The following is an 84,754-nucleotide window of genomic DNA, read 5'->3' as shown; positions in this document are numbered from 1 at the left end:
TGGCGGCGGCCACGGCGGCGGTGGTGAGGACCTTCTTCGGGGAAGCGATGCGGCGGATGATGGAGACGGTCACGGAGTACCTCTTGCGTCGGGGACAGGGGGGTCGCTCGCATGGGTGGGCCACGGTGGGTGGTGGTCCGTTCATGTGTCGGCGCCGCGGCCCGCTGCGGGGCTCGTGGCGCCTGGCGACGTCATCCAGATAAGCAGCCCGGGAAGGTGCCCGCAATGACCCCTTTTACTAGTGGTGGCCGGATTCCTGAGGAGTGCTAAGTATGTGGCGTGGGTCTCATTCCGCAGGTCAGGCGGGGTGCGGAGTGGGGGCGAATCGGGCGGAACGCTCTACGGCGTCGGGTCGTAGGTGACGTGCGTCATGTGGGGTCCTTCACCGACTCGCTCACGCCACGCGCCCGGATCCGTGCGCCGGGTCACCGTCCGGGGCCCTCGAATGTGACCGCGGTCTCGAAGGCGGCCCGCCGGGTGGTGCGGCGCAGCGCCCGTCCGCGCGACGTTCAAGGAGACGACGGCGCACCGGCATGGACGTAGACATCGCCCTTGGCGATGTCATCGAACTCCTCGGCCGGTACGGCACGGAAACCGGCCAATCGCAGGATCCCGATCAACGCCCCCTGCATGAGGAGAATGACCTCACATAGAGACCGCCGGCGTGATCATCCTGGCTGTCGTCGACTTCCACCGTGGCACCGGGCCGTGCCGTCGCTCGGGGGCGCTCAACGTGTGCGGGAACCCCGGCGCGGTGCAGTTCGCCTCGGCTTCGGCTCGATTCCCGGGATCCCTGTACTTCAACGGGCCATCTCCTGATTCCCTCGCCGGCAGTGATTGCGTTGCATGTCCATACGTACAAGAGGAACGTCGAGCACGTCACCGGTTTCCTCGTCAAGGAGGACGACAGGCACTGCCGGCTCACCTCGCCTCGACGAAGCCGCCCGCGGAGTCGGCCACACAAGTCGTGGAGACAGCCGCGCACCACAAACGGCAGTACCGGCGGCCGAGGCGCCGACCGTTCTCTTCAGAATCAGAGCGGTCGCCCGCGGAGCCGCAGCTCGCCGACGCGTTGCACGAGCCGCGTACCTCCGAAGCGGAACCCCCGGGCCGGTTACGGCAGGCACCGGCCCCGCTGAGCCAGGAGGCGCAGGGTTCCCACTGCTGCTTCTACGGGGCCGGTGTAGCACTCACGTACCCCCTGGGACGTTTGGTACGCCGCATGTGCCTGGCCCTCCCGCAGAGAAGCCCTCTCGCATGAAGTGAAGTGGGGTCCGGTCGTCGCCGACCGGACCCCGTCCTTCGCTGTGAACCGCGCTTCTCGCGCCGTGTGCCGGTACCTACCAGCGGTACCAGCGTCCCTTGCGGCCCGTGCTGTCCGCGGACCGTACGACGAAGCCCAGGAGCCAGAGCACCAGCACGATCACCGCGATCCACCAGAGCGCCTTGAGCGCGAAACCCGCACCGAAGAGGATCAGGGCCAGCAGAAGAACCAGAAGCAGGGGAACCATCGTTATCAACCTCCTGGCCACCGGATGCCCTTACTTCACCTCTACAAGCACACAAAGTGCGAGTTAACTTCACGCGTTGACGGGGCATACGCATGCCGCGCACGGCCCCCCTTCCGGCAAGTTGCCGCACCACAGCGGCAACTTGCCGGTCACTCGTCAGGGATGACGATTCGGGTTTGCGTGCGGCGTGCGGGGTCATGCGCCAGCCAGAACGACCCACCGAAACAGAGGAGGGGTGACCATGACCGCCAGTCAGAAGGCGCGGGCCAAGGCCGAGCAGGCCGTCGGCAAGATCGCGCAGGCGGCCGGACGGGCCGCCGGGAACACGAAGCTGGTCGCCAAGGGCGAAGCCGCCGAGGCCGTGGGCAAGGCTCGCGAGCACAAGGAGTCGCTCAAGGAGGCCGGTCGCCGCTGACCGGTCCCACCCTGTGTCGGCAGACCGGACATCTGGTCTGCCGACACCGTGTTCTCGTCCCGTAGCGACGGTGGACGGGTCGTGGCGGCCCGGCCGGAGACCTTGGCGTCGGCACGGGGCCACCGGGCACGGCGCGTCGGTGTCGCGTGTCCGGTACGGATTCGGGGCATCCGGAGGACAGGAAGGAGGGCTGTCGGTTGATCACTTCCCGTAAGCCCACGCCCCGTAGAGATCTGCCCGGTACGGAGGCGGCCTCGGGCACCTTCGAGGTCGTCGTCGGTCTGGAGAAGGGCGCAGAGTGGCCGCCGGATGTCCTGCATGTTGCCCTTACCGCGTACGCCGACGAATCCGCTGCACTCCCCCGGATCCGAGGAGGCACGCGTGTCCTCCAGGTGACGACTCACCGGCACGCCGCCGGTCCGACAGGCAACCACATGATGACGCAGGGTCGTTGACGACTGGAGGACCAGATGGCCCGCATGGCCCGCATCGCCTTGCCCTCGCGCGCGGCCTCTCGCGGCCGCGCGCCCCGGACGAATCTCTTCGCCCGGTTCGGCCGCCGGGGCCGGACCGGGACGGGGGTACACCCGCCCGCGAGTGCCGGGAGGACCCCGCTGACGAAGGCAACCGGACACGACGGACTGTTCCCGAGGGTGTGGGCGCGGCGGTGGGCCGGCCCCGCATCGAGCGCAAGGTCGGGCAGGGCGGGGGCCGCCGAGGAGACGACGGTCCGCCGCTCCCGCCGCCGGCACGTGCTCCCGTTGCCGGTACGGATATTGGCGATGCTCTGTGCCTTCGTCTTCATGGTCGCCTTCGCCGTCGTACTGGCCAGGATCACCTTGGAGCCGTCCCCGGCCTCGGCTTCCCTCACGCACAGCAACCTGCACCCCGGCCGCTCTCTCCAGGCCTATCTGGACCAGCCCGATCTGCGGGACACCGTCAAGCAGATAGGCGGTAACCTCCTGCTGGGCGTGCCGTTCGGGGTGCTGCTGCCGGTGCTCACTCCGGGGGCCCGGGGATTCTGGCGGGTGATGCTCCTGACCGCTATGGTGATGCTGCTGGTCGAGATGGCCCAGGGCGCCCTGGTGACCGGACGGGTCTTCGACGTGGACGATGTCATCCTCAACACGTCCGGCGCGTTGGTCGGTTACCTGTTGGTGGGGCGCCGGCTCGGACGGGTGCACGATCGCCGCGAGGACGCCGCGTGACGCGAACGGCGGGGCGGAGCTGGCGGGCTCGGGCCGCAGGTGGCCGGTCCGGGCGGTGAAGAAGTGCCCGCGGTGGCGTCGGCGGTACGGGTTTCTGTGCGGGCGCGGTTGCGGCGGTGCTGCTCGTGTATCGGCGCGGACGCCCTGCTGTGGGCGTGCGGCTCCGTCGCCGGGGGGAGCGGGAGCCGGCGGCCGGATGCGGAGCCGACGGCGACGAGTCGGCTTCGGGCTGCTTGAGGGCCCGCTCCGGGCGGGGCGGACCCGTTCGCCCTTCGGATCGGCTTTGCTGTGCGGGAGTGGACGCCAGGCATCGGTAGTGTCTCGGACGGTGGCTCGTGGCGAGTGCGGTGCGGCCGGTTCGGTCAAGCCGACCGAACCGGCCGCACCGCGGCGGCGCCAAGCTCTGTGAGCGGCCCCTGACCGGCCGCCTGTCAGCGGACCATCACCTCCGGCACCCGCATGTCCCGTTCGTGCGGTTCCCTCGGGAACGGTGTGCGAGAGGGCTCAGCCACCGGGGACGGCCGTCGGCCACGGGCCTGGCGGGGTGGGGCGCAGGGCGAGGAGGGCGATGTCGTCGGTGCTGCCGGCGCCGAGGCTGAGGATCAGTTCGTCGCAGAAGATGTCGAGGGGTGCCTGGGCGAGGTCGGCGGTGTGCCGGCGCAGGCGGCTCAAGGCATCGCTGAGGGATTCTCCGGGGCGTTCGATCAGGCCGTCGGTGAACATGAGCAGGGTTGAGTGGGCCGGCAGCGGGTCGCGGGCAGTGGTTCTGGGGAGGGTGCTGTCGACGCCGATGAGAAGACCGGAGGCGGACTCGAGGTAGTGGGTGTCGCCGTTCGGACACGTCAGGAGCAGAGGGAGATGTCCGGCGGATGAGTGGCGCACTTCCCATGGGCCGTTGTGAGGGCCTTTCACGACGGCGTAGGCGCAGGTCGCGGTGGAGTGCGGGTACAGGGTGAGGGTCGCGAGATCGAGGCGGCGCAGTACTTCTGAGGGCCATTCCTGGCAGTCGACGGCGATGCCGCGGAGCATGTTGCGCAGTTGGCTCATCGTCACGGCGGCGTTCAGATCATGCCCGGCCACGTCTCCGATGACCAGGGCCGTGTCGCCGTCGGGCAGGGTGAAGGCGTCGAACCAGTCGCCGCCGACCTGGGCGGTGGTACTGGACGGGGCGTAGCGTGCGGTGATCTCCATGGACGGGATGTGCGGGAGGCGGGGCAGCAGGGAACGCTGAAGGCGCTCGGCCGCGGTACGGGTGTGCTGGTGCAGACGGGCGTTGTCGACGCTCAGCGAGATGCCTTTGACGAGGTCGGCGACGAGGAGCGCGTCCTGTTCGGTGAAGGGGTCGCCGTGGCCGGTACGTACGACGATCAGGGCGCCCAGCACCTCGCGCCGGGCCCGCAGTGGCGCCATGATCGTGCTGCTGGCGCCCAGTTGCTCGAACAGTCTCAACTGCCGGGCGTCCAGGGCGCTTTCTGCCTGGTCCGGTGAGGGAATGTCGGTGATCAGCAGGGGGCCGGCGCCGTTCAGTACCCGGGCCAGCGGTCCTCGCGCGTTCTCGGACACCGGGGGAAGCCTGCCGAGGTCCACGCCGGCGTTCAGTGCCCGGGGGTCGCGGTGGACGACGCAGACCCGTTCGGCGTCTCCGTGCTCGTCGAGCAGGTCGACCACGCACCAGGTGGCCATCTGCCGGGTGAGGACGTGGCACACCCGGCGCAGTCCCTCGCGCAAGTCGAGTGTGCTCGACAGCGCACTGATGGTGTCGGCCAGCAGGCTCAACCGCTCCCAGGACCGTGTCGCCTCGTCCCCGCCCGCCGGCGGCGCCGCTGCCGCGCCGGTGTGCAGCCGCACCGAGGGCCCGGGATCAGGGCGTGGCACCGGGCGGTCCTCCCCGGGAGCCGTCGCTCTGGGCATGAACTGGCCGACCCGCACCGTGCGGCCGTCCACCGCCTCCTGGCTCTGGACGTGCAGACGCACATGGACCAGGCTGCCGTCGCGGTGCAACGCCGGGAGCGGGATGGACCGGCCCATGATGCGGGACCGACCGGTCAGCCGCAGCGTGGTGAATCCAGCCCGATGACGCTCGCGCAGGTGTTCGGGAATCAGTACAGTCAACGGCCTGCCGATCAGCTCGTCGGTCTGCCAACCCAACAGGTCGGCCAGGGCGGCGTTGGCCGCGATGATCCGGCCGTCGTCGTCGGCCGCGACAGTCGGGACACTGCTGTCCTCCACGTCGCCGGCGTCCCACGGTGCCAGTTCGACGGAGGCCGCGTCCGACACGCCGGGCAGCAGCGTCCACGCGGTGGGCGGGCCTCCGGAGAGTTGAGTGACCAGCTGGTCGAGCACCCACTGGTAGTGGCTCCGCACGTGCGGCGCAGCCGGGAGGATGAGCAGGGACCCCAGCTGCGCCGCCGCGTCTCCTTGTTCGAGCACGTGCCGCAACGTGTCCACGGCTGGTGCGGCGTCCAACGGGAACGCGACGTCCAGGGTCACCGTGGCGCCGCCGGTGACCGTCTCCTCCAGCGCGGATGACACGCACGCGTTGATGACGTTGGCCACATCGCCGGCGACGAGCAGCTCGGGGACCGACACTCCAGCACGCTCCTCGACACGTGTGGTCAACATCAGTTCGCGCAGCAGCTCGTCACCGTGCTGCTGCGCCGCGCGGAACACGATGTAGGGCATGTCGACCAGTGTCACGACGGCGGTTCGGCCGCGCGTGGGCACGGACTCCCACCCGGACGTCGGCGGCGCCGGGGCCTTGGGCCACAGCTCGAACCAGACCGTCTTGCGGCCCTCCCAGATATGGGCTCCATGGCTGGAAGCCAGCTCCTCGACCACAGCAAGGCCCCGACCGACACCGGCATACGGTCTGGGGTCCCGCGGCACGAGCGGGCGGTCCGGCCGGTCGTCGCCGACTCGTACGCGCACTTGTCCCTCGTGCGACCCGACCCGCACCTCCACCTCGGTGCGCGCGTGCAGCACCGCGTTGGTCACCAGTTCGCTGGTCAGCAGCTCGGCGGTGTCCACCACCTCCGGCGCGACACCCTGCAACGCCGACCGCACGAACCGCCGGGCCAGCGGCGCACTGCGCGTCTCCGGAGGGAAACGCCGAATGAGAACTCCGGATGGACTAGAGCTATCCATAGCGCTATCAATCCCTCTGAGAAGCGAAAAACTAACCCGTCCGTGCAGTGTGATCCACCAGTGCGGGACATATCTCGCTCCTGGGATCACGGGTGAGGAGGTGAGTGACGTCAGGTCGTGGGCGCGTGGCTGGACACGGTGTCCTTGCGGGGTCGTGCACCATCTCATCAGGTCGGAGCCGCGCGAGTCTGCTCTGGCCCGCAGAGCTGATCAGGCACACGTGTCTCGGGGACCACGTCGGCGTCCCGCGACACATACTTCCGCAACGCGGAGGAACCGGGGACAGACGGCGGGGACGGTGGTCACCAGGTGACCGGGAGTGCCTCCACACCGTAGACGGTTGAACCTTGGCGGAAGCGGAGGGCCGTTTCCGGGACGGCGAGTCTGAGGGTGGGAAAGCGGCGGAGCAGGGCCGGCAGGGCGATCTTCAGTTCCAGTCGGGCCAGTTGCTGGCCGAGGCACTGGTGGACGCCGAAGCCGAAGGACAGCTGGGCGACCGGGCGGCGGCGGAGGTCGAGGTCGTCGGGGTGCTCGGGGACGAAGCCGGGGTCACGGTTCGCGGTCAGCGGAGAGAGCAATACGTGCTCGCCGGCGTCGATCCTGTTGCCGTTGAGGTCGATGTCGGCCACGGCCGTGCGCAGGAGCGGTGCCGGGATGGCGAGATGGCGCAGGAGTTCCTCCACGGCCGTCCCCGCCACTGTGGGGTCGTCACGGAGGGATGCGAGTTGCTCCGGATCGCGGAGCAGGGCCAGCACGCTCAGGGCAAGCATGGTCGCCGTGGTCTCGTGTCCCCCGACGAGGAGGGTGGTTCCGAATCCGATGAGTTCGTCGTCGGTGAGCTCGGCGCCGTACTCCCGTACCACCGTGCCCAGCACTCCCCTCCCGGGGGTGGCGCGGTTGCGGGTGACGATCTCCGCCATGGCCGCGTTCAGTTCGGCCGAGGCGGCCACCAGGCGGTCGGCGTCGGCCGTCCCGTCCATGATCACTTGGGAGCAGCGCTGGAACATGGACCGTGTCTCGTACGGGACGTCGAGCAGTTCGCAGATCGCCAGTGATGGGATGGGCAGGGCAAACGCCTCGACCAGGTCGGCGACGGGGCCGTGGTCCACCATGGCGTCGAGATGGTCGGAGACCATCGACTCGATCGCGGGCCGCAGTCGCTCGACCCGGCGGACGGTGAAGCTGCCGGTGAGCATGCGGCGGAGGCGGGTGTGATCCGGACCGCTGTACGCGGGCAGGAAGCCCGGGTGGTTGAACAGGGTACGCGGCAGCGTCGGGTCGATGCCGTTGCCCGTCACCAGGCGTTCGTCCGCGAAGGCGGCCCGGACGTCGTCGTACCTGGTGAGGACTACGGCTTCGATCTCGCCGTGCACCGGGTGGACGACGCGCAGCCGCTGCGGGCCGCCTTCGTCGCGCATGCGCAGGAGGTCCGGGGACGGGGCGAACGGGCAGGTCCCGTCCCGTTCGGAGGCTACGAAGGACGCTGGACGCCGATCGGGCATGCTGCATGCTCCTCAACTGTGTCGGTCCCGGGAACGCCGTGGTGTCGTGGTGGCCCGCGTCGGCCTATACGCGGTACCGGGTGGAGGTGTGGTGCCAGTCGTAGGCGCCGCGGACGGTGGTCTGCAGTGCCTCGGTGCAGTAGCGCCGCAGCAGGTCGCGTTCGGCCGGGTCGAGGCGGCTCGTGGCCGTGGCACCGAGAAGGGCGCGGTGGGCGCCGGTGAACAGTTGGAGGGCTTCGTCCTGGCGGCGAAGGACCTCCTGGATCGCTTCCGGCCGGGAGATCCCGTACTCCCGTTCCAGGCAGAGCACGAGGTTGTTCCGCTCCCCCAGAGCCGCGTCCTTGTCCAGGGAGACGATGTCGTTGTCGCAGATGATGAACGTCTTCGTCATCTCGCGCATGACCGACAGGTGCGGCAGCATGTACAGGCGGTCCGGGAGGACACACGAGGACAGGCGTTCGGCGAGATCGATGACCGGTGCCACGCCGATGGTGTGGCACCGGACGCGCAGATATGTGCCGAGAGACATGGGGGTTCCGGTCTGTCGGCTGATCGCCTCGTGGACATGGTGGTCGAGGTAGGAGGACCAGTGGGCCGCGGACCGCTGGATCCAGTCCGCGGGCATGTCCCGGCAGCTGCGTCGTCGCATGTCCGCGAAGGCACCGGCCAGGGGGAGCGGGGAGGCCTCACCGCCGATGCCCTCCTTGACGAGTCCGACGAGGTGGCGGACCCGGTCGGGCGACCGTCCCCACTGCTCGTCGAGTGCGTCGTCGAACAGGAAGTACCAGCTCTGCTGGTCGACCCCGAGGTCCAGTTCGTCTCCGGTCGCGTTCGGATAGAACATGGCCGCTATCAGCGGGAACTGGCCCTTGAGGTGATGGGTCTCCTCCTCTTCCGAAGACAGGAAGCCGAAGGACTTCGGCCAGGTGAGGTGGCGCTCGTGGGCGGCCCGGAAGTCCGCACTGATCCGGCGGGGGAAAGGGACGGGAGCCGGGGCCGGGGGCCCGGAACCGTCCTCGGACACGGACACGGACACGGGCCCGGGCACGGTCACCTCTGCCGTCGATGTCATGGTGGGGTGCACCTCCAGAATGGGGGCCGGTTCAGCGGGCCGGCCAGGGTGAGACGCGCATGGGCAGCGCGTTGGGCCGGATCAGCGCTTGGACAACCGGCCGGACCCGGCGCCCCGCGACCGGCCGCGGTCGCCACCGCGAGACGATCGAGCGGAGGACGACCAGCATCTCGGTCATCGCGAAGTGGTCGCCGATGCACTTCCGGTTGCCCAGCGCGAACGGGACGTAGGCGCCCGGTGGAAGATCCTTCTCGGTACGGCTGAGCCACCGGTCCGGATCGAAGCACAGAGGGTCCGGGAAGTACGCCGGGTCCCGGTGCATCGTCACCGCGCTGTAGATCAGCTCGGCCCCCTGCGGGAGCTCGACGCCGCGGACCCGCACGGGCTCCGACGCGCGCCGCATGAGCAGCCAGTTGGGCTGGTGCAGGCGCAGCACCTCCCGGAGGAACCGGTCGGTGAAGGGAAGCGTCGCGGCGTCGGGCAGGACATCCGCGGGCAGCGCGTCGCACTCGGCTTTGATCCGCTCGGTGATCTCCGGGCGCCTGCCGAGTTCGTGGAGCGCCCAGGACAGAGTGGTCGACGTGGTCTCGGCACCGGCCATGAGAAGGGACAGCAGCTCGTCGCGGGCCTCCGCGTCGGTCATTCCCCGCGGATTGCCGGGGGTGCCGGCGAACATGATCGACAGCAGGCCGCCGCGGTCGGCGGGGTCCTGGCGGGCCTGCCGGACGGCGGTGTCGGCGAGTTCGCGCAGCGCCGCGGCCGCGGACAGGTACTTGCGGTGTCCCAGCAAAGGTGAGGACGCGATCTGCGTGGGCAGGACAGTGCCCACGAAGACGCCGCGCATCACCGTGGTCAGGTGCTCCGCGACCCGCTCCCCCAACTCGGCCACGCCCTTGGCGCCGTCCGGGCGTCCGGTGCTGAACAGGGTCGCGACGAGCATGCCCGTCATCATCCGGCGCATCACCAGATCCATGGCGATCACCTCGCCCGGTTTCCAGGCCGACACCTGCCCTTCGGCGACGCCGGTCATCGTCCCGACGCACGCGGCGATGCTGTCACGGTGGAAAGCGGGCTGGAGGGCCCGCCGTTGTCGCCGGTGGACATCACGCTCGGACGTGATGATGCCGTTCCCGATGAAGGGCCGCGCGACGTCGAACAGCAGCCCTTTGCCGAACTTCCTGCCCTGCGTGACGAGGACGTCGTGGACGGCCTCCGGGGAGTTCAGGACGAACACCGGCCGACTCCCGAGGAATATCCTGACGATGTCGCCCTGTGCCCTGACCGATTGCAGGAAGTCCACCCGTCTGACGGCCAATTGCGGCAGGTGGCCGAGCAGGGGAAAGCGGCCCGGCGCAACGGGCGCCGCCGCGGGAGCGGTGGTGGTGCGCATGAGCATGGACCCCTCCGAAGTGAACTGGAAACGCAGGTGAGTCACCGGCATTCGGTTCCGGTGGGTTGCGCGGCGACGATGTCGGCCCAACTGTGCTGCGCGGCCGCGCGTCGGCGCATCAGTCATGTGACTGCGGGAGCGAGCCGGCCGATCACACCGAAGTGAGTCGAGCCGTAGGTCATGGCCCGGTGATTCAGGTCGCCGGCCGGTGTGTCCGTGGCCGTGCCGACCGCGTTCGACGCCGATTGAGACAGCGCCCCGGCCCTCTCGGCCTTGTGACGGCTGCTTGTTCCCGGCCGGCCGCAGAGGTAGTCACCGGTCCGCGGCGGGCGGCAGCGCGGAGGTGGGCGATGCCCGGGTCCATCGCGGCCTCCAGGTGGGTGGGCAACCGTGGCCAAGAGGATCAGCACGCCGCCCCGGACGCCGGTCGACAGGACCACGGCCTCTCGGTCCGTTCAGGCGGGATCTCCGCGTACAGCTCAGGCTCGGCGAGGTCGTCAGCGAGTTGAACTGCGGCCGGCAGACGTGCATGGACGCCGCGGCGGAGAACGGCGGCCTGATGCCTCGCCCCGGGAATGACCAGCCGGGGTGGCACCCTCTCCGGGTTCCCTGGGCGGAGAGCGCCGGTGGCGGAGCACAGGTGATGACCAGCGTCCCGGCCCGCGTGCGGGCCGGGACGCTGGGCGGGCCACAGCGGTGGTGGAGATGAGGGCAAGCTGCTGTGTTGTTGCTCCTCGAACAGGTGCGGACGGCACCGGCCGGCACGGACACCGGCGTGGTCCTGGCTTCCGGCACCGCGGTGCGTCCGGGCCGACGAAGGACTTGTCTGACGCGTCGACGCATCAGCAGGGAGGATCGCCGACTGTCACTCGGTGTGCAGGACGCGGGCGATGGTCTGCCGGCCCGCCGCACGCGCCGGCAGCACCGCACCCAGTGCGGCGATCGCCACCCCGGCCAGCACCAGCAGTGTCATCATCCCTGGGTGCCACACGTCCAGCATCCGGTCCGGGAAGGTGAGTTGGGCCGCGTGCTCGGTGATCGGAACAACCACATGGTACGCGGCGACGCCGAGCGGCAGTCCGAGGATCCCGCCGACCAGCCCGAGTCCGGCCATGGACACCACCATCATCACCGTGACCTGGCGTGGCGTCATGCCGATCGACTTGAGCATTCCGAGGTCGCGCCGGCGTTCCCGTGCGTTGAGTACGACGGTGTTGAACACGCCCATCGCCGCGACCAGGGTCAGCATCAGGGTCAGTGCGGAGGCGGAGCCGACGACGGCCACGGCGTCCGCGTTCAGCATGGTGTTCCTTGTCGGGTAGAGCCCCGGGTCGGCGGCTTGTACGGCTTTCGCGTAGGCGTTGAAGTCGGTGCCGTGGGTGAGGTGTACCCAGTACTGGTTGGCCTGCGCGTCCGGTGCCAGAGCGGTCACCGTCGACCAGTCCGCGCGCACCCGGTCCGCCGGGCCGGCCAGGATCTCCCCGACCAGGGTCACGCGCTCCTGGCGGCCGTCCGCCGTGGTGAGCGTGAAGGATTCACCGAGCCGTAGCCCCTGTTTGGCGAGGAATCTGCCGGAGGCCACCACTTCACCGGGTCCGCTCGTCCAGCGGCCCCGCGCCAGGCTGTCCGGGGCAGTGGCCGGCCCCCCGCGCACACCCTCGATCGCCACTCCTTCGCTCCGGCCGAGGATCCGTACGTTGATGAAGCCCACTGCGGCCACGTCTGAGACCTGCGGCAGAGAGCGCAGGAGATTCTGCGTCACGGCGTCGTCGTGCCGCGGAGCGGTCTGACCGAATCTGGCCTGCCCTCGCCAGACGGTCGACTGTGCATCGCCGTAGTCCTGTTCCGCGCGGCCGTAGGAGACCATGGTGGCCGACAGGCCGGTGGCAAAGGTCACCGTGGCCACGCCGAGCAGGACCGAGGCGACGGTGAGCAGCGCCCGTCCGGGCCGGGCGAGGGGCAGGCCCAGGCCCAGCGTCACCGGGCGCGGCAGGCGCACCCCGCTCAACCACCGGTGCACCGCCGGTCCCCGTCCGGCGTGCGGTGCGCCGCCCGCGCTCATCGCGCGTGCCGCGGACAGCCGGTGTGCGCGCAGGGCCGGGACCAGCGCGGCCAGCAGCACCGTCAGGGGCATGCCGAGTGCGGCGGTCGCGTACGCCCAGGGGCCGATCGTCGGGTGCACGGTCGCGGTGCCGAGCTGTGCGCCCTGGAAGACCTGGTGCAGCAGCGACGGCGCGACCACTCCCCCCAGGGCCGTGCCGGCCAGCGCGCCCGCCGTGGCGGGGGCGCAGACCATCACCAGGTAGACCGCGACGACCTGTCGGGGCGTGAAGCCCAGGGACTTGAGCACGCCGATGTGCCGGAAGCCGGAGACGACGGCGCCGCTGACCACGTTGCCCACGATCAGGACGGCCACCAGCAGGCCGAGGATACCGAAGGCCAGGAGGAACGGTATGTAGGCGTTGGGGTTGGCCGCGACCTGCGCCTTCAAGGTCAGGTACGACTGGTGGGCGACCAGCGCTCCGGAGGGCAGACCGGCGTTCACCGTCGAAGTTCCCTCGGTGATCTGACGGGTTGTCGCGGCTCGGTCGAACCGGTAGAGCATCTGGTACGTCGTGGGGTGCAGGGCCCTGATCTGCTGCGGGGAGACCCATGCCTGCGCAGTGCCGCTCACACTGGCGGCAAGGCCCACCACGGTCAGGGGCCGCTGTCCGGGCAGTCGGATCCGCTTGCCCAGCGGCGAGTGCGGCCCGTTCCCCAGCCCGGGCGCGTCCGGCAGCGCCAGCACGATCTGGCCCGGACCGGTGGACCAGTGCCCGGCGAACAGGTCCAGTCGGTCGACGTCGCCGTCGGGGTCCGCCCGCCCGACGACTGTCAGGGGGCCGGGCGCCATTCCGGGCATCTGGGACGCCGCGCTTTCCGGCATGTCGATCACGGCTTGCGGAAACGGCCCGGCGGAAGCCCGTACACCCGGACGTTCCGCGGTCCGTTCCAGCTCCGCGCCGGAGACCTTCGCCGCGTCGAAGGTGGCGACGACGTGTGCGCCGTGCGCCTGGCCGAAGATCCGGTCGAAGGGGCCGGACGCGACGTCGAGCAGGCCGAGGGCGACCACCAGGGCCGTGCTGGACACGAGGACCACCACGGCGATCACGGAAGTCTGCAGCCGGCGCCGGCGCACGGCCGCGCGGGAGGCCCGCCACACCGCGTTCATGCCGACCGCTCCAGGGTCCGCTCGCCGGTGATCCGGCCGTCCGCCATCATCACCAGGCGGCCGGCACAGCGGGCGGCCAGTGTCTGGTCGTGCGTCACCAGCAACAGCGTCTGTCCGAGTTCGTTGAGGTCGATGAGCAGGTCCATCACCTGCTCACCCGCGTGGCTGTCCAGCGCGCCGGTGGGTTCGTCCGCGAGCAGCAGCGCCGGGCGGTTCATCAGCGCGCGGGCCACCGCCGCTCGCTGGCGCTCGCCGCCGCTCAGCGCGGCGGGGTAGACGTTCCTGCGGTCGGCGATGCCGAGTTCGTCCAGCAGCTCCAGTGCCCGGCGCCGGGCCTGCCGGGTGGGCGTTCCGGTGAGCTGGGCGGCCAGGGCGACGTTGTCGATCGTGGGCAGGTCGTCGATGAGATTGAAGAACTGGAAGATCATGCCGATCCGGCGGCGCCGGAAGAGCGCCAGCCCTGTCTCGTTCTTCGCACCCAGGTCCTCGCCGTGCACGTGCACCTGCCCGGCGCTCGGCCGGTCCAGGCCGGCGATCATGTTGAGCAGGGTGGACTTGCCGCAGCCTGACGGTCCCATCACCGCGACCGCCTCCCCGGCGCCGATCTCCAGCGACACCCCGTTCAGGGCGACAGTGTCGCCGTACTCCTTGCGCAGGGCGCTCACCCGGACGACGCCCTGCTCGTGCACGGCGGCCTGACCGGCTTCCGCGGTCGTGCCGCAGTTGTCTTTGGTGGTCATGACAGGGACGGTAGGCGGCGTGGGCTTGCCGGGCGTCAGCCCCCGGAGGTATCCCGCGGCCGCGGTCATCCTGGCGATGTACGGGGTGGCCCCGGAGAGGGATGCTCACTCCTCGGCAGGCTGGCACGATGAACGACGTGTGGAGATCGGAGACGGGCCTGCTGCTCACCGCGCTCACGACCGTGAGCCTGGCGGTGACCGGGGGCGCCACCCTGCTGCTGGCGCGCGCTCACCGCCGCTACCGCAGGGTGCTGGAGGACCGGAGCTGGCTGCTGGAGCGCGAGCGGGAGGCTGCCGCCCGTACGGCGGTGGCGGCCGAACGTGCCCGTATCGCACGGGAGTTGCACGACATCGTCAGCCACAAGGTCAGTCTGATGGTCGTGCAGGCGACCGCGGCCCGCGAGGTGCTCGCCGCCCTGCCGGACGCGGCGGACACCGCGCTGCGGGCCGTAGAGGGTGCCGGACGCGAGGCGATGACCGAACTGCGGCACCTTCTGGGCCTGTTGGCACCGTCGGCGGACGGTGACGACGACCGGACCGGGCGGGACGGCGAGGGCACCCCCTCCGCACTCGCACCCCAGCCGAGCCTGAGTCAACTGGGCACCCTGGTCGACCGGATCGCCTTCGCCGGGCTCCCCGTCGAGGTGCGCATCTCCGGCGAACCGCGCCCGCTGCCGCCCGGCATCGACGTCACCGCCTACCGGGTCGTGCAGGAGGCACTGACCAACGCGCTCAAGCACGGCGACGGTGGCACGGCAACCGTGATGGTGCGCTATGCGGACCACAGTCTGCGGGTGGAGGTGCTCAACAGCGGACCGAGCGTCCTGTCCGCCGGTCCCCCGGGCACGGCAGCACGATCCGGTGGCCGTCAACGCCGGAACGACGGAGCGGGGCACGGCCTGATCGGTCTGCGTGAGCGCGTCGCTGTCTACGGGGGCCACTTCGACGCCCGACGCCGTGTCGGAGGCGGGTACCGGGTCCGCGCACGCATCCCCCTGGAGCGCCTGTGACCCGGCCCGCCGCCGACCGCCGCATCCCCGACCCCCACGCCCCGGACCGGACGTGGGACACCCAGGAGCCAGGACCGGACCCGGACAGGAAAACCGTTGCCCCGCGCGTGCTCATCGCCGACGACGAGGAACTCATCCGAACCGGCTTCCGCCTCATCCTCACCTCGCGCGGCATCGAGGTCGTCGGTGAGGCCGCGGACGGCGTACAAGCCGTCGCGGAAGCCGAACGGCTGCGCCCGGACGTCCTCCTGATGGACATCCGCATGCCCCGTATGGACGGCCTGGAAGCCGCCAAGCGCGTCCTGCGGCTGCTCCCACGCTGCCGGGTCCTCATGCTCACCACGTTCGACCTCGACCGCTACGTCTACGCGGCGCTCGCCGCCGGGGCGAGCGGCTTCCTGCTCAAGGACGTCACCGCCGCCCATCTCGCCGCAGCCGTGCGACTCGTGAACACGGGCGACGCGCTGCTCGCCCCCTCGATCACCCGCCGTCTGGTCGAACGCTGCGCGACCACCCACGAGGCCGGCCGAGCCGAGACGGGTCGCCGGCCCGCCACTGCGGCGTCCGTGGACCGCACACCCTCGCTCCACCGCGACCTCGCTCTGCTGACACCCCGCGAACGCGAGGTGCTGGTCCTCATGGGCCGGGGCCTGTCGAACACCGAACTCGCCGACACCCTCACCCTCAGCGAGGCCACCGTGAAGACCCACGTCGCCCGGATCTTCGCCAAGCTCGCCCTCCGCGACCGCGCCCAAGCCGTCATCTTCGCCTACGAGACGGGCCTGGTCGCCCCCGGCGGCGCCACCGCCGAATGACACCCCTCCCCCGGTCGCGGGCATCCGCGCCCGCCGAGACAGCCCGTGTCCGGTCAGGGGACCTCCGGCAACGCGCGCAGCGCCGCCTTGTCCGGCTTGCCGCTCGGTGCCACGGGCACCTCCGTGATGCTGACGACACGGGCCGGGGCGGCGGCCTCCCCCAGTTCCCGGGCCACCAGTTCGCGCATGGCGTCCGCGCCGGGTACGGCGCCGGGACGCGGGACCACGAAGGCGTGGATCGCCTCGCCGGTGCGGTCGTCCGGGACTCCGACGACGTATGCCTGGTCGATGTCCGGATGGGAGGCCAGGACCCGCTCTATGGGGCCCGCGTAGTGGACGACGGCGTTGACGATGACGATGTCGCGCGTGCGTCCGGACAGACGCAGATACCCCCGCGCGTCGAGCCGGCCGAGGTCCCGGGTGCGGACCCAGCCGTCCCGCAGGACTTCCGCGGTCTCCCGGGGGTCCTCCCAGTAGCCGCGGAAGGCGTCCGCCAGCCGGACCCACACCTCTCCCGTCCGGCCCTCGGGGAGCTCTCGTCCACCAGGATCCCGCACGGTCATCTCGACGGTGTCGAGTGGGCGCCCGACGCTGTCGGCGAGGCCGGGGTCGGCTGCCAGTTCCTCGGGTTCGAGGATGGTCAGCATGCCCGTCTCCGTCTGGCCGTAGGCGTGGTGGACCACCGGTCCGAGCAGCTCGGCCGCCTCGGTCAGCCGGTGCGGGGCGAGCGGGGAGCCGGCGACGACGAGGGCGCGCAGGCTGCTGGTGTCGACGACCCTGTCGCGGGCGGCGTCGAGGATGCCGTACAGGCGCGGCACCGTCGTCATGCAGGCGCTGATGCGGTGCTCGGCGAAGACCTCGGGGAACCGCAGGGGTTGGTCCGGGATGACGGCGGTGCCTCCGCCCAGCAGCGACAGACACACGTGTTCGAACATGACGGCGCTGCTGAGCGTGCCGAAGAGCAGGAAGCGCGCGTACCGTGCCGCGAGGCGCCGGGTGCGGTCGGTCCAGCGGCCGGGTTGCAGGGCCCAGCCCTCCGACAGGGCACCGTAGGTCACCATCGTGCCCTTGGGCCGGCCGGTGCTGCCGCTGGTGAGGTGGATGACGCCGGTGCCGTCGCGGTCGCCCCGGGCGGTGAGGTCCCCGGGGCCGGGCGTGACGGATGCCGGAAGCCGTGACAAGCCGCCGGTGTCCAGCAGCGGGATCTCGCCCGCTGCGGCGGCCGGTACCGGCCGGCCCGCTGCGTCGTCCGTCACCACGGCGCTGATTCCGCGGGCGAGGATGTCGCGCAGGTGCTCGCGGGTCAGCCCGGGACGCAGCGCCACCACCTGGCAGCCCACGACATGGGCGGCGACGCGGACGGCGAACGCCTCGGGTGTGACACCGGTGTCGAGGACCACGCGGGATCCGGCGGTCAGGCCCGCACCGCGCAGACCTCTCACGAACCCGGCGATCAGCGCGAGCACCTGCCCCCTGGTGACCGCGCGCCCCCGGTACTCGAAAGCGGGCAGGCCAGGAGCGTCGCGGAAGGCGTCGACGAGCGCTTGCGGAAAGACTTCACCGGGCTTTTCGTCCACTTCGTCTCCACTCTGGGCCGGTAACCGACGTAAAGGCGGTGTGAATGACCGGAAAACGCCCATGCCCGGCACATTCGGCACTCCGGCCCACCCGTCACGCCTTCACGTTAACGGAAGGAGGAAATGTGCCACCCCCAGTGCCGTGTGACCTAGATCACACGGCACTGGGGGTGGCTCCGTGCTTTAACCGTCAAGTACCGTCTTTCCCGCCCCCACGGAAGGCAGGAGAAGGTCATGTCTGATTCAGGACAGGTTGACTATCTCGTCATCGGCGGCGGTCCTGCGGGCCTCCAGGCCGGATACTTCCTCCAGAAAAGCGGCAGAGATTATCTCATCGTGGAAGAGAGCGACGCTCCCGGCGCTTTCTTCACCCGCTTCCCCAGACATCGGACGCTTATTTCCTCCAATAAGGTGCACACCGGCTGGAGCGACCCCGAGATGCGTCTGCGCGTCGACTGGAACTCCCTGCTCTCGGACGAAGGGCCGTTGTTCACCACTTACTCCCCGCGCTATTTCCCGCCGGCCGACGACATGGTCCGCTACCTGGCGGACTTCGCCCGGACCCACGAGTTACGCATCCGCCTCAACACCCGTGTCACCCGCATCTCGCGGCGCGACGACGGCTTGTTCGTGGCCACCGACGAGAATGGCAACGTTGTCCGGGCCCGGCGCGTCATCGTCGCCACCGGTGTCTCGCGGCCGTACGTGCCGCCCATCGAGGGCGCCGCGGAGGCCGAGCACTACGGCCAGGTGTCCGTCGACCCCGCCGAATTCACCGACAAGCGGGTACTGATCATCGGGCGGGGAAATTCCGCCTTCGAGACCGCCGACAACCTCATCGAGACCGCGGCCGTCATCCACGTAGCCGGACCCGGCTCGCTCAAGCTCGCCTGGCGGACGCATTTCGTCGGACACCTCAGGGCCGTGAACAACAACTTCCTGGACACCTACCAGCTCAAGTCCCAGAACGCCGTCCTGGACGGCGACATTCTCCGTATAGCACGGAAGCCCGATGGCACCTATGTCGTGAGTGTTAAATTTTCGCGCGTCGCGGAAGTGGTGAAGGACATCCCGTACGACCGGGTCATTCTGGCCACCGGATTCCGCTTCGACGCCTCGGTCTTCGACGACGACTGCCGTCCCGAGCTCGTCATCAAGGACCGCTTCCCGCGACTCACCGATGCCTGGGAATCCGTGAACGTGCCCGATCTGTATTTCGCCGGCACCATCACCCAGTCCCTGGACTTCAAGAAGTCGACCAGCGGATTCATCCACGGGTTCCGGTACGGCGTGAAGGCGCTGCACCGCATCCTCGAACGCCGCTACCACGACGAGGACTGGCCGCACACCGTCCTGCCCGCCGCCGCGGGCCCCGTGACCGACGCGGTCATCGAGCGGGTCAACCGGACCTCGGCCCTGTGGCAGTTGTTCGGCTTCCTCGGTGACGCGGTACTGGTCGGCACCGACGGAACGGTGCGCCACTGCGAGGAGGTCCCGGTGGCACACCTGCACCATGCCGCCGCCCGGGGCCAGTTCGGCGATCTGGCCTCCTACTTCACCGTCACGCTGGAGTACGGCGCCGACCACGACCAGGTCGATCCCTTCGACATCACCGTCAGCAGGACGCCCCAGCAGGACACCAGCGGCCTCGACGCGCGCTATCTGCACCCCGTGGTACGGCAGTTCCTGCCCGACGGCACCGGCAAGCCGGTCGCCGAGCACCACATCACGGAGAACCTGGAGAACGAGTGGGACCGCCCCGACGTCCATGTCGGTCCGCTGCGTTCCTTCTTCGCGTCCCGGCTGTCCGCAGGGGACGGCCTCCCGGCCGGCGCGGACATCGCCGCGCCCCGGGCATGACCGGCCCGCACGCCGCCCCGGCACGCGATCCGGCCGGGTCGGCACGCGAGAAGCTCAGCCCCGAGCACTACGACTACTTCGCCGGCGGCGCGGGCGAGGAGACGGCGCTGAGGGAGAACGAGGACGCATTCGGCCGGCTGGCCCTGCTCCCCCGGGTACTGCGCGGCGGTGGCGACCGCGACACCCGGGTGAGCGTACTGGGCCGGGACTGGGCGGCGCCGCTCTTCGTCTCGCCCACCGCCTTCCACCGCCTCGCCCACGTCGACGGCGAACCGGCCACCGCACGCGCCGCCGCCGCGGCCGGTGTCCCGCTGGTCACCGGCATGGCGGCCACCACCGCCGTCGCGGACGTCGTCGCCGCGGCCCGCGAGGCGGACCCGGAGGCCGTGGTCTGGTTCCAGCTGTATCTGCAACCGGAGCTGGAGGTCACCGCCGAGCTGGTACTCCGGGCCGAACGGGCGGGCTGCTCCGCCCTGGTCGTCACCGTCGACTCCCCCGTCTTCGGTACACGCACCCGGGACCTGCGCAACGGCTTCCACGACCTGCCGCCCGGTCTGGCGGCAGAGAACATGCGGAACCTGCCCGGTGCGGCACCCGGCACCACCCGCGACATCGCCATGTGGCCGGCCGGGTGGGACGACCTGGCCCGGCTGCGAGAGCTCACCGACCTGCCCCTCGTCCTCAAGGGCGTGCTGCACCCCGAGGACGCGCGTATCGCCGTCGATCGGGGCGTGGACGCGTTGGTCGTGTCCAATCACGGGGGACGGCAGCTCGATGCCGCTCCGGCATCGGTCGAGGCGCTCGCGGCCGTGGCCGAGGCCGTCGCCGGACGGGTGCCCGTCCTGATGGACGGGGGCGTGCGCCGGGGCACCGACATCGCCCTGGCCCTCGCCCTCGGAGCCCGGGCCGTCGGTGTGGGCAGGCCCGTGCTGTGGGCCCTGGCCACGGGCGGCGAGGACGGTGTACGGGAGGCGCTGACGGCACTGCGCGAGGACTTCGAGCAGGTGCTCGCCCTCTGCGGCGGGCGCCGGCCACAGGACCTCACGCCCGACCAGGTGGTCCCGCGCGGGCTGCCGTACCCGCCGTACGGTCCGGCGGCCGGACAGGAGACCCTGCGCCACCCTCCGTACCGGCCCCGGAGAGGAGAACACACATGGTGAGCAGGCGAACGGCGGCGGTACTGGCAGCGGGCGGGACGCTGCTGCTGTCGTCCCCGGCCTGGCTGCCCGCCAAGGTCGTCGCCCTCCGCACGAAGGTCTTCGCCCGCGTCAACGGCGACGAAGGGATGCTCCTGCCCAACGCCACGTTCGGTCCCGACCGTTTCCAGGAGATCTACGGCCACCCGTCCGCCGGGGGCCGCAGCAAGGGCGCGGCACTGTCCGACCTGTTCTGGTACTGGCTCGCACCCGGCGCCGACGTCCACCAGGAGCACCTGGAGACCGGACCCCGCTACGACGAGGTCGCCCGCCGGACGCTCGCGTTCCTCTCCGGCCCGTCGGCACAGCTGTACGAAGCCGCCGCACGGCACACCCGGCAGGCCCTGGACGCGGCGGACACCGGCCGGGTGCGCGCCGTACGGCTGCGCGATCTGATGATGCCGGTGTGGGCCGAGTTCTTCTACGGGCTGGTCTTCGGGGAGCCCTGCCCGGCCGAGGCCCGGCAGCTGATCGTCGCCCACGCCGAGGACGTCGTCAACGCCCTCAAATGCACCCGTCCGCGCCACATGCGCCGAAGGTCCCGGCTCACCCGCTACCTTGTGCGCCGCCTGGCGGCCGGAGACGTACCGCACGTGCTGCCCGCCGGCCTGACCCGCCGCCAGCAGGCCCACTACCTCCAGGGCACCTTCTTCAACACCGCCGTCGTGCAGATGTCCGAGGCGATGGCCCACCTCCTGCTGGCTCTGGCCCGGCATCCGGACGTGCAGGAGCGGGTGGCAGCCACTCCCGACGACGACCGCTACCTGACCCAGGTCATGAACGAGACCTTCCGTCTCTACCCGCTGTTCGGAGTGGCCCACCGGATCACCACCGCGGACATCACCCTCGACGGCCTGCCCACCATCCCGGCGGGCTCCGTCCTGACCTTCAGCTACCCCGACTACCACGCCACCGGCTACACCGACCCCGACCGCTTCGACCCCGGACGCTGGGCGGCGCGCTCCGCGAAGGACGCCCACCACATCCCCTTCGGAGTCGCCGCCAACCGGCCCTGCCCCGCCTGGCGCCTCGCACCGGTCGTCATGCGTGCCGCGACCCGCGAGGTACTGGCCCGGTACGTACTCGACTCCCCCGTCGGCCACACCCGCTCCATCCCGCACCGCGCTCCGTGTCTGCTCCTTCCCCGGGACCGGCCGGTCCCGGACCGTCTGCGACGCGTCCTGCGCACGGCACTGACCGCCCGCGACCGCGCCGAGGACGTCGGACGCAGCCTGCTCCAACTCCTCTTCGGCACCTGGATGGTGATCGAAGCCCGCCGCACCAGGCCCGCCGCGACGTACTTCGCCCGGCACGACACCGAGGGCCGGCCGCTGGAAGGCCCTCACGCCCCGCCCGGTCACCCGGCGGGGCCTGGACAGGCCGCGGCCGGCTGCCCGTACACCGGCGCCGGTGCCTGACAGCGGCAACACCCCCCATACGCCTCCTCATCAAGGAGTCACCGTTGTCGACCACCGAGATGGGCCCGGCGTTCTTCCTCGCCGTGGCCGTCATCCTCATCGCGTGCCGCCTCGTCAGCCGGCTGCTGCGCCCGCTGGGCCAGCCACCCGTCGTCGGCGAGATGGTCGCCGGCGTGGCCCTCGGTCCCTCCGTGCTCGGCCTCCTCTCACCCGGCCTGGAGGAGGCCGTGTTCCCGGACGAGATCCGTCCCGTGCTGTACGTGGCGGGGCAGGTCGGTCTCGTCGTCTTCATGTTCCTGTCCGGCTACGAGTTCCGCACCGACCGGCTGCGGTCGGTGGGCCGTACGGCGGTGCCCGTCTCGGCGGCGGGCATCGTCGTGCCGCTCCTCCTGGGCACCGGACTGGCCTGGGCGGCACACGACGCGGTGGACCTCTACCCGGACGGGGTCTCGCCCTCGGTGGGCGCACTGTTCGTCGGTGTCACCGTGGCGATCACCGCTTTCCCGATGATGGCCCGGATCATCACCGAGCGGGGCCTGACGAAGACCCGCTTCGGTGCGGTCTCCCTGGCCGCCGGCGCGCTGGACGACGCCGTGGCGTGGGTCCTGCTGGCGGGGGTGCTCAGCATGGCGGGCAGCGGTGCGGGGACCTTCCTGCGCGCGATCGTCGGCACGGCCGGGCTCGCCGTGTTCCTCGGGATCTTCCTCCGCGTGCGGCCCAGCGCTCTGGAGCGGGCCCGGCGCCTGTCCGGGGAGCAGGTGCTGCTGGTCACCGTCCTGCTGCTGTTCCTCGCCGCGTGGTACACCGACCGCATCGGGCTGTACGCCGTGTTCGGGGCCTTCAGCCTCGGTGTCGCCTTCCCCCGTGACCCGGTGGTGACCCGCGCGGTGGAGGCCGTCGCGCCGGTGAGCCGCATCGTGTTCCTGCCCCTGTTCTTCGCCTACTCCGGCCTCAACACGGACTTCACCCTGCTGTCCGACGGCAAGCTGTTGTTGTTCACGGTGGTCTGTGTCGCGGTGGCGATCGTCAGCAAGTTCGGTGCCTGCTGGGCCGCGGCGCGCCTGCTGGGTGAGCCGCAGGCCGTCGCCGTCCGCGTCGGCACGCTGATGAACGCACGAGGGCTGATGCAGCTCATCGCCATCAACGTGGGCCTGTCCGCGGGCATCGCGTCCCCCGCCCTCTTCGGCGTCCTGGTGGTCGTGGCCCTGGTGACCACCGTGATGACGGCCCCGCTGCTGGCCCTGCTGGACCACCGAGACCGGAGCGGACGGCCCGAGGAGGCACCCTTGCCCGGGGTGACACCTGCTCCGCGAGAACCATGACCGCCGTCACGCGGCCGTGACGGCGGTGTGCGTGCCGCTTTCGGGTTCTTCGGGTCACAGGCCCAGATCGAGGGCCAGGCACGCGTAGTACTTCCAGGCGCCTTCCGGGGCGTAGGAGGCGCGCACCCCGCCGTTCGGTCCGGCCTCCACCCCCTCGGTCATCTCCTCGAAGCGGATGCGTCCGGGCAGCCTGCCGTAACGCGCGTGCCGGGCCGCCGCGGCGGCCGCGTCACCGTCGCGTTCCTCGTTCATGGCCATGGTCCACTTCCTCGATCGGTGGAGGGTGTCCCCCTGTCACCGGGGACGGTTCCAGCCTGAGCCACCCGTTCGTCACCTGTCAAGTCGGTGACGCATCTTCCTCTTTCCGGCGGCCGGGAGAAATGTGCACACCCGTGTGCCACGTCCCGCCGGTGTGGCCGGATCGGCTCTGCTCGACACATGCTTCAATGTGCAATGATCTCCGGCGGTCATATGTCGAACCCATCGTGCCGCCGCAGCCGCAGCGGCACGCCGACGAGAGGGTGGGTCACATGTTCATCCCCAGGAAGAAGATCCGTGGCGCGGCCGCTGCCGCCGCCATGGCCGCGGCCCTGATCGGCCTCGGTGCCGGGGCGGCCGGGGCGGCCGGATGGCCTCCCCTTCAGGAGGGCGCTCATCTGTATGCGGGCAGCAACGGGACCGGCCCGGTGACGACGGTCGACCTCGACGACCTCGGCACATGTCACACCCTGTCAGGAGCGTCCCTTTCGGTCCAAGTCGTCTCCGGCTCCAGCTCCCTGGTGGTCTACTCCGGGACCGGCTGCACCGGTGCCGCGTGGGCCAGCGGCTCGCTTGCGCAGTCCGACCTGCCGTGGGCGGCGCTCAGCTACCGGGTGGTGCCTGCGTAACCGCGCCGGCAGCCTGATTCACCGGCGCGCATGACCGGCTGGGCGCCACTCCGCCCTTGCGCGACCTGGGCCATCCTCCGCGCGCTGCTGGGACACACCGGGCCGAGACACGTGGTCAGACGGTGATGGTCTGGTACTCGGTGTAGGCGCCGATGCCCACCACGCCGTACTCGCGGCCGATACCGCTGGCCTTGAAGCCGCCGAACGGGCCGTCGAAGGCGACGGAGGCACCGTTGACAGTGACGGTGCCGGTGCGCACACGGCGGGCCACGGCCAGGGCGCGCTCCTCGTCGGCGGACCACACGCCGCCGGAGAGGCCGTACTCGGAGTCGTTGGCGATGCGCACCGCGTCGTCCTCGTCGTCGTAGGCGATGACGACCAGGACCGGGCCGAAGATCTCCTCCCGCGCGATCCGCATGGAGTTCTCGACGTCCGCGAAGACGGTGGGCGTGACGTAGTTGCCCTTCTCGAGGCCCTCCGGGATCTGCGGGCCGCCGGTGACCAGGCGGGCACCTTCCTCGATGCCGAGCCTGATGTAGTCGCGCACACGCTCCTGCTGGTCCGGGCGGATCATCGGGCCGATGAAGGTCTCGGGGTCGCCGGGGTCACCGACCTTCAGCGATTCCACCAGCTCCTTCACCGCGGTCACGATCTCTTCGTACCGGCTGCGGGGAGCCAGGATGCGGGTCTGCGCGATGCACGACTCGCCGTTGTTGAGCAGGGAGCCGGTCTTCAGGCCCGCGACCGCCTTCCCGAGGTCGGCGTCCGGCAGGATGATGACCGCGGACTTGCCGCCCAGCTCCAGACTCACCCGCTTCAGCCGCTCTCCCGCGATCGAGGCGATGCGGCGGCCCGCAGACGTCGAACCGGTGAAGGCGATCTTGTCGATGTCCTTGTGGGACACGAGGTACTCGCTGGTCTCCCGGTCCGCGGGCAGCACGCTGAGCACCCCCTCGGGCAGGCCCACCCGCTCCACCAGCCCGGCCAGGAAGCCCATGCTCGGCGAGTTCTCCGGGGACACCTTCAGGATCACGGAGTTCCCGGCGACCAGAGCCGGGATGATCTTTGAGGTGGCCGACGAGAAGGGTGAGTTCCACGGGATGACCGCGGCCACGACGCCGACCGCCTCCCGGCGCACCACGCTGCGCACTGGGGAGGCCGGGTCGGAGGGGGCCGGCGTCTCTTCCCACGCGAAGTCCTCCGCCGCCTTCAGGTAGGCGTTGGCCTGGCGGGTCAGACCGGCCTGCCCGGCACGGGTGAACCAGGCCGCCGAGCCGTTCTCCCGCGAGATCAACTCCGCGATCTCCTGCGCGTTCTCCTCACGCAGTGCGTTGAACCGGCGCAGCACAGCGATCCGCTCGGCCGGCGGGGTCAGCCGCCACGCACCCCCGTCGAAGGACTTCCGGGCGGCGGTGACCGCGCGGTCGATGTCCGCCGGCCGCGCCTGGGCGGCGCGGGCGATCACCGACTGGTCGTGCGGCGAGACGATGTCGAGCAATCGCGGGTCGCTCGGCCCGACCCAGCGACCTCCGATGTACAGCCGGTCGTAGGTGATCATGCGTTTTCCCTCTTCCGTCTGGCGCGCGTTCAGGGATGGCCGGGACGCGCCACTCAAATGTCACTTGACTGTAGCATTTAATTTCTCAACAGACTCATCAATGTGGAGAAATGCGATTGCCACCCCGCACCGCCGACTCACACTTCAGCCAGGCAGAGGTGCGCGTCATGCGCAGCGCGGCCGACGGCTAGGACACACGTGTCCGAACAGGATGTGCGTCACCTATTTGACCAGTGACGCATCATGTGCAAGGGTCATCATGCCGCAAAGCCGCAGCGATCCCGCGCCGCCGAGGTTCTCCCGGCACGGAAGGCTCACCGGACACGCACGACGGAGGATTTCGGATGATCAACAGGCGTACTTTCAACAAGGCCGTCAGCCTGGGCACCGGCGCGGCCGCCATGGCACTGACCGGCCTGCAGAGCCAGGCGTCCGCCACGGCCGCCGCGCGGCGGCCGGGAGGCGGGACGGCTCCCACCGTGCCCACCATCGCCCCCGGCACCCACACCGCTTTCCCCACGCTGAAGCACGTCAAGGCGGGCGTCCTGGACGTCGGTTACGCCGAACTCGGGCCCCATGACGGCCCGGTCGTGATCTGCCTGCACGGCTGGCCCTACGACATCCACAGCTACGCCGACGTCGCCCCGCTCCTCGCCGGCCTGGGGTACCGCGTCATCGTTCCCTACCTGCGCGGCCACGGGACCACGCGCTTCCTGTCCAGCCGCACGCCCCGCACCGCCGAGCAGTCCGCGATCGCCCTCGACATCATCGCCCTGATGGACGCGCTGGAGATCCGCAGAGCGGTTCTGGCCGGCTTCGACTGGGGCTCACGCACCGCCGACATCATCGCCGCCCTGTGGCCCGACCGCGTCAAGGCGCTGGTCTCCACCAGCGGTTACGTCATCACCGACCGCACGGCACAGCTGGAGCCGGCCGGTCCCGCCGTCGAGCACAACTGGTGGTACCAGTGGTACTTCGCCACCGAGCGCGGCAAGAGGGCGATGGAGAATCCCGACGAGCGTCTCGCCCTGTGCCGCTATGTGTGGACCCTCGTCTCCCCCGACTGGAACTTCGACGACGCCACGTACCAGCGCACCGCCCAGGCCTTCCTCAACCCGGACTACGCCGCCATCGTCCTCTTCAACTACCGCTGGCGCATCGGCCTCGTCGACGGCGAGCCCCGCTACGACCGTTACGAGCAGCGACTTTCAACCCAGCCCTCCATCGGCGTCCCCACCATCACACTGGATCCGGCCCTGGACCCCTTCACTCCGCCCGGGGACGGCTCCGCCTACCGCGGCCACTTCACCGGCCCCTACGAGCACCGCACCATCGCGCGCGTCGGCCACAATCTGCCGCAGGAGGCGCCCACCGTCTTCGCCCAGGCGGTCGTCGACGCCGACCGCCTCTGAGACACCGCGCGCCTCCGGGTCACCGGCGGCCTCGGAGCCACCGGTCGCCTTCGTACCACCGCGTCCCGCACCGGCGCGATGATCCGCGTCCCACGCCGGTCTGTTCCAGGAGGAGTTCCCTATGAGCGAAGTACGGTGGAACCGTCTGGCCGCCGCACGGCTGCGGGCTCTCGCGGCCCGGGTCTCGGTGGTGCCGCTGCCGACCGGGCAGCACGGGCCGTATCTGCCCACCGGCGCGGCCGACTCCCTGGCCGCGGAGGGGGCCGAAGGGCGGCGTGCCGCTCCCGGAGCAGACCCCGGTGGTGGCGCCGTCCGTCCCGACGGGGCTGTCGGAGCACCGCATGGCCTTCGGCGGGGCCATCACGCTCGCCCTGCCCCGCCCTGCACACGCGCCGCTTGCCAGGCCCATGGATCGAATGGAGAGGGAGACGGATGCTGCCTCGACGCTCACGGCGGGACTCACGCTCGGCGCGTTCGCCGACGGCTCCAGCCGGAACGGCGTCATCGCCGGCCTGCCCGCCGCCGGCTGCCCCGTCTCCGTCGCCCAGCGCTTCATGACCACGCGCGTCCACGCCCACACCATCGAGGTGGCCGCGTCGCCTCCGTCACCGTCTCCCACCCCCCTCGCTCGTCGCGGACGTCATCGAGCCAGCCGCCCGCGCCACCGCGCGTTGGCCATCCCCGCTCCTCCAGCCCGGGCCGGAACGGGTTCCCGCAGCCCGGTGCAGCCCCCGAGCGCGGTACTGGCGCGCCAATGCGCGTCGGGGCGGAATGCCACAGACGGCCGGCAACAGTATTCGTTCCCGGCGTCGTCGTGTCCGGCCGACTGACATGTGACGGTGAATGACATGAACTCCCATGCTCACCTCGGTGCCTTCCTCAAAGCCCGCCGGGCGCAGTTGACGCCGCGGGAGTGCGACCTGCCCGACGCCGGATCCGGCCGTAGAGTCGCAGGGCTGCGCCGTGAGGAGGTCGCCCGGCTCGCCGCGATCAGCGTGGACTACTACACCCGCCTCGAACAGGGCCGTGTCCGCGCGTCCGCCCCCGTCCTGGCCACCCTCACCCGCGCCCTCCGTCTCGACGAGGACCAGCAGAGTTACCTGTACGCACTCGCCGGCCGGAGCGACGACCGCCCGCGCCGCCCGCCGTCCGCCCAGCGTCTACGGCCCGCCATGCGCCGTCTGCTCGACCAACTCGCCCACACCCCAGCCCTGGTGCTCGGGAGGCGCCTGGACGTCCTGGCCTGGAACCAGGCCGCCGTCGCGCTCTACACGGACTTCTCAGCCGTCCCGCCCGACCGCCGCAACTATGTGTACCTGCTGTTCTCCGACCCGGCCGTCCGCGGTATGCACCGGCACTGGGAACACGACGCCCGCGACGCCCTCGCCGCCCTGCGCAAGGAAGCCGCGGCCGACCCGGACGATCCCCGCCTGGCCCGGCTCGTCGGCGAACTGAGCGCCCAAGACCCCGACTTCGGCACGTGGTGGGCGGAACACCGCGTCGTCACGGCCGCCTACGGCACCAAGCAGTACCGCCATCCCCTCGTCGGCGACCTCGTCCTCGACTGCGACACCTGGGCCAGCCCCGACGGCTCGGGACAGCGTCTGATGGTCCTGACCGCCGAGCCGGGCAGCCCCTCCCACGACGCCCTGCGTGTCCTCGGCTCCTGGGACCGCGCAGCAGCCCGCCCGGAAGACGGCGCCGGGGAGGACCCCCCAGTGGCCCGGTCATCTCTCCGGCACGGAACGCGGGCACCGACCAGGTGACGGCCACGGCCCTGTGTGCCGGACCGCACGGTTTCGTGGTCGTCGGCGCACGGCACGTCGACTGGAACGCCCGCTGCTCCTGGGCCGGCGGGCACCGGAGTCCGCGGAGGCGACGAGGGGGGCCACCGTGACGCGAACGGCCGGGGCGCTGCTCCCGGCGTCCTCTAGACTGCGGTGATCGCATGGGGGTGCACGGATCTGAGTGCGGGAACAGCCAGGCCGCGCAGGGTACCGGGCCTCCGTACGTCGGCCGTTGGAGGCAACCCGATGACTGACCTGGCCCCGGCCCTCCGCCCGGCCTCGACCCGGCTGGTCGGACGCGACGCGGACCTGTCGTTCATCCAGTCCTTCTTCGGCAACCCCAAGGTCCATGGTGCGGCGCTGCTGCTGTCGGGCGAGGCCGGGGTGGGCAAGAGCGCAGTTCTCGACGCGGTGGCGACGGGCGCCGCGCACAACGGCGTCCGGGTGCTGCGCGCGGCCGGTGTGCAGTTCGAGGCGGACATCAGCTACGCGGGTCTCAACCAGCTGCTCGTGCCGCTCTTCGACGAACTCGACGTCCTGGACAAGCCCCACCGCGACGCCCTGCGGGTCGCCGTCGGCATCGGCGGCGGGCCGGCTCCCGACCGCCTGCTGACCTCCACCGCGGTCCTCCTGCTGCTGCGGCAGACAGCCGCCGAGACGCCGCTGCTGCTCGTCGTGGACGACCTGCCGTGGCTGGACCGGGCGACCAACGCCGTGCTCGGTTTCGTGGCGCGACGGCTCGTCGGCAGCCGTATCGGTTTCCTCGCGGCCTCCCGTACGGGCTCCGACAGCTTCTTCGAGACGAGTGGCCTGACCGAGCACCGGCTGGCACCGCTGGATGACGCGGCGTCGGCCGAGCTGCTCGCCCTGGCCCACCCCGATGTCTCCCCCGCGGTCAGGCGCCGTATCGCCGCGGAGGCACGCGGCAACCCGCTGGCACTGGTGGAGCTGCCCGTGGCGCTCTCCGCAGAGCAGCGCGCGACCCTCGCGGCGGTACCCACCGTGCTGCCCCTCACCGAGCGCCTGCAGGCCATGTTCGCCTCGCGCGTGGCCGGGTTGCCCGAGCCCAGCCGGGAGCTGCTGCTGATCGCCGCCCTCGACGGCACCGGTGAGCTGGCCACGATCGAGGCGGCCTCGGCCGGCCGGGCCGCCATCGACGATCTGGCCCCCGCCGAACGCAGCCGGCTGGTGACGGTCTCGGCGGACAACCGGCGGCTGTCCTTCCGGCACCCGCTGATCGGCTCCGCGGTGGTCGAGCTGGCCACCGCCTCCGAACGCAGAAGGACCCACCAGGCGCTCGCCGATGTGCTCGGCGACCGGTTGGAGCGGCGGGCCTGGCATCTGGGAGAGGCGGCCCTGGGTCCGGACGCGACGGTCGCGGCCCTGTTGGAGGAGACGGCGCGGCGCCGGCTGCGCCGCGGGGACGCGCTCGGGGCGGTGACGGCGCTGACCCGGGCCGCCGGGCTCAGCCCCACCGCGGCGGACGAGAGCCGACGGCTGGCCGAGGCGGCGTACGTGGGGGTGGACTCCAGCGGTGAACTGGAGGACGCCTCGCGTCTGCTGGCGGGGGCCCACCTGGCCCATCCCGGTACCGGGCGGCAGTCGCTGCACGCGGCGGCCGCGTCCGCGTTCCTGCTGATCAACCGGGACGGCGACATCGACACCGCCTACCGGCTGCTGGTCGGAGCGATCGAGGCCGGTGACCACGGCTACGACGCCTGCGACGAGGCCCTCGTCGAGGCCCTGCACCTGATGGTGCTGCTGTGCTGGTACTGCGGTGAGCCCGCACGGTGGCAGCCGCTGCTGACGTTCGTGGACCGGCTCACGCCCGAACCGCCGGAGCTGCTGTGGGTCATCGTGCGCACCTTCGCCGACCCGGCGCGTACAGGTGCCTCCGCGCTGCCGCGGCTGGGAGAGCTGATCGCCACCGTCGGGGACGACCCCACCCGGGTGATCCGCGTCGGCACCGCCTCGGTCTTCGCCGACCGGCTCGGGGACTTCCGGTTCGCCACCCGCCGACTGGTGGAGCAGGGCCGCGCCGGCACTTCGCCGGTGCGCCGGCACCTGGGCGCGCTGATGCACCTGGGCCTCGACTACTTCCACCTGGGTCGCTGGGACGATGCCGCTGAGCTGGCCGCTGAGGGGCTCGCCCTGTGCACGGACCACGACTACCGGTTCTTCGCGTGGTACTTCCAGTACGTGCGGGCGGCCGTGGCCGCTGCGCGGGGCGAGGCGGAGACCGCCGCCGCGCTGACCGAGGAGATCGTCCGGTGGGCCACGCCCCGCGGGGTCCTCGGCGCGCGGTTCTTCGCCTGCCACGCCAGGGCGCTGTCCGCTCTCGGCAACGGTGACTTCGAGACCGCCTACCGGCACGCCTGCGCGCTCAGTCCGCCCGGGACCGTGGCTCCCTACGTGCCGATCGCCATGTGGGGCACGATGGACCTGGTCGAGGCGGCTCTGCGGACCGGACGGGAGCAGGAGGCGGCCGCCCACGCGGCGGCGATGCGCGCGTCCGCGATGGCCGAGCTGTCGCCGCGTCTGGAACTGCTGGTCGCGGCCTGTGAGGCGCTGACGACTCCCGGCGAGGAGTCCGTCGCCCTGTTCGAGCGGGCACTGGCCCTGCCGGGGCCGGAGCGCTGGCCCTTCGACGCCGCACGGGTCCGCCTCTTCCACGGCGAACGGCTGCGGCGGCTGCGTGCCACCACGGAGGCCAGGGAGCAGCTGACCCTCGCCATGGAGGCCTTCCAGCGGCTGGGCGCCAAGCCCTGGGTGACGCGCGCGGCGGCCGAACTGCGGGCGAGCGGCCAGTCCCCGCCGGCCTCCGCACGGCCGGGTCCCGTGCCGCTGACCGCCCAGGAACTCCAGATCGCGACGCTCGCGGCGACGGGGCTGACCAACAAGCAGATCGCGGAGCGGCTGTTCCTGTCCCATCGGACCATCGGCACTCACCTCTACCAGATCTATCCCAAACTGGGCATCAGTTCCCGTGGCGCGCTGCGGGACGCGCTCTCCGGACTGGACCTCGAACGGGAGGAGTGACGAGGGGTGGAAAAGCACTGACGACACGGGCGTTCGCTCAGTCATTCGACGTATGCCGGGGCCGTGGGTCCCGGGCACAGTGGATGCCGGAGCGGCTCTGGAGCCTTCTCCCGCGATGGCCGTCCCTGGAGCCACCGACGGTGACGTGAAAGGAAGACCGGATGCCCGACGCCTCGGACGGCCATCCGGACATCCACTGGCCGTCGGGTTTCTCGCCCGAGCAGGCCCACAGTTTCTGCCAGGCCCAGGCCGTTGTGCACGCGCCGCCCATCACGGCCTTCGCCCTGCTGGCCGATGTGCCGAGGTGGCCGGAGTGGGTCCCGGGCATCACCGAGGCGCGGGCCGGTCCGCTCGCCAGGACGTACGAGGTGCTGTTCCACGGGCGGCGGTTCGAGGTCTTCGCGGGGGAGCGGGTGGCGCCCCGCCGGCTCGGCTGGTCGGGGGTGGGCGCGGGGATGCAGGTGTACCAGGCCTGGCTGCTCACCGCCGTCGCGGAGGGCACTCACGCGGTGGTCGCGAACGTGGTCCGCGGTCCGGCCGCGAAGTCCCCCGCCGCGTGGTCCCCCGTGTGGGAACGGCACCTGAACACCCTCTGGATGGCGCAGCTCAAACGGCTCTCCGAGAGCGCACCGGACGGGGGTGGCGGGTAGTGACCAAGAAGGCCACCACTCAGTTACATGTCACTTCAATGTAGCGATTAGTAGATGGTGAGTCACAGGCATGATGCGATAGCTCCATCAGATTCCACAGCCCACGGTTACACTCGCGCTGTGAGAGCCGACGCCGCACGCAACCTGGAAGCCGTCCTGACCACCGGCGCGCGCATGCTCGCCGCCGACCCGGGCACGAGCATCGCGAGCATCGCCGCCGAGGCCGGCGTGGACCGGCGCACCGTCTACCGCCGCTTCGCCTCCCGCGAGGACCTCCTCGCCGCCATCTACGAAGCCCGGCTCACGGCCATCGAGAAGGCCATCGAGGACGCCCGGCTGCGGGAGGCACCCGTGGCCGTGGCCCTGCACCGCTACGTCGAGAACATCATCGCCGTCAACCGCGCCTGGCCCGTGGATCTCGCCCGTATGCTCGCCGACCAGAACGTGCGCGCACGCCGCGACGCGGCCGTCCGCGAGGTGGACGCCTTCCTCCAACGGGCCACCGACGAGGGGCTCCTGCGCCCCGGCCTCCCGGCGGGATGGGCGAGCGCGCTCCTGCCGGACCTCATGCACCTGGTGTCCCGGCAGCGGCCCGAACTGAGCCCCGGTCAGGCGGCGGACATCGTCGTCGACACGCTGCTGCACGGCCTCGGCGCCCCCTGACCGGACGACAGGTCCTCACGGTCCGGACGTTGTCGCCGGCCTTCCGTGCGGGCACAGAGACACGCTGCTCGACTGCTCGCGTCGCCCGGCCGGCGCGACCCCGCCGACGAACTGGTCACCCTGCCTCCGGAACGGTCTCGCACAGCACCTCATCACCGCTCCGAGCGTGTCGGCGAAGACGTGGTGGAAGGGCCCTTGGAGGGGCGCGCCGAGGCGGACAGCGGTCCGCCCGGCGGACTCCGGCCGGGGGGGAGAACCGACACGGCAGGTCGTGTGCGACGGTCAAGTTACTTATGTACGGCGATCCCACGCGGACGAGGGTGGACCCAGCCAGCTTCCGCAGCAGGGAAGGATCCACCCGTCATGAGCGGCAACCAGTCAGGCGTACCGGACCGCCGAACAGCACCGTACGGTCGTCGGCGGCTGGCCTTGGACATCGAGCGCGTACTGGACGTCTCGGCCCGGCAGGCGATCAGGGCCGAGTTCCGGTACGACCCGGCACTGCCCCTGGCCGTCTCGCTGGAGCTCGTCGCCGAGGGCGGCCCGCGGGTCCTGTGGCGGATCGGGCGGGACCTCCTGCGGCAGGGGCTGTACACGATGAGCGGCCTCGGTGACGTCCAGATGTGGCCGTCGAGCCAGGAGGAAGCGGCCACGGCACGGCTTCAACTGGCCTCCGGCGACATGGCAGCGCTGTTCGAACTGCCCATACCTCCGCTGGCGGCATGGCTGGAGCACACCTACTCACTCGTTCCCGCGGGCCAGGAGCTCGCCGGGGCCGACTGGGACGTGACCACCGAAGACCTGCTGCACGGCCCGGCGTCCTCGTGACCACGGCGGGGATCCGCGCATGGAGGTCAGGCGGCCGGTGGCCGGGCGAAACAGATGCGAGTCACCTGCTTGACTGGTGACTCGGCGATTGCCATGATGGCGTCACCACTTCAAACGGTGACGCACGAACTGTCCCGGAAGGAGAGGTGGACGAAGACCTATTCCAACCAGGGGGAGCCCCAGCCATGGCAGTCAGCCGTACCGGGACCAACCCCGAGCAACTCCTGGCCGCCGGATGGGCCGCCAGTTTCCTCGGCGCTCGGCCCCAGGCCGCCACGACCCGCGGGACACGGCTGACCAGTACCGGCATCACCGTGGTCCTCAGCCGGACCTCGACAGCGTCGACCAGGACACGCGCGACAGCACCCCCGTCATTCTCAACGCCACGGCTGCCGCCTGCCCCCTGACGGCGGGTCCCGTGCTACTTCCCCCGGCACGGGGCCCGCTCCCTCTCGTCCCGCACACCCGCACCGTCCACCGAAGAGCGAGGGCAGGACATGACCTCCATGACACACTCATTCGCCCGGAAGACCGGACATCCCCGTTCCGCCCCCGCACCATCGGCATTACCCTCTGAAGGGGTTACTGAGAACGTCGGTCGCGCGCCGGCTGCGCATGTCCGGGAGACTCCCGTCCGTGACAGGGCGGAGGGCACCCACGACCGGGCCACTGCCGGCTCCGGCGAGCGGCGAGCCGGGACTGCGCGTGCCTTTCAGACACCTGCATGCCCGGACATCGCACAGGTGTGGAGCTGGTCGGCGAGTGTGACACTCTCGGGATTCGGGCCGACGGCCTGGGACTTCCTGTGATGTCGGGCCCGGGGAGCGTCGCCCTCGCGCCGCACCCGCGACAGGCCTGGCCCTCGCGCTCCCGCCCGCGGCGTGACATGCACCGCAGCCGCCGATGCCCCGGAGGCAGGGTGTTGCCGAGTCAGCGGTGGCGTCTCGGTACCGATCTCACGATCCACGACGGCTACCGGATCGTCCACGTGAAGCCGCCCGGCTTCGAGGGCTCCGTCATTCTTCGGCGAAGGCCTCACCGAGCGCGCGCCCGGCCACTGATGCCTGGTGCCGGCACGGCCCGCTCCGCCCGGACCGGCGTCGGGACACCGCCGCCCGCGCATGCTCCTGGACGACACGTGTCAAGGCGGTGAGAGGATCCCACCGGCGGGACCGACGGACGAGTGTCAGTCGGTGTCACCCGTCGCGCCCTGGCCCGGCCGTACCAGCGTGTACATGACGGAACGCTGCCGCTTGTGACGCCGGATGCGGCCCTTGGCGACAAGGGACTCAAGGGTGTTCCGCACGACCTGAGGCGTCGGGTTGCGGTCGGGGTGCTTCTCCAGGAGCTCGTCCCGCAATTCCTTTGCCCGGCGCGGCTCCTCGTACTGGCCGAGCAGCTCCGCGAGCAGGTCACCGAGCAGAGGCTGACGCGACTTCCCCTTCGCGCCGGCCTTCCCCGCCCCGCCCGTCCGAGCGGTCCTCGCCGGTGTCGTGCGCCGCGAGGCGGCCCGGGGCGCGGGTTTCGCCTTGGCGACGACGGGCTCGTCCCGCATCTGCTCGGGCAGACGGGAGGGGTCCGCGAACCCTTCGTACCGCTGCGCGAGGCTCAGGATGTCCTCCAGGAGGGCCTCCTCCTGTTGCAACACCTTGATCCGCTCTGTCAGCTCCTGCTGCAGGCGGCGGTTCTCCTCCAGGTCCGATGCGGCCTGTACCACGTACCGCGACCGGAGCGTGTCGGCTGACTCCCTGGTCACAACCGTTCACTCCCTCGATATGGACGACGTTGCGCATGGTACCCACGCCGGGGCTCCCGCCGCAGACAAGTGTCGACGCCGGACGGCTCGCCGGTCACGGACCGGCACACGTTGTCCTGCCGGAACAACCGACCGCCTCCCACGAAACACATGTGTTCACTGCAAGTGCCCCGTCCCGTACCCGACCTCCCGTACCCGACCTCCGACTCTCCTCACCTACACAGAACCAGGATGGTTCACATCGCCATGGCTGCCTCCGTCACCGCTCTGTCCCGATCCGACCTGCTCGGTGCCATCATGAGGGAGCACCGCGAGGGTCTCGTCTCGTACGCCGAGAAGATGCTGGGTGACCGCGGACTGGCCGAGGACATCGCGCAGGAGACCGTCATCCGCGCCTGGCGGAGCATCGACCGCCTGCTCGGGATGGAGGGATCCGTGCGGGGCTGGCTCTTCACCGTGACCCGGCACCTGGTCATCGACTGGGTGCGCAAGCCCCACGCCCGCAGGGAGTTCGTCGGGGACACCCACAACGATCCGGTGCCGGGGACCGACGGCACCGGGGCGGTGCACGACCGTCTCGTGCTCCGACCGCTCCTGCGCAAGCTGTCGGCCGAACACCGCGCCGTGCTGGTGCACATCTACCTGTGCGACCGCACCGTCCAGGAGACCGCCGGCATCCTCGGAGTCCCGGTCGGCACCGTCAAGAGCCGTCAGCACAACGCCCTGCGCAAGCTGCGTGCCGACGTGCGGCCCGAGGCGGCCCGAACCGTCCGGTGAGCGAGCGAACTCCTGCAGCGGGAACCGCTCGGCGAGAGTCCGCTCCGCGGGGTCCGGGCGTCCCCCGAGGCGCTGCGGGCGGACATCCGGGAACGGCGGCGGGCAGCAGGAGACACGCGCGGCCCCCCTCGTGCGGGCCGCGGACGGATACCGTCTCCTCGGGTGAACCCGGGACCCCGCCTCAACCGTGTACTGACTGACCCAGTGACACGGAAGGCCCTCCTCGTTCCGGCGGGACGCCGTGTCACACCTCTGACCGGAAGGACGGCCATGCTCGTTCGTTCCCTCGCGGCTCTCGCCTGCGGCGCTTTCGCGACCTTGGCTCTCGGCGTCTCCCCCGCCTCGGCGGCACCGACCGCGAGCTGCGACGGTGCCCTCGTGCTCTGGGACAACATCAACTACAACGGCACCCACATCTGCTTCGGCTCCTGGGAATCGGAGAGCGACCTCGGCAAGGTCTCGGCGCTTCCCAGCGGAAGCATGCAGGACAAGACCTCGTCGGTGCAGAATTTCACCGACTCGGCCTTCTGCCTGTACGTCGACAACAACTACTCGGGCGACAGGTTCACGGTGAACGCACACACCTCGATCGTCGACATGAGGGTCCCGAACCCCTACTGGAACGACAAGATCAGCTCAGTGCGGCCCGGCGCCTGCTGACGGCCTCTCCCGAGTGACCGTGGCTGTGGCCCGCCGGCTCCGCGGACCACAGCCACACATAGCGTGTGATTCGTCCTGTGCCCAGAACGACTTGCCGGCCCAGGTCCAAGGCGGGCAGCGGGCACGCCGAGGGGGGCGAAAGCCGCCGGCACCGCGTGCAACGGCCGCTCCTCTCGGGGCCATTTCGCTTCGGCGGGGTCCTTCCGACCGTTCTAACAGGTGGTCACGAGCGGCTTGCTCGCGTCGACGACGTAGGTGGAGAGCATCATCGTCGTGACCGTGCCGACGTTGCGGGCGTTGTGGATCGCACCGTCGGGGATGAAGAACGGATCACCCGTCCGCAGCCGGAGGGGCGGCCGGTCGTCGAACTCCATCAGGACGTCGCCCCGGACGATGTAGCCCACCTCGATCCCCGGGTGGCTGTGCCGGCCCGACTCCTGGTGCCGGGGGATCCGTACGAGCGTCTGCACGGCTTCCCAGCCGTCGGCGGGCGAGGGATGCTCCTGGAGCAGGGTGCGGGTGACCCCCGCGGTCGGATCGGAGGCCACGGGAGGGCGGGCCGTCCTGGACGCGGCGGCGGGGGCCGGCAGCGCCGCGGCGCCGAGGACTCCGGCCGCAGCGGAGCCGCTCGCACGGAGCAGATGACGTCGGTCGAACATCGTGTGTGTCCTCACTCGTGTGGGGCGGGCGGGTACCGCCCGCTAGGGGGTGTCGATCTCGTACATGGCGGCACCGTCCAGGTACCGAACGGTGTTCAGGTCGCGTCGCAGTACCGCCTCCACGGGATGCCGCAGACTCAGGACGACGGGATACGCGAGGTCCCACGTGGTGGCCGCGATCTCCTCGCCCGGCCGGACCAGCAGCGTCAGCTCCCGCACGCTCTCCAGCCTCCTTACCTCGTCGAGGGCGCGGTAGCGCACCAGACGACCGGACGCGGGCGAGACCAGGGCCGCCCAGGCGGCCGCGGTCCTGCGCCGGTACGGGGTGCCGGCCCGCGCGAGGAATCTGCGCGGCCTGACGTAGGCGTCGACGGCCCACTCCAACTGGCCCTCGCCGATGGCGTCCGCGACGTGGTACGGCAACCCGGACGGACGGGCGCCGGCCTCCACCAGCCGGGGACCGTCCGGCGTCTGCTTGATCTCCAGGTGGGCGGGGCCGTGGCGGATGCCGAGGGCGTCCAGCACCCGGAAGGCGTAGGGCACCAGTTCGTCGATGCACGGGTCGTCGCCGCGGAGCAGGATCTGGGCGACGACCAGGTCGCGGACGCCGTTGGCCGTGACGCGGTCCGTGCTCCAGACATCGGTGACGGTGTGCACGCCCTCGCAGCTCACCGTGTTGACGATGTACTCCGCGCCGATGAGGTACTCCTGGGCGACCGCCTCGGTGATCCGTTCGCCGAGCGCCGTTGTCCCGTTCCGGAGAGCCGCGAGCGCGGCGGCCGACTCGTCGGGCGAGTCGCAGAACCGCACGCCGTGGCCCAAGGCTCCGCGCAGCGGCTTCACCACGGCGGTCCGGCCCAGGTCCGCGTGCCAGGCACGCAGCTCCGCGGCGTCGCCGGTGCGCAACTGCCGCATCGCGGACACGCCCTGAGCCCGGACGCGCTCGATCTGGAGGTACTTGTCACGCCGTGCCGCGCTGAGCGCCGTGCCGTTGGACGGCAGCCCCAGCCGCTCCGACAGGGCGTCGGCCAGTTCCACCCCCGACTCCCGGCCCGGCAGCACGGCGAGCGGCCGCAGCCTCGACAGCCTGCCGGTCAGGTCGTCGAGGTCCCCCTCGTCGAAAAGCGTGTGACTGAACCTCACCGGGTCCACGGGAGCGACTCCTGGCAGGAGGTCCGGCGTGCTGCGGACATGGATGACGGCGCCGCCGGCCGCGGCGAAGGCGTCCACATAGCGGTGCGACGTGCCGAAGGCATCCACGACGGCCACCTGGAAGTCGGGCATACGGTGTTCCTTTCGCGGGGCGATGCGTGGCGATGCGTGAGTGATCCGCGGGGCGGGGCGTGGCGATCCGCGGGCAGTGCGTGGCGCCTCGCGGCTCCGTCCGTGACGCTGCACGGCCGGTCCGCTACCCGGCGCGGTCAGTCCGTGACGGGGCCGAGGGTTTCGGTGAGGCGGCGGCGTGCGCTCAGCAGCCGGTGCACAGCGTTCGTCAGGACGTTGTGCACGCTGAAGCCGGATGTGCCCCGCTCGCTGCCCCGGCCGTCACCCGGCCCGGCACCGTCGAGGAAGTCCCGTTCGCCGTCCTGGGCGAGGATGCTCTGCCGGGTGGGCCGCGCGGACGGTTCGAACGCCTCCGGTATGGCCTTCCTGGTGACGCCCAGGTGCACCATGCGGAAGTCGACGAACCTGTCGATCACGCCGAGCAGGGCGACGGCGGCGCGGCGGTCGAGCTCGAGACGGCCGTCGAGCACCGCCTGTACGACGTTGCCGCCGGCGCGGGACCGCTCCCGCCACTCGGAGACGACGGGCCGCGACCAGGCCGGGAAGTAGGCCAGGGACTGTTCGAGGTACCGCTCGTACAACGCGGTCGGCGCCAGCAGCGCCAGCTCCAGCAACTGCACGCTCGGCATGAACGCGCCGCTCGCGCCGCGGGCGCCGCCCGGATGGCCCATGTGATAGCGGCGGAACGCCTGGAACGCCTCCCTGGGCAGCCTGCCGTACTGCGCCATGTACCGCCGGAAGTCGTCGAGGCCGCGGAGCGCCTCCTCCAGCGCGGCGGCCGGGTCCACGGCGTCCGGCTCCCGCACCAGTGAGCCCAGGCGGTCGAAGGCGCCGCGCGCGGCCGGTTCCGCCAGATGGTGCCCGAGGTAGAAGTCGCGTTCCAGGCGCCCCAGGTCGCCGTCGGAGAAGACCCGGATGTGCCCGGTGGTCTCCCACTCGGCGCAGTTGACGTCGATGAGGAGCTCGTAGCTCATGTGGGGATCGAGCGAAGGGTACCGGTCGCACTGCGCCGCCAGGGCTGCCAACAGCGGACGGGGGAAGGCTGTCGGGCCCGCCGGAAGGTATCCGTTGAGCATGAACAGCAGGTCGAGCTGGACCAGGCGCGCCGAGGACAGGTCGGTGGCGAGCGGTCCGTCCTCCGCGCCGGCCGCGCGCAGCACGCGGCACTGCTCCGTCGCGAGCTGTGCATACGTGCCCCGGCCCTGGGCGACGGCGGCCAGTTCGGCCGGCAGCCGGTTCAGCACATAGGGCCCGAGCGGGGAACGCGACAGGGGGCCCGCGTCCCGCGCGGGGCCGCGTCGCGAACGCTCCGGCGTTCCGGGGCGGGCCGGATGCTCCTGCGGGGAGAACAGGTCTTCCTTCTTCACCTTCGCCTCCATGGTGCGGGCACGTCTCGTGGAAGGAACGGGACCGCGGGTGCGAAAGGTTCACCGCACACCGAGAAACACGTGTGAAGTTCGTGCCGCCAACATGTACACCTCACACTGCCGCGCCGCCGTGCACCTCGACCGTCACCTCCGTCTCCGAACTCAGGCTGGTGGCGGCTCCGTGCGGTGCGCGGTGCGTACTGACCACACGTCACCCGCGTCGGTCACGTCCAGGGTGACCAGGCGCACGCGATCGCCGTACGTCTCGGCGTCGACAAGAGTCCACTGGCCTCTTGTCGAGTCGCGGAGTGCCGGTATGCGGGCGCCGCATCTGGCCGTGAAGGGGGGAAGGTTCTTTCCCCGGAAGAGACCTGTCTCTCCCGCCCGTGCGGGGGCTGACGGACCGTGGATGTGTGCCCGGCAAGCAGCCCGCCCCGGAGGGGCGCACCGCCCGGCACTGTCACGGCCTCCCCCGTCAACCTCTTCTCAGGAGTGCGCCCCATGGTCAGGACCACCGTCGGCTACGACAGCGCCGGCATCCGCGTCGCCGCCCACCTCTACACCCCCGACACCCCGGCGTCGGGCCCGCGCCCGGCGCTGGTCGTCGGCCACCCCGGTACGGGCGTGAAGGAACAGACGTCCGGCACGTACGCGCGGCTGCTGGCCGAACGCGGCTTCGTCACCCTGGCCTTCGACGCCGCCCACCAGGGTGAGTCCGGCGGTCTGCCGCGCGGACTGGAGGACCCGGCGCAGCGCGTGGAGGACTTCAAGGCCGCGGTGTCCTGCCTGACCACCCGTGAGGAGGTCGACGGGGAGCGGATCGGTCTGCTCGGCATCTGTGCCTCCGGTGGCTACGCGCTGGCCGCGACCGGCGGCGACCACCGGGTCGGGGCCGTGGCGACCGTGTGCACCGCCGACCCCTCCCGCCAGTTCCGCCTCGGCGCCGGGGGCGACCAGGACCCGGCCGTCTTCCAGGCCCTGCTGGACGCCGCCGCCCGGGCCCGGACCGCCGCCGCCCGCGGCGAGGACCCCGGCGTGATGACGATGTTCCCGGAGACGGCGGAGCAGGCGCGCGCACTCGGCGGTGAGCACGGCGTCGAGGGTTTCGAGTACTACTGCACCTCGCGCGGCGGGCACGAGAGGTCCGCCAAGTTCCTGGCCTGGGAGAGCATCGACAGGCTGGCCTTCTACGACGCCTTCTTCGCGGTCCCGCTGATCGGCCCCCGCCCGATGCTCCAGATCGTCGGCGAGCGCGCCGTCACCGCCTGGATGGCCGTCGAGGCGCACCAACGGGCCATCGGGCCGAAGGAGTTGTACCGGATTCCGGGCGCCAGTCACGTCGACCTGTACGACAGGAGGGAGTACATCGACCCCGCCGTCGAGAAGCTCACCGACTTCTTCACCACCGCCCTGGGCACCGCCGCCCTGGGCACCGCGGCGTGACCGGCGGCGGGGGCGGCTCCCCCTCCCAGCCGCGCTGGAGATACGGCGCGGTGGCGAGCCCCGCGGTGCCCGTGAACGCTCGCGGACGTGTGATCGGCGAACCCCGGCCGGGCCGAACGCGGCAACACCACCTGCTACGCTGTCGATGACCTGGACCGTGTGATCGAGGAGTCGCAGACGTGGTGGGTGAAGACGACATCTCCGGGTGAGATCCGGATCTGACGGCCACCGGCCGGCGCAGAGGAGCGCCGCCGCCGACGTGGCCCGTCTTGTCGTACCCCCTTTCCCATGTCTGCCCAGGGCAGAGATCTCTGTTCTGCCCTCCGTGCCTTCGAGGTCTCTTCATGTCCCACGCCGCCATCGTCTGCTCCGGTCTCTCCTTCGCCTGGCCCGACGACACCCCCGTCTTCCGCGACCTGTCCTTCACCGTGACCACCGGCCGTACGGGACTGGTCGCCCCCAACGGCTCCGGCAAGAGCACCCTGCTCAAGCTGATCGCCGGTGAACTCAAGCCGGTCACCGGCTCGGTGTCGGTCGACGGGACACTGGGCTACCTCCCGCAGAGCCTCCCCCTGACCGGCGGCCTCACCGTCGGCGAGGTGCTCGGCGTCGCCGAGGTGATCCGCGCCCTCGACGCCGTCGAGTCCGGCGACGTCAGCGAGGAGCACTTCACCACCATCGGCGACGACTGGGACATCGAGGAGCGCACCCGTGCGCAGTTGGACCGGCTGGGCCTCGCCGGCCTCGACCTGGACCGCAGTCTGAGCACGCTCAGCGGCGGCCAGGTCGTCTCCCTCGGCCTGGCCGCCCAGTTGCTCAAGCGCCCGGACGTCCTCCTGCTCGACGAGCCGACCAACAACCTCGACGCCGAGGCCCGCCACAAACTGTACGACGTCCTCTCGGACTTCACCGGCTGCCTGCTGCTGGTCAGCCACGACCGTGTTCTGCTCGACCGCATGGAACGCATCGCCGAGCTCGGCAGCGGCGAAGTGCGCCTCTACGGCGGCAACTTCACCGAGTACGAAGAGGCCGTCCGTGCCGAGCAGGAGGTCGCCGAGAAGAACGTCCGCAACGCCGAGCAGGAACTCAAGCGTGAGAAGCGGGAGATGCAGCAGGCCCGCGAACGCGCCGAGCGCCGGATGAGCAACGCCTCGAAGAACCTCAAGAACGCCGGCCTGCCCAAGATCTTCGCCGGCAACATGAAGCGCGGCGCGCAGGAAGCGGCCGGCAAGTCCGGCCAGCTGCACGCCTCCCGCGTCAGCGAGGCCAGGGCCCGCCTCGACGAGGCCGGACGCGCGCTGCGCGACGAACAGCGCCTCACCCTGGAACTGCCCGACACCAATGTGCCGGCCGGCCGCAACCTCTTCCTGGGCGAGGGCATGCAGGTCCGCCACGCCGGCCGCGCCGTCTTCGCCGACGGCGGTGTCGACCTGACCGTCCGCGGCCCCGAGCGCATCGCGCTCACCGGGCCCAACGGCTCCGGCAAGACCACCCTGCTGCGGCTCGTCACCGGGGACCTCACCCCGGACAGCGGGGAGGTCAAGCGCAACGACGGCCGGATCGCCTACCTCTCGCAACGCCTCGACCTGCTCGACCTGGACCGGACCGTGGCGGAGAACTTCGCCGCGTTCGCCCCCGAGCGGCCCGAGGCGGAGCGGATGAACCTGCTCGCCCGGTTCCTCTTCCGCGGGGCCCGCGCCCACCTGCCCGTCGGCGTCCTCTCCGGCGGCGAACGGCTGCGCGCCACCCTGGCCTGCGTCCTGTGCGCCGAGCCGGCCCCTCATCTGCTCCTCCTCGACGAGCCGACCAACAACCTCGACCTGGTCAGTGCGGGCCAGCTGGAGAGCGCGCTCAACTCCTACCAGGGTGCCTTCCTGGTGGTCAGCCACGACGAACGGTTCCTCGCCGAGATCGGCGTGAACCGCTGGCTGCGGCTGGCCGACGGCACGCTGAAGGAGACGGGAGCCCCCGTGGGGTGAACCCCGGCGTGTGACGTGGCCCGTGTCCGAGGCTCCGCGCCCGGCGGGCCGACCACCGAACACAACGGAAGGTTCCCCATGCCCCAGCCCGCTCTGCTCGCCCGCGACCTCGTCCGCACCCTGGGCGGCCGGCGCGTCCTCGACGGCGTCTCCCTGACCGCCTCCCCCGGCCACCGCATCGGCCTGATCGGGGAGAACGGGGTCGGCAAGTCCACCCTGCTCCGGGTGCTCGCCGGTGTCGACGAACCCGACGCGGGAAGCGTCTCGCGCCCCGCCGAACTCGGTTACCTCCAGCAGGAGATGCCCTACGACGCCGACGCCACCGTCGCCGCGGTGCTGGACGAGGCGCTGCGCGAGGCCCGCGAGGACCTCGCCGGACTGGAACGGCTCGGCGAGGAGCTCGCCCGCGTCCCGCAGGACGACCCCGGCCACCAGGAACTCCTCGACGCCTACGGCAGGCGGCTGGAGCAGGCCCAGGACCGGGAGTCCTGGGACGCCGACCGCCGCGCGGCCCTCGTGCTGGACGGACTGGGCCTCGGCACGGTCGGGCATGACCGCACCCTCGGCTCGCTGTCCGGCGGGCAGCGCGGCCGGCTCGCCCTGGCCGCGCTGCTCGTACGACGCCCCTCCGCGCTGCTGCTGGACGAGCCGACCAATCACCTCGACGACGGCGCCGCCGCCTTCCTGGAGGAGCAGCTGCGCACCCTGCCCGGAACGGTCGTGGTCGCCGGCCACGACCGGGCGCTCCTCGACGCCGTCTGCACGGACCTCGTCGACCTCGACCCGGCGGTGGACGGCCCGGTCCGCTACGGCGGCAACTACACCGCCTACTTGGCCGAGAAGCGCGCCGAACGGGAGCGCTGGCAGCGGCGGTACGCCGAGGAACAGCAGGAACTGGCGGAGCTGCGGCAGGCGGCGGGCGTGACCGCGCACCGGGTCGCCCCGGACCGCGGCCGCACCGACAACGAGAAAATGGGCTATGGCCGCCGGGCGGGCCGGGTGCAGAAACAGATCTCCCGCCGGGTGCGCAACGCGACCCGGCGGCTGGAGGAGCTGGAGCGCGCCCAGGTCGCCGAGCCGCCGCGCCCGCTGCGGTTCGCGGCCGGGGAGCTGGCCGCACCGGCCGCGGAGGGCCCGCGGCCGCTGGTGGCCCTGCGGGACGTCCGGGTGCCCGGCCGGCTCGCGCTGGACGCGCTGGAGATCCCGGCGACCGACCGGCTGCTGGTCACCGGCGGCAACGGGGCCGGCAAGTCCACGCTGCTCGCCGTACTCGCCGGACGGCTGGCGGCCGAGGGCGAGGTGTGCAGGCGACACCGGCTGACCGTGGGGCTGCTCACCCAGGACACCGTGTTCGACCGGCCCGAACGCACGGTCCGCGACACCTACGCGCTGTCGCTGGGCCCGGCCCGGGCCGAACAGGTGCCGCTGACCTCGCTCGGGCTGCTGCACGAGGCGGACCTGGACAAGCCCGTCGGACGGCTGTCTGTCGGGCAGCGGCGGCGGCTCGCGCTGGCGCTGCTGGTGGCCCGTCCGCCCCAGTTGCTGCTGCTCGACGAGCCGACCAACCATCTTTCCCCGCGGCTGTGCGACGAACTGGAGGAGGCCCTGGGCTCGGGCCCCGGCGCCATCGTCGTCGCCAGCCACGACCGCTGGCTGCGGCGGCGGTGGCGGGGCCGGGAGCTCCGGCTGGAGCCGGGAGGCCGGCCGGACGCGGGAGGCGGACGGCGGGAGAACCCGGCCACGGTCCGATCGGGGGCCTGAGTCACAGGCGCCGCGGACGGGGGTGCCGCTCCTTGCGCGGCACCCCCTGGAACGGTGACGGGTTCTTGCGCTCCCCATCAGTCACCTGTCAAGATGGTGATGTGAACCTCGACCATGTTTTCGTGTGCGGACATCCGGCCCTCGACTTCGCGGCCACCCTGCGTGCCCGGCGTTCGGCCCGGTTCGAGATGTTCGTGGCACCGGACCGGCTCAACGCCTGGTACCTGGAGTCCGGACTCGTGGACACGATCACGCCCGCCGACGAATCGGACGTCCGGGAGGCGACCACCGTGCGCGAGGCCGTGTACCGCCTCGTCACCAACCGCCGGCTCGGTGAGGAGTTCGACCGCGAGGCACTCGCCGTGGTCAACGGCGCGGCGCGCAGGACGCCGGTGACACCGCAGCTCACCATGGCGGGCCGGCACAACGAGGGGACCCCGGCCCAGGCCCTGGCGACCGTGGCGCGGCAGGCCGTCGAGCTGCTCAGCGGCCCGGACGTCCCGCTGATGAAGGAGTGCGGCAACCCCGAGTGCACACGGGTCTACGTCGACCGCTCCCGGGGCATGCGGCGCCAGTGGTGCGGCATGGAGTCCTGCGGCAACAAGATCAAGGCCGCCGCCTACCGCGCCCGGAAGAAGACCGCGCCGGCCCGCGCGATGACCCCCTGACCCGGGCACCGGACGGTTCCTCCGGGCGCCGGAGCCCGGTCGGCCGTCGGACACGCGAACCAGAAGGTGCGGCAGACCTCCGCAGGCCTTGTGCCGGTCAGCCCCCACCACCGGGGAACATCCGGACGGTGCCGGCCTCCGGCTTTTGACCGTGGTCCACACCGGATTCCCTTGCGGGGTCGGCCGGCCACGCGGCGCGGACGAGGAGCCTGGTGACGTCGGTGGTGGTCCCGGGGCCGGCGGCGGCGAGCCGGACCGCGAACGTCGGCTCACCGGGCGCGAGGGTCGGGAACCGACCGCCCCCCGCCCGGAGCAGGCGCCTTCAGGTCCATCGGCGTCAGGTCGAGCAGCGTGCGCCCGCCCAGGTCAGCGGGCCGGGCCCGGTCCGGCCTCGCCGTCTCCGCTCCTGTCGACGGCACGGCCAGGACGGGGGTCCGGAAGGCCGCGGGGTCTGGCCGTCCGTCAGGGCCGTGATCACGTCCGGGCGCGGCCCGGAGCGCAGTGCCCGGGCGAAGCCGGAGCGCAGGTCGGGCCCTCCGCCGCCGTCAGCGTCCTGTTCGCCGTCCTCCGCGGCGGAACACCTTCTGCGCATCGGAACCCCAGCTCGCTCACCGTCCGCAGAGTCCCTTCACACGCCGCCCGCGGCCGGGCCCCGCCTCCGGCCTCCGATCGCCACCAGAACGTGCCGTTCTCCGGGACCGGCCCTCGCAGAGCGCGCCAACCCGTCTGCCCGCCCGCCGAGTGTCACGCTCAGCCGCCGGCCTGCGTGCTCAGTCAGCAGTCCTCCGGCGTGTCACAGAAGACGTGCCAGGGCCGCTTCGGACGGGCTTCCGGCCGGCGCCTGGTAGATGATGATCACCTGTTGTTCGGCGCCGCCGACGGTGAGCGCCTGCCTTCGCACGGCGAGGCTGCCGACGACCGGGTGTGCGAAGCGCTTGAGTTCGTCCCGGGCGGGCCGCGTCTCGTGCCGCCTCCACAGCCGACGGAACTCTTCGTCCGTCTCCAGCTCGGCGACCAGACGGGCGGTCCTGGGGTCGCGTGGGTCGGCTTCGGCGCGCAGGGCCGCCGCGGTCTGCGCCGCTACCTCCCCCCAGTCGGGAAAGAGCCGGCGGGACGCCGGATCCAGGAACACCGCCCGGACCAGGTTGCTCCCGGGCTCGTACATCGGAGCGAGCGCGCGGGCCTGCTTGTTCGCCGCCAGTACGTCGAAGCGCCGGTCGCGGACGTACGCGGGGCGGTCCGTCCACGCGTCGAGCAGCCGGTGCACGTCCGGGGAGACCTCGGTCCGCGACGGCGGCACGGGGGCGGGGCCGGCGAGGGCGTGCAGGTGGGCGGAGGCGTCGGCGTCCAGTTCCAGCGCCCGCGCGAGGGAGCGCAGCACCTGGGGTGAGGGATGCCGGTCGACGCCCTGTTCGAGCCGGACCAGGTACGGCTCGCTGATTCCGGCGAGCCGGGCCAGTTCCTCCCGGCGCAGTCCTGCCACCCGGCGACGTCCGCCGGCGGGTACCCCCGCGTCCGCCGGGGCGACCCGTCCGCGCCGGGCCTTGAGGAATTCTCCCAGGTGATTGTCGGCCGCCATGATGCGAGGGTAACCCTGCGAGGGTGCTGGCTGGCCAGGCGCGAACGGCGCAGGCTCGATGCCATGAAGACATGGTTCATCACCGGCGCGTCCCGCGGCTTCGGCCGCATCTGGGCCGAAGCCGCTCTCGGCCGCGGCGACCGTGTCGCCGTCACCGCACGCGATCCAGAGACCCTGCGACCCCTCCTTGACGCCCACGGGGACGCTGTCCTCCCGCTCCGCCTTGACGTGACCGACCGCACCGCCGCCACCGCCGCGGTGCAGCGGGCCGCCGAGGTCTTCGGCCGCCTCGACGTGGTCGTCAACAACGCGGGGTACGGCCTGTTCGGCATGGTCGAGGAAACCACCGAGGAAGAGGCCCGCGCGCAGCTCGACACCAACCTGTTCGGCCCGCTGTGGGTGACGCAGGCGGCCCTGCCGTACCTGCGGGCCCAAGGCAGCGGCCACATCCTGCAGGTCTCCAGCGTCGGGGGCCTCGCCGCCTTCCCCACGCTCGGGCTGTACAACGCCTCCAAGTGGGCCCTGGAGGGCATGAGCGAGGCCTTGGCCCAGGAGGTCGCCCCGTTCGGGATCAAGGTGACCCTCGTCGAGCCCGGCCCCTACGGCACCGACTGGTCGGGGGCCTCCGCGGTGCACACCGAGCCGCTGCCCGCATACGAGCCCGTCCGCGCCGCGCGCCGGGCCGGTGCGTCCGCGCGCACGCCCCAGGACCCGCGCGACACCGCCGCCGTTGTCCTCCAACTCGTCGACACCGACGCGCCGCCCCTGCGGCTGTTCCTCGGCACCTACCCCTATCCGGTTGTCGAGGCGGCGTATCGGAAGCGGCTCGACATGTGGAACGAATGGAGGCACCTCGCCTCCCGTGCGTGACCGGGGCGGAGGCCGCCGTCTTCGAAGACAACCCCTTGAATCCTCCGGCCTCGATTTCCTTGGAGTGCTGGTCACGGACGCCTGCTGCCTGGGTGTCGAACAGGCGGGCCGCGTACGACCCAGGGCGGCGCCGTGCGGATCTGCCAGCCTGCCGTCGGCACTGCCGTCCAGGTCCGGCCGGGGGACTTGCCGGTCCGGTCGGCAGATGCGCAGCCTGAGCGACCCCACCGCCCATGGTGAACCGGTCCGGCCCGAACACCCCGGCCATCGATGACAGTGCTCGGGCCGACGGGTGAACCCGAGGCCACCGCGGCTGGGTAGCGTGCGGGCGAAGGCAGAGGAAAGAGGAGGTGATGACGAATGGTCTGGGGTGGATCGGCGAGCACTGGTACAGCGGTGCGGTCGTCAAGGACGGGATGCTCGCGGACATCTCCCTCACGGCGGTGCGCGGCGTGGACCCGGTGGACTTCCGTGGTCCGCCTCGGTGCCGATCGGCACCGGGCCGAACGGCCCCCGCTGTACAGGGACTTCGAGCGGCGGGGCGTGGCGCCGGGCGACAGCGTGGCGATGTTCGGACGAAGCGGCCGCTCGAGGACCGCCTCGGCGCGTTCGCCGCTCCGGATGCGGCCATGCGCCAGGCCGGGGCGGTGCGGGCCACCTTCCCCGGATGTGAGGACGCCGAGGACGAGGACGAGGAGTTGGCGAGGCGGCTGTTCACGACGGTGGGCGAGCATCTTGGACTGTCGCTGCCGCGCCGGGAGATCGAACAGGGGCTGCTGCCCGCGGTGCACCTGCCCTCGCCGGTGTGAACCGGTGGTCACGGGGACGACCTGTCGTCAGTGGTTCTTCGCGGTCATGGTGCACTTCACGGCCGTGCTGTCGCTGGAGCACGCCGCATTCATGTTCGTGTTCAGCCAGTACGGGTCCCGGTCCGGCAGCCGCTGGTTCGTGTTGAAGGCCGCGAACCCGGCCATCGAACCGCTGTTGTCGCTCCCGGAGATCGCGGACCCGCCCACACACCCCCTTCCACGTCGGCGTATGGCCGTCGATGTTGAACAGGTGGACGGTGCTGCCCTGCTTGCTCGTGAAGGTCTGCACACAGGCGTTGCCGCTGCTGACGGGGTTCAGGCCACCCGCGAGCGAGGGCATTCCGCCGCTGTTGTAGGTGGAGTTGAAGGCGAACTCGTCGCAGTTGAGCTGGTCTGTCGTGCTGTTGAGGGCGCTGGTGTCGCCGTTGGCCGCCGCCGGCCGAGCAGGGAGTTGTCGATGACGGTGGCCGCCGCCATGAGTTCATCTGCGTCGCGACGCCGTCGCCGTTGCCGTAGGTGCAGGTGGCGGAGGGCACACGACGCGCTTCCGGCGTGAACCGTGGGGTCCCGTCACGTGGGCCACGAGTTCGCGAAGCACATGAGTCCACCGTCTGATGCCACCGCGACGCAGTACGACCGCAGGAGGAGTCCCGCCTCCTGCCACGGTCGCAAAGCGGCCCTTCACCTGGCGTGCTCGATTGCGACTCCGGTTGCATGCGATGGCGCCCCTGGAGCGATGTGGCATCGTGTGCCCCGCCCCGAGGATGGCCGGGTGACCGAGATCATCGCGGGGCTGTACATGTCCCCTCTGGAACTGCTTGCCCTGCCAGGTGCCGTCGCGCTGGTGGTGGCGCGCTGGCTTCCGCCCGCGGCCCGTCCACGCGTCACGATCGCGGCGGGAGCGGTTCTCGTGCTGTCCGCGGTCGTGCTGAGCGTGGTGGGAATCCGCTGGCAGATGCTGCCCGTACTGGCCGGCGCCGCCCTCGCGTTGCCGTTCGCCCTCTCTCCCCTGCTGCGACGCCGTACCGGCCGGCCGGCGTGGCGGGCCCGGTGGTGGCTGGCGTTGCCGGGGACGGTCGTCTGTACCGGCCTGATCGCCACGGGGCCGGTGGCCGCCTGGGCCTTTCCCGTACCCGTGTTCCCGGAACCGTCGGGCCGCTTCGCGGTCGGCACCCGCGTGGTGCAGTGGACCGACCCGCACCGGCCCGAGACCGCCACCGCCGACCCGCACGACCGGCGCACGGTCGTGGTCCAGCTCTGGTATCCCGCGCAGAAGAGTCCCGCGAGCGCGCGGCGGGCCCGGTATCTCGGCCGCACGGAGCACGAGGCGCGCACCGTCTCCGACGCACTCGCGCGCTATGTCGGTTTGCCCGGCTTCCTGGTCGACGGCGTCCCGCGTGCCCGCACCCACTCCGTCTTCAACGCCCCGGTGGCCGGCGGGAGTACACGATTCCCCGTCGTGCTGTTCTCTCCGGGGCTGGGCGGAGTGCGCACCCAGAACACCGCCTGGGCGGAGGAACTGGCCAGCCACGGCTATGTGGTGGCCGCCCTCGACCACCCGTACGACTCCGCCGCCGTCGTCCTCGCCGACGGCCGGACGATCACCACCAAGGTCGCCTCCACCGGCGACCCCGACAAGGACGAGAAGCTGGGGATCGGCTGGGCGGCGGTTCGAGCCGCCGACCTCAGCTTCGTCCTCACCCGGCTGGAGCGTCTGGACCGAGGTGATACCGGTGACCCGCTGACCGGGCGTCTGGACACCGGCCTGGCCGCCGTGACCGGCCACTCCATAGGCGGCGGTTCGGCCGTGCGGGCAGCTCGCCAGGATCGCCGGTTCGACGCCGTCATCGATCTGGACGGCTATCCCTACGATCCCGCCTCGCGCCCGCTCCACCAGCCGGCCCTCGCGCTCACCCAGGCCATCACCCCGGACACCGACCCGCGCTACCTACCCCGCCTCACCGAGGTCCTCAAGCGCAACACCGCGACGAGTTACCGGCTCACCGTCCCCGGCGCCGCACACCTCACCTTCATGGACGCTCCCCTGTACCTGCCGCCTGTGCCCTCGCTACTCGGCTCCCTGGGCCGCACCGAGAGCCCGCACGTGGTCGCCGCAGCCACGCTCGCCTTCCTGGACACCACTCTGCGGCACCGACCCGATGACCTCGCCTCCGTCCTGTCCGCCTACGGCGACCTCAGCGTCTACCGTCCGGGCAAGAGCCGCTGACGAACTGTGCGACCAGGGACCGTGCCGGATCCGCAAAGGTGCGAGGTGCGCAGGGTGACGGGGACGACGAGGACGGTGAAATTGCCGCAGAGGGTGCGGTCCCCGCGGTCGCGTGGCCGGCACCGGCCAGTTCCAGCACCGTGAAGATGCTGACGGAGCGTTCCACGATCGATCCGCCCCCGAGAGCCACGGCCCCCATGGACGCACGGCGAAGTCTCGTCCCTCAGCCCGTTTTCGCCGTGCGGGGCCCGCAGCATGCCAGAGCACCAAGCCGTGGACAGCCACTCCGCGCCAGGACTCACCACCCTGCGCACCTGGGCACGAGCCGGTCCGAGGGCGGCGGGGGCATCGCTCGCTGGTCGATGCCCGCGATCGCCATGGCAGGGTGCCGGCCGGGCGTCGCCTCAGTTCGTCAGCCGTTCATGTGCTGTCCTTCGCTGTGGGGTGGCTTGTTCGGAGTGGTCCGCGACTGTCGGGCCGCCCTGCCCACGACAACGTCAGGACCTGCTCCATGACCGCATCGGCCGCTCTTCGGCGCCCTCATGTTCTTGCTCGCTTTCTCGTCGCCGCACCCCTCCTGGCCGCGGGCGCGCTGACCGGCGTGCCGCCGGCGCACGCGGCCGGCGCGGACGCCGTCCGCATCAACGAGGTGGTGACTACCGGCGGCGTCAACGACTCGATCGAGCTGTACAACAAGGGCACCGCCACGGTCGACGTGTCGAGCTGGGTCCTCACGGACGACGACCAGGGCCACACCTACAAGATCGCTTCCGGGACCACCCTGGCGGCGGGCGCGTACAGGGCGTTCGACGTGAGCGGCGCCTTCGGCCTGGGCTCGGACGACGAGGCCCACCTCTACCTCGCGGACGGCAAGACACAGGTGGACAGCTTCTCCTGGAGCAAGCACTCCGACCCGTCGTGGTCACGCTGCCCTGACGGCACCGGCGCGTTCCGACAGGCGTCCGCGGTGACCCTCGGCGGCTCGAACAACTGCGGCACCGGTGGCCCGGACGGCGGCACGACTCCGGCCGCGTGGCCGGGAAGCGGCAGCGTGACCACCGCGGACGGCTCCAATGTGTTCGGTCAGGACCTCAGCGGCCTCTACCAGGAGGCCGGTGTGCTCTGGGGGGCGCAGAACAGCGGCAGGCTGTGGCGTCTGGTGCGCGACGGCTCCGGCGGATGGAAGCCGGACACCACGGGCGGCTGGTCCTCCGGCAAGTCCCTGCGCTTTCCGGGGGGCTCGGGCACTCCCGACACGGAGGGCGTCACCCTGACCGGTGCCGGCTCGGCCGCAGGCGTGTTCGTGGCCAGCGAGCGCGACGGGGACGCGTCGGGCACCAGCCGCCTGTCGGTGCTGAAGTACGACGTCAGCGGAACAGACTCGTCGCTGACCGCGTCCAGGGAGTGGAACCTCACGTCCGACCTGCCCTCGACCGGCTCCAATCTCGGTCTCGAAGGGATCACCTGGATCCCGGACACCGCGCTGACCGGCTCCGGGTTCAAGGACGCCTCGACCGGCACGGCGTACGACCCGGCCCGCTACGGCGGTCACAGCGGCGGGGTGTTCTTCGTGGGTGTCGAGGGCACGGGCATGATCTACGGCTACGTACTGGCCGACTCCGGCTCCTACACCCGCGTCGCCTCCTTCACCAGCGGCATGCCCGCGGTGATGGAACTCCAGTGGGAACCGCAGGCGTCGCGCCTGTGGGCGGTCTGCGACAACACCTGCGAAGGCCGGCATCGCACCCTGAAGATCGACACCAACGGCGTCTTCACCACCGCAGGCGTCTTCAACCGCCCGTCGGGTATGCCCAACTACAACAACGAGGGCTTCTCCCTGGCCGGCGCGGACGAATGCGTGGCCGGATCCAAGCCTGTCTACTGGGCGGACGACTCCAGCGACGGCGGCCACGCTCTGCGCAGAGGCACCATCACCTGCTGAGCAACGGCCCGCGGCGGACCCGGCGCGCCGAACCGAGAAGGCCGGGAACACAGGCACGCGCCCAGTGCCTCAGTCCGACCTGAGCGGTCAGCCCTCCGGGCCGCTGGTCGTGCGGTCGTCAGAAGTCGTACGGCTTCTTGGTGTTCCAGTTCAGCACGTCGGCCTCGTTCCAGCTGAACTGCGGCTTCTGGCCCTTGACGGCGACGGAGTAGAAGGGGCCGCTGCGACCGTCCGTGCCGCGCAGCGCGATGGCGAGCGACTGCGCGGTCCGGTTCTTCGAGCCGTAGTCGAAGAGGTTCACGGCGCTGTAGGCCTTGCCTCCGGGCTGGAGCGTGATGTGCTTGTCGCCGCCCGGGTTGTCCTTCCTGGAGTGCGGCAGTACGCGGTTGTCCACATTCCAGTCGAGGACCACGGCCGGGTACGAGGTGACCCAGCACGGCTTTGTGCCCTCGTTGACCGCGGTGAGCAGCAGGTGGTCGCCCTGTTCACCGGCGAACCGGTGTACCGCGCTGACCGCCAGCTCGTCCCCGCGGCACGGCTGGGCGTCGGTCGTTGGGGCGGCCTTGCTCGCGATCTCCTGCGCCCCGCCCATGGCGGTCGCCGAGCGCAGCTCCTTCGTGGCGGCACCAGCGCTGCCGGCGCTGTGGTCGCCGCCCGCCGCCTTGGAGTCGTTGCCGGCGCCGCCGCAGGCGGTCAGGCCCAGCGCCAGCGCGGCAGTGACGGCGGTCAGGGCGGCGGCGGAGCGGACGGTGCGGGGGACGCGGTGCGTGGTCATGATGAGAACTCCCTGAAGGTGTGTCAGGACTCGGCACTCCCCTGCGCCCGCAGGGTGACCGGACGTCGCGGCTGTTTCGCCGCACCCCATGAGACGACGCCGGGGCGAGCGTCGTTCGCTCCGGTCTGTCCGCATTCGGTAACAAGGCGGCCCAGGCCGGCCGGGTTTCAGGAGAGCCGGTGGGCCGGCTGCCGCGTCACGATGCGTGCGGTGCCGCCGAGTCGCACTCTCAGGTCGGCTCCCGCCGCGGCGACGATGGTGGCGGGACTGCCGAGGGCGTCACCCGTGCCGACGGTGATCCGGTGGATGCCCCGGCCGGCCAGGTGTGCGGCGAGGCAGGCCGTGCTGTCGGCGTTGGCGAGGTCCTCTGGGACGCCGATCGACGGGGCGGACATCCGGGCCCCGAGCATGCCTTCGGGCGAGGGTTGCGAGTGGACGTAGGCGCCGAGCAGGCCCAGGAGGTCGCGGATTGCCTTGAGGCGCTCGATGTCCGGGCGCAGGGCGGCGAGCGCGGCCCGGGTGGGGACCGGTATCAGAATGCGTTCGCGGCCCACGCCGGCGATCCGGACGTCCGGTGCGAGGCCGAGGGCCGCGAGAACGGGGGCGCGTTCCTCCGCGGTGGGGGCGCGCAGGTCGACGGGTCCGGGGTCGAAGGCGGCGGTGGTCAGTTCGCCGTCGTGCTCGGCCCGCCCGGCGAAGACGCGTCCCCCGGCACGGAGGGGGCCCGGCAGGGCCCGGCACCGTCGTGCCGGGCGGCGAGGAGGGCGAGGGCGGCGACCGTGCCGTGCCCACAGGCGGGCAGTTGTCCTTCCGTGGTGAAGAGGCGCAGTCCGGTCGCGTCGGCGGTGTGTCGTACGTACACGGCGTGCGAGGTGCGGTGTGCGGCGGGGGTGCGGCGCCGTTCGTCGTCGTCCAGCCTCCCGTTCGGCGTACCCGGTGGTGGTGAGCCGGGTGCCGCGAAGCGTGGCGGTCCGGATCCAGGCGTCATGTCCGTTGCCGGCGCACCGGCGGGTGCCGGCGCGGGCTGATTCCGGCCGTGGCTCGCCCGGGTCCCGCCCCGGCGGTACGGGGCGGGACGCGGGCGCGCGGGTGGGCCCGTCCGTGCGTCCATGTGGACGCCGGAGAGGTGGCGGGCGGCGCGCGGAACGGTCGTCCGCGTCAGATCACGCCCTGGGCGAGCATCGCGTCGGCGACCCGTTCGAAGCCCGCGATGTTCGCGCCGGTGACGTAGTCGCCCGGGGCGCCGTAACGCTCGGCGGTCTCATGGCAGGTGGCGTGGATGTCCCGCATGATGTGCGCCAGTTCCTCCTCCACCCGGGCCGGCGACCACGCCGTCCGCGCGTGGTTCTGGGCCATCTCCAGAGCGCTCACCGCGACCCCGCCCGCGTTGGCGGCCTTGCCGGGGCCGAAGGCGACACCCGCACGCTGGAAGAGGTGCACCGCTTCGGGGGTGGTGGGCATGTTCGCGCCCTCGGCGACCGCCTTCACGCCGTTGCGCACGAGGGTGGCCGCGTCGTCCTCGTCCAGTTCGTTCTGGGTGGCGGACGGCAGCGCGACATCGGCCGGCACCTCCCAGACCCGTCCGCCCGGCACGAACCGGGCCGAGGCCCCGCGCCGCTCCGCGTACTCGCTGATCCGTCCGCGCTCGACCTCCTTGACCTGCTTGAGCAGATCGATGTCGATGCCCTTGTCGTCGATGACGTACCCGCTGGAGTCCGAGCAGGTCAGCGGATTGGCGCCCAGGGCGAGCAGCTTCTCTACGGTGTAGATCGCGACGTTGCCGGAGCCGGAGACGACCGCCGTCTGGCCCTCCAGGTCCTCGCCGCGCTCCCGCAGCATCGCCGCCGCGAACAGCACACTCCCGTACCCGGTGGCCTCGGGCCGGATCGCCGAACCGCCCCAGCCTGTTCCCTTGCCGGTGAGGACTCCGGCCTCCCAGCGGTTCGTGATCCGCCGGTACTGCCCGAACAGATAGCCGATCTCGCGTCCGCCGACCCCGATGTCACCGGCCGGCACATCGGTGTGCTCGCCGATGTGCCGGTACAGCTCCGTCATGAACGACTGGCAGAACCGCATGATCTCCGCGTCACTGCGGCCGTGCGGGTCGAAGTCGCTGCCGCCCTTGCCGCCGCCGATGCCGAGACCGGTCAGCGCGTTCTTGAAGATCTGCTCGAAACCGAGGAACTTGATGATTCCGAGGTTGACGGACGGGTGGAAGCGCAGGCCCCCCTTGTACGGGCCGAGCGCGCTGTTGAACTCCACCCGGAAGCCCCGGTTGACGTGCACGCGGCCCTGGTCGTCCTGCCAGGGCACGCGGAAGATGACCTGGCGCTCCGGCTCACACAGCCGCTCGATGAGGCCCGGCTCGGCGTACTCCGGCCGCGCCGCCAGCACCGGCGCCAGCGTGTCCAGCACCTCGTGCACGGCCTGGTGGAACTCGGGTTGGGCGGGGTTGCGCCGCTCGATCTCGGCACGCAGGGCGTCGAGTCGGGTCTTGCTCTCGTCTCGGGTCGTCACAAGGTCCCTTTCTGGCACGGCTGTCACCGGTACGAGACCGGTGAGGCGCCCGGCTCCGTTGCCGCGCGCAGGACAGGGCCGCCCCGGGCTCCTCGTCAGTTGTCCCACTGACCTCCCGGGAAACGGCCGGCTCCTCAGTGTTACCCCTGTGTAAACCCCAAGGCCAGCATGGTCGTGCAACTGTCCGCAGTCTGAGATCACACGCTGCCGCGGCGGCCTTCGGGCCGTGGCCGAGTCAACTCGCCGGCTCCCGGAGCGGCCATGGCCCTGAGGGGGATGCCTTGGTCGTCCGGTCGTGGGCGGCTTCGGCCGAGCCGTGGGTGCGGGGTGCCGACGGCGCCGACGTCAGGCGCGTCCACGACGGTCGTGAACGATCTGCCGAGCGTTATGCCCGCCCCCTACACTGAGCCGCGTGACCAGGACAGGGACCATGCCCTCGGCGGGCCGGGAGGAAGGCGCCGCGGCGTCCGCGCGTCCGCAGACGCTGATGCTGAGCTTCCTGGGGCTGTACGTCCTGGAGCACGGCAGCGCGGTCTACTCGGGCAGCGTCATCGACGTGTTCGCGCGCGTCGGGGTCTCCGAGGACGCGGTGCGCTCCACCCTGACCCGGATGGTCAGACGTGATCTGCTGGCCCGTCACCGCCGTGGCCGCAAGATGTACTTCGGGCTGACCGCGCGCTCCACCGAGGTGCTGCGCGACGGCCAGGACCGCATCTGGAGCGCGGGCGCCGTCAACCGCGACTGGGACGGCACCTGGACCCTGGTCGGCTTCTCACTGCCCGAGGCCTGGCGCAGCCAGCGCCACGACCTGCGCTCACGCCTGGTGTGGGCCGGCTTCGGACCGTTGCAGAACGGCCTGTGGATCGCTCCGGGCCGTCCGGACGTCCCGGCTGTCGTCGCCGGGCTCGGCCTGGAGGACCACCTCAACGTGCTGCGCGGGCACGCGGCCGAACCGACCGAGGCCGCCCAGCTGCTGCACCGGGCCTTCGACACGGCCGGCATCGCCGAGCGCCACCACGCCTTCCTCGGCCAGTGGGACCGTCCGGACCCGCTGCCGTCCGCCCCGGACGACCTGGCCCGGCAGCTCCTGCTGCACACCGACTGGCTGCAGGTCGTCCGCTCCGATCCGCGTCTGCCCGCGGAGCACCTTCCCGGGGACTGGCCCGCGATTCGCGCCGAGCACGTCTTCCGCACCCTGTCCGCCCAGTACGACGCCCCGGCCAAGCGGCTGGCCGACGCGGTACTGGACACCATCCCGGCCGGGCAGGGCTGAGCGGAGCGGGAGGGCACGGTGCGACGCCCCGTGGGCCGCCGCGCCGACGCGGCCGGGGGCAGCCGTACGGCCGGAACCCGTGAACATTCGTCACTTCGTTGACCGCCGTCCGCAATCAGCCCTATATTCGGCGCACCCGCCGCTGGCACCGAGGCTCCGCGGTTCCCTTCCGCCGCGCCGTCCGCCTGCCCGTCGGCGGCTGATGGACACCAGCACGGCCGGCACAGCCCGCTGAAACCGCGTCCCGGGGCGCCCTTCGGCGGCCGTTCCCCGCTCGCACGCCCCTCGTACGCCCTGTCCGTACCGACACGCCGCTCCCGTTCGAGAACGCCTTCCGCGCAGACACGCCCCATCCGCCGTACAGCCCCGTCCGCCGTACAGAGATGAGCCCGCACATGCCGAAGTTCGCGCTCGGCGCGGCCACGCTGGCCGCCGTCCTCGCCCTCGCCGCAGCGGTCCCCGCCGCCGCGCGGAGCGACACCCCGCAGTCCACCGCACCGGCTGCCACCACCACGCGCCACCTGAGCGGGCGCCTCCCGGACGGCGCGAGCTGGATCGCCGACGTGCCCGACCGCTGGAACGGCACCCTGCTGCTGTTCAGCCACGGCTACGGCCCCACCACCGCCCAGGACGCGCCCTCCCCCGCCGCCGGCCAGGCCCTCCTGGCCGAGGGCTACGCGCTGGCCGGCTCCTCCTACGACCCGAACGGCCCCTGGTGGGCGCTGGAGAGCGCCGAACGCGATCAGCTCGCCACCCGGGAGGCGTTCGCCGCCGCCGCGGGCCGTCCCGTCCGCACCCTGTCCGTCGGGCAGTCCATGGGCGGGCTGGTCAACGCCCAGCTCGCGCGGGACGCGGGCGGCGTCCTCGACGGCGCCCTGGGCCTGTGCGGCCTGGTCGCCGGCGGAGTCGATCTGGGCAACTACCAGCTGGACGCCGAGTACACCATCGCCTCCCTGCTCGCCCCCGACGAGCACCTGGAACTTGTGGACTTCGCCGACCAGGACGCGGCCGCCGCGACCGCGGCCCGGCTCACCGCCGCCGTGGAGCGCGCCCAGACCACACCCGCGGGCCGGGCACGGATCGCGCTCGCCGCCGCGTACCTCAACCTGCCCGGCTGGGCCCCGGGGCAGAACGCGCCCGCGCCCGGCGACGCCGAAGGACAGGAGGCGCAGCAGTACTCCTGGTTCGCCCAGGGCGTGCTGTCGTTCATCGGTCCCGCTCGCTACTCCGTCGAGCAGTCGGCGGGCGGCAACGCCTCCTGGAACGCGGGCGTGGACTACGCGGGCCTGCTGCGTTCCTCCGAGCACGCCGACCAGGTCCGGACGCTGTACCGGACGGCGGGACTGGACCTGCGGGCCGACCTCACCGCCCTGACCCGCGGCGCCCGGGTGCACGCCGATCCGCAGGCGGTGCGCCGCCTCGAGCGCACCTCCACCGCCGGGCAGGGCCTGACCATGCCGCTGCTGAACCTGCACACCACCTCCGACCAACTGGTCCCCGTGCAGCAGGAGAACGCGTTCGCCGCCCGGGTGCGGGCCGCCGGTGACGGCGCCCTGCTGCGCCAGGCCTACGTCGCCCGCCAGGGCCACTGCAACTTCACGGCGGCCGAGGTCGTCGCGGGCGTGCACGCCCTGGAACACCGGGTGACCACGGGCCGCTGGGACGGCGGCACCGCACCGGCGGCCCTGCAACGCGCCGCGCTGGCGCTCCACCTCGACGGAGCGGCCTTCGCCCCGTACCGGCCCACGCGCCTCGTCGTCGGCCGCCGCCACACCTGATCCTCCGCTCCCCCGCCGCCGGCCTTCCCCCTGGACCCGCCATGTCGCTGACCCGCCCCCCTTCCTCCCCGCAACCCGCCGGCCCGGCGCCGGGCCGGCTGCCGCTCGGCACCCTCGTCGCCGGCTGTCTCGCGGTCTGCCTCGCCCAGATCGCCCTCGCCGTGCCCGCCACCCTCAACGGCCTCTTCCAGGAGGACCTGCATCCGATCGGTTCCCAACTGACCTGGATATCCGACGCGTTCCTGCTGCCGGTGACCGTGCTGGAACTCACCTTCGGCGTCCTCGGCGATCTGTTCGGACGCAAGCGGCTGCTCGTCGGCGGCTCCGTCGTGGTCGTCGCGGGCGAGGCCGTCTCCGCCGTGAGCGGCGGCGTCCATCTGCTGTGGGTCGGGCAGGTGGTCGCCGGCCTCGGTGCGGCGGCGCTCTTCCCGACCTCGCTCGCCATGATCGCGGCGGGCACGCACAGCCACCGGGACCGGGCGCGCGGCATCACGGTGTGGGCGGCCGCCCTGTCCACCGGCGGGTTCGTCGCCCCCGTCATCGGCGGTGTCACGGGCAGCCACGACTCCTGGCGCGCGGCGTTCGTGGTGGTCGTGGTGATCGCCGCGGCCAGCACCGCGGTGAGCCTCCTGGGCGCCGGGGACTCCCGGGCACCCGAGGGCCGCTCACTGGACCTCGGCGGGCAACTCACCGTCGGCATCGGCTTGTTCGCGCTGTTGTACGCGGTGATCCAAGGTCCGGCGGACGGCTGGGGTTCGGCCCCGGTCGTCGCCGCGTTCGTGGTCGCCGCGGTGTTCGTCGTGCTCTTCGTCGTCGCCGAGCGGCGCGCCCGTTCCCCGTTGCTGCGCCTGGACCTGTTCACCAACCGGGCGTTCGCGGTCGCCTCCGTCGTCGCGGTCGTCGGCATGTTCAGCTTCCTGGGCACCGCCTACGCCACCAGCATCCGGCTGGGCCCGGTGCAGCACCAGAGCCCGCTGCGCACCTCCGTGGCCTTCCTGCTGCTCAACGGTCTGACCCTGGTCCTGGCCCCGCTCACCTCGCGGCTGCTGGAGCGGGTCAGCGGGCGCTGGATCCTCACCGTCGGCCTGGCGCTGATGGCCGCGGGCGACTTCCTCGCCGCGACCCTGCCGGTGCAGGACCGGGCGCTGACCTCTCTGGTGCTGCCCCTGGGACTGGTCGGTGCCGGGTTCGCGTTCACGGTCTCCTCGATCACCGCCACCGCCGTGAACACGGTTCCCCCGCACTACGCCGGCATGGCGAGCGCCTCCACCAGCCTGCTGCGCGACTTCGGGTTCACCCTGGGCCCGGCGGTGATCGGTGCCGTCGCCCTCAGCCGGGCGGCCTCGCTGTTCGGCTCCGACCTGCGCCACTCCTCGCTGAGTCCGCAGGTGAAGGCGGCTGCTACCGAGGTCGCGGCGGAAGGCGGCCCGCTGGCCGTCAACTCCGTGCCGGCCACCGCCCCACCGGGCGGTGCCGCACCGCTGGCGCTGCGAGCGCTCGGTCACGGGTACGCGCTGGGCTTCACGATCTGCGGCGCGGCGGCGCTGGTCTCGTGCCTGCTGGCCCTGATCGCCCTGCGTCGCACGGACACCCCCCAGCACACCGGCACGCCCACGGTTCCCGAGACGGCGACGACCGCCTGAGCCACCCTGGGGAACGGGGAGACACAGGCGGTCGCGCCTCGGTGCGCCTACGGCTTCCGCGCGACACCGACGTAGAGGGGCACCTGTTCGTCGGCGAACTCCTGGTCCGGCTCCGGGTGCCAGTTGGTGACCACCTGGACACCCGGGTCGATCAGATCGAGACCGGTGAAGAAGCGGGCGAATTCCTCTCGGGAACGCACCTGCGCGGGAATGCCGCTCTTGCGGTATATGTCGACGGCCTTGTCCCAGCTGGCCACATCGAAGTCTCCCGTCACGTGCGAGAGCATGAGGAAGCTGCCGGAGGGGAGCGGGGCCACGAGCTCGTTCACAAGATCGTACGGCTTGTACTCGTCGGAGACGAAGTGCAGAAGGGCCACGAGCGAGAGGGCGATGGGTTCCTCGAAGTCGAGGATCTCCTTGGCATCTTGCATGATCTTCTCGGGCTCGCGCACGTCGGCCTCGATGTACTTCGTCGCCCCCTCGGGCGTGCTCCTCAGCAGGGCCTCCGCATGACGGAGAACGATGGGGTCGTTGTCGACATAAACCACGCGTGATCGCGGGTCGACCGCCTGGACGACCTGGTGGAGATTGGGCTCGGTCGGAATACCGGTACCGATGTCGAGGAACTGACGCACACCACGGGCAGCCAGAAGCCGGGCAGCTCGGTTCATGAAGCTCCTGTTGGTCCGGGCGGCGACCCGGATCGCGGGCAGGAACGATATGACCTTCTCGGCGGCCTCCTCATCGACCGGGTAACTGTCCTTGCCACCGAGGTAGTAGTCATACATACGGGCCGGGTGGGGACGGCTGGTGTCAATGGGCTTCGACGTCATCGCTGTTCGGTTTCTTTCGTGTCGGAAGTGTGGCATTGCAATTGCGGGCGCTGGGAGCTTCAGGAAGGGAGGAAGCCGGCTTTCCCGGACCAGGCTCCGATGATGACGGCTGCTGTCTCTCCCCGCCCATGGATCAGCGCAGGCTCATCAGGGTCCCCGCATGACGGCCGGGCTGCCGGGCTGCCGGGAGGGCGCCGCAGGCTCGCTTCCGGCCATGCGCGGTTGCTTCGTCCAGGAGGGCGGGCACGGTCGGGGCCGGCTCGGTTCGCTCACGCCGGCTCCCTCTCCCTTTCGGCCCGCGGCGGTCGTTCGGGGCAGTCTGCCACGGCCCCCGTGAGGCGAACAGACCGCAGCCCGAACTGTGCAGGTCGCACAGTGCAGCCCGCGAACTCATCAGTGCGGCCAGCATAGTTGCTGGTGGCTCGGCTCGCGCGGCACGGATGCGACCAACTCGCCGCCTCTGGCAGCCCTACGGCCTGTTCCGTCCCGTACGCTCCGTCACGCGGGTGCGGGCCTCGCACCGCACCAGGTCGCGCCGGCGCCGGACCGGCGTGCGGCGACGCCGGTCACTCGTTCTTCAGTTCGTGCCCGTTCACTGTGGAGACGATCTTCTCCGTGATCGCCAGCAGGTGCCCCGGCGGCTTGTGGGTGCCGTCCACGTCATTGGCCCAGAAGTGAGCCGCCCGCGTCTTGCCGGCGCTGCGAGCCATGGAGTTGAGGCGGCCGGCCGTGCGTGCCTCTTCCACGTGCGCGGCATGGGTGGAGTTGCCCACCATTTCCTCGATAGTGCTGGCCCCGAGGAGGTGGGAGGGCCGGAACCGGTTCGAGCCGGCCATCGTGAACGGCCGTACGCTGGCATCACCCGGCAGGCCGAGACGGACGGGTCTGCGAGGAAACGCAGCGCCGGTCCTTCGGATCACCCCAGGTCGAAGGTGTTGGGCAGGCCCAGCCGGTAGCGCACCTCGTCGATGCGTTTGAGGGGCTCCAGCTCCTGGGGGCGGTACAGCTCCCAGATCCGGCACCGCTCGGCGTCCGAGCCGTCCCGGTCGAGCAGCGCGTTGACGGCCCGCCGTGCGGACTCGTTGGCGCCCTCCATGGTCGCCAGGTCCACGTCGGTGCGCACGTAGTCCCCGGCGAGGAAGAAGTTCGGCACGGCGGTCTTCGCCGAGGGGCGGTTGTACAGCGTGCCCGCGGGGTGGATCAGGAGCGGCTCCCGGTTCTGCGGATCGGGGCCGCCGAGCCCCGTGACGGCCGGGTCCATGAACCAGGCGATGCGGTCGGCGTCCGTGAGCGTCGTCCTGCCGGAGTCGTTCAGGGCGTCCTTCAGCTGCGCCCAGCATTCCTCGACGATCTCCTCGCGCGTGCACTCGCGGGCCGTCTTGCCGTACAGGATCCCCGGCTTGTCCCACTCGGAGACGATCGCCGACAGGCAGTCGTGGGCGCGTCCGTCGCCGTAGTCCTCCGGGAAGTCGCGTACGTCCCAGAACTGGGCCTGCCCGATCCCGGTCACCGACCACGGCGAGTCCAGGCAGTTGATGTGCCCGTGGACGACGGGCGTCGGCGTGCGCAGGTAGAACTGCACACCGGTCATCCAGTCGGTCTCCAGCGCGTCGCACCGGGCGAGTTGCGGGTCGGCCGCGCGCAGCGCGGGACCCCAGGTTCGCCGGGCGTGCTCGACGGGCATGGCGCAGATGTAGTGGTCCGCGGTGACGGTGCGTTCGCCGCTCCCGTCACGGGCCGAGACCCGCACGCCGGTGACGCGCCCGCCGTCGTACAGCACCTCCCGCACCTCGGTGCCGAGGACGAAGCGGACGCCCAGCGCGCGCAGGTGAGCGGACCAGGGGTCGATCCACGCCTCGCTCGTCGGGGCGTTGAGCACCCGGTCGATGTCCGCGTCGCCGTCCATGCCGCGGCCCAGCAGGCCCCACAGCAGCAGCGCCTCGATGATGACGCGGCCGACGGTGCGGGTGGAGGCGACCTCGGCGCGGGTGGCGACGAGGTTGCGGGTCTGTCCGATGCCGAGGAGCGTGCGGTACTCCTCGCTCATCCGCTCCGCGCGGATGAAGTCCCACCAGGGGGTCTTCTCCCACTGGTCCTCGCGGCGCGCGTCGCAGCTGGTGAGGTGGACGAGGACACGGCCGGCGAAGTAGGCGGCCTCGTGCGCGGGCAGCCGGCTGCCCAGGTCGAGGACGGAGAGGATCTGGTCGCGGATCCACGACGGGGTGATGTCGCCGGGGGCGGGCGGGGTGGTGAGCCGTCGCAGGGGGAAGTGAAGGTCCGGGCGGCCGTCCTCCCGGGCGAAGAGTGCCTCGGTGCCGTTGCGGAGGTTGTCGTGGACGCCGTTCGCGTTGCCGGGGAAGGGGATGCGGCGCATGCTGTCCGGCAGGTTCCGGTAGAACCCCGGGAAGAAGCGGAAGCCGTGTTCCCCCGGCAGGGGTCTGCGGCCGCCCGTGCCGGTTCCCGGTACGTCCATCGAGCGCGCCTTGCCGCCGAGCACGTCGTAGTACTCGTAGACGGTGACGCCGTAACCGCGTTCGGCGAGTTCGTGGGCGGCGCTGAGTCCGGCGACGCCGCCGCCGAGGACGGCGACGTGCTTGCCGCTGGAGGCAGCGGCCTGGGCGGCACCCGGCGCCAAGGCGAGGGCGCCCACCGTTCCCCCGGCACCCGCGAGGAACCGTCTGCGGGTCGTTCCCTGGTGTCCTGTCGTCATGGACACGGGAGGGTAGAGAGACCGGGAACACGGCGACAGGTCGCCATTCGGTCACCACGGCATCCTCACAATCCTGCGCCGCTCCACCGTCCCGGCGGGAAATGACGAGCGTGCTCGGGCAGCACCCCGCGTGCCAGTCGGCTCGGGGCAGCGATCCGGTCCCGTCCGAGCTCACCCGTCGGGCCGGTGAGCCGGGGATCGGCGCACGGGCCAGTGCGGGTTCGGCGTGCCGTCGTCGTTCATGTGCGCCCGCCGCCAGATCTCGTTCCAGCTGTACGGGGTGGACGGCACGAGCCGGTGCCGCCGTCCGCACGCACAGGGCGTCGGCGCCCACGCGCACCCGGCGCACAGCTCGATCCACCCGTGCCCGGTCGGGAGCCACTCCCCCGGTCCCTCCTCCCCGCAGGCCGGGCAGCCGGGCAGCTCGGCGCCGTCCATCAGCGCGTTCCGCCGCCGGACGTACTCGGGCAGTCGCAACGACGGGTGACGGTACGGAGCGTCGGTCCACCCGCGCTCCGATCCCTCCCACCAGTTCCACAGCCACCACGGCCGGGGGTCCGGTACGGCCCGTCGCCCGGCCCGCTTCTCCGCCCGGCGCCGCACGGCGTACGCCTCGGCCCGCGCCAGCCACAGCATCCGCGCCTCGTGCAGTTCCTCCACCGCCCGCACCAGCGCGTCCGGGTCCGCCTCCAGCCGCCGGGGGATCGCGGCGCTGAGCGTGAGGTGGTGGTACGTGGCCCGCAGGCCGTAGGGCGCGAAGACGGTGAGGCAAGTGCGCAGCGCGCTGTGCCGGCGGTGAAGGGAGAGCCGGGTGTCGTGCACGCGCTCCCGGTGGGTCTGGAAGCTGGCCAATGTGTGAACTCCAGGTCCGAGGTCCGGGCGGGGCGGCTGTGACGGCGTCGGCGTGCCCGGGCAGAGGCGGGCCCGGTGAGCGGCCCGCCTCACCCTCACCCTCACCCTCACCCTCACCCTCACCCTCGGGGATGATGCCGGACCCACTGCCGCACCGTCACGGGCTTTTCGCTGCTACATGACCGGTGCACAGCGGGCCGAGCGCTGAGGGAAGGGCGGTCGCCTCCGTGAGGGACCAGAGTCCGGCGTAGCCGTCGCAGCCCTCGCGGCGCCGTTCGTCAGCCGGGCCGGGGCGTGCCGGACCGGTGTGAGGGCGTCAGGGCACCGGCGTGCCCAGGTAATCCCCGTGCTCCAGGTCGTCGAGCAGTGTCGGGTGGATGGGCGACCAGCCGAGCAGTTGCTGTGTGTGAGCGCTGGAGACGGGCCCGTCGAAGCCGTAGGCGGTGGCCATGAACGGGCTCACGAAGTGCCCGGCGGCCTCGGCGGGTGTCAGCGAGACGGTGGGCAGATCCAGGCCCCGGGCGATGGTCTCCGCGATGCTCCTGAAGGTGACGCCGCTTTCGGCCGCTCCGTGCAGCACGCTGCCCGCGGGTGCCTTCTCCAGTGCGAGGCGGAACAGGACCGCCGCGTCGAGCCGGTGCACGGCAGGCCATCGGTTGGTGCCGTCGCCGATGTAGGCCGACACACCGGTCTCCCGGGCGGTGGCGATGAGCATGGGGATGAAGCCGTGATCCTGGGGGCCGTGGACGGTGGGCGCGAGACGGACCACGCTCGCGCGCACCCCCCTGGCGGCGAAGTCCAGGCCCGCTCGCTCGCCGGCGATGCGGAAGGCGGCGATCCCGGCCGTGTCGGGCTCGTCCTTCTCGGTGGCCTCCCGGCCGGCGGGCAGGACCAGGGTGCCCGAGGTGACGACGAGCGGCTTGCCCGAGTGCTCCAGCGGCCGGCCGAGCGTCTCGATCGCGGTCCGGTCGCGCCGCATCATGTCGTCGAGGTCGGAGAAGTCGCCGCCGTAGGCCATGTGCAGCACACCGTCGGCGGCCGCGGCTCCGGCGTACAGGCTGTCGAGGTCGTCCAGCGAGCCGCGGTGCGGTGTGGCTCCCAGTGACTCCAGCCGGGCGGCTGCGGCGTCCGAGCGCGCCAGAGCGGTGACCGAGTGGCCGGCCGCGACGAGTTCGGCGACGACTGCGGGACCGGTCTGGCCGGAGCCACCGGTGACGAAGACATGCATGACACCCTCCCGTTTGACGCCAGTGACTGGCATTACGTGCTCCGACTCTAGGTAGCGCCAGTCACTGACGTCAAGAAGCGTCAGTCGCTGACGCTTCCGGTATCCTGGGGGCATGCCACGGAGCGGAGCTGAAGCACGCCGCCGCCTTCAGCAGGCGGCCCTGGAGCTGTACCGGGAACGCGGGTTCGACCAGACCACCACGGCCGAGATCGCCGCCCGGGCCGGCGTCAACGAGCGCACGTTCTTCCGGCACTTCCCGGACAAGCGCGAGGTGCTCTTCGACGGGGAAGCCGACCTGCGGGACGCGCTGACGCGGGAGGTCGCCGACGCCCCCGAGGGCCTGCGACCGCTCGACGTGCTGCTCCGCGCCTTCCGGAAGGCCGGACGGATCATCGAGGACAACCGGGCGTTCTCCGAACCGCGACTGAAGGTCATCGCGGTGACGCCGGCGCTGCGCGAACGCGAGTTGGCCAAGGCCGCCTCGCTCACCGAAGCCCTGGCGGAGGCGCTGCGGCGGCGCGGCGGACCCGACCGGCTGGCCGGCCTGGCGGCCCGCACCGGCTGGGCCGCCTTCCACCAAGCGGCCCAGGCCTGGATCGACGACCCCTCACAGAGCCTGGACGCACATCTCGTCCGAGCCTTCGACGATCTGCGCGCCCTCTCCGCGACCGCCCCACCGGCGCGGGGTCGGCCTGAAAGCCGATGAGCCCGCGCCGGCCGTCGGCCATGCCGGGCGCACCGGCACACGGCCGGGCCTGATGTGCACCCGCCGCACCAGGTACTCCGCTCGAAGGTCCCGGTCACCCGCTCGTACGTGCCGCCGTGCGCGGTGGGTCACGGGACGGCGCCGGTCAGGGCGAGGAATTCGCTGCGGGAGCGGGCGTCGGAGCGGAGCAGTCCGAGCAGGGCCGAGGTCATGGTGGTGGAGCCGGTGGCCTGGACACCGCGCAGGGTCATGCAGGAGTGTTCGGCTTCGATGACCACGCCGACGCCCTGGGGTTCCAGGTGGGTCTGCAGCCAGTCGGCGACCTGCTTGGTCAGGCGTTCCTGGACCTGGGGGCGGCAGGCGAAGTGCTCGACGACCCGGGCCAGTTTGGACAGTCCGAGGATGCGGGTGCCGGGCAGATAACCGACGTGGGCGGTGCCGGTGAACGGCAGCAGATGGTGCTCGCACACCGACCGGACGGGTATGCGGCGGGCCAGAACGAGTTCGTCGTAGCCCTCGTCGTTGGGGAAGGTGGTCAGGTCGAAGGGGCGGGGGCTGAACAGTTCGGCGTACGCGCGGGCCATCCGGCCCGGGGTGCCGCGCAGGCTCTCGGAGGTGGTGGAGATGCCGAGGGCGTTCAGGAACCGGCCGGCCGCTTCTTCGGCGGCCTTCAGGTCGATCCCGCCGGGCTCGTGCACGACCCGCAGGGCGGGCCGCGCCGGTACCGTGTCCTCCTCGCCGTGCATGTCTATTCGGGCGGTGGCCTCCTGGGGGTGCTCGGTCATGTCAGACGCCTCCGACACCGAGGGCGGTGAGCAGCACCAGGACGAGGGTGACCACGGCGAACAGGCCGTGGGCCAGGACGACCGCGATCGGGAAGTGACGTTCGGCGGGGAGACTCCCGTCGGTCCCCGGGGCCGACGCGGCGCCCGGGGCGCCGACGGCGGCGGCACGGTCGCGGCGGACGGGGATCCAGCGGGCCAGCATCACGAATCCCAGCAGAGCGACCGGCAGCAGCAGGCCGAAGGAGGTCCAGGCCAGGGCGCTCCTGTCGGCGACGACATAGACGATCCACACCACGAGTCCGATGGCGGCCAGGGCGAAGTGGCCGAAGACGACGGGTGCGGGCAGGCGGCTGGCACCGGACCCCTGCCCGCGGACTCCGCCGCGTTGGATCCAGGTACCGAGCAGGTAGAAGCCGCCGAGGGCGGTGACCACCCAGGCGATCAGTGCGGCGATGTCCATGGGGAACTCCCGGATGAGGTGACGGCCGGACCGTGCCGGCCGCGGTGCGGGCCGCTGCGGTTTCAGGCGGCAGGGCGGGCGTTTCCCGCGCCGGCGCCGGGTGTGTAGCCCTCGGCCTGGGTGTTCTCGTCGGCGACGCGGACGCCGTAGCGGTAGGCGAGCTTGCCGCCGAGGAATCCCGAGACTCCCAGCAGAGCGAAGCTGACCGCGGACAGGACGAGCATCCCCGGCCCGACGCTCCCGCCGCCGGTGTAGGTGCCGTGACGCCACAGGAAGTTGACGGCGTAGGCGGCGGTCACCAGCAGGTTCAACGTCATGTGGACCAGGGCGGTGCGGAAGGCCGGGGTGCGGGCGGGGATCGCGAACAGGTCGAGGAATCCGACCATGGCCGCCGCCAGGGCGCCGATCACCCCGACCGCGATCAGCCACTCGGAGCCCTGGGTCAGGAACCCCGGCCGGCCACATGGGAAGCGATGTCGAACACCAGGCTGGTCGCCCAGGCGCCGATCGGCACCGTGACCAGGATCGGGTGGAACGGGTGACCGTACGGGCCGGCGAGCAAGGCGCTGACCGGTCGTTTCGCCTGAAGCCGCGGCTCATCGGTCATCGCGACCTCCTCTCCGATTTCACCAACAAGTCTTGGTCTTATTGAGGGAGGGCGTCAAGGCTGGCAGGCATCTTCCTGCAAAGGAACATTTGTGCCCAGGCGTATGGGGTTTACTGTGGTCTTGTGGCTTCCGATCAGACAGGTCCGGCCGACGTGGCCGGCAGCGCCATCGACTCCGTCAGCGTCCTGAGCGAGGACTCACGGCGGCGCATGTTCACCTTCATCCGCCGTGCCGGCCACGCCATCACCCGTGACGAGGCCGCCGCGAGCGTCGGCATATCCCGCAAGCTGGCCGCCTTCCACCTCGACAAGCTCGTCGCCGCCGGCCTGCTGCGGGCCCGCTACGAAACGCCCGGTGGGATCCGCAAGGTCGGCAGGCGGCCGAAGGTGTACGAGCCCACCGACGCCCAGATCACCGTGAGCATCCCCGACCGGCGCCACGAGCTGCTCGCGGACCTCCTTCTCGATGCCGTGCTGACCGAGGAGGCCGACGAGAACGCCGCGCAGGCGGCCATGCGGACCGCCGGGCAGCGCGGCCGGCAACTGGGCGAGATCGCGCGCGAGGAGACCCGCCCCGGGCGCCTGGGCCCCGAGCGCGGGCTGACCGCCTGCGAGGGGCTGCTGGAGGAATACGGCTACGAGCCCGTCCGGGAAGCCCCCGACCGGCTGAGGCTGCGCAACTGCCCGTTCCATCCGCTGGCCGCGAAGGCCCCTGACCTGGTGTGCGGCATGAACCAAGCCTTCCTCAGCGGCTACCTCGCCGGACTCGAGGTCAACGGAATCCGGGCCGTCCTCGCCCCCGAGCCCGGTGAATGCTGTGTACGGCTGGGCCCGAACGGCACCGATCAGGATGACCAGACGCCCCAGGACCACTGACACGACACCGGCCGCCCGCCCCCGGGGGCCGCCGGGCCGGTACCTCCTGCCCGCGGCCAAGGGATCAGACGGGCCGTCGACCGCCCGCGATCCTCCGCGCGGCACGCCCGTGCCGGTGCTCAACGCCTCCGTCGAGCTGGGGGAAACACCCGTTCCGACGTTCACTCGGAGCATCGCCATGCTGAGCAAACGTCTTTCGCACTCGTCCGCCTCTTCCACGGAGCCGGTGACCCCGTCCGCGTCCACCGCCGCGCCGATGACGACCGCCGCCGACCTCGGGCTGCTGCTCCTCAGGCTGACCTTCGGTCTGCTGATGGCCGCGCACGGCGCGCAGAAAGTCTTCGGACTCTTCGGCGGCCACGGCCTGACGGCGACCGGCAAAGGGTTCGCGGCCCTGGGCTACCACCCGGGCAAGCTCTTCGCCGTGATCGGCGGCATGTCCGAGTTGCTCGGCGGCCTCGGTCTGGCCCTGGGGCTGCTGACGCCGCTGGCGGCCGCCGCCCTGATCGGGGTGATGATCAACGCGATGGTCACGGTCACGGCTGCCCACGGCCTGTGGGAGACGGACGGCGGCGTGGAATACAGCGTCTGCATCGCCGTGGTCGCGCTGGCCGTCGCCGCGATCGGTCCCGGCCGGCTCGCCGCTGACCGCCCCTTCCCCTGGGGCAACGGCGGAGGGAAGGAAGCGGCGTTCGCCCTCGGCCTGGGCGGCATCGCCGCGGCGATCACACTGAGTCTGTAGACACACAACGCGTACCCGCTGCCGCGCCCCACGGCCCGCCGCGCTCCGTCGCCTCCCGGAGGCGGTCCTCGGCGCCCATCCGTGCGTACCGGACCCGCGCAGCCGCCGGCCGGGTCCCCCGGGCCTGCGCCGGCCTGATGCCGCAGGAGACCGCGGGGGCTGTCACCTCGGTGTCGGTGCGTACGGCACGGCGAGCGGCACGGGTACCGTGCCGGCGTCCGGGATCAACCGTTGCGGCTTGTCGCCGCATGGATCCAGCCCGCGTAGGCGGGGACGCTGGTGTAGAGCCCCGGACCCTCGCTGCAGCGCACGCCTGGAGCGCCGGGACCCGAGGTGACGCCGATGAGTTCCCGGCGCCCCTTGCGGTCCCGCCGGAACTGGGGGCCGCCCGAGTCGCCGTTGCACGCCATGGCCCCGGGCACCCGGCTGACCGTGCACAGGCGGGTGCTGTCCGCGTAGCCCGGCGCGCACTCGGACACCGCGCCCCTGCGCGTGTCGAGTTCCTGCAGCCGGTCGGGGAAGACCCATGTGGTGGGGTCGGGTGCGTCGACGGTGGTGCCGAAGCCCAGGACACGGGTCGGGGTGCCGGGCCGCCCCGGCTCGCCCGCGATGCGGATCGGCCTCTCGGGGACCGGCCGGTCCAGGCGGATCAGAGCGATGTCGTCGCGGTTGGGGCCGGTGCCCTCGCCGTTCCGGTAGCCCGGGTGGAACACCGTCTTCGCGACGGACCGGACCGTGCCGCCGGACCTCCTCCGCTCGCTGCCGATCCGGACGGTGCCGTCCAGGGTGACGAGCGTCGGGTCCACGCAGTGGGCGGCCGTGAGCACCCACTCCGGGTCGATCAGCGATCCCCCGCACACACCCTTGAACGCGGGATCGTCCGCACCTGTCACCGGGATCGACACCATGAACGGGTAACGCTGCGTGGAATCCTGCCCGTTGACGATCGCTCCGGCGCTGCCGGTCATCGTGACGGCGCATGCCGCTCCCGCCAGGACCACCGCGGCGGTCCGGGCCACCGTGCGGCGCGAGGACTTGGAACTGAACACTGGTTCTCCGATCGAGCGAGCATGTGTGAGGTGCGCGCCATGTCTGATGCGCGATGCGCTCCAGACTCCTCGGTCAAGAGGAACTGATCCATCCGGCCAGCGGGCCTGTGCGGGGTCCGGCCAGCGGGCCGGTGTGGGGTGGGGAGAACCGGGGGTAGCCGACATCCATGAATCTGCCGAAGCCGTTGAAGATCGCGTTACTGCTGCTGGGCATCTACGCAGTGTCGGTACTCATGTTCCGGTTCGGGCGCAACGGTATGGAATGGGACCACGCCCTGCTCATCAGCCTGGTGGTGACACCTGTCGCACTGCTGTGGGCCGGCATCCGGGACCGCATCAACAAGAAGGCCGCGACGGCGGGCCGGCGGTGGCGCGCGAAGCGCCAGACCTGACCGTCTCCGACGCCCGCCGCTCACCTGCCCCCGGGCGGCGAGGAGCCCGTGCCGGGAAGCATCAGCCTGTACGCGTACCGCGCTGAGGAGTGCCAGGGCCCGGTGGTCCCTCGCCACCGGGCCCGGATCAGGCGATCCGGCGCAGGACGTCAGATCCTCGCACCGCGGGGGATGCGGTACAGCACGTTCGGACGTAGGGGCCCTTCGGGCGCGGTGGGGTCGTCGAAGTCACCGGCCGGGTCCCGGGTCATGCCGATCCGGCGCATCACCGCCTGGGAGCGGAGGTTGGTGGCCGTCGCCACGGCGAGGATCTCGCACAGTCCGAGCGCCTCGAAGCCGTGGGCCAGGACCCTCAGCGCGGCCTCGGTGGCGTAGCCCCGGCCCCAGGCCGGGCGGGCGAGCCTCCAGCCGATCTCCACCCCGGTGAACGGCAGGCCGTCATCCACCTCGTCCAAGCCCGCGAAGCCGATGAACTCGCCCGTGGCCCGCGCCTCGACCGCCCACCACCCGTAGCCTCGCCGGTCGAAGTCCGCCTGGAACCGGGCCACGGAGGCATCGCACTGCTCGCGGGTGAGCAGGTCGCCCAAGTGCTCCCGGACCTCGGGATCGGCGTTCATCGCCGCCCATGGTTCGAGGTCGGAGTCCCGCCATCGACGGAGAGTGAGGCGGTCGGTGCGCAGTTCGGCCATACGGCCCAGCCAACATGAGCTGTGCTCCCCGGGCAATCCCGGCGATCCCAGGAGGCGGTCAGCACAGCTAGCGGGAGCCGTCGGCGCGCAGGGGCGGGACGGCCGGTACCTCGATGGCGTTCGCCAAGTCCTCGGGGGTGAGCCGGAACGCCTCCGGGTAGGCGGCGCGCCGTGTGCGCCGCTCCGGCTCGCTGGTCCGCCAGGTGTAGAGGCAGCGCCCGCACTGCACGACGTCCCAGACACCGGGGACGGGCGAGGAGTGCAGGGTCCTCACGTTCTCGTGGGCACAGCGGGGGCAGCAGTCGGTCATGGGGATGCCTTCCTTGGTACGGGGCGTACGGGGCGGGGGTGCGGGAGAGGCTTTCAGCCGCGGGCTTCGGACAGCAGGCGCTGGAGCCTGGCCGCCCAGTCTTTCGCCTCGGGGAGGTCCTTGGTGGGCGTGGAGAAGTTGCCGCGCGCGTCGGGATGCACGGGCGTGGTGGCGTCGATGATCATCTTGCTGGTCAGGCCCGCCGGCTGGGCGGCGGGTGCCAGCTCCACCACGGAGAGGTTGGGCAGGACCACGACATCGTCGGCCGGGTTGACCTTCGACGACATCGCCCACATGACCTGCGGCAGGTCGAACGGGTCCACGTCCTCGTCGACGACGATGACCGTGGTGATGTAGCCGAGGCCGTGCGGGGTCGTCATCGCGCGCATGGCCACGGCCTTGGCGAATCCGCCGTACCGCTTCTTCGTGGAGATCACGGCCAGCAGGCCGTGCGTGTACATGGCGTTGACGGCCTGGACCTCGGGGAACTCGGCGCGCAGCTGCTTCAGCAGCGGGACACAGGTGTTGGGGCCCACGAGGTAGTCGCACTCGGTCCACGGCATGCCCAGGTAGAGGGACTCGAAGACCGGGTTCGTGCGGTAGGAGATGCGGTCGATGCGGACGACGGGCATGCGGCGGCCGCCGGAGTAGTGGCCGGTGAACTCGCCGAAGGGGCCCTCGATCTGCCGCTTGCGGCTCTCGATGACGCCTTCGATGACGACCTCGGAGCCCCAGGGCACGTCGAAGCCGGTGAGGGGGGCGGTGGCGATCGGGGCGGGCGCGCCGCGCAGGGCGCCGGCCATCTCGTACTCGCTCTGGTCGTACCCCATGGGCATCCCGGCCACGATGGCCATCACCGGGTCGTTGCCGAGGGTGACGGCGATGGGGAGGTCCTCGCCCCTCTCCTCCGCCTTGCGCAGGTGGAGCGCGATGTCGTGCACGGGCACGGGCTGTATGGCGAGCCGGTTCCTGTCGATGACCTGGAGGCGGTACGTCCCGACGTTCTGCTTGCCGAAGTGGCCGGGGTCCTCCGGGTCGCGGGAGACCACGGCCGCCTTGTCGAGGTAGAAGCCGCCGTCACCGTCGTTGAGGCGGAACAGGGGAAGCACCGAGAAGAGGTCGACGTCGTCGCCTTCCTGCGTGTTCTCCCGCCAGGGGGCGTCCTCGCGCCGCTCGGGGGCGACCGGGAAGGCGTCCCAGCGCCGGGCGAACTCCTCCACCTGCTCCTTGACCGGGGTGTGCTTGGGCAGGCCGAGGGCGAGGGCGTGATTGGCCCAGGAACCATGGACGTTCAGGGCGATACGGGCGTCGGTGAAGCCCTTGACGTTGTCGAACCACAGGGCGGGTGCGCCCTCGCCGATGCGGCCGGCGGCGTTGGCCGCCGCGGCCAGGTCGGGTTCGGGAAGGACTTCTTCGGTGATGCGCAGCAGCTGGCCCTCCTTCTCCAGCGTGCCGAGGAAAGAGCGCAGGTCGTCATGAGCCATGGGTACTCCGTGATGCCGAAAGGGGCGGGACGAGGGGCGCAGGGTCCCGCGGGGACGAGGGTCAGGAAGCCGGTCGCAGCAGGCGGGCGGCGCGCATGCCCTCCCACCTCTTGGCGGCGGGGGCGGGCAGGTCGAACTGGTCGAGGATCCGGGTGACGATGTGGTCCACGATGTCGTCCACCGACTGCGGGTGGTTGTAGAAGGCGGGCATGGGCGGCACCAGCCGCACCCCCATCCGGGAGAGCGCGAGCATGTTCTCCAGGTGGATCTCGCTCAGCGGTGTCTCGCGCGGGACGAGGACGAGCCTGCGGCGCTCCTTGAGGATCACGTCGGCGGCGCGCCCGACCAGGCTGTCGGCGTATCCTGCGCGGATCCCGGCGAGGGTCTTCATCGAGCAGGGCACGATCACCATGCCGTCGGTGCGGAACGACCCGGAGGAGATCGCGGCGCCCTGGTCCTCGGGCCGGTGCACGACATCGGCAAGGTCGCCGACCTCGTTCACGGACAGACCCGTCTCCAGCTCGACCGTGGTCCGCGCCCACCGGCTGAGGACCAGATGGGTCTCGACGTCCGGCAGCTGGGCCAGCACCTGGAGGAACCGGACACCGAACACGGCGCCGGTGGCTCCCGTCATCCCCACGACCAGTCTCATACCGGCTTCCCTTTCCACGTGCACCGCGCTGATCTGCGCCTACGTCCTCACGCTAGGAGCCCGGTGGCGGGGTGCGGCGGTAGACTCGGGACTCGTCATGGGGAAAAACGGACAGGTTGGGCAGCGGTCGCTCATCCGGGAGCTTGCTCTGCGGCGCACGGCCGGTTCACCGCCGGGTCTGGAGCTGTTCGAACTGGCGGGGCTGGTCGAGCGCGCCCGCCGGCACGGCAACGATCCGTACGCGTCGCTGCGCCCGGTCTTCCACCAGGTCGTCACCGTGTGGCCGGGCAGCCGCCTGACGGTCTGGGTGGATTTCACCCGGTACGAGCTGTCTGACGGTGCCTGGCTGTGGATCCGCCCCGGGCAGGTACAGCGCTGGGGCGCGAACCTGGCGAGGGCGGAGGGTCTGTTGATCGCCTTCCCCGCGGGTTTCCCCGACACGGAGACGGCCGTCGCCTCGGTCGCCGAGCTGGCGCCGGCCCAGGCGCTGCTCAGACCGGACGCCCCGGACGCGGAGGGCCTGCGCCGGGCACTGGACCACTTGCGGTACGAGTACGAGGCGATGGCCGAGCTGCCCCTGGAGTCCCACGTGCAGGTGCTGCGGCATCTGCTGGCGGTGCTGGTGGTACGCCTGGCCAGGGCGTACGGGTCCGAGCCCGGCAGACCGGCCTCGAACGGGACGTTCCGCCGTTTCCGCGCGGCCGTGGAGCGCGACTTCGCGGTCACCCGCCGGGTGGAGGACTACGCGGCGGCACTCGGGTACAGCCGTCGCACGCTCACCCGGGCGACGGAGGCCGCCACCGGCATGCCGGCGAAGCGCTACATCGACGAACGCGTGGTGCTGGAGGCCAGACGGGAGCTGGCGCACGGTTCGTTGACCGTCGCCGCCGTCGCCGAACGCCTCGGCTTCGCCGACGCCAGCGACTTCACCAAGTTCTTCCGGCAGCGGACGGGCACGACCCCGACGGCCTTCCGGGCAACGGCTCGCGGCGCGTGACCGTACGACCGACGGTACCCGGGACCGTGGCCCGCCGGCCCGGTGTCACCTGCCCGCCGGCCGCCCGGAGTGCGCCGGTGACCGGGAGACGAGTGGGCGGCACATGGCGACGGAGTGCGTGCAGGAGGGCGACGGCGGAACGGCAGCCGACTGCGGGCGTGCCTCCGGCTCGGGGGGCGGCCGGGCGCACGGTGAACGGCCGGCCGGCCGGCACCGAGCCCGGAGCGCGGAGGATGGTCTGACAGCGGCGGCCGCGGGGCGAACGGCGGCACGACAGCGGCAGCGGTGGCGGGCCTGCGAGCAAGGACGAGGCGGGCCGGGACACGGCACGGCGCGGCGGGGACGTGACCGCGACGAGGTGAGCGGGCGGGCGTCACAGCGGGCCGCCGACGCGACGGCAGAGAAGGCCGGCGTGCCGCATCACGCCGCCCCGGTCACCGTGCCCGCCTGCTCCCCCGCCCGGCTCCAGGGCTCGGGCGCGCTGCTGCTGTCCGACGGTCCGCCGCACCGGCTCCCGCCGTCCGGGTGCCTGGGCCGCGCCCACCTGCCTGCCGTGGAGACCGCGGGGCGGTCTGGCAGGTCTGACCGCGTCCCCCGGGCAGGACCTGACCACGTCCGGGTGAAGACGGCCGGAAGCCCTCTGTCCGCGCCGTGTCCGAGGGGATGCACTGGGACCAGCAGCCCCGCCGAACCCACCGGCTCGTCAACACGGGTCCGCGTGATCGTGGAACCCCCACCGGGCACCGTCGTCTCCGCCATCCTGGACCACCCGCCCCGCCCGCCCCACCCGCGCGGCCCGGCCGCCACCGGGACGGAGGTGACGCAGTGATGAACACGGCACGGCAATCCGCCGCCCGGCTGATCGACGAAAGTCTGGGCTTCCTGTTTCCCGCGGCACTGAGTCGGGACCGGGTCGTTTCCGCCACTCGGGCATGGTGGGCGACAGCTATTGCCCTTACTGTCTTCTTGCCGCCGAGAGGGGCCCCGCCGGTCAGAGTTCCTCATCGTCAATGAGTTCTGGTTCGCGCGTATACGCGAGATCGAGGATGTAGCGTTCGGTGACGGGACTGTTGTTCCAGGCATCGAGGAGCACTTGCTCGGAGAGGCTGTCCCCGTCAGGCTCAAGTGTGGTGTCGTAGTAGTCAGCGGTGGCCTGACGGTTGATCCACCAGACGTTTCCTTCGTAGACGCCGGGGCGGGGAAGCCGCATTTCCCCAGCGGGGCCGAGGCCGACCTGGTTGATGACGAGGATGCCGGTCTCGGACTCGAGGCTGATACGGACGTGGCCTTCGGCATCGGCGGGTGGGGCGGGAGGGGTGTCCCAGATGCGGATGGTGACCTCGACGTCGATGTCGGGCTGGAGGCTGCGCAGGTACAGGTGGTAGCCGTTGCCGGCCACCACCTGTCTGCGGGCAGCGGCCATAGCGTCATCGTCTCCGAGGTAGGCGTCTGCGTCATAGACCTCCACGACTCGACGGCCTGGAGTGGCCTTACAGCTGTATTCGGCCAGGAGCGCCATGGTGCTGCTGCCTTTCTGTTAGTCGGTGATCCTCAGGTAGAAGGGGTCACCGTCCAGCACGCGGTTGAGGGTGTACATCTGCTCGAGCCTGCGGCCGCCGGTCTCATTGTCATCGCCTTCGATCAGGCGGACCGAGAAGCGGTTGTCTCCCTTGGTTGCCCCCTCCTTCGTCGATGCGAATGGATACTCGTCGCACTGCAGGTCGGTGCCCTTGTGGTCACCCCATACCTTGAGCCTTTTCCAACCTCATGCCGAGGCGTGATGAAGGACGAGGACGGCCTGGACGATCGCGGTGATGCGGTTGGTGCTGCAGCGGAGGTTTCGTATGAGGGCCTGGATGTTCATGCCGTGTGAGCGGCGGCGATCCGGTCGATTGGCGACGCCGGCCTCAAGTGCTGGGCCGACAAGGCGTGTCAAGATGCCGGTGGTTCCATCCGAGTACCCTTCCGCGGCCGCCGCATCGAGCGGTGGCCGCGCCGGCGCAACAGCACACACGCCAGGAACCGCTGCCTCGGCGAGCAGGCCATGGCCACGCTGAAAGGCTGGCGCCTCCTCACGAACGCCTTCTGTGGCGGGGTCACCGTAAGTGATCGTCCGGTGCCCCATCGCTCGGAGGTCAGTAGCGCCAACTGTCACCGTCCACGTGCGCCACTGCGGTCTGCGAAGACGTGAACCGAGCGGAAACCTGGTGGTAGCCATCCGAGCAGTACGAGATGCTGCGAAAGTGATTGAACGAGATGCTGCGGTTCAGATCGTTGAGGAAGAGCTGGAACGCGACTACCAGCGAGAGCTGTCGCTTGGACTCATACCGATACGCACGGCTGTGTCGCATATACAGCGGCATGAGCTGGTATGGATCATTTCCTGGACATCTGAGGAGTACCTGCGCACCGGAAACTCAGACTTCGTGCTGGCCGGGAATGGGCCGTACCTTGTTGACCGCGTCGACGGAAGCCTGCATCAGATCAGTGTCGTCTCCGCGGTAACGGACGCGTGGGAGACGGACTACCGAGTCCGCATTCGAAGGCAGGTCACGCAGGGGCAGGCCACGCGGACCGCAGTGGACGACCTGCACGATGAGGTCCGGGCGGTGGCAGGCGCTCGCGGGAGGGTTCATGCCATGCACACCTTGCGCCAACGAGTGCCAGTGCTCTCCCACGCTCAAAGCATCGAGTACGTGACCGCCTTGCAACATGGTGATGCTCCGGCGCACCTCGTAGAGGTCTCCTCCAGGGAGCTTGTGCCGCCTACCGAACCGGACTTGTCCGTGGTGACCATCCGCAGAGCAGCGAACCGTTGAGGTGCTGACAGCAGCAGATGTCGTCACGAAGCGAGGAGAACTCGCTTACGCAGCGGCGAGTAGCCCGCGCGGCCGCACATCTGGCGCTTGAGCATTCTGCGATGACGGCATCGCGGTCGCGGTCGACGCCGGTGGCGAGGATGTGGAGGCTGGGCAGGTCGTCCTGCCGGACGGCGTCGAGCCAGTCGGGCAGGCGCTCGGTGAACATGGTCGCGAAGGCGCGCACGTGCCCGGTGAGGGCGTCGAGTTCGCAGCAGCGCATCGATTGCCCTTGAGCTGCAGTTGCGCTCAGTCTCGGCGAGGTGTCCGCCCGGCGGAGGATCCGTCAGGCGACGGTCCAGGGCGAGGGCGGCCGGTCGGTCACGGGCCGCGGTGAGGTCAGGCTATCGTGCAGGTAAGCACGAACGCGCTGGTAGTTCCCCTTGTAGCCGAGTGCACGATTTCCTCCCACAGTTTCCAGGCGTTGGTGCAGCCCTCGCTCCAGCGGTCGTCCAGACAGGGCTTGTGGTCCATCGAGGACGGATGGCCTGTTCCGCCACTGACCGGTGAACAGCTCCTCCGGCATGGCGGCGTCAGCGAGCTGCTTGACGGTGCGGTAGGTCATCCCGAGCTGACGCCAAACCGAGCATCGGCTGTGCCCCGCCGTCACCAGTGCATGGACGGCGGCATGCCTGGCTCGGGACCGATCGGCGAATCGGTGCCCGCGCGGCCATGGAGAACCGGACGAGTCCACGGCCGGAACAGCCTCGCGTTCGGGACCGGGTGCGGGGACCGTGGGGACCAGAGGGCGAAGGCGGCGACGGTGCTGGGCGACGCCTCCGGTCGGCGGCGTCGCTGAGGTTGTGCCAGAGATGCCACCGGTCCGCGACCTGGACGGTCCGCGGTGCACCGGCGGTAGCGCCCTCGGCGAAGAACGGCGCCCGGTCCCGGCACACGACCTGTACGCCGCGCCGATCGGCGAGCCGGGCTGCCAGGCTCGATGCCTCCCAGTCGGGCAGCAGGTCGACAAGGCGGCGGGTCTCGACGCCGACGAGAACGGTGCCGTAGTGACGGCCCTTGCGGGTGGCGTACTCGACAACACCAACCACACGCGCAGCGGGCACTTCCGGCTCGGGAAGGGCGTCGACCAAGCGCAGGACGGTGCTCCGGCCGACGCAGCCCCCGAGCGCGGAGTTCGGGTGAGCGCCGGCCCGGCCGGCCAGGGCGAGACCGGCCGCGGCCGGCGTCGCGGGCGGCCACTCGGTCCGCTGACCGTGCCGACGGGTCAGGCAGGCTCTACGAAGGACCGGCGGGTGCATCCCGAGTGTCCTCGAACTGACTGAACGTCTGGACCGGTGATCGGCGCGTGGTCCGGGCCCGGAGTCCGCGCCGCTTTGCGGTCCGGCCACGGCGAAGCGGGCGCCTCCGGTGGTCTGCGGGCAAGCGCCGGTCGTGTCCGCCGGTCGCTCACCTGCCGCTCCAGGGACTGACGCCCAGCGGATCATCCGTCAGGGCCAGGCGGACGGTGATGCGCTTGCCGACCGGCTCCCGCATGGCTTCGAAGCTCTGGCACACGGCCATGACGATCTCCAGGCCGTGCTGCCCCACCCGGCCCACATCGGCGGCCCGGGCCACCGGCAGCGCCGGATCGGAGTCCCACACCTGGACCTCCAGCAGATCGCCGACGATGCGCAGGTCCATGAGGATCGGGCCGGTGGCGTACTTCTGTGCGTTGGTGACCAGCTCGCTCACCACCAGCTGCGTCACCTCCACAGCCCGCTGGGACACCGCGACACCCTGCTCCGAGCGCATCCGGGTCAGGAACCCGACGGCGGTGTGGCGGGCCTCCGCGATGCAGGAGCCGTGCCCGTCCAAAGTCACCGCAGCACTCAGTAGAGCGTCATCCGCGTGGGCCGTCATGCCGTCCTCGCCCACCAAGGTCCGTCCCATCCGCACCGCCTTCGTCACCTCATGTCTCCAGCGGCGCGGATACCCGGGATCCGGCCGGACAAGCCAGGGCCGGGAGAAATGTTGGCTGTGCCACACGGCGGCGGTGCCTCGTGCGATGCCGGGCAGGACGCAGGGCAGGACGCGGGCCGGGATCGGGCACCCCAGCGTCGGCCCTCTCAGCGGGGCTCTGAACGGGGGGCGGGGTCTGGAACTCGGTGCTCTCGGCCCCCGCCCCGCGGCTGGTCGCGCCTGGCCGGTGAGCAGGGTTCCGTCCTGCGGGCCCTGGAGATCGTCGGCGCCGACAGCGTTCCCCCTGCTGCCCCGGCCTCCGGGAAGCCCTCGCGGCGGGACGGAGACCGGCCTTACGGAGCATCACCGCCGGCTCACGTTGAGCTTTCGCGTACCGGGGCAGACGGGACGGGAAACCTTGGGTCGGCCGAAGGAGAGACCATGGCGGACGATTCGTCCATGAGGGCTGTCGGGTGGGCGCGCTCGTTGCCGATCAGCGCCGGAGTGAAGGAAGCCAGGGACTGGACGCGTACACATATGACCGCACTCGGCTGGGAACGGACAGCGCCGGCTCTGGTGGACTCGGTCGTGCTGGCCGTCTCGGAGCTGGTCACCAACGCCCATGTCCACGCCCACAGCGCCGCACAGCTCATCCTCACCTGGGACGAGCAGTGCCTGCACGTGACGGTGCACGACGCCTCACCGAGGCTGCCCGAACAACGTCACACGGATCACGAGGCCCCCGGGGGCCGCGGGCTGCTCCTGGTCGACGCCCTCGCCGACGACTGGGAGGTCCGCCGTTGCCCCCGCGGCAAGGACGTCACCGCCTGCTTCCAACCGCCCCCATCGGCGGAGGCGGCGCAAGGAGGGTGAGCATGCGTCAACCGGGAGAGCCGGGGCAGTAGGGGGCTACGACGACAACGGCACCGAGTGAACAAGGAGGCCCATTCCATGACTGCCGGCGAGAAGGCCAAGGCGAAGACCGAACAGGCGAAGGGCAAGGCCAAGGAGGCCGCCGGAAGCGCCGTCGGGAATGACCGCATGGCCGCCGAAGGACAGGCGGAGAAGAGCACGGGAGACGCCCGTGAGGCCAAGGAGAAGGCCAAGGACGCCTTCAAGCACTGACCCACGTCTCCGCTGTCTCCGAAGGGCCTTCCCGGGCGCGCCCCGCGAAGGCCCTTCGCCGTGTCCCGGCGCGGTCGGCGTCCCGCCCGGTCAGCCCACGCCGTCCTCGGCAGGGGGGACGGCGTCACTGTCGGGGTAGATGGGAAAGATCTGGTCGAGGCCGACGATGCGCAGGGTGCGCAGGGTGGGGGCGGGCACGGCGGCGAGTGCGACGTCCGCCTGGGCGGCTTGCGCGTGGTTGTAGGCGGCGATGAGGGAGCTGAGGCCGCTGGAGTCGCAGAATTCCATGCCGGCCAGGTCCAGGACGAGACGCTGGCCCGGCCGGAGGGCGACGGTGGCGATCAGGTGCTGCAGTCGCGGGGCGTTATCGTAGTCGAGCTGGCCGAAAATCTCCAGAACGGGACCGGTGGCAGCGTCTCGAGTGGTGATCTTCAGTGGGCTCATCTGATGCTTCTCGTCTGGGAATCGGGGGCTGGGACGCCGAGGGCGAGCAGTGCGGTGTCGTCGTCGAGGCCGTCACCGAAGCCGCGCAGCACACCGGCCAGGGCCTGGATCACGGCGGGCGGCGGCTGACCGGCCTGCTCGGCGACGCAGGCGAGCAGGGCCTCGTCACCGTACAGGCTGGTGCGGTCCGCGCCGGTGCGGGCCTCGGTGATGCCGTCGGTGTAGAGCAGGAGCAGGTCGCCGGGACCGAGCACGGTCGTGGCGGTGGTGAAACGCGCGGAGGGCAGGATGCCGACGAGGAGGCCACCGGGGGTGGGCAGGAAGCCGGCGGTGCCGTCGGCCCGCACGGCGATCACCGGGGGGTGACCGCCGGAGGCCAGATGGACGGCGACCCGCCCCCTCTCGGGGTCGGGCTCGAGGGTGCCGAAGACGGCGGTGCAGTAGCGCGGGTCGCCGCTGCCCGTGTACCTCTCGTGGAGCACCTGGTTGAGGGTGGTCAGCACGGAGACGGGGTCGGGGTCGTGCAGGGCGGCGGCGCGCAGGGTGTAGCGGGTGAGTGAGGTGAGCGCGGCGGCCTGGGGGCCTTTGCCGCACACATCGCCGAGGAAGAAGCCATGACGTTTGCCGTCGATGCGGAAGACGTCGTAGAAGTCGCCGCCGAGCCGGTCGGGATGGGCGGTGTGGTAGTAGGAGGCCGTCTCCAACCCGGGTACCTCCGGGAGGGTGTCCGGCAGCAGCGACTGCTGGAGCACGGCGAGGGCGTCCTGCAACCGGGCGCGATCGGCCTCGGCCTGTCTGCGTGCCTCTTCGGCCGCTTGCCGGCGGCGCAGCAGTTCTTCTTCGTAGGCGCGGCGGTCCCGGGCGTCGAAGACGGTGGTGCGGATCAGCAGGGGCTCGCCGGTGTCGCCGTGCTTGATCACGGAGGAGACCAGCACCGGCATCCGGCCGGCGCCGGTCTGTTTGAGCTCCAGCGCGATGCCGCTGATCTCGCCCTGCATCCGCAGCAGCGGCGCGAAGTGCGTCTCGTGGTACAGCTTGCCGCCCACGGTCAGCAGGTCGGTGAACCGCTTCCGG

Annotated in this window: 77 protein-coding genes and 1 pseudogene (1 of these 78 cut by a window edge); 36 read left to right on the top strand and 42 right to left on the bottom strand. The window is 71.4% G+C overall.

Annotated features, from left to right (window positions below):
• Positions 1-509 precede the first annotated feature (509 nt).
• Together AB0E62_RS22210 and AB0E62_RS22205 are read right to left on the bottom strand one after the other, a co-directional pair.
• Entirely contained in the window at positions 510-632 is a 123-nt protein-coding gene (locus tag AB0E62_RS22210) for a hypothetical protein (RefSeq protein ID WP_362196266.1), read from the bottom strand.
• A gap of 708 nt (positions 633-1,340) precedes the next feature.
• A complete protein-coding gene (locus AB0E62_RS22205) occupies positions 1,341-1,511 on the bottom strand; it encodes a DUF5670 family protein (protein WP_030775946.1) in 171 nt (56 codons plus the stop codon).
• 241 nt (positions 1,512-1,752) lie between these two features.
• Here AB0E62_RS22205 and AB0E62_RS22200 point away from each other — a divergent pair, with 241 nt between their 5' ends.
• Positions 1,753-1,926: a CsbD family protein gene (locus tag AB0E62_RS22200; protein WP_362196263.1), complete on the top strand. Its 174-nt coding sequence runs from the start codon at positions 1,753-1,755 to the stop codon at positions 1,924-1,926.
• A 752-nt stretch (positions 1,927-2,678) separates the two neighbouring features.
• On the top strand, positions 2,679-3,134 hold the full coding sequence (locus AB0E62_RS22195) for a VanZ family protein (protein WP_362196260.1): 456 nt from the start codon (positions 2,679-2,681) through the stop codon (positions 3,132-3,134).
• 504 nt (positions 3,135-3,638) lie between these two features.
• On the opposite strand, the gene AB0E62_RS22190 is transcribed toward AB0E62_RS22195, so the two are convergent.
• From AB0E62_RS22190 to AB0E62_RS22165, 6 genes are all read right to left on the bottom strand, one after another.
• Positions 3,639-6,278: a SpoIIE family protein phosphatase gene (locus AB0E62_RS22190; RefSeq protein ID WP_362196257.1), complete on the bottom strand. Its 2,640-nt coding sequence runs from the start codon at positions 6,276-6,278 to the stop codon at positions 3,639-3,641.
• A gap of 302 nt (positions 6,279-6,580) precedes the next feature.
• Positions 6,581-7,780 carry a cytochrome P450 gene (locus AB0E62_RS22185; protein ID WP_362196254.1) on the bottom strand — a complete coding sequence of 400 codons (1,200 nt, stop codon included), beginning with the start codon at positions 7,778-7,780 and terminating at the stop codon, positions 6,581-6,583.
• A gap of 64 nt (positions 7,781-7,844) precedes the next feature.
• Positions 7,845-8,852, bottom strand: coding sequence for a pentalenene synthase (locus tag AB0E62_RS22180; protein WP_362196251.1), 1,008 nt, complete (start codon positions 8,850-8,852; stop codon positions 7,845-7,847).
• A 31-nt stretch (positions 8,853-8,883) separates the two neighbouring features.
• The gene (locus AB0E62_RS22175; RefSeq protein ID WP_362196248.1) at positions 8,884-10,242 is read right to left on the bottom strand and encodes a cytochrome P450; all 1,359 of its coding nucleotides are present in this window, start codon (positions 10,240-10,242) and stop codon (positions 8,884-8,886) included.
• Between the two features lie 865 nt (positions 10,243-11,107).
• Positions 11,108-13,453, bottom strand: a complete 2,346-nt coding sequence (locus AB0E62_RS22170) for an ABC transporter permease (RefSeq protein ID WP_362196245.1) — start codon at positions 13,451-13,453, stop codon at positions 11,108-11,110.
• Positions 13,450-14,193 carry an ABC transporter ATP-binding protein gene (locus AB0E62_RS22165; protein WP_362196242.1) on the bottom strand — a complete coding sequence of 248 codons (744 nt, stop codon included), beginning with the start codon at positions 14,191-14,193 and terminating at the stop codon, positions 13,450-13,452. The genes AB0E62_RS22170 and AB0E62_RS22165 overlap by 4 nt, the downstream gene beginning before the upstream one ends.
• A gap of 128 nt (positions 14,194-14,321) precedes the next feature.
• On the opposite strand from AB0E62_RS22165, the gene AB0E62_RS22160 reads away from it, so the two are divergent.
• Both AB0E62_RS22160 and AB0E62_RS22155 read left to right on the top strand, forming a co-directional pair.
• Positions 14,322-15,203 carry a histidine kinase gene (locus tag AB0E62_RS22160; RefSeq protein WP_362196239.1) on the top strand — a complete coding sequence of 294 codons (882 nt, stop codon included), beginning with the start codon at positions 14,322-14,324 and terminating at the stop codon, positions 15,201-15,203.
• A gap of 107 nt (positions 15,204-15,310) precedes the next feature.
• The gene (locus AB0E62_RS22155) at positions 15,311-16,018 is read left to right on the top strand and encodes a response regulator transcription factor (protein WP_362196305.1); all 708 of its coding nucleotides are present in this window, start codon (positions 15,311-15,313) and stop codon (positions 16,016-16,018) included.
• A 53-nt stretch (positions 16,019-16,071) separates the two neighbouring features.
• Here the strand turns inward: AB0E62_RS22155 and AB0E62_RS22150 are convergent, their stop codons facing one another.
• On the bottom strand, positions 16,072-17,595 hold the full coding sequence (locus tag AB0E62_RS22150) for a fatty acid--CoA ligase family protein (protein ID WP_362196236.1): 1,524 nt from the start codon (positions 17,593-17,595) through the stop codon (positions 16,072-16,074).
• A gap of 234 nt (positions 17,596-17,829) precedes the next feature.
• On the opposite strand from AB0E62_RS22150, the gene AB0E62_RS22145 reads away from it, so the two are divergent.
• Genes AB0E62_RS22145 through AB0E62_RS22130 form a run of 4 tightly spaced genes read left to right on the top strand, consistent with a single transcriptional unit; the run spans position 17,830 to position 23,391 of the window.
• Positions 17,830-19,455: an NAD(P)-binding domain-containing protein gene (locus AB0E62_RS22145; protein ID WP_362196233.1), complete on the top strand. Its 1,626-nt coding sequence runs from the start codon at positions 17,830-17,832 to the stop codon at positions 19,453-19,455.
• Positions 19,452-20,615, top strand: coding sequence for an alpha-hydroxy acid oxidase (locus AB0E62_RS22140; protein WP_362196230.1), 1,164 nt, complete (start codon positions 19,452-19,454; stop codon positions 20,613-20,615). Before AB0E62_RS22145 ends, AB0E62_RS22140 begins: the two co-directional genes overlap by 4 nt.
• The gene (locus tag AB0E62_RS22135; RefSeq protein ID WP_362196227.1) at positions 20,609-22,069 is read left to right on the top strand and encodes a cytochrome P450; all 1,461 of its coding nucleotides are present in this window, start codon (positions 20,609-20,611) and stop codon (positions 22,067-22,069) included. The genes AB0E62_RS22140 and AB0E62_RS22135 overlap by 7 nt, the downstream gene beginning before the upstream one ends.
• A 44-nt stretch (positions 22,070-22,113) precedes the next feature.
• Positions 22,114-23,391 (top strand): cation:proton antiporter, encoded by a 1,278-nt coding sequence (locus AB0E62_RS22130; RefSeq protein ID WP_362196224.1) that lies wholly within the window; start codon positions 22,114-22,116, stop codon positions 23,389-23,391.
• A 54-nt stretch (positions 23,392-23,445) separates the two neighbouring features.
• On the opposite strand, the gene AB0E62_RS22125 is transcribed toward AB0E62_RS22130, so the two are convergent.
• Positions 23,446-23,643, bottom strand: coding sequence for a hypothetical protein (locus AB0E62_RS22125; protein ID WP_362196302.1), 198 nt, complete (start codon positions 23,641-23,643; stop codon positions 23,446-23,448).
• A 278-nt stretch (positions 23,644-23,921) separates the two neighbouring features.
• On the opposite strand from AB0E62_RS22125, the gene AB0E62_RS22120 reads away from it, so the two are divergent.
• Complete coding sequence (locus AB0E62_RS22120) at positions 23,922-24,278, top strand: hypothetical protein (RefSeq protein WP_362196221.1); 357 nt, start codon at positions 23,922-23,924, stop codon at positions 24,276-24,278.
• Positions 24,279-24,393: 115 nt separating this feature from the next.
• Here AB0E62_RS22120 and AB0E62_RS22115 read toward each other — a convergent pair whose 3' ends face one another.
• Positions 24,394-25,836, bottom strand: a complete 1,443-nt coding sequence (locus AB0E62_RS22115) for an aldehyde dehydrogenase (protein WP_362196218.1) — start codon at positions 25,834-25,836, stop codon at positions 24,394-24,396.
• A 344-nt stretch (positions 25,837-26,180) separates the two neighbouring features.
• On the opposite strand from AB0E62_RS22115, the gene AB0E62_RS22110 reads away from it, so the two are divergent.
• The 6 genes from AB0E62_RS22110 to AB0E62_RS22085 all read left to right on the top strand — a co-directional run bounded on the left by AB0E62_RS22110 (position 26,181) and on the right by AB0E62_RS22085 (position 34,215).
• Positions 26,181-27,248: an alpha/beta hydrolase gene (locus AB0E62_RS22110; protein ID WP_362196215.1), complete on the top strand. Its 1,068-nt coding sequence runs from the start codon at positions 26,181-26,183 to the stop codon at positions 27,246-27,248.
• Positions 27,249-28,096: 848 nt separating this feature from the next.
• Positions 28,097-29,014 carry a helix-turn-helix domain-containing protein gene (locus AB0E62_RS22105; protein WP_362196212.1) on the top strand — a complete coding sequence of 306 codons (918 nt, stop codon included), beginning with the start codon at positions 28,097-28,099 and terminating at the stop codon, positions 29,012-29,014.
• Positions 29,015-29,281: 267 nt separating this feature from the next.
• Positions 29,282-32,074: an AAA family ATPase gene (locus AB0E62_RS22100; protein WP_362196209.1), complete on the top strand. Its 2,793-nt coding sequence runs from the start codon at positions 29,282-29,284 to the stop codon at positions 32,072-32,074.
• Positions 32,075-32,235: 161 nt separating this feature from the next.
• Positions 32,236-32,724: an SRPBCC family protein gene (locus AB0E62_RS22095; RefSeq protein WP_362196206.1), complete on the top strand. Its 489-nt coding sequence runs from the start codon at positions 32,236-32,238 to the stop codon at positions 32,722-32,724.
• Between the two features lie 174 nt (positions 32,725-32,898).
• A complete protein-coding gene (locus AB0E62_RS22090; RefSeq protein WP_362196299.1) occupies positions 32,899-33,387 on the top strand; it encodes a helix-turn-helix domain-containing protein in 489 nt (162 codons plus the stop codon).
• Between the two features lie 363 nt (positions 33,388-33,750).
• The gene (locus tag AB0E62_RS22085) at positions 33,751-34,215 is read left to right on the top strand and encodes an SsgA family sporulation/cell division regulator (RefSeq protein ID WP_362196203.1); all 465 of its coding nucleotides are present in this window, start codon (positions 33,751-33,753) and stop codon (positions 34,213-34,215) included.
• Positions 34,216-35,401: 1,186 nt separating this feature from the next.
• Here AB0E62_RS22085 and AB0E62_RS22080 read toward each other — a convergent pair.
• Complete coding sequence (locus AB0E62_RS22080; protein ID WP_362196200.1) at positions 35,402-35,971, bottom strand: hypothetical protein; 570 nt, start codon at positions 35,969-35,971, stop codon at positions 35,402-35,404.
• 246 nt (positions 35,972-36,217) lie between these two features.
• On the opposite strand from AB0E62_RS22080, the gene AB0E62_RS22075 reads away from it, so the two are divergent.
• Positions 36,218-36,748: a sigma-70 family RNA polymerase sigma factor gene (locus AB0E62_RS22075; protein ID WP_362196197.1), complete on the top strand. Its 531-nt coding sequence runs from the start codon at positions 36,218-36,220 to the stop codon at positions 36,746-36,748.
• A gap of 270 nt (positions 36,749-37,018) precedes the next feature.
• Entirely contained in the window at positions 37,019-37,408 is a 390-nt protein-coding gene (locus AB0E62_RS22070) for a peptidase inhibitor family I36 protein (protein WP_362196194.1), read from the top strand.
• 212 nt (positions 37,409-37,620) lie between these two features.
• On the opposite strand, the gene AB0E62_RS22065 is transcribed toward AB0E62_RS22070, so the two are convergent.
• From AB0E62_RS22065 to AB0E62_RS22055, 3 genes are all read right to left on the bottom strand, one after another.
• A complete protein-coding gene (locus AB0E62_RS22065; protein WP_362196191.1) occupies positions 37,621-38,067 on the bottom strand; it encodes a cupin domain-containing protein in 447 nt (148 codons plus the stop codon).
• A gap of 42 nt (positions 38,068-38,109) precedes the next feature.
• Positions 38,110-39,351: an ATP-grasp domain-containing protein gene (locus AB0E62_RS22060; protein ID WP_362196188.1), complete on the bottom strand. Its 1,242-nt coding sequence runs from the start codon at positions 39,349-39,351 to the stop codon at positions 38,110-38,112.
• A 137-nt stretch (positions 39,352-39,488) separates the two neighbouring features.
• Entirely contained in the window at positions 39,489-40,718 is a 1,230-nt protein-coding gene (locus tag AB0E62_RS22055; RefSeq protein ID WP_362196185.1) for a hypothetical protein, read from the bottom strand.
• 501 nt (positions 40,719-41,219) lie between these two features.
• Here AB0E62_RS22055 and AB0E62_RS22050 point away from each other — a divergent pair.
• The 4 genes from AB0E62_RS22050 (at position 41,220) to AB0E62_RS22035 (ending at position 46,569) form a co-directional block, all read left to right on the top strand.
• Positions 41,220-42,161: an alpha/beta hydrolase gene (locus AB0E62_RS22050; RefSeq protein WP_362196182.1), complete on the top strand. Its 942-nt coding sequence runs from the start codon at positions 41,220-41,222 to the stop codon at positions 42,159-42,161.
• Between the two features lie 344 nt (positions 42,162-42,505).
• Positions 42,506-44,140, top strand: coding sequence for a ribosomal protection-like ABC-F family protein (abc-f, locus tag AB0E62_RS22045; RefSeq protein ID WP_362196179.1), 1,635 nt, complete (start codon positions 42,506-42,508; stop codon positions 44,138-44,140).
• Between the two features lie 78 nt (positions 44,141-44,218).
• A complete protein-coding gene (locus AB0E62_RS22040; protein WP_362196176.1) occupies positions 44,219-45,901 on the top strand; it encodes an ABC-F family ATP-binding cassette domain-containing protein in 1,683 nt (560 codons plus the stop codon).
• Positions 45,902-46,002: 101 nt separating this feature from the next.
• On the top strand, positions 46,003-46,569 hold the full coding sequence (locus AB0E62_RS22035; protein WP_362196173.1) for a CGNR zinc finger domain-containing protein: 567 nt from the start codon (positions 46,003-46,005) through the stop codon (positions 46,567-46,569).
• Between the two features lie 793 nt (positions 46,570-47,362).
• On the opposite strand, the gene AB0E62_RS22030 is transcribed toward AB0E62_RS22035, so the two are convergent.
• On the bottom strand, positions 47,363-48,148 hold the full coding sequence (locus AB0E62_RS22030; protein WP_362196170.1) for a helix-turn-helix transcriptional regulator: 786 nt from the start codon (positions 48,146-48,148) through the stop codon (positions 47,363-47,365).
• 63 nt (positions 48,149-48,211) lie between these two features.
• Between AB0E62_RS22030 and AB0E62_RS22025 the strand changes: the two genes are divergently transcribed.
• Entirely contained in the window at positions 48,212-49,018 is an 807-nt protein-coding gene (locus tag AB0E62_RS22025) for an SDR family NAD(P)-dependent oxidoreductase (protein WP_362196167.1), read from the top strand.
• Between the two features lie 629 nt (positions 49,019-49,647).
• Positions 49,648-49,827 carry a hypothetical protein gene (locus AB0E62_RS22020; RefSeq protein WP_362196164.1) on the top strand — a complete coding sequence of 60 codons (180 nt, stop codon included), beginning with the start codon at positions 49,648-49,650 and terminating at the stop codon, positions 49,825-49,827.
• Between the two features lie 27 nt (positions 49,828-49,854).
• On the opposite strand, the gene AB0E62_RS22015 is transcribed toward AB0E62_RS22020, so the two are convergent.
• Complete coding sequence (locus tag AB0E62_RS22015) at positions 49,855-50,034, bottom strand: hypothetical protein (protein ID WP_362196161.1); 180 nt, start codon at positions 50,032-50,034, stop codon at positions 49,855-49,857.
• 529 nt (positions 50,035-50,563) lie between these two features.
• Here AB0E62_RS22015 and AB0E62_RS22010 point away from each other — a divergent pair.
• Both AB0E62_RS22010 and AB0E62_RS22005 read left to right on the top strand, forming a co-directional pair.
• Positions 50,564-52,054 (top strand): hypothetical protein, encoded by a 1,491-nt coding sequence (locus AB0E62_RS22010; RefSeq protein WP_362196158.1) that lies wholly within the window; start codon positions 50,564-50,566, stop codon positions 52,052-52,054.
• A 511-nt stretch (positions 52,055-52,565) separates the two neighbouring features.
• A complete protein-coding gene (locus tag AB0E62_RS22005) occupies positions 52,566-53,996 on the top strand; it encodes a lamin tail domain-containing protein (RefSeq protein WP_362196155.1) in 1,431 nt (476 codons plus the stop codon).
• Between the two features lie 118 nt (positions 53,997-54,114).
• Here AB0E62_RS22005 and AB0E62_RS22000 read toward each other — a convergent pair whose 3' ends face one another.
• The 4 genes from AB0E62_RS22000 to gdhA form a co-directional block, all read right to left on the bottom strand.
• Positions 54,115-54,771, bottom strand: coding sequence for a DUF4232 domain-containing protein (locus AB0E62_RS22000; protein WP_362196152.1), 657 nt, complete (start codon positions 54,769-54,771; stop codon positions 54,115-54,117).
• Between the two features lie 167 nt (positions 54,772-54,938).
• Positions 54,939-55,325: a PhzF family phenazine biosynthesis protein gene (locus AB0E62_RS21995; RefSeq protein WP_362196150.1), complete on the bottom strand. Its 387-nt coding sequence runs from the start codon at positions 55,323-55,325 to the stop codon at positions 54,939-54,941.
• Positions 55,326-55,435: 110 nt separating this feature from the next.
• The gene (locus AB0E62_RS21990) at positions 55,436-55,759 is read right to left on the bottom strand and encodes a hypothetical protein (RefSeq protein ID WP_362196147.1); all 324 of its coding nucleotides are present in this window, start codon (positions 55,757-55,759) and stop codon (positions 55,436-55,438) included.
• 170 nt (positions 55,760-55,929) lie between these two features.
• Positions 55,930-57,288: an NADP-specific glutamate dehydrogenase gene (gene gdhA / locus AB0E62_RS21985; protein ID WP_362196144.1), complete on the bottom strand. Its 1,359-nt coding sequence runs from the start codon at positions 57,286-57,288 to the stop codon at positions 55,930-55,932.
• Between the two features lie 412 nt (positions 57,289-57,700).
• On the opposite strand from gdhA, the gene AB0E62_RS21980 reads away from it, so the two are divergent.
• The 3 genes from AB0E62_RS21980 to AB0E62_RS21970 all read left to right on the top strand — a co-directional run bounded on the left by AB0E62_RS21980 (position 57,701) and on the right by AB0E62_RS21970 (position 61,982).
• Entirely contained in the window at positions 57,701-58,561 is an 861-nt protein-coding gene (locus tag AB0E62_RS21980) for a PaaX family transcriptional regulator C-terminal domain-containing protein (RefSeq protein ID WP_362196141.1), read from the top strand.
• Between the two features lie 395 nt (positions 58,562-58,956).
• Positions 58,957-60,339 (top strand): DUF6351 family protein, encoded by a 1,383-nt coding sequence (locus AB0E62_RS21975; RefSeq protein ID WP_362196138.1) that lies wholly within the window; start codon positions 58,957-58,959, stop codon positions 60,337-60,339.
• 41 nt (positions 60,340-60,380) lie between these two features.
• A complete protein-coding gene (locus AB0E62_RS21970) occupies positions 60,381-61,982 on the top strand; it encodes an MFS transporter (protein WP_362196135.1) in 1,602 nt (533 codons plus the stop codon).
• Positions 61,983-62,029: 47 nt separating this feature from the next.
• On the opposite strand, the gene AB0E62_RS21965 is transcribed toward AB0E62_RS21970, so the two are convergent.
• The 5 genes from AB0E62_RS21965 to AB0E62_RS21945 form a co-directional block, all read right to left on the bottom strand.
• Positions 62,030-62,815, bottom strand: a complete 786-nt coding sequence (locus AB0E62_RS21965) for an SAM-dependent methyltransferase (protein WP_362196132.1) — start codon at positions 62,813-62,815, stop codon at positions 62,030-62,032.
• A 566-nt stretch (positions 62,816-63,381) separates the two neighbouring features.
• A complete protein-coding gene (locus AB0E62_RS21960; RefSeq protein ID WP_362196129.1) occupies positions 63,382-63,591 on the bottom strand; it encodes a hypothetical protein in 210 nt (69 codons plus the stop codon).
• A gap of 140 nt (positions 63,592-63,731) precedes the next feature.
• Positions 63,732-65,525: an FAD-dependent oxidoreductase gene (locus tag AB0E62_RS21955; RefSeq protein ID WP_362196126.1), complete on the bottom strand. Its 1,794-nt coding sequence runs from the start codon at positions 65,523-65,525 to the stop codon at positions 63,732-63,734.
• A 171-nt stretch (positions 65,526-65,696) separates the two neighbouring features.
• On the bottom strand, positions 65,697-66,377 hold the full coding sequence (locus AB0E62_RS21950; RefSeq protein ID WP_362196123.1) for a hypothetical protein: 681 nt from the start codon (positions 66,375-66,377) through the stop codon (positions 65,697-65,699).
• A 316-nt stretch (positions 66,378-66,693) separates the two neighbouring features.
• The gene (locus AB0E62_RS21945) at positions 66,694-67,605 is read right to left on the bottom strand and encodes an SDR family oxidoreductase (protein WP_362196120.1); all 912 of its coding nucleotides are present in this window, start codon (positions 67,603-67,605) and stop codon (positions 66,694-66,696) included.
• A gap of 112 nt (positions 67,606-67,717) precedes the next feature.
• Here AB0E62_RS21945 and AB0E62_RS21940 point away from each other — a divergent pair, with 112 nt between their 5' ends.
• The gene (locus AB0E62_RS21940) at positions 67,718-68,311 is read left to right on the top strand and encodes a TetR family transcriptional regulator (protein ID WP_362196117.1); all 594 of its coding nucleotides are present in this window, start codon (positions 67,718-67,720) and stop codon (positions 68,309-68,311) included.
• Positions 68,312-68,439: 128 nt separating this feature from the next.
• On the opposite strand, the gene folE is transcribed toward AB0E62_RS21940, so the two are convergent.
• From folE to AB0E62_RS21920, 4 genes are all read right to left on the bottom strand, one after another.
• Positions 68,440-69,057 carry a GTP cyclohydrolase I FolE gene (gene folE, locus AB0E62_RS21935; RefSeq protein WP_362196296.1) on the bottom strand — a complete coding sequence of 206 codons (618 nt, stop codon included), beginning with the start codon at positions 69,055-69,057 and terminating at the stop codon, positions 68,440-68,442.
• A 40-nt stretch (positions 69,058-69,097) separates the two neighbouring features.
• Positions 69,098-69,556 carry a hypothetical protein gene (locus AB0E62_RS21930; protein WP_362196114.1) on the bottom strand — a complete coding sequence of 153 codons (459 nt, stop codon included), beginning with the start codon at positions 69,554-69,556 and terminating at the stop codon, positions 69,098-69,100.
• Between the two features lie 62 nt (positions 69,557-69,618).
• Positions 69,619-69,966 (bottom strand): DUF2231 domain-containing protein, encoded by a 348-nt coding sequence (locus tag AB0E62_RS21925; RefSeq protein ID WP_362196111.1) that lies wholly within the window; start codon positions 69,964-69,966, stop codon positions 69,619-69,621.
• A 32-nt stretch (positions 69,967-69,998) separates the two neighbouring features.
• Positions 69,999-70,163: a DUF2231 domain-containing protein gene (locus tag AB0E62_RS21920; RefSeq protein ID WP_362196108.1), complete on the bottom strand. Its 165-nt coding sequence runs from the start codon at positions 70,161-70,163 to the stop codon at positions 69,999-70,001.
• A 123-nt stretch (positions 70,164-70,286) separates the two neighbouring features.
• Here AB0E62_RS21920 and AB0E62_RS21915 point away from each other — a divergent pair, with 123 nt between their 5' ends.
• Positions 70,287-71,039 carry a transcriptional regulator gene (locus AB0E62_RS21915; RefSeq protein ID WP_362196105.1) on the top strand — a complete coding sequence of 251 codons (753 nt, stop codon included), beginning with the start codon at positions 70,287-70,289 and terminating at the stop codon, positions 71,037-71,039.
• A 256-nt stretch (positions 71,040-71,295) separates the two neighbouring features.
• On the top strand, positions 71,296-71,781 hold the full coding sequence (locus AB0E62_RS21910; protein ID WP_362196293.1) for a DoxX family membrane protein: 486 nt from the start codon (positions 71,296-71,298) through the stop codon (positions 71,779-71,781).
• A 224-nt stretch (positions 71,782-72,005) separates the two neighbouring features.
• On the opposite strand, the gene AB0E62_RS21905 is transcribed toward AB0E62_RS21910, so the two are convergent.
• Positions 72,006-72,830, bottom strand: a complete 825-nt coding sequence (locus tag AB0E62_RS21905; protein WP_362196102.1) for a serine protease — start codon at positions 72,828-72,830, stop codon at positions 72,006-72,008.
• A gap of 167 nt (positions 72,831-72,997) precedes the next feature.
• Here AB0E62_RS21905 and AB0E62_RS21900 point away from each other — a divergent pair, with 167 nt between their 5' ends.
• Complete coding sequence (locus tag AB0E62_RS21900; protein WP_362196100.1) at positions 72,998-73,222, top strand: hypothetical protein; 225 nt, start codon at positions 72,998-73,000, stop codon at positions 73,220-73,222.
• A 149-nt stretch (positions 73,223-73,371) separates the two neighbouring features.
• Here the strand turns inward: AB0E62_RS21900 and AB0E62_RS21895 are convergent, their stop codons facing one another.
• From AB0E62_RS21895 to AB0E62_RS21880, 4 genes are all read right to left on the bottom strand, one after another.
• Complete coding sequence (locus AB0E62_RS21895) at positions 73,372-73,911, bottom strand: GNAT family N-acetyltransferase (RefSeq protein ID WP_362196097.1); 540 nt, start codon at positions 73,909-73,911, stop codon at positions 73,372-73,374.
• A 67-nt stretch (positions 73,912-73,978) separates the two neighbouring features.
• Positions 73,979-74,221: a non-oxidative hydroxyarylic acid decarboxylases subunit D gene (locus AB0E62_RS21890; protein WP_362196094.1), complete on the bottom strand. Its 243-nt coding sequence runs from the start codon at positions 74,219-74,221 to the stop codon at positions 73,979-73,981.
• A gap of 53 nt (positions 74,222-74,274) precedes the next feature.
• Positions 74,275-75,705, bottom strand: a complete 1,431-nt coding sequence (locus AB0E62_RS21885) for a non-oxidative hydroxyarylic acid decarboxylases subunit C (protein WP_362196091.1) — start codon at positions 75,703-75,705, stop codon at positions 74,275-74,277.
• Between the two features lie 61 nt (positions 75,706-75,766).
• Positions 75,767-76,357 (bottom strand): non-oxidative hydroxyarylic acid decarboxylases subunit B, encoded by a 591-nt coding sequence (locus tag AB0E62_RS21880; protein WP_362196088.1) that lies wholly within the window; start codon positions 76,355-76,357, stop codon positions 75,767-75,769.
• 97 nt (positions 76,358-76,454) lie between these two features.
• Between AB0E62_RS21880 and AB0E62_RS21875 the strand changes: the two genes are divergently transcribed.
• Positions 76,455-77,354 carry a helix-turn-helix transcriptional regulator gene (locus AB0E62_RS21875; RefSeq protein WP_362196085.1) on the top strand — a complete coding sequence of 300 codons (900 nt, stop codon included), beginning with the start codon at positions 76,455-76,457 and terminating at the stop codon, positions 77,352-77,354.
• 991 nt (positions 77,355-78,345) lie between these two features.
• Here the strand turns inward: AB0E62_RS21875 and AB0E62_RS21870 are convergent.
• The 3 genes and pseudogenes from AB0E62_RS21870 to AB0E62_RS21860 all read right to left on the bottom strand — a co-directional run bounded on the left by AB0E62_RS21870 (position 78,346) and on the right by AB0E62_RS21860 (position 79,479).
• Positions 78,346-78,777, bottom strand: a complete 432-nt coding sequence (locus AB0E62_RS21870; RefSeq protein ID WP_362196082.1) for a hypothetical protein — start codon at positions 78,775-78,777, stop codon at positions 78,346-78,348.
• Between the two features lie 114 nt (positions 78,778-78,891).
• A pseudogene (locus tag AB0E62_RS21865) lies at positions 78,892-79,077 on the bottom strand (NucA/NucB deoxyribonuclease domain-containing protein); the annotation flags it as partial.
• 42 nt (positions 79,078-79,119) lie between these two features.
• Positions 79,120-79,479 (bottom strand): hypothetical protein, encoded by a 360-nt coding sequence (locus tag AB0E62_RS21860; RefSeq protein WP_362196079.1) that lies wholly within the window; start codon positions 79,477-79,479, stop codon positions 79,120-79,122.
• A gap of 118 nt (positions 79,480-79,597) precedes the next feature.
• Here AB0E62_RS21860 and AB0E62_RS21855 point away from each other — a divergent pair, with 118 nt between their 5' ends.
• Positions 79,598-80,173 carry a YrhB domain-containing protein gene (locus AB0E62_RS21855; protein ID WP_362196077.1) on the top strand — a complete coding sequence of 192 codons (576 nt, stop codon included), beginning with the start codon at positions 79,598-79,600 and terminating at the stop codon, positions 80,171-80,173.
• A 572-nt stretch (positions 80,174-80,745) separates the two neighbouring features.
• Here AB0E62_RS21855 and AB0E62_RS21850 read toward each other — a convergent pair.
• Both AB0E62_RS21850 and AB0E62_RS21845 read right to left on the bottom strand, forming a co-directional pair.
• On the bottom strand, positions 80,746-81,471 hold the full coding sequence (locus AB0E62_RS21850; protein WP_362196075.1) for a transposase: 726 nt from the start codon (positions 81,469-81,471) through the stop codon (positions 80,746-80,748).
• 148 nt (positions 81,472-81,619) lie between these two features.
• Positions 81,620-82,072, bottom strand: a complete 453-nt coding sequence (locus tag AB0E62_RS21845) for an ATP-binding protein (protein WP_362196290.1) — start codon at positions 82,070-82,072, stop codon at positions 81,620-81,622.
• A gap of 480 nt (positions 82,073-82,552) precedes the next feature.
• Between AB0E62_RS21845 and AB0E62_RS21840 the strand changes: the two genes are divergently transcribed.
• Positions 82,553-82,984: an ATP-binding protein gene (locus AB0E62_RS21840; RefSeq protein ID WP_362196073.1), complete on the top strand. Its 432-nt coding sequence runs from the start codon at positions 82,553-82,555 to the stop codon at positions 82,982-82,984.
• A 78-nt stretch (positions 82,985-83,062) separates the two neighbouring features.
• A complete protein-coding gene (locus AB0E62_RS21835; RefSeq protein ID WP_069751537.1) occupies positions 83,063-83,236 on the top strand; it encodes a CsbD family protein in 174 nt (57 codons plus the stop codon).
• Positions 83,237-83,326: 90 nt separating this feature from the next.
• Here AB0E62_RS21835 and AB0E62_RS21830 read toward each other — a convergent pair whose 3' ends face one another.
• Complete coding sequence (locus tag AB0E62_RS21830; RefSeq protein ID WP_362196071.1) at positions 83,327-83,680, bottom strand: STAS domain-containing protein; 354 nt, start codon at positions 83,678-83,680, stop codon at positions 83,327-83,329.
• Positions 83,677-84,754, bottom strand: the 3' portion of a protein-coding gene (locus AB0E62_RS21825; RefSeq protein WP_362196068.1) for a SpoIIE family protein phosphatase. 215 nt of this gene lie beyond the right edge of the window; 1,078 of the gene's 1,293 nt are visible here — the last part of the coding sequence; its start codon lies off the right edge, out of view — the gene reads right to left on this strand; its stop codon occupies positions 83,677-83,679. The genes AB0E62_RS21830 and AB0E62_RS21825 overlap by 4 nt, the downstream gene beginning before the upstream one ends.

The sequence above is a fragment of the Streptomyces sp. NPDC038707 genome (assembly GCF_040636485.1).
Taxonomy (GTDB): domain Bacteria; phylum Actinomycetota; class Actinomycetes; order Streptomycetales; family Streptomycetaceae; genus Streptomyces.
Note: the sequence above shows the minus strand (reverse complement) of the source record. Positions and strands in the feature narration are given on the sequence as shown.

Bases quoted from the DNA above. Each gene is read 5' to 3' on its own strand.
- AB0E62_RS22210 (WP_362196266.1), bottom strand. From the start codon at position 632: ATGCAGGGGGCGTTGATCGGGATCCTGCGATTGGCCGGTTTCCGTGCC.
- AB0E62_RS22205 (WP_030775946.1), bottom strand. From the start codon at position 1,511: ATGGTTCCCCTGCTTCTGGTTCTTCTGCTGGCCCTGATCCTCTTCGGT.
- AB0E62_RS22200 (WP_362196263.1), top strand. From the start codon at position 1,753: ATGACCGCCAGTCAGAAGGCGCGGGCCAAGGCCGAGCAGGCCGTCGGC.
- AB0E62_RS22190 (WP_362196257.1), bottom strand. From the start codon at position 6,278: ATGGATAGCTCTAGTCCATCCGGAGTTCTCATTCGGCGTTTCCCTCCG.
- AB0E62_RS22185 (WP_362196254.1), bottom strand. From the start codon at position 7,780: ATGCCCGATCGGCGTCCAGCGTCCTTCGTAGCCTCCGAACGGGACGGG.
- AB0E62_RS22180 (WP_362196251.1), bottom strand. From the start codon at position 8,852: ATGACATCGACGGCAGAGGTGACCGTGCCCGGGCCCGTGTCCGTGTCC.
- AB0E62_RS22175 (WP_362196248.1), bottom strand. From the start codon at position 10,242: ATGCGCACCACCACCGCTCCCGCGGCGGCGCCCGTTGCGCCGGGCCGC.
- AB0E62_RS22170 (WP_362196245.1), bottom strand. From the start codon at position 13,453: ATGAACGCGGTGTGGCGGGCCTCCCGCGCGGCCGTGCGCCGGCGCCGG.
- AB0E62_RS22165 (WP_362196242.1), bottom strand. From the start codon at position 14,193: ATGACCACCAAAGACAACTGCGGCACGACCGCGGAAGCCGGTCAGGCC.
- AB0E62_RS22160 (WP_362196239.1), top strand. From the start codon at position 14,322: ATGAACGACGTGTGGAGATCGGAGACGGGCCTGCTGCTCACCGCGCTC.
- AB0E62_RS22145 (WP_362196233.1), top strand. From the start codon at position 17,830: ATGTCTGATTCAGGACAGGTTGACTATCTCGTCATCGGCGGCGGTCCT.
- AB0E62_RS22140 (WP_362196230.1), top strand. From the start codon at position 19,452: ATGACCGGCCCGCACGCCGCCCCGGCACGCGATCCGGCCGGGTCGGCA.
- AB0E62_RS22135 (WP_362196227.1), top strand. From the start codon at position 20,609: ATGGTGAGCAGGCGAACGGCGGCGGTACTGGCAGCGGGCGGGACGCTG.
- AB0E62_RS22125 (WP_362196302.1), bottom strand. From the start codon at position 23,643: ATGAACGAGGAACGCGACGGTGACGCGGCCGCCGCGGCGGCCCGGCAC.
- AB0E62_RS22120 (WP_362196221.1), top strand. From the start codon at position 23,922: ATGTTCATCCCCAGGAAGAAGATCCGTGGCGCGGCCGCTGCCGCCGCC.
- AB0E62_RS22115 (WP_362196218.1), bottom strand. From the start codon at position 25,836: ATGATCACCTACGACCGGCTGTACATCGGAGGTCGCTGGGTCGGGCCG.
- AB0E62_RS22110 (WP_362196215.1), top strand. From the start codon at position 26,181: ATGATCAACAGGCGTACTTTCAACAAGGCCGTCAGCCTGGGCACCGGC.
- AB0E62_RS22105 (WP_362196212.1), top strand. From the start codon at position 28,097: ATGAACTCCCATGCTCACCTCGGTGCCTTCCTCAAAGCCCGCCGGGCG.
- AB0E62_RS22100 (WP_362196209.1), top strand. From the start codon at position 29,282: ATGACTGACCTGGCCCCGGCCCTCCGCCCGGCCTCGACCCGGCTGGTC.
- AB0E62_RS22095 (WP_362196206.1), top strand. From the start codon at position 32,236: ATGCCCGACGCCTCGGACGGCCATCCGGACATCCACTGGCCGTCGGGT.
- AB0E62_RS22090 (WP_362196299.1), top strand. From the start codon at position 32,899: ATGCTCGCCGCCGACCCGGGCACGAGCATCGCGAGCATCGCCGCCGAG.
- AB0E62_RS22085 (WP_362196203.1), top strand. From the start codon at position 33,751: ATGAGCGGCAACCAGTCAGGCGTACCGGACCGCCGAACAGCACCGTAC.
- AB0E62_RS22075 (WP_362196197.1), top strand. From the start codon at position 36,218: ATGGCTGCCTCCGTCACCGCTCTGTCCCGATCCGACCTGCTCGGTGCC.
- AB0E62_RS22070 (WP_362196194.1), top strand. From the start codon at position 37,019: ATGCTCGTTCGTTCCCTCGCGGCTCTCGCCTGCGGCGCTTTCGCGACC.
- AB0E62_RS22065 (WP_362196191.1), bottom strand. From the start codon at position 38,067: ATGTTCGACCGACGTCATCTGCTCCGTGCGAGCGGCTCCGCTGCGGCC.
- AB0E62_RS22060 (WP_362196188.1), bottom strand. From the start codon at position 39,351: ATGCCCGACTTCCAGGTGGCCGTCGTGGATGCCTTCGGCACGTCGCAC.
- AB0E62_RS22050 (WP_362196182.1), top strand. From the start codon at position 41,220: ATGGTCAGGACCACCGTCGGCTACGACAGCGCCGGCATCCGCGTCGCC.
- abc-f (WP_362196179.1), top strand. From the start codon at position 42,506: ATGTCCCACGCCGCCATCGTCTGCTCCGGTCTCTCCTTCGCCTGGCCC.
- AB0E62_RS22040 (WP_362196176.1), top strand. From the start codon at position 44,219: ATGCCCCAGCCCGCTCTGCTCGCCCGCGACCTCGTCCGCACCCTGGGC.
- AB0E62_RS22030 (WP_362196170.1), bottom strand. From the start codon at position 48,148: ATGGCGGCCGACAATCACCTGGGAGAATTCCTCAAGGCCCGGCGCGGA.
- AB0E62_RS22025 (WP_362196167.1), top strand. From the start codon at position 48,212: ATGAAGACATGGTTCATCACCGGCGCGTCCCGCGGCTTCGGCCGCATC.
- AB0E62_RS22020 (WP_362196164.1), top strand. From the start codon at position 49,648: ATGCGCCAGGCCGGGGCGGTGCGGGCCACCTTCCCCGGATGTGAGGAC.
- AB0E62_RS22010 (WP_362196158.1), top strand. From the start codon at position 50,564: ATGTGGCATCGTGTGCCCCGCCCCGAGGATGGCCGGGTGACCGAGATC.
- AB0E62_RS22005 (WP_362196155.1), top strand. From the start codon at position 52,566: ATGACCGCATCGGCCGCTCTTCGGCGCCCTCATGTTCTTGCTCGCTTT.
- AB0E62_RS22000 (WP_362196152.1), bottom strand. From the start codon at position 54,771: ATGACCACGCACCGCGTCCCCCGCACCGTCCGCTCCGCCGCCGCCCTG.
- AB0E62_RS21990 (WP_362196147.1), bottom strand. From the start codon at position 55,759: ATGACGCCTGGATCCGGACCGCCACGCTTCGCGGCACCCGGCTCACCA.
- AB0E62_RS21975 (WP_362196138.1), top strand. From the start codon at position 58,957: ATGCCGAAGTTCGCGCTCGGCGCGGCCACGCTGGCCGCCGTCCTCGCC.
- AB0E62_RS21970 (WP_362196135.1), top strand. From the start codon at position 60,381: ATGTCGCTGACCCGCCCCCCTTCCTCCCCGCAACCCGCCGGCCCGGCG.
- AB0E62_RS21965 (WP_362196132.1), bottom strand. From the start codon at position 62,815: ATGACGTCGAAGCCCATTGACACCAGCCGTCCCCACCCGGCCCGTATG.
- AB0E62_RS21960 (WP_362196129.1), bottom strand. From the start codon at position 63,591: ATGGTGGGCAACTCCACCCATGCCGCGCACGTGGAAGAGGCACGCACG.
- AB0E62_RS21955 (WP_362196126.1), bottom strand. From the start codon at position 65,525: ATGACGACAGGACACCAGGGAACGACCCGCAGACGGTTCCTCGCGGGT.
- AB0E62_RS21945 (WP_362196120.1), bottom strand. From the start codon at position 67,605: ATGCATGTCTTCGTCACCGGTGGCTCCGGCCAGACCGGTCCCGCAGTC.
- AB0E62_RS21940 (WP_362196117.1), top strand. From the start codon at position 67,718: ATGCCACGGAGCGGAGCTGAAGCACGCCGCCGCCTTCAGCAGGCGGCC.
- folE (WP_362196296.1), bottom strand. From the start codon at position 69,057: ATGCACGGCGAGGAGGACACGGTACCGGCGCGGCCCGCCCTGCGGGTC.
- AB0E62_RS21930 (WP_362196114.1), bottom strand. From the start codon at position 69,556: ATGGACATCGCCGCACTGATCGCCTGGGTGGTCACCGCCCTCGGCGGC.
- AB0E62_RS21920 (WP_362196108.1), bottom strand. From the start codon at position 70,163: ATGACCGATGAGCCGCGGCTTCAGGCGAAACGACCGGTCAGCGCCTTG.
- AB0E62_RS21910 (WP_362196293.1), top strand. From the start codon at position 71,296: ATGACGACCGCCGCCGACCTCGGGCTGCTGCTCCTCAGGCTGACCTTC.
- AB0E62_RS21900 (WP_362196100.1), top strand. From the start codon at position 72,998: ATGAATCTGCCGAAGCCGTTGAAGATCGCGTTACTGCTGCTGGGCATC.
- AB0E62_RS21895 (WP_362196097.1), bottom strand. From the start codon at position 73,911: ATGGCCGAACTGCGCACCGACCGCCTCACTCTCCGTCGATGGCGGGAC.
- AB0E62_RS21890 (WP_362196094.1), bottom strand. From the start codon at position 74,221: ATGACCGACTGCTGCCCCCGCTGTGCCCACGAGAACGTGAGGACCCTG.
- AB0E62_RS21885 (WP_362196091.1), bottom strand. From the start codon at position 75,705: ATGGCTCATGACGACCTGCGCTCTTTCCTCGGCACGCTGGAGAAGGAG.
- AB0E62_RS21880 (WP_362196088.1), bottom strand. From the start codon at position 76,357: ATGAGACTGGTCGTGGGGATGACGGGAGCCACCGGCGCCGTGTTCGGT.
- AB0E62_RS21875 (WP_362196085.1), top strand. From the start codon at position 76,455: ATGGGGAAAAACGGACAGGTTGGGCAGCGGTCGCTCATCCGGGAGCTT.
- AB0E62_RS21870 (WP_362196082.1), bottom strand. From the start codon at position 78,777: ATGGCCGCTGCCCGCAGACAGGTGGTGGCCGGCAACGGCTACCACCTG.
- AB0E62_RS21860 (WP_362196079.1), bottom strand. From the start codon at position 79,479: ATGGGGCACCGGACGATCACTTACGGTGACCCCGCCACAGAAGGCGTT.
- AB0E62_RS21850 (WP_362196075.1), bottom strand. From the start codon at position 81,471: ATGCACCCGCCGGTCCTTCGTAGAGCCTGCCTGACCCGTCGGCACGGT.
- AB0E62_RS21845 (WP_362196290.1), bottom strand. From the start codon at position 82,072: ATGACGGCCCACGCGGATGACGCTCTACTGAGTGCTGCGGTGACTTTG.
- AB0E62_RS21840 (WP_362196073.1), top strand. From the start codon at position 82,553: ATGGCGGACGATTCGTCCATGAGGGCTGTCGGGTGGGCGCGCTCGTTG.
- AB0E62_RS21835 (WP_069751537.1), top strand. From the start codon at position 83,063: ATGACTGCCGGCGAGAAGGCCAAGGCGAAGACCGAACAGGCGAAGGGC.
- AB0E62_RS21830 (WP_362196071.1), bottom strand. From the start codon at position 83,680: ATGAGCCCACTGAAGATCACCACTCGAGACGCTGCCACCGGTCCCGTT.